This window comes from Erwinia sp. ErVv1 (genome assembly GCF_900068895.1).
Lineage (GTDB): Bacteria > Pseudomonadota > Gammaproteobacteria > Enterobacterales > Enterobacteriaceae > Erwinia.
Map to the genome: position 1 here is coordinate 1 of NZ_CDPK01000007.1, position 115343 is coordinate 115343.

Here is a 115343-nt window from a genome sequence, read left to right on the forward strand (position 1 = left end):
GGTTTGGGGTTTGGGGTTTGGGGTTTGGGGTTTGGGGTTTGGGGTTTGGGGTTTGGGGTTTGAGGTTAGGTTTGAGGTTTGAGGTCAAGGGGCGAGGGGTTAAGGGTTAAGGGATTAAGGATTAAGGGGTTAAGGGGTTAAGGGTGTAAGCGCGGAAGCCATAAAAGGGTGAAAGGAGAAAGGAGAAAGGAGAAAAGGGTAAGAATAAAGCATGAGGGGACGGTGGGCGTCTTAGAGGAATAAGCCAGCGGAGGCTGGCTATCAGGTAAGGGGCACAGGCAAGTTTAAGCAGGTTGCGGAAACCCGACTAACCCTGCTTATAACTCCTGCTCAAAGAGCATGAGGATCGCCTGGTAGAGCTGTTTGACGGTAAATGCGCGGGCGGGTGTGACAAATATGGTGTCATCGCCGGCGATCGTGCCGAGGATCCCCTCAGCCTTACCCAGCGAATCCAGCAGGCGTGCAATAAGCTGGGCTGCGCCAGGGCTGGTGTGAATGACCACCAGCGCATCGTTATAGTCGATGTCCAGCACCAGATTCTTCAGTGGGCTGGTCGTCGTGGGAACGCCCAGTTCGGCAGGAAGGCAGTAGACCATTTCCATTTTTGCATTACGTGTACGCACCGCACCGAACTTGGTCAGCATACGGGAAACTTTAGACTGGTTGATATTGTCGAAACCTTCTTCCTGAAGGGCGGCAACAATTTCGCTCTGTGAGCTGAATTTCTCTTCTTTAAGTAAGGCTTTGAACGCCTTGATAAGATCTTCTTGTTTTGATGGATTACGCATAAGTTTCCGCAAAAAATTCAGAGGTCAGGGGCATTCACGCCGCTATATAGCATTACTATGCATATAGATGAATATTTATGCAAGCTCGGACGTGGTGGCAGTGGCTGGCATTACCCCGGGATCGGGAGTCTGGCAAACTTTTTACCAGAAAACAATCGTTCGCCCATCGACGTGGCTTGGCTAATAAGTAAACGATTTGTTATCAGATTGATGTTGTTCTGATAAGCTTAATGGGTGTAATGTAACGCCGAATAAGGTCTTATATACTGCTGTTATCTCCAGACTGATGTCAGAAGCATTTGAGTCATATTATCCACTCAATCTGGTATGAGCGCCTGAGCCCAAATTAGACTAAAAAACGTCGCTATCCCCTCGCAGGTCGTCTATGTTCATTACCGGATGGAATAACAGCACTTTACGTTCACAATAATAAGGAGTTTAAGATGAAAGTTGCAGTTCTCGGCGCAGCTGGCGGTATCGGCCAGGCTCTCGCACTTCTGCTTAAAACCCAGCTTCCGGCAGGTTCAGAACTCTCTCTGTATGATATTGCTCCCGTTACCCCTGGTGTGGCAGTCGACCTCAGTCACATCCCTACTGCCGTCAGTATTAAAGGCTTCAGTGGTGAAGACGCCACGCCTGCGCTGCAGGGGGCCAACGTCGTGCTTATTTCCGCTGGCGTCGCCCGCAAGCCCGGAATGGATCGTTCAGATCTGTTTAACGTCAACGCCGGTATTGTGCGTAACCTGATTGAACAGGTTGCCAGCACCTGTCCGCAGGCATTAATCGGTATCATCACTAATCCGGTGAACACCACCGTTGCCATTGCGGCCAGCGTGCTAAAAAAAGCGGGCGTTTACGATAAAAATAAACTCTTTGGGGTCACCACCCTGGATATTATCCGCGCCAATACCTTTGTTGCCGAACTCAAAGGTAAAAATCCTGCCGACATTAATGTTCCGGTCGTGGGCGGCCATTCAGGCGTCACCATCTTACCTCTGCTGTCACAAATTCCTGGCGTGACGTTCTCTGAGCAGGAGGTTATTGACCTGACTAAGCGTATCCAGAATGCCGGTACGGAAGTGGTTGAGGCCAAAGCGGGTGGCGGGTCGGCGACGCTTTCCATGGGGCAGGCGGCCGCGCGTTTCGGTCTGTCGCTGGTCCGTGCGCTGAACGGTGAAAGCAACGTGGTTGAATGCGCCTATGTGGAAGGCGACGGCGAACACGCACGTTTCTTCTCTCAGCCGCTGCTGCTGGGCAAAACCGGCATTGCGGAGCGTAAGCCTATTGGCACGCTGAGCGCCTTTGAACAGCTGGCGCTTAGTGGCATGTTGGATACGCTGAAAAGCGATATCGCGCAGGGCGAGGCGTTCGTTAAGTCATAACCTGAGCGGGCCAGCTGAGGCTGGCCCCTGACCTGATTCAGCTCGTTTTCGTTAACTCCCCGGATATTCCATCACGGTAACCGGCAGGGTTATTTTTTTGCCGTCGCGCAGAATTTCGATGTTAATCACCGTTCCCGGACGAATTTCAGCGACCTGATCCATCGTCTCCAGCGGTGAAAGGGCTGGCTGTTGATTCACGCTGATAATGACGTCACCCCCCGTCATCCCCGCTTTCGCGGCCGGTCCGCCCGCTGCAACTTCGGTCACCCAGATCCCCTGAATATGAGCCAGGCCGTTATCGGCTCCGCGAGGCTGCGGTCTGTCCCGCACGGTAATGCCAATAAAGCCCCGGATTACCCTGCCATCGCGAATCAGTTTACCCATGATCTTTACGGCCAGAGCCGTGGGGATGGCAAAACCTATCCCTTCAGGGGTTTCACCATCGTTACTTTTATCAAAGGAGAGCGTGTTGATCCCCATCAGCTCACCCAGCGAGTTAATCAGTGCGCCCCCCGAATTGCCCCGGTTAATAGAGGCATCGGTTTGCAGGAAATTTTGATAGCGAGAAGGACTCAGGCCCACGCGGCCGGTTGCGCTGATGATCCCCTGCGTCACCGTCTGGCCAATGTTGTAGGGATTGCCTATCGCCATCACCAGATCGCCAACGTGAGCGGTGCGTTTAGGATTGATGGGGATGACGGGTAAGCCCGGCGCGGTGATTTTTAGCACGGCAAGGTCGGTAAGGCTGTCTGAACCTACCAGCTGGGCGTCATAGAAGTGTCCATCCTGCAGGGCGACGATAATTTGCTCAGCATCGTTAATCACATGCTTGTTGGTCATAATATAGCCACGCGGGTCCATGATAACACCCGAGCCGAGCGTTCGGACGCCCATATTTCCGCTGGTCGTATTTGCGCTGCGATTATAGACGTTGACCACCGCAGGGGCTGCGCGGCGGACGGCCATATTGTAGCTGACCGGGGCCTGATCGGCGCTGTCGTCCTTTTGTGAGATAAGGTTGCTGCCAATTCTCAACGCCGGTACAGCTGCCAGTAGAAGACCAGCCACCACCAGGCCGAGAAGCACCGAACGTAAGAGTTTAGTAAACATGGCTTTAACAGTTGAGTGATTGAACGTGCGGCAGAATAGCACGACTTGAGCGGACACGCAGGTGTCCGCATCATGATTTAACGCAGCAGCAGATAGATACTTTCACCGCCTCTGATGACGTTCAGTGCCAGCAGAGGCGGTTTGGCTTCAAGCTGCTTACGCAGTTCGGCAAGATTCTGTACCCTGGTGCGATTTACGCCCACGATAACGTCATCTTTTTGCAGGCCGGACTGTTCCGCCGGGCTGGCTTTCGTTACCGCGTTGACGCTTATCCCTTTGGTGCCATCTTTGGCGGCTCCGTCGATCAGCGTTGCACCCTCCAGGGCGGGCGTCATCTGCTCTGCATGCGTCACCGGCTGGCTGCTGGTTTCCAGCTTCACGGTGAAGGTGAGCGGCTTACCTTCGCGCACCAGGCCGACCTTAACGTCTTTGCCCGGCGGGGTCGTGCCAATTTTAACCCGCAGAGCGGCAAAGCTCTCTACCGGCTTATCATCCAGGCTTACGATGATATCGCCAGCCTTGATGCCCGCTTTAGCCGCGGCAGAATTCGGCAGCACCTCATTGACAAAGGCGCCGCGCTGAATATCAACGTTAAATGCCCGCGCCATATCTGCGGTCATCTCAGTGCCTTTAATTCCGAGCTGCCCTCGCTTCACTTCACCGAACTCGATCAGCTGCTGAGCCAGGCCCATCGCCATATTGCCCGGAATGGCAAAGCCAATACCGATGTTGCCGCCGGCAGAGGAGAGAATGGCGGTATTTAAACCAATCAGCTCGCCATTCAGGTTGACCAGCGCGCCACCGGAATTACCCCTGTTGATGGCGGCATCGGTCTGGATAAAGTTCTCCAGCCCTTCAAGGTTAAGGCCGCTGCGGCCCAGCGCGGAAACAATCCCCGAGGTGGCGGTCTGTCCCAGACCAAAAGGGTTCCCGATGGCTACCGCAAAATCACCTACTTTAAGCTGATCCGAGTCGGCCACTTTTATCTGGGTTAAGCCTTTTGCGCCCGCAATCTGGATAAGCGCGATATCGGTTTGCTCATCGCGGCCAATCAGCTTTGCATCAAATTCCCGACCGTCGCTGAGCTGAACGCTGATTTTATCTGCGCCGCTGACCACATGATTGTTAGTGAGTATGTAGCCTTTATCAGCATTTATCACCACGCCGGAGGCCAGCCCTTCAAACGGCTGGGCCGGGTTGTCATTGCCCTGTCCATTTTGCTCTCCCTGACCAAAGAAGCGTCTGAGCGGCTCAGGGATAGCCTGAGCCTGCGTCTGGGTTCCCTCCACATGCACGCTAACCACCGCGGGCAAGACTTTCTCAAGCATTGGCGCAAGGCTTGGCAGCGGCTGCCCTGCTATCTGTGCGGGTAGCGTCGCCGATGCCGGCGCGGCTACGGTCAGGCTCATAACACTCAATGCTAGTGCGCTTAACAGTAAGGATTTCTTCTTCATCGCTACGACGCTCTCGCTGGAAGTAAAGTGGGAAGATAGATGTTAACAGGGCGGTGAATGCGTCCGTCAGTATTGCCGACGGTTAAAACAGGGCGCTGGAGGGCGCCCATGCTGAAGCTTACTTGTTCTGTGCCGGGCGCTCGCCGCGCAGTAATCCGGTAGCACTGTCCGGGTAGTCACGCGGCATCTGCACCGGAGCCTGATCGTTATCGGCTTCGGATTCCGTCAGCTGATAAGCGAAAGGATTTTTTTCACCCGGCAGATTCGGCAGCAGATCGTTAGAGCCTTTTGCCATATGCTGATAAAGCTGACGGTAATCGCGTGCCATGTTATCCAGCAGCTCGGCACTTTGAGCAAAATGGCTGGTCAACTCTTCACGGTAGTCAGACAGTTCGGCCCTGGTCTTCTCCAGCTCGTACTGTGTGCTCCGCTGCTCACGCAGTTTTCTATTACCAAAACGCATTGCTACCGCGCCGATAATCAGTCCAACTACCAATCCGATAAGCGCGTATTCCCAGGTCATAATCACTCCCATATTGTCTTCGTTGTTCCGTAGAATCGTCTGGCTGTTACCAGCTCGTTACCTGCCACTATAACCGCTAATGTAATGGAAGTGGAATCCTGAGGCTGCATCGCTTAGTGTAGGACGGGTTTTTTTTCGCTGACCGATGGCCTGACGCAGTAAATTATTCCGGGATATGAACAAATTATGCAAACGATGTCTCCTCTGGCGTTGTACCAGCAGGCGCTGGAAAACGGCGAATATCAGCCTGATGACGTGCAGCGTAAAGCCGTCACCCGTCTGGACGCGATCTGTCATGCTATAGGCGCGAATTCCTCTTCCCCGGCCCCGGCTGGCGGGCTGTTCGGCAAGCTCAATAAGCTCATGGGTAAGGGGAAAACGCCCCCTCAGCCCCCGGTTAAAGGCCTGTATATGTGGGGGGGCGTTGGCCGCGGAAAAACCTGGCTGATGGATATGTTTTTTCAGGCAATTCCTGGTGAGCGCAAGCAGCGCCTTCACTTTCACCGTTTCATGCTGCGAGTCCATGAGGAGCTTACTGCCCTGCAGGGTACAAGCGATCCGCTGGAGATCGTGGCTGACCGCTTTAAGAGCGAAACGGATCTGCTCTGCTTCGACGAGTTTTTCGTGTCCGACATCACCGACGCGATGCTGCTGGGAACGCTCATGGAGGCGCTGTTTGCCCGGGGCATAACCCTGGTCGCCACCTCCAATATTCCACCGGATGATCTCTACCGTAACGGATTGCAGCGTAGCCGTTTTCTGCCCGCCATTGAGATGATTAAACAGCACTGTGAGGTGATGAACGTCGATGCCGGGATTGATTACCGCCTGCGCACGCTCACTTCGGCGCATCTCTGGATGGCGCCGCTCAACGAGGCCACCACGCAGGCAATGGACCGGATGTTCGTTGCGCTCGCTGGCAGCGACAGGACGGAATGCCCGGTGCTGGAGATCAACCACCGGGCCTTGCTGACTCAGGGCGTAGCGGGTGGCGTCGTGGCCATGGATTTCCAGACGCTGTGTGGGGAAGGGCGCAGCCAGCACGATTATATTGAGCTTTCACGCCGCTTTCACAGCGTACTGTTGTTCAACGTTCCGGTGATGATCTATAAAACCGAAGATCAGGCGCGGCGTTTTCTGGCGCTGGTGGATGAGTTTTACGAGCGGCATGTTAAGCTGGTCGTGTCGGCTGAGACATCGCTTTTTGAGATCTATCAGGGCAGTCGGCTGAAGTTTGAATATCAGCGCTGTATGTCGCGCCTGCAGGAGATGCAGAGCGAAGAGTATCTGCGCCTGACCCATCTTCCCTGAGGGCGAGATCACCGTACATTTGTTGTAAAAAAGGTTCGCACTTTTGAGGGGACTTCTCTATAATCTTGCGACCCCACGTTACAGCAAAGGTTTTTTTCCCAAAACTCTTTGTGTTCCAGTAACTCTATCCGAAGGGGTGGGCTTGCTGGTCGAGATGGTCGTGTGAGCCTCAACCGTTTATTCAAGCGTTTGGGATTTCACCAACGTGTAACTTAATTTGGGTAAGCTTTTAGATGAAAACTTTTACAGCTAAGCCAGAAACCGTCCAACGTGACTGGTATGTTGTCGACGCAACAGGCAAAACTTTAGGTCGTTTAGCGACTGAACTGGCTCGTCGTCTGCGCGGTAAGCATAAAGCGGAATATACTCCGCACGTCGATACCGGTGATTATATTATCGTACTGAACGCTGAGAAAGTTGCCGTAACCGGTAACAAGCGTAGCGATAAGATTTATTACCATCACACCGGCCACATCGGTGGTATCAAGCAAGCGACCTTCGAAGAGATGATTGCTCGCCGTCCTGAGCGTGTGATTGAAATCGCGGTTAAAGGTATGCTGCCTAAAGGCCCGCTGGGCCGTGCTATGCACCGTAAACTGAAAGTTTACGCGGGCAACGAGCACAACCATGCGGCACAGCAACCGCAAGTTCTTGACATTTAATCGGGATTACAGGCAATGGCTGAGAATCAAAACTACGGCACTGGTCGCCGCAAAAGCTCTTCCGCTCGCGTCTTTATCAAGCCGGGTAGCGGTAACATCGTAATTAACCAGCGTTCACTGGAACAGTACTTCGGTCGCGAAACTGCCCGCATGGTAGTTCGTCAACCGCTGGAACTGGTCGAAATGACAGGTAAATTCGATTTGTACATCACCGTTAAAGGTGGTGGTATCTCCGGTCAGGCTGGTGCGATCCGTCACGGTATCACCCGCGCTCTGATGGAGTATGACGAGTCACTTCGTGGCGAACTGCGTAAAGCAGGCTTCGTTACCCGTGATGCTCGTGAGGTTGAACGTAAGAAAGTCGGTCTGCGTAAAGCACGTCGTCGTCCTCAGTTCTCCAAACGTTAATTTTTTCTGCTTCGGCAGAATCAGTTATCGAAAAACCCGGTGCACGCACCGGGTTTTTTCTTTTCCCGCATCCGCAAAAAGTGTTAAAACGCGATAAGGCTAGCCCTTTTCCCGTCAAATCCTCATTCCTGCCACCACAAGCTGTCTAAAATCTGGTAAACTAGGTGTCACTTTGCGCCCATAGCAGGGCATTGATGCATGGAGTCCTCAGTGGATGCCGGTTCGGCTTCAGATGGTGCTAAGGGTCATTAATTAAGCAGGTTAGTCGCCATGTGGCGGCCTTGCGTAGTAATTTTCTGGATAAACTTGGAGGTTTACATGGCTGTCGCTGCCAACAAACGTTCGGTAATGACGCTGTTTTCTGGTCCGACTGACATTTTTAGCCATCAGGTACGTATTGTCCTGGCGGAAAAGGGTGTCAGCGTAGAGATCGAGCAGGTAGAAATGGATAGCCTGCCCCAGGATCTGATTGACCTCAATCCTTACCGCACCGTCCCAACGCTGGTCGATCGCGAACTGACGCTGTATGAGTCCCGTATCATCATGGAATACCTTGATGAGCGCTTCCCGCATCCTCCGCTGATGCCGGTATATCCGGTAGCGCGCGGTGAAAGCCGTCTGATGATGCACCGCGTGGAGCAGGACTGGTACAGCCTGATGCGCAAGGTGGAAAACGGCACGGCACAGGAAGCGGAAGCCGCGCGCAAGCAGCTGCGTGAAGAGCTGCTGGCGATTGCCCCACTGTTTGCCCGCACACCGTTCTTTATGAGCGAAGAGTTCAGCCTGGTCGACTGCTATCTGGCACCGCTGCTGTGGCGTTTACCGCAGATGGGTATCGAACTGATCGGTGCGGGTTCCAAGGAGCTTAAAGGCTACATGACACGCGTATTTGAGCGTGACTCCTTCCTGGCTTCCCTGACGGAACCAGAACGTGAAATGCGCCTGCATACGCGGGGATAAGTACGATGGAAATGACGCAACTAACCGCACGCCGTCCGTATCTGCTACGCGCGTTTTATGACTGGCTGCTCGATAACCAGCTGACACCGCACCTGGTGGTGGATATCAATCTGCCGGGCGTGATGGTGCCGCTGGAGTATGCGCGGGACGGTCAGATCGTGCTGAACATTGCGCCACGTGCCGTAGGCAACCTTGAGCTGGGCAATGACGAAGTGACGTTTAACGCCAGATTCGGCGGCGTCCCTCGTCAGGTTACGGTGCCAATGGCCGCCGTGCTGGCGGTTTACGCGCGTGAGAACGGGGCAGGCACCATGTTTGAGCCTGAACCGGTCTATGAGGAAGCGGGCGAATATAATCCGGCGTCTGCGGATGAAACCCCGGAGACGGTGATGTCCGTTATCGACGGCGATCGTCCGGATAACAGCCTGCAAAACGATGATGAGAATCCTGAGGACGATCCACCCCCGCGCGGTGGGCGTCCGGCACTTCGTGTCGTTAAGTAGCTGTCAGATTGACATGTTAAAAGGGCTCATCAAATGATGAGCCTTTTTTATGCCACAGCCTACACTTCAAGCCAGTCCATGATGCCCTCGGCGGCTTTACGGCCCTCAGCAATGGCGGTTACCACCAGATCGGAACCGCGCACGGCATCGCCACCGGCGAAGATTTTAGGGTTGCTGGTCTGGAATGCGTTATCACTGCCTTCGGGCGCAATGATACGGCCCTGTGAGTCCAGCTCCACGCTGTGCTGCTCCAGCCATGACATGGCGTGAGGGCGAAAGCCGAAGGCGATCACCACCGCGTCAGCAGGCAGGACGTGTTCGGAACCCGGCACGATCTCAGCACGGCGACGGCCGTGCGCGTCCGGCTGACCCATCGCCGTGCGGGCCATTTTGACGCCGCAGACGCGGCCATTACTGTTAATCTCAATGCCCAGCGGCTGGATGTTAAACTGGAACTCCACGCCCTCTTCACGCGCGTTTTTCACCTCGCGCCTGGAGCCCGGCATATTTTCTTCGTCACGTCGGTAGGCACACACCACGTGAGTGGCACCCTGGCGAATCGAGGTGCGCACGCAGTCCATTGCGGTGTCGCCGCCGCCCAGTACCACCACGCGCTTCGCATTCATGTTCACCCAGGGCGCTTCCTCCGTGTGGCTGAAGCCCATGGTATTTTTGGTGTTGGCGATCAGGAACGGCAGGGCATCATAGACGCCTTCCGCTTCCTCATTGTCCAGCCCGCCCTTCATCGACTGATAGGTGCCCACGCCCAGGAACACGGCGTCGTAATCCGCCAGCAGATCGCTCATCTGTACGTCCTGGCCGACTTCGGTATTCAGATTGAACTCAATGCCCATGCCGCTAAAAATTTCACGGCGACGGGTCATGACCTCTTTTTCCAGCTTAAAGGCCGGGATACCGAAGGTCAGCAGGCCACCAATTTCAGGATGACGATCGAAGACTACCGCCTTCACGCCATTGCGCGCCAGCACGTCGGCGCAGGCCAGCCCGGCGGGACCGGCACCAATAATGGCTACGCGCTTACCGGTAGGCTTAATGCCGTCCATATTGGGCTTCCAGCCCATCTCCAGCGCTTTGTCATTGATATAGCGCTCAATGTTGCCGATGGTGACCGCACCAAACTCATCGTTTAACGTGCAGGACCCTTCGCACAGGCGATCCTGCGGACAGACGCGGCCACACACCTCTGGCAGGCTGTTGGTCTGATGCGAAAGCTCGGCTGCCTCGATAATGCGCCCCTCATTGGCCAGCTTAAGCCAGTCAGGGATATAGTTATGCACCGGGCACTTCCACTCGCAGTAGGGGTTGCCGCAGGACAAGCAGCGATCGGCCTGCGCCTGCGCCTGGCTTTCAGAAAAGGGCTCATAAATCTCCACAAATTCAATTTTGCGGATTTTAAGCGGCTTCTTCGGCGGATCGACGCGCTGTAAGTCGATAAATTGATAGACGTTTTGACTCATAGTGACCTCTTACTGCGCCTGCACGCGCAGCTCCGCTGCGGAACGACTGCGGTGACCTAACAATGCCTTCACATCACTGGATTTCGGTTTAACCAGTGAGAACTTAGACGACCAGGCTGGCCAGTTAGCCAGAATTTCTTCGCCGCGGGACGAGCCGGTATGCTGAACATGCTCGGTGATCAGGCCACGCAGGTGCTCCTCGTGAATTGCCAGATCGTCTACGCTTAACACTTCAACCAGTTCCGGGTTAACGCGTTTGCGGAACTCGCCATCCTCATCCAGAACGTAAGCAAAGCCGCCGGTCATCCCCGCGCCGAAGTTCACCCCGGTGCGGCCTAACACGCAGACAATACCGCCGGTCATATATTCACAGCCGTTGTCACCGATACCTTCAACCACGGTAATTGCGCCCGAGTTACGTACGGCAAAACGCTCACCGGCGCGACCCGCCGCAAATAGCTTGCCGCCGGTTGCACCGTACAGGCAGGTATTACCGATGATGGTCGCTTCAAAGCTGCGGAAGGCTGAGCCCATCGGCGGACGCACGGCCAGCATTCCGCCTGCCATGCCTTTGCCCACGTAGTCATTAGCGTCCCCGGTCAGGGTCAGCTCGACGCCGCCGGCATTCCACACGCCAAAACTCTGGCCTGCCGTGCCGCTGAAGTGCGCACGAATCGGATCGGAAGCCAGCCCCTGATCGCCGTGAAGAAGCGCAATCGCACCTGACAGCGTCGCACCGACGGAACGATCGGTGTTACGAATATCGAACCAGAAGGTTTTGGACTGCTTCGCTTCCACAAACGGCATGGCGCAGTCGAGCAGCGCCTTGTTAAGCGCGCCGTTGTCGAACGGCGGATTGCTGCCAGTACAGAATACGTCTTTACCCGGCATCGGCTCAGCGGTGGCCAGCAGAGCGGAGAGATCCAGATTCTGCTGCCTGGCGGTAAAGCCTTCCAGCTCGNGGCGCAGCTTTTCGTCCTGAGTTGCCACGCCCGTAGCACAGTTGTTCAGATGGCAGATACGCAGATATTTACATCCCAGCGCCACCATCGGGCCAGTACCGAAACCGAAGCTCTCCGCGCCCAGAATGGCCGCTTTGATGATATCGCGCCCCGTCTTCAGACCACCATCGACCTGCAGGCGGATCTTGTGACGCAGACCGTTTGCCACCAGCGCCTGCTGGGTTTCCACCAGGCCCAGCTCCCAGGGACAGCCGGCATATTTCACTGAGCTGAGTGGGCTGGCACCGGTGCCGCCGTCGTAGCCCGCAATGGTAATCAGATCTGCATAGGCTTTGGCCACGCCGGTGGCAATGGTGCCGACGCCCGGTTCAGAGACCAGCTTGACCGAAATCATCGCTTTCGGATTGACCTGCTTCAGATCGAAAATCAGCTGGGCCAAATCCTCAATAGAGTAGATATCGTGGTGAGGCGGTGGTGAAATCAGCGTTACGCCGGGCACAGAATAGCGCAGCCTGGCGATGTATGGCGTGACCTTATCACCGGGTAGCTGTCCGCCTTCGCCTGGCTTCGCGCCCTGTGCCACTTTGATTTGAATCACGTCTGCATTAACCAGATAGGCTGGCGTCACGCCAAACCGTCCTGAGGCCACCTGTTTAATACGCGAGACTTTATTGGTGCCGTAGCGCGCCGGATCTTCACCACCCTCACCGGAGTTAGAGTAGCCACCCAGGCTGTTCATGGCCTCGGCCAGCGATTCGTGGGCTTCCGGGCTGAGTGCGCCGATAGACATTGCCGCGGTGTCAAAACGCTTGTACAGCTCGCTGGCGGGTTCCACCTCATCAACGCTGATAGCGGTGCTGTCGCCGGCGTTAATCGCCAGCAGGTCGCGCAGGGCGGCCACGGGACGCTCGTTTACCAGCTTCGCATAATGCTGATAATCGTCATATTCACCGCTCTGTACGGCTTTTTGCAGCGTGGCCACCACGTCAGGGTTGTAAGCGTGATACTCGCCACCGTGGACATATTTCAGTAGCCCACCCTGATCCAGCGGTTTGCGCTTAAGCCATGCACGTTTGGACAGATTAAGTAGGTCCTGCTGGAAGTCGGTAAAGGTCGCGCCGCTGATTCGGCTGACCACGCCCTGGAAGCAGAGATCGCAGATATCGCCGTGCAGGCCTACGGCCTCAAACAGCTTAGAACAGCGATAGGAGGCGATGGTTGAGATGCCCATTTTGGACATGATCTTATACAGCCCTTTGTTGATGCCGTTACGGTAGTTCAGCATCAGGGTGCGGTAGTCTTTATTAATGACGCCGGCGTCCGCCATCTTCGCCAGTGATTCATAGGCGAGATAAGGATAAATTGCGGTCGCGCCAAAGCCAAGCAGGACGGCAAAGTGGTGCGGGTCGCGCGCGCTGGCGGTTTCAACAATGATGTTGGCGTCGCAGCGCAGGTTTTTATCCACCAGCCGGGTCTGAATCGCCCCCACGATCATGGGCACCGGCACCGGCAGGCGTGTTTCACTGATGCCGCGATCGGAGAGGATCAGCAACACCGTGCCGTCTTTGACTAAGGCTTCCGCTCTGTCGCACAGCGCGAGGATGGTCTCCTTCAGCGACGACTCGGCCGGATCGAAGGTGCAGTCAAGCTTGTCGGCGCGATAGTGCTCCTCTTCCTGACTGATTAACTGGTTAAAGTCGGAGTAGAGCAGGATCGGTGATTTGAAGCTCAGGCGGTGTGCCTGGCCTTCTGCTTCACAAAACACGTTCATCTCACGACCGATACTGGTGGCCAGTGACATCACGTGCGCTTCACGCAGCGGATCGATAGGCGGATTGGTAACCTGGGCAAACTGCTGGCGGAAGTAATCGTAAATCACGCGAGGGCGGCTGGAGAGCACGGCAAAAGGCGTATCATCGCCCATGGAGCCGACGGCCTCCTGACCGTTTTCACCCAGTACGCGGACAATGGCATCCAGCTCTTCACCGCTGTAACCAAACTGCTTCTGAAAGGTTGCCAGCAGATCATCATCCAGCAGGCGCTTGCCAACCTGGTCGTCAGGCAGGTTTTCGAATGGCACCAGGCGACGAACGTTTTTCTCCATCCACTCTTTGTAAGGGTGACGGCTTTTCAGATCGTTATCGGTTTCGGCAGAGTGCAGAATACGCCCCGCACGGGTATCAATGACCATCAGTTCGCCCGGGCCAACGCGTCCTTTTTCAATCACCTCATCCGGCTGATAGTCCCAGATCCCCACTTCTGAAGCGCAGGTGATCAGTTTATCTTTGGTAATGACGTAGCGCGCCGGGCGCAGGCCGTTACGGTCAAGGTTACAGGCCGCATAGCGCCCGTCGGACATGACGATACCCGCCGGGCCATCCCAGGGTTCCATATGCATGGAGTTGAAATCGAAGAAGTCCCGCAGTTCAGGATCCATATCCGGGTTGTTCTGCCAGGCCGGTGGCACCAGCAGGCGCATGGCGCGGATCAGATCCATCCCTCCGCTCAGGAACAGCTCCAGCATGTTATCCATGGAGCTGGAATCCGAGCCGGTTTCGTTAACAAAGGGAGCGGCATCCTGCAGATCGGGGATCAGCGGGGTTTTGAATTTATAGGCGCGGGCCTTTGCCCACTGGCGGTTACCGGCAATGGTATTGATTTCACCGTTATGCGCCATATAGCGGAATGGCTGAGCCAGCGGCCAGCGCGGCACGGTATTGGTCGAGAAGCGCTGGTGAAACAGGCAGATGGCCGACTCCAGTCGCAGATCGGCAAGATCCAGATAGAAGCGAGGGAGATCCGTCGGCATGCACAGGCCTTTGTAAATATTGACCTGGTTAGAGAAGCTGCAAACGTAAAACTCTTTGTCGTCGATGCGCTTTTCAATACGGCGGCGCGCCATAAACAGGCGGCGCTCCATATCGCGCGGGCGCCAGCCGGCGGGCGCATTGATAAACAGCTGTTCAATACGCGGCTTAGAGGAGAGGGCAATTTCACCCAGCACTTCCTCATTCACGGGCACCTCACGCCAGCCAACAATCGACAGCGTTTCGCGCAGAACCTCCTCTTCGACAATGCGGCGGCTTTCACGAGCCAGCTCATCGTCGCGGTTCAGAAACAGCATGCCAACCGCATAGTTTTTCGCCAGACGCCAGCCACGTTCGGCGGCTACAACGCGAAAGAAACGATCGGGTTTCTGTAATAACAGGCCACAGCCGTCGCCGGTCTTGCCGTCAGCAAGGATCGCGCCACGGTGTTGCATACGGGCCAGTGCGTGGATGGCGGTACGCACTACCTTGTGGCTAGGTTCGCCTTCTATGTGGGCGATCAGGCCGAAACCACAGTTATCCTTTTCAAGGGATTTATCGTACAACATAATAGTGAACCTCCCCAGGCTCTGCGGGATTCCCTGCGCCGACGAGGGTCAGACGTAGAAAGGGCATGGCGACAGGTTTTACGAGCTACGCTCACCCTTTTTGTCGCCCCTCTATATCTTTCCGTTAGCATCGGTGTTGCAAGCGTTGAGAACTTGCTTCAGAGGGAGTCTCTATAACTGCATAAGTATGACGGGTTGAATACCCATCCAGAAAGCTTCCAGCGGATTTCCAACTTATCGGGAAAGCGAACTCAGGTCAACAAGGTGGCTTACAGGCGGCTTTACCACGCTTGTATGAAATAAGCTTTTGATAAATAGCTATTTTTTACATGTTTTTCTGCCACTCTTATCAGGGGCCATGCAGGGTGAAGTGTGAGCTGTATCACTGTAGTGCAGGGGGGAAATCTCTGCACCATGCTGGGGCCAGGGCTATTGCTAGCAGGAAATGCTGGTAAAGCAGGCTTAAACCTTGGAACGCACTGTTTTTAACGCTAACGCATATTTGAATAAAATAGGCGGTCTGGATAAGCAAAATTAATTGGTACGGGGTGAATATTTAGATAATTTTATTGCATTGTTATTCTTCTGGCGACCTCTCTCTTTTTGACCCCTTTCACGCCGTGGCGCTGTGGCATCACGTCTCAGGAAAAAAATGGCCAGGCTATTTTCGTCTCAATTATGCATTTCACTCATTCCGAACCCGGCCACAGGATCTTCGCTATCAGGATATCTTTCAGCGTAAATGCTTTATGTCAGTCGCCGTATCCGGTGTCGCCAGGTGAAGCGTGGCTGGCCTCCTGGGAGGGGCGCTGCCTGTTCGACAGCCTCCGGGCTGCACCAACAGAGTGCACAGACCTTCTGCTGCCCAACCCCAACGTGCTTTACACTTTTACGGTATGATTATCGCCTTCGATCTGGAAGGGATCCTTTATGAAACAAATTCGTTTATTGGCCCAGTACTACGTTGACCTGATGGTGAAACTGGGGCTGGTGCGCTTCTCGCTGCTGTTAGCGTCTGCGCTGGTGGTACTGGCGATGATCGTGCAGATGGCGGTCACGATGGTGCTACGCGGCCATGTGGAAAGCATAGATATTGTCCGCTCGGTCTTTTTTGGCCTGCTGATCACCCCCTGGGCGGTCTATTTTCTTTCTGTCGTGGTGGAACAGCTGGAAGAGTCGCGGCAGCGTCTTTCCCGTCTGGTGGACAAGCTGGAGGAGATGCGCCATCGCGATTTGGAACTCAATCAGCAGATGAAAGAGAACATCAGCCAGCTTAATCATGAAATAGCGGATCGCATTAAGGCCGAAGAGGCCCGCCTGCTGGTGGTTGATCGGCTGAAAGAGGAGATGGCCCGCCGCGAGCAGGCGCAAATTGAACTTGAGCAACAATCCTCCTTCCTGCGCTCATTCCTTGATGCCTCCCCTGACCTGGTGTTCTATCGCAACATCGATCAGCAATTTTCTGGCTGTAACCGCGCAATGGAGCTGCTAACCGGCATGAGTGAGAAGCTGCTTATCGGCCTTTCGCCGCGCGACGTATATGACGAGGATGCGGCGACTAAGGTATTGGAAACGGACGATAAAGTCTTCCGCCATAACGTTTCTCTGACCTACGAACAGTGGCTGCAATACCCCGATGGGCGTAAGGCCTGTTTTGAAATTCGCAAGGTCCCCTATTATGACCGCGTGGGTAAACGCAGCGGACTAATGGGCTTTGGACGCGATATAACGGAGCGTAAGCGCTACCAGGACGCGTTAGAGAACGCCAGCAGGGAAAAGACCACCTTTATCTCTACGATCAGCCACGAGCTTCGTACGCCGCTTAATGGCATTGTCGGCCTCAGCCGCATTCTTCTTGATACCGGGCTTAACCCTGAACAGCTTAACTACCTAAAAACGATCCACGTCTCGGCCATCACGCTGGGCAACATTTTCAATGACGTGATTGAGATGGACAAAATTGAGCGGCGTAAAGTGCAGCTGGACAACCAGCCGGTGGATTTCACCGGTTTCCTTGCCGATCTTGAAAATCTCTCTGGTCTGCTGGTACAGCCAAAGGGACTCCAGTTTTTACTGGAACCTGAGCTGCCGCTGCCGCAAAAAATCGTGACCGATGGTACCCGGCTGCGGCAGATTTTATGGAACCTGATTGGCAACGCGGTGAAATTCACTCAGCAGGGCAGTATTGTCGTGCGGGTTTCCTGCCCCGGTGAAACCTGCCTGCGATTCGAGGTGGAAGATTCGGGGATGGGGATCCCGCAGGATGAGCAGGATAAAATCTTCGCCATGTACTACCAGGTGAAGGATCAGCACGGCGGCAAACCGGCTACGGGGACCGGCATTGGTCTTGCGGTTTCACGGCGTCTGGCGCAAAGCATGGGCGGAGACATTACCGTTCGCAGCGCCCCCGGCGCGGGCTCCTGCTTTACCCTGACCGTCAACGCGCCGCGCATCACGGAGGAGGTTTCCGAACAGCAGGCGTCAGAGGATATGCCGCTCCCGGCCCTGCACGTGCTGCTGGTCGAGGATATCGAACTGAATGTGGTCGTGGCACGGTCGGTGCTGGAGAAACTCGGTAACAGCGTTGAGGTGGCAATGACCGGTGAAGCCGCGCTGGCGATGTTCGATCCCGATGAATTTGACCTGGTTCTGCTGGATATCCAGCTTCCTGATATGACCGGGCTGGATGTCGCACGTCATATCCAGCAGCGCTTTGCCGGTCAGCGCCTGCCGCCGCTGGTGGCTCTGACCGCCAATGTGCTTAAGGACAAAAAAGATTACCTGGATGCGGGTATGGATGATGTCTTAAGTAAACCGCTGGCCGTACCTGCCCTGACGGCCATCATTCAAAAATACTGGGATTCTCAGCAGCAGACGGCTGATGAAGACCGACAGGAGAGTGCCGTGGACGAGAAAAAGCTGGCTTTGCTGGATATCGATATGCTGCAGCAATACATTGAACTGGTAGGTCCACAGCTTATTGTTCAAAGCCTTGAGATGTTCGAGCAAATGATGCCGGGCTATCTGGCGGTGCTGGACTCAAACATGATGGCGCGGGATCAAAAAGGCATTGCAGAGGAAGGACATAAGATCAAAGGCGCTGCGGGATCGGTAGGCCTGGTTCATTTACAGCATATTGCCAAACAGATTCAAAGCCCGGAACTGCCAGCCTGGTGGGACAACGTGCAGGAGTGGGTGGACGAGCTGAAGCTTGAGTGGCGGCACGACGTTGAAGTATTACGGGAATGGGTGAGTAGTCTTGAAAAAAAATGACCCCGACCGAAGCCGGGGTGCGCGAATACTGCGCCAACACCAGGGAAAAGGGTAACCTGCGCAATTCTAAAAGTTAGAGTATTAAGCACAGGCGCGGTATTGGTTAAAACGCTACGTTACAACGGTTCGTTACTGGTATAACTAAATCTTGCATCATACTTAGTAACTACTGTAGCAAATCCTACATCACATGTTACCAGATTCATTAAAATCTGTGAAGTGGAGCGGCGTTTGCAGACAGGAAACATTAATTTGATGATACAGTCAAGCCTGGAATGAATTTTAACGCCTTATTGATGGAAATTTGAACGTTTGTGGCAGTTTTTGTGTGGAATTGATGTACAACCTGTACCCCAGACCCTGTACAAGCGCTAGCACCGTTGCTAAAAAAAAATCTATCGCCCGATAAATATTTAACTGGCTGTAAATCTTATTTTTTATGAGATGCAGGTCTCGGGCTCTTAGCAAAAGAGCATGAAACTTTTCAAAACTTAAGAGTAAGATTTTAGCGATTAAAAACGGGTTAGCTGTCGAATTATCTTAACAAAATTGGCTGGGCCCTGCCACCGGGATATAGGGGCAATTGTTAATGCTTATGCCTGATGCGGGTAAGGATTAGCACGAATTAGCAAAGCTTAATGATTAAAGTGTTAAGAAAAATTAATGTTTTATTTTTAAGCATTAGCCATGCTTATTTCGATTACGGGCAGCCCAGGATGCACAATTCTGGCGCATGGAACCGATTCCTTTTGGTTGGAAGTGATTGAAGCCGTTAGGGCATTTTCGGATAAAGTCCTACAAAGAGGCGAGTTAAGACTCAACAATTCCAGGGTAATGTAAAGTGGATTACGCCTTCGCGTTACGGCTTGAACTAAGGTTTTTTACTAAAATAGATAAGACAGAAATGGAGTTAATTTTATGAGCCAGCGAAAACGATCGATCGCCCAGCGCGTCAGGTTGTGGCTTACCCGTATTTTATTGACTGTTTTTGGCGCCTGGATAGCGGGAATTTTATTATTCTCTTTTTTACCCGTTCCCTTTTCCGCCGTGATGGCGGAGCGGCAGATAAGTGCCTGGCTAAGCGGCGACTTTGGCTATGTTGCCCATTCCGAATGGGTTTCCAGAAATGAAGTCTCCTCCTGGATGCCTCTGGCGGTCATCGCCTCCGAGGATCAGACCTTTCCCACCCACTGGGGCTTCGATGTACAGGCCATTCAGTCCGTACTGGACAGTGAAAGCGGTCATATGAGAGGGGCATCTACCCTGTCTCAGCAGACGGCTAAGAATCTCTTTCTGTGGGATGGGCGTAGCTGGTTGCGTAAGGGATTAGAGGCGATGCTCACCGTTGGTATTGAAACAGTCTGGTCAAAAAGAAGAATTATTACGGTCTATCTGAACGTCGCGGAGTTTGGCGAGGGCGTTTTTGGTGTGGAAGCGGCGTCCCAGCGTTACTTCCACAAGCCTGCGAGCCGGCTGACCATGTCAGAAGCGGCGCTCCTTGCCGCCGTGCTGCCTAACCCTATACGCTTTCGTGCTGACCGTCCTTCAGGCTATATCCTTCAGCGTCAGCAGTGGATCCTGCGGCAGATGCGTCAGTTAGGGGGAGAGGGGTTTATCCGGGAGCATAAGCTGTAACCGTATCCGATCTTAATGGGCGTGAGAGGACTTTCCGCCCATTAAGAGGACTCTGCCAAAAGGGTCAATCCTCGTCGAAACCTGCGTCAAAAAGTTCAATAACGGCCGCCAGCGCCTGCACCTCCTGCGGGCCGGTGGCTTCGATTTCAATTTGCCGTCCCTTGGCAGAATCCAACATCAGCAGGGCGATAACGCTGCTTGCTTCGGCTTCAGTGCCCGTTTCGTTACGCAGGAGCACTTCCGCATCAAAGCTCTGCACCAGCTCAAAGAGCTTCATTGCCGGGCGGGCATGCATGCCCAGCTTATTTTTAATTTCAACGGTTTGTCTGACGGTCATGATTTGCGTTTTTCCAGCGTGCGATGGCGTGACTGAACATTTTTGCCGCGCGAGCGGAAATAATCAGCCAGCTGCTCGGCAATGTAGACCGAGCGATGCTTACCGCCGGTACAGCCAATCGCCACGGTCAGGTAGCTGCGGTTGTTGGTTTCCAGCATTGGTAGCCACAGTTCCAGATAGCTACGGGTCTGGTAGATAAAATTGTGTACTTCGGTATGGCGGTCAAGAAACGCCGCAACCGGACGATCCAGCCCGGTCATAGGTCGCAGCTTGGGATCCCAGTGCGGGTTCGGCAGGAAGCGCACGTCAAAAACGTAGTCGGCATCAATGGGAATACCGTGTTTGAAGCCGAAGGATTCAAACACCATGGTCAGCTCGCGTTCGCGCTTGCCCAGCAGGCGCGTACGCAACATCTCTGCCAGCTCATGCACGGACATTTCGGACGTATCCACAATCAGGTCAGCGCGCGAGCGTAGCGGCTCCAGCAGGTCGCTCTCTTCGTCTATGGCGCTCTCAAGGGAGAGGTTCTTACTGGAGAGCGGATGCAGTCGTCGCGTATCGCTGTAGCGGCGAATTAAGGTATTGCGATCGGCATCCAGAAACAGCAGCTGCGGCGAAAAGCTCTCGGGCAGACTGGTTAGCGCCTTTTCGAACACTTCCGGCGATTCAGGCATATTGCGTACATCAATACTGACCGCCGCTGACATATTGCGGTCGGCAAGAGACTTCGCCAGCTCCGGTAGCAGGACCACGGGCAGATTATCCACGCAGTAAAAGCCCATATCTTCCAGCGCGCGCAGCGCGACGGACTTACCGGAACCGGATCGACCGCTGACAATCATCAGCACCATGACGTTTTCTCCTGATTTGCCGCTGACTGAAAGAGAGGTGTCGCGCCGGACATGCGGCTCCTTTCAGCCCTCACAACATTCATCCAATCAGCCGACGGACATCAGCTGCATGCAAGCTAGGTCTCCTCATGGCCCTCTGCCATGATCTCATAAAGCTCTTCGTCAGTCTGGGCCGCGCGAAGGCGGCGGCAAATCGTTTTATCCGCCAGCCGTCGGGCTACCAGAGAAAGGGTGTGCAGATGCGTTTTACACTGATCAGCCGGAACAAGCAGGGCAAAAAGCAGATCCACTGGCTGATTATCAATGGCATCAAAGGCGATGGGCTGATCGAGCCGGATAAAGACGCCTACCGCGCGCAGGGTGTCTTCCACCAGCTTGCCGTGCGGGATGGCGATACCGTTGCCAATCCCGGTACTTCCCATACGTTCACGCGTAAGGATAGCCTCAAAGATGGTCTGGTGTGGCAGGTTCAGCTGCTTAGCAGCCAGTTCGCTGATAATCTCCAGCGCCCGCTTTTTACTCTGACAGTGTACGCCGCTTCGGGTGCAGGAGAGGCTTAGTACAGTGCTCAGTTCCAGTGTTAAATCATTGTTCATAATGGGTTCACTTACTTGTTCACTTCCGCCTGGCAAAAGGTGTCATCTTTTGCATCACTGAGCACAGGTTAGCGATGTATCGAAAACGCCCGACCGACTACAGCATGCCTTAATGATCAAACAGCCCGTACGCCATAATCAGAGTACGGGCCGGTCAATCTTACGTCACGTTCTTACTCTACATAAGGGTGGCGAAAAAAGAATCAATGCCTGAGTGAGTTTAGTGTTGTTTTAACTTATCTTTATGTTTATTGAGTTGGCGAGTGAGCTTATCTACTAAGCCGTCAATCGCCGCGTACATATCTTTTTCTTCCGAGGTGGCATGCAACTCACCGCCGTTCACATGCAGGGTCGCATCGGCTATCTGCGTGACCTTTTCGACTTTAAGAACAATATAAACCTGATTAATTCGGTCGAAATAGTGCTCCAGCTTAGCAAATTTGGTGGTAACAAATTCGCGCAGGGGATCGGTGATTTCAACATTTAGCCCAGTGATATTGAGTTGCATGCTTTCTTCCTTATCTGTTCGTTCAGACCAGCTGCTTACGCTGATTCGAAGGCGGGATGGATAAAGACTCTCGGTACTTCGCGACGGTACGGCGGGCCACCATGATCCCCTGATCGGAGAGCAGGGTGGTTAGCTTACTGTCGCTAAGAGGTTTGACGGGATTCTCCGTCGAGATTAATTTTTTCACCAGCGCGCGGATTGCCGTTGAGGAGGCTTCGCCTCCGCCTTCGGTGTTCACATGGCTGGAGAAAAAATATTTGAGTTCAAAGATCCCTCGTGGGCTGTGCAGATACTTTTGGGTGGTCACGCGTGAAATGGTTGATTCATGCATATCGACGGCGGTCGCGATATCTGCCAGCACCATCGGACGCATAAACTCTTCGCCCTGTTCAAAAAAAGCCTGCTGCTGTTCAACAATACAGCGGGTGACCTTCAGCAGCGTATCATTACGGCTCTCAAGACTTTTGATCAGCCATTTCGCTTCCTGAAGATTACTGCGGATAAACTGGCTGTCGCTGTCGCTGCGATTAGCACTGCCCAGCGAAGCATAGTGCTGATTGATTTTAAGGCGCGGCACGCTGTCTGCATTGAGTTCCACCCTCCAGCGCTGACCGACTTTACGCACCAGCACATCGGGAATAACGTACTCGGGTTCGCCGGTATTGATCGACTGGCCCGGACGCGGATCGAGAGACTGAATCAGCTGCATCGCGCTTTTTAGCACCTCTTCCTTCAGCCGGGTGACGCGCATCAGGCTGCGGAAGTCGTGATTAGCCAGCAAATCAAGATGTTCACTGACGATCAGACGGGCTTCCTTCAGGAAGGGCGTATCCGGAAACTGGGAAAGCTGAACCAGCAGGCAGTCGCGAAGATCGCGCGCGCAGACGCCAACGGGATCGAAGCGCTGCACCCGTTTCAACACGGCTTCGACCTCTTCCATGGTGACATCGTCGTTGCCCATGCTTTCCTGAATATCATCCAGCGTTACCGTCAGATACCCGGTGGGATCAACCGCATCAATAATCGAAGTGGCAATGGCGCGATCGGTTTCGCTAAAGGGGGTCAGTTCAACCTGCCACATCAGGTAATCCTGAAGCGACTGGGTGGTTTCGCCCTGATAGACCGGCAGTTCATCATCATGATAATCGGACCCGGTGCCAGAGGGGGTGCCTGCGGTATAGATCTCATCCCAGGTGGCATCGAGCGGAAGCTCCTCTGGCATATCCTTCTGCTCGAGCGCTTCCCGTGTATCCAGCGCTTCTTTCTCCTGATACTCCCGAGCGTCAACTTCCTCATGAATGTCGGTTTGCTCAAGCAACGGATTACTTTCCAGCGCCAGCTGTATTTCCTGCTGTAGTTCAAGCGTAGAGAGCTGCAGCAGACGAATGGCCTGTTGCAGCTGTGGCGTCATGGCAAGCTGTTGGCTAAGCCTGAGTTGCAAACCTTGCTTCATATTCAGGATAGTAATTCCTCAAAAATTTTACCCGGTCTGAACACCTTATCAGAGTCTGAACTCTTCTCCCAAATAGACGCGTTTAACCTGTTCATCTGCCAGGATTTCTTCCGGGGAACCGTGAGCAATCAGATGGCCCTGACTGACGATGTAGGCGCGTTCACAAACGGCCAGCGTTTCGCGAACGTTGTGGTCAGTGATCAGCACGCCCAGACCGCTGTCGCGCAGATGTTCGATGATCTTCTTGATATCAATAACGGAAATCGGATCGACACCGGCAAAGGGCTCATCCAGCAGAATGAACTTTGGATTGGCTGCCAGCGCGCGGGCGATCTCAACGCGGCGGCGTTCACCACCGGACAGCGCCTGGCCGATGTTGTTGCGCAGGTGATCAATGTGGAATTCATTCATCAGCTCGTTGGCGCGATCTTCACGCTGTTCCGTGGTCAGATCGTCACGAATTTGCAGCACCGCCATCAGGTTGTCATACACGCTCAGACGGCGAAAGATGGAGGCTTCCTGAGGCAGATAGCCTATCCCGCGCCGCGCGCGTGCGTGCATAGGCAGGATACTGATATCCTCATCATCAATGACGATGCGGCCCGCATCGCGGGGCACAATGCCGACCACCATATAGAAGGTGGTGGTCTTACCCGCACCGTTCGGGCCCAGCAGGCCCACTATTTCGCCTGATTTAACCTGCAGGCTGACATCTTCCACCACGCGACGGCCTTTGTAGGCCTTCGCCAGGTTTTCCGCAATTAAAGTAGCCATTAATTACTCTTTTTCTGTCCGGTTGACGGAGTGCCTTTATCCTGAAGCTGTGATGGTACCAGTACGGTGGTCACGCGTTTACCGGTGCTGCCGTAGGCCTGCATTTTCTGTTCTTTAACCAGATAAGTGATGCGGTCGCCTTTGATATTACTATCAAGCTGCTCAAGATAGGCGTTGTCGGTCAGCTCAACGAAGTCTTTCGCCAGCTCGTAATGCATTTTCTGCGCGTGGCCCTTCACCGGTTTGCCGTTATCCTGCATCTGGTAGAAGGTTGCCGGATTGCCCCAGGCATCGACGATGGTTTTTTTACTGTCGCCGCCGGGACGGGTCACCACAACCTTGTCCGCGGTAATTTTAATGGTCCCCTGAGTGACCACCACATTCCCGGTAAAGGTGGTGACGTTACTTTGCATATCCAGCGACTGGTTTTCGGAAGAGACGTTAACCGGCTGATTGGAGTCACCCGTCAGGGCAAACGCCGGCAGGCTTGCGGCCAGCAGCAAGCTGAGCGTGATGAGCTTAAGGTTGTTTTTCATTTTGAATTTCATAGGAGGTTTTGACCTTTTCAATCAACTCGGCAGTTTTATTCCGTAAATTCCCACGCATCTTCATGCCCGAAGAGTTAAAGCTACTGCCATAAAGCGTTACCTGATCCTCTGACGTAACATCCTGCGTTACGAGGTTGACCACGGCATTATCGGTCTTGATGCGCTGGAGTTGAGCATCTTTCGTCAGGCTGTTAACCTCAACGTGACCATACAGGTACAGCATCCGGTCATTTGTCAGTTTGGCTTTATCCGCTCTGACGGACCAGGTCGGGATTTTGTTTTCGTCATAGGTCGTCATAAGCGGATTATCAAACCAGCTCACGCCATCCTGCGAAAAGTAAGTCACCTTATCGGAAACCAGCTTATAGCTCAGCGCCCCCATGGGGTTATACACCACCGTATTTGAGGTCTCACTGGTATAGGTCGGCTCCAGCCCGTTTGCCGCCGCCGGGGCATTGCCCTTATCGTTATCGGCCATATTCCAGCCGATCAGTACGATAGCCACCAGGGCCAGCAGTAGCGTAATCCAACGCCTTGTTTTACTCATACAGACTGTCCTTTGGCCTCATCAAATCTGTCCTGGGCGATTAAAATCAGATCGCAAATTTCTCGTACCGCTCCGCGCCCACCCGCAAGGCGAGTGACGTAATCTGCACGCGGAAGCAGTACCGGATGAGCATCTGCGACGGTTACGCTAAGGCCCACTTCTGCCATTACCGGCCAGTCGATCAGGTCATCGCCAATATAAGCCACTCGATCCGGCGTTAGCGACAGTTTATCCAGAAGTTCCCGGAAGGCCAGAAGCTTATCAGACTGACCCTGGTAAAGATGTGTAATTCCGAGCGTGGCGCAGCGATCTTCCAGAAGCTTTGCTTTGCGGCCGGTAATAATAGCCACTTCCACGTCCGAGGTCAGCAGGCAGCGAATACCGTAGCCATCGCGTACGTTAAACGCTTTCAGCTCCTCGCCATTATTGCCCTGATAAATGACGCCATCGGACATAACGCCGTCCACGTCGCAAATCAGCAATGCAATCGCCCGGGCGCGCGACATCACGTCTGCGCTTACCGCGCCGTAACAGGTTTCAACCCAGCCTGCGGATGTACTCATTATGTTCAGATTCCTTGTCAGACAACGCCGGCACGCAGCATGTCGTGCATATGGACCACCCCGAGCAAATGATCGCCATCGGCGACCATCACTACGGTAATATTACGGCTCTGCATCAGGTTAAGCGCCTCCACGGCCAGCGTATTGGGGCGAACCCGAATGCCGCCTGAGGTCATTACGCTGGCAATGCTGGCGTGTTGGATATCAATGCCCATATCAAAGACCCGCCGCAGGTCACCATCGGTAAAGATGCCCTCAATCTTCATCAGATCGTTACAGATGACCGTCATACCCATATTTTTGCGCGTTATCTCCAGCAGCGCATCGCGCAGGGAGGCGTCGCGGCTGACGTGAGGGATCTCATCGCCCGCGTGCATAATATCATTAACGGTTAACAGCAGCTTACGCCCCAGGGTGCCGCCAGGGTGGGAGAGCGCAAAATCTTCAGCGGTGAAGCCGCGCGCTTTTAGCAGGGCGACGGCCAGGGCGTCTCCCATCACCAGCGTCGCCGTGGTGCTGCTGGTCGGCGCCAGGCCCAGCGGACAGGCTTCCTTAGGTACTTTAACACAGAGATGGATATCGGCAGCACGGCCCATCGCGCTCTCTGGTCGGCTGGTGATACAGATAAGTGAAACGTGCAGACGTTTCAGGACCGGGATCAGTGCAAGAATCTCGGAGGATTCGCCCGAGTTGGAGATGGCAATGACGGCGTCACCTGCACTGACCATGCCGAGATCGCCATGGCTGGCTTCGGCCGGATGAACAAAAAAGGCCGGCGTTCCGGTACTGGCGAAAGTCGCGGCCATCTTTTTACCAATGTGCCCCGACTTACCCATGCCCATTATCACCACTTTACCCCGGCAGCTGTAGATCCGCTTGCAGGCTTCGGTAAAGTCTTCGTTAATGTACTGATCAAGCTGTTCCAGTCCCTGACGTTCAATGTTCAGAACATCCCTGCCTGCCTGTTGAAAATCAAAGCCCGGATCGAGCGTTCGAGGTGCCATAGTTTACAATCCTTTTACCAGAAGGTAGCGCCAGGCTGCCAGTAAAGCACGGCGACCCAGGCAACAAAGCCGCAGAGCAGCAGCGAACCTGCGACTCTTCCAATGCAGCGGCTGCGCTGTAGACACAAAAGTGTAAAAAGGGCGCTGACGCCCAGCATAACCCAATAATCCCGCGCAAAAGCCTGGGTATCAACTGCTCCAGGGTGGATCAGCGCGGGCACGCCCAGAACGATGGCAATATTGTAGATATTCGATCCGATCAGATTGCCTATCGCAATGTCATCTTCGCCTTTCAGCGCACCGGCAAGCACCGTCGCCAGCTCAGGGAGGCTGGTGCCGACAGAAATTATCGTCAGGCCGATAACCAGTTCGCTGATGCCGAAGTAGTTCGCGATTACGGTCGCATTATCAATCACCATGCTGGTCGACATAGGCAGGATAATTAACGCAACCGCCAGCCAGAGAAACGCCACCGTGTTGCCCGCGTCGTCGCGCGGCAGCTCGGCGATTTGCTCGCGCGTGAGGGAGTCACTGTTGTCGCGTTCGGCGCGGCGGGCAATTTTGATAATAAACAGCAGCCAGGCGGCGGCCAGCGCCAGCAGCAGCAGCCCGTCGCCCCGGCTCAGCGCGTTATCGCACAGCAGCACGCCGCATAAAAGCGTGACTAACAGCATCAGGGGAAGCTCGCGGCGCACCAGCCTTGAGTGAACGGTAAGCGGGTGAATCAGCGCCGCGCCGCCCAGAATCAGCAGGATATTCGTAATGTTTGAGCCCATCGCGGTGCCGACGGCAATATCCATCTGACCGTGCGTAGAGGCGGAGAAAGCTACAATCAGCTCGGGAAGGGAAGTGCCTATCCCTACCACGGTCATCCCGATAATCAGAGGGGGAACACCCAATGCACGACAGAGAATCGCGGCGCTAAAAACCAGACGATCTGCACCATATACCAGCAGGACTAAACCGATAAATAATAGTGCGGTAGCTACGAGCATGAAATGTCCTTTGATCGGGTATAATCGTCGGCTGCCTTGCGTGACAGAGGAAAATGAAGGCGTCGTCAGTCAATGCGGTGATTTTGACGGTCTGGAGGCAAAAAGTAAAACGTATGCCAGTTTTAGCCACGTCTTCGCCGTAAGTTTCTGTAAAAGTGTCCTGCCTGGTGGGTTATACGCTACCATCGGAGGTAAACATGTGCCTGGATAGAGAGGATAAGAGGTAACTATGAGCCAGACGGAGACGAATTTGGTGGATGTCCGGGGCGTGAGCTTCGCCCGCGGAGATAGGCCGGTGTTCGATAACATCTCGCTTACGGTGCCCAAAGGGAAAGTTACTGCCATTATGGGTCCCTCAGGCATTGGTAAAACAACGCTGCTGCGTTTAATTGGTGGGCAACTGCGGCCCGATAGCGGAGAGATCTGGTTCAACGGTGAGAATATACCCAGCCTCTCACGCTCACGCCTTTATGAGGCGCGCAAAAAAATGAGTATGTTGTTTCAGTCGGGCGCACTCTTCACCGATTTGACCGTGTTTGATAATGTAGCCTGGCCACTGCGTGAGCATACCCAGCTTCCCCCTCAGCTACTGCACAGTACGGTGATGATGAAGCTGGAAGCCGTAGGGCTTCGCGGCGCGGCATGGCTTAAGCCTTCCGAGCTGTCAGGCGGCATGGCCAGACGCGCGGCGCTGGCGCGGGCTATTGCGCTCGAGCCTGAGCTGATTATGTTTGATGAGCCGTTTGTTGGTCAGGACCCTATTACCATGGGCGTGCTGGTAAAGCTAATCGATGAGCTTAACCATTCGCTGGGGATGACCTGTATCGTCGTTTCGCACGACGTGCCGGAAGTCCTGAGTATCGCCGACTATGCTTATATCATTGCCGGTCAAAAAGTGATTGCACAGGGAACGGCCAGCGCGCTGCATGAAAATCAGGACGCCCGCGTACGCCAGTTTATTGATGGCATCGCAGATGGTCCGGTGCCGTTTCGCTTCCCGGCAGGGGATTACCTGCAAGATTTAACCGGCTCAGGGAGTTAATTCATTGATGTTACTACGTGCACTGGCGTCAACAGGACGAAAGGGGATCAATACCTGCGCTTCGTTTGGTCGCGCCGGACTGATGCTCTTCCATGCGCTGGTGGGGATCCCCCGCTTTCGCAAACATGCCCCGCTGTTAGTCAAACAGCTTTACAGCATTGGCGTACTTTCACTGCTTATCATTGTGGTGTCGGGACTGTTTATCGGCATGGTTCTGGGCCTTCAGGGTTTTCTGGTACTGAATACCTACGGCGCCGAAAGCAGCCTGGGCATGCTGGTGTCGCTTTCTCTGCTGCGTGAACTGGGGCCGGTGGTCACCGCGCTGCTGTTCGCGGGTCGGGCAGGCTCCGCGCTGACGGCTGAGATTGGCCTGATGAAAGCGACGGAGCAGCTATCCAGTATGGAAATGATGGCCGTCGATCCGCTACGCAGAATCATCTCTCCTCGTTTCTGGGCAGGCTTTATCAGCATGCCACTGCTGACCCTGATATTTGTGGCGGTCGGCATCATGGGCGGTGCCATCGTGGGCGTGAGCTGGAAGGGGATTGATAGCGGGTTTTTCTGGTCAGCGATGCATAACGCCGTTGATGTGCGCACTGACATTGTCAACTGCGTCATTAAAAGCGCCGTGTTTGCCTTTACGGTGACGTGGATTGCGCTGTTCAACGGTTACGACGCGATCCCGACCTCAGAAGGGATCAGTCGGGCAACGACGCGTACTGTGGTACATGCCTCACTGGCAGTACTCGGTTTGGATTTTGTGCTTACGGCACTGATGTTTGGGAACTGATTCGATGCAAACGAAAAAAAGCGAAATTTGGGTAGGGGCGTTCCTGCTGCTGGCGCTCTGCGCGGCACTGTTTCTGTGCCTGCGCGTGGCCGATCTGAAATCTCTCGGCAATGAGCCAACCTGGCGCCTCTATGCCACCTTCGACAATATCGGCGGCCTGAAAACCGGCTCACCGGTTAAAATCGGTGGCGTGGTCATTGGACGCGTGTCGGATATCTCACTCGACGACAAAACGCTGTCGCCCCGCGTGACCATGGACATTGAAGATAAATACAATCAGTTGCCGGATACCAGCTCGCTGGCCATCAGAACCTCTGGCCTGCTGGGGGAACAGTTCCTGGCACTGAACGTCGGCTTTGACGACCCGGATATGGGGACGACTATACTTAAGGATGGTAGTACCATTCAGGACACTAAGTCAGCCATGGTACTGGAAGATCTCATTGGCCAGTTCTTGTATAAGAGCGGCAACGGTAACGACAAGAAAGATGCATCACCGGCGGCACCGGATGCCACTGCGCAACCTGCGCCCGCCGCTACGACTAAACCTTAAGAGGATAAGTAATGTTTAAACGTTTCCTGATGGTAGCCATGCTGGTTATTGCCCCTGGCATCGCCAGCGCAGCGACTGCTGACCAGACCAATCCCTACGAGCAAATGAATGAGGCGGCGGCAAAAACCTTTACGCGTCTCAAAACCGAGCAGCCAAAAATCAAGCAGGATCCTAACTACCTGCGTCAAATCGTGCGTGAAGAGCTTCTGCCTTACGTCCAGATCAAATATGCAGGTGCATTAGTCCTGGGCCGTTATTACAAAGAAGCCACGCCAGCCCAGCGTGAAGCCTACTTCAAGGCTTTTGGTGATTATCTGGCGCAGGCGTATGGTCAGGCGCTGGCCCTTTATCACGGACAGACCTACCAGATTGCACCACCCCAGTCTTATGCCGACGCCAATATCATCGCTATTCGCGTGACGATCATTGATCCCAACGGACGCCCGCCGGTTCGCCTTGATTTCCAGTGGCGTAAAAACAGCCGCACCGGTGACTGGAAGGCGTACGACATGATTGCCGAAGGCGTGAGCATGATAACCACCAAGCAGAACGAGTGGAGCGATACGCTGCGTCAGAAAGGGATTGATGGCCTGACAACACTGCTTAATTCCGCGGCAAAACAGCCTATCACTCTGGATAAGCAGCAGTAATGCGTGAATCATTAAGCTGGCAAGTTACCGCACGGCAGCTGCATCTGTCCGGGGAGCTGGAGCGTGAAACGCTGCTGGCGCTCTGGGCAGAGCGGGAGTCGGTAATGAAGCAGGTTGATATCATTGATGTTTCAGCACTGGACCGCGTGGATTCTGCCGGGCTGGCGCTGCTGGTTCACCTGCGGCAGATTGCTTTGGGGCAGGGCAATACACTGCACTTTACCGGGATCACCGATAAGCTCCATTCGCTAATCACCCTCTACAATTTGCAGCAGATCATTGTTTCACCTGTCTGAAAAGCCCCTTCAGCCAGACCCTGCAAAGCCCCTTAGCCTTAAGGGGCTTTTTTGCTTGTTTAAGATAGCGCCGCTTTCCACTAAGATAGTGCCCTGTTTCTCAAACATCGAATATAAGAAGTCTTATGGAAAATAGCGAAATCCAGGCCGTGCTGATGAGCGCGCTGCCGCTTCAGGAAGTCCACGTCACCGGCGAGGGGAGCCACTTTCAGGTTATTGCCGTCGGTGATCTGTTCGGCGAGCTCAGCCGGGTAAAAAAACAGCAGACGGTGTATGCGCCGCTAATGGAGTTTATTGCCGACAGCCGTATTCATGCGGTATCCATAAAAACCTATACCCCGGAAGAGTGGGCGCGTGACCGTAAGCTAAACGGTTTTTAAGCTGACTCGCTGTTGTCATCGCGCAGGGTCGCGATGCGGCGGGTAGTACTGAATGTCTGACAAAGAGAGCAGGTGTAATGGATAAATTTCGTGTACAGGGTCCCACCCGTTTAAGCGGGGAAGTCACAATCTCCGGCGCTAAAAATGCGGCGCTGCCGATCCTGTTCGCCGCTCTGCTGGCTGAAGAGCCGGTGGAGATTCAGAATGTCCCGAAGCTAAAGGACATTGATACTACCATGCAGCTTCTCAGCCAGCTTGGGGTGAAGGTCGAACGTAACGGATCGGTCCATCTGGATGCCAGTGAAGTCAATATTTACTGTGCACCCTATGATCTGGTGAAAACCATGCGGGCGTCCATCTGGGCGCTTGGCCCGCTGGTGGCCCGCTTTGGCCAGGGACAGGTTTCCCTGCCCGGCGGCTGTGCCATTGGTGCCCGTCCGGTCGATCTGCACATTACGGGTCTGGAGCAGCTGGGCGCTGAAATCAAACTGGAAGAGGGCTACGTTAAAGCCTCGGTAGAGGGCCGATTGAAAGGCGCGCACATCGTAATGGACAAGGTCAGCGTAGGCGCGACCGTCACCATTATGAGCGCAGCAACCCTGGCCACGGGCACGACGATTATCGAGAATGCGGCCCGCGAGCCGGAAATCGTTGATACGGCCAACTTCCTCAATACGCTGGGCGCAAAAATTAGCGGTGCGGGTAGCGATCGTATCACCATCGAGGGCGTTGAGCGCCTTGGCGGCGGCGTTTATCGCGTTCTGCCTGACCGTATTGAAACCGGGACCTTCCTGGTCGCTGGGGCGATCTCCGGCGGTAAGGTAATGTGTCGCAATGCCCAGCCTGATACGCTGGACGCCGTCATGTCTAAGCTACGTGAGGCAGGGGCCGATATTGAGGTAGGGCCAGACTGGATTAGCCTGGATATGCACGGTCAGCGGCCAAAAGCCGTGACCTTCCGCACCGCGCCGCATCCGGGCTTTCCAACCGATATGCAGGCTCAGTTCAGCTTACTCAACCTGGTTGCTGAAGGCACAGGGGTGATCACTGAAACGATTTTTGAAAACCGTTTCATGCATATCCCTGAGCTTATTCGTATGGGCGCACACGCTGAAATCGAAAGCAACACGTTGATCTGCCACGGCGTGGAAACCCTGTCCGGCGCGCAGGTCATGGCAACCGATCTCCGGGCTTCTGCGAGTCTGGTGCTGGCGGGCTGTATCGCGAACGGAACGACAATTGTCGATCGTATTTATCATATCGATCGCGGGTATGAGCATATTGAAGACAAGCTTTCATCTCTTGGCGCTAACATCGAGCGCATTAGCGGCAGTAGTGAATAATCGCTCAACGCGACAACGTTAACAGGGGGCCATCATCGGCCCCCTCTGTTTAATTTCTAAGACGTTTTTTACGATCGATGAGACTTTGGCTGACGGGATCATAATACCGGCTTGGCCAGATTTCACCGGGATGTATTTCCAGCGCATCCGCTATCAGCCATTCTCCCTTAGGCCAGGGCCGAAACAGTGCATTCGCAAGCGTTGATGAGCTCAATCCTGCCTCACGCGAGAGTCTTGCCAGTGTAGTCCCCCTTTTCCGCAAGCCTGCAATGATGTCTGCATTGTGCCAGTCTTTCTTATCTTTAAGCATTGCTATCCTCCATGTACGCGAAGTTCTCCAGTATTATTTGTGCTCAAAGTCACCGCTCTGCTCCTGATTGCCTGATGCTGATAAGTAGAAACAGGCAGGAGCAAAAGATGAAAAAGCAGGGATACTTTACAGCAATTTTTAGTTTGTTATTTCCAGTTTATTCCAGAATTTTAAGTACTGTGAATTATGACGCAAATTCATGCAAGCAAAGGTGATGATTTACACGCAACGAAACCCTGGAGAGGCGCGGGGGGAAAAGCTGAGGGGAGTTATTTAAGACAAGGTCGTAAGAAAAACGCGGCGTACCGCGCTTAGTAGACTAAAACTCGCGCTGAACTGACATATGGGCCAGGGCTTCAAGCGCGCTACGCCACGGAGACTCAGGCAATGCTTCAAGAGACGCTATGGCCTTATCGGCTTCCTGTTCAGCCGCCTGCCGGGTCCACTCGAGCGAACCACACTGGCGCATGGTTTCCAATACGGGTTCCAGTAAATGCCGACCGTTACCCTGCTCAATAGCCTCACGAATCATCGCGGCCTGCTCAGGTGTGCCATTACGCATGGCGTGCAGCAGAGGCAGTGTAGGTTTCCCTTCGCTAAGGTCATCTCCCACGTTTTTGCCCAGCGTCTGCCCGTCAGCACTGTAATCAAGCAGATCGTCTATCAGCTGAAAAGCGGTTCCGATAAACCGTCCATAATCCTGTAGCGCCTTTTCCTGAGCAGGGGTCGCATCGGCCAGAATTGCAGAGGATTGGGATGCCGCTTCAAAAAGACGGGCGGTTTTGCTGTAAATCACCCGCATATAGCTCTCTTCCGTGATATCGGGGTCATTACAGTTCATCAACTGTAACACTTCACCCTCGGCAATCACGTTTACGGCTTCTGACATGAGCGCCAAAACCCGCAGAGAGCCGAGGCTGGTCATCATCTGGAAGGCGCGGGTGTAGATAAAGTCCCCTACCAGCACGCTGGCCGCATTACCAAAGGCGGCATTAGCCGTCGCTTTGCCCCGGCGCATATCCGACTCATCGACCACATCATCATGTAACAGCGTGGCCGTATGAATGAATTCAATCAGGGCAGCGACCGTAACATGCTGTTTACCCGTATAATTCAGGGCGCGGGCGGACAGAACGGCGATCATCGGCCTGATGCGCTTACCGCCACCGCTAATGATGTAATAACCCAGCTGATTAATGAGGGAGACCTCAGAGTTCAACTGCTCAAGTATGATTGCATTGACGTCCGCCATGTCCTGCGCGGTGAGTTCGTTTATCTGTTCTAAGTTCATCAGTCTGTTCGGCTATTGCTCAGTATGCTGCTATGATAGGCGTCTTTACCGGTGTCTGCGGCATGTAATGTATAACAGATTGTACTTGAAAATGACCGGGGTGAAACGTTTGCATTCGCTTTGCGTTTTTTTTCTGCAATACCCTGCAACAGGCACTTGTCTTCGCTGCCGAAGTTGCGTAGAATTCGCGCCCTATTGTGAATATTTATAGCGCAGCCTGAAACTAAGACGGCGAGCGCATGAGCGGAGTTTTATATGTACGCGGTTTTCCAAAGTGGTGGTAAACAACACCGAGTAAGCGAAGGTCAGACCGTTCGCCTGGAAAAGCTGGACATCGCAACCGGCGAAACAATTGAGTTCGACCAGGTTCTGATGATCGCTAATGGCGAAGACGTGACTATCGGTGCGCCGTTAGTTTCAGGTGGCGTGATCAAAGCAGAAATCGTTGCTCACGGTCGTGGCGAGAAAATTAAGATTGTTAAATTTCGCCGTCGTAAGCACTACCGTAAGCAGCAGGGTCACCGTCAGTGGTTTACTGATGTGAAGATCACTGGCATCAGCGCCTAAGAGGAGATCTGACAAATGGCACACAAAAAGGCTGGCGGCTCCACTCGAAATGGCCGCGATTCCAACGCAAAACGTCTGGGCGTTAAGCGCTTCGGCGGCGAAGCGGTTCTGGCAGGTAGCATCATCGTTCGTCAGCGTGGCACCAAGTTCCATGCGGGCGTTAACGTAGGCTGCGGCCGTGACCACACTCTGTTTGCAACTGCAGACGGCAAGGTCAAATTCGAAGTTAAAGGCCCGAACAACCGTAAGTACATCAGCATCGTTGCTGAGTAAGGTTCTTCGAGTCTGAAACGGGTATCTGATACCTGTTTCAGCAGCGAATTTAAAAGCCCCGCTATGATTGCGGGGCTTTTTACATTCTGTATTTTAATTCACGGCTCAGTGCGTTGTGCGCGTGGATCCACAGCACGTTATTTTGCTGTACACTTTATATTCAGCTGCACGATGTCTTATGGCGGATCCCTGAACAGGTAACCACGCAAAGACACTTTTTGCGGCGGAGTCACCCTGTTCTGTCACGCGACATCGCTGTTGGCCGCGACGGATCACCCCCGGCACCTTTATTCCCCGGTCCGGGCGAATGATTTACGGAGAAGTAAAATGAAGTTTGTTGATGAAGCGACGATTCTCGTTGCTGCGGGCGATGGTGGCAACGGCTGCGTCAGCTTCCGTCGTGAAAAGTATATCCCTAAAGGCGGCCCGGACGGCGGTGACGGCGGTGACGGCGGCGACGTCTATATGCAGGCCGATGAAAACCTCAATACCCTGATCGACTATCGCTTTGAGAAATCTTTCCGCGCCGAACGTGGTCAGAATGGCCAGAGCCGTGACTGTACCGGTAAACGCGGCAAGGACATCATCATCAAAGTCCCGGTTGGGACGCGTATTATCGATCAGGGCACCGGCGAAACGCTGGGTGATATGACTCACCATGGTCAGGTTCAGATGGTCGCTAAAGGCGGCTGGCATGGCCTGGGCAACGCCCGTTTCAAATCCTCCGTTAACCGTTCTCCCCGCCAGAAGACGATGGGTACCCCAGGTGAAAACCGCGATATCCAGCTGGAGCTAATGCTGCTGGCTGACGTCGGTATGCTGGGCCTGCCTAACGCCGGTAAATCTACCTTTATCCGTGCCGTTTCAGCCGCAAAACCGAAAGTGGCGGATTATCCGTTCACTACCCTGGTGCCAAGCCTGGGCGTGGTGCGTATGGACCATGAAAAGAGCTTTGTACTGGCCGACATCCCTGGCCTGATCGAAGGTGCCTCCGACGGCGCCGGGCTGGGTATCCGCTTCCTCAAGCATCTTGAACGCTGCCGCGTGCTGCTGCACACCATCGATCTGGCACCGATTGATGAATCCGATCCGGTAGAAAACGCGCGCATTATTCTGGGTGAGCTGGAAAAGTACAGTGACAAGCTGTTTAACAAGCCGCGCTGGCTTGTTTTCAACAAAGTTGACCTGCTGGATGAGGCAGAGGCAGAAGCTCGCGCTAAAGCGATTGCAGACGCGCTGGGCTGGACTGACAAATACTATCTGATCTCCGCCGCTAACCGCACTGGGGTAAAAGAGCTCTGCTGGGATGTGATGTCATTTATTATTGCTAACCCGAAAGAAGCGGAGCTTGAGGCTAAACAGCCTGAGAAAGTCGAGTTTATGTGGGATGACTATCACCGTCAGCAGCTTGAAGAAGCGGAAGCTGAAGAAGACGATGATGATGACTGGGATGATGAGGACGACGAAGGGGTCGAAATCATTTACCAGCACTAACCGACTTAAGGGACACAGACCGTGTCCCTTTGTTATTTGGACAGCTAATTGAGCGTGTGCGGTAGCCAGCAAATGGCATCCAGGCCGCTGCGGTCATTACGATTGGTCAGGCGCAGTTCACCATGATGAATCTGAGTGATGCGCTGGACAATATTCAGCCCAAGCCCACTGCCGCCGTATCGCTGGTCCATCCGCCGAAATGCCTGGGTCAAATCCTGCGCTGACCCAGTCTCAATTCCCGGGCCCTCGTCACGTACGGTAACGCGTGTACCGCTATTTTCGGGCTGTAGGATCACTGATATAAGGCTGCCCGGCGGGCTGTAGCGGGAGGCATTCTCCAGCAGGTTACGCAGCATCAGCCGTAACAGCACGGCGTCTCCCTGGACTTCCAGACGGGTATCCCCGGCGCGCGCCAGCCTCTGCTGGCGCTGAGCCAGCATTTCTGTCATCTCCTGCTCTAAGGGGTCAAAAATGGCTCCCCAGCTCACCACCTGGTAATGGCCGCTTGCCAGCGCCTGTCCGGCGCGCGACAGCATCAGCAACTGCTCAATAACGTGCATCAGCTGATCGATGCGTTCAACCAGCATGGGCCCCTGCCTGACACCCTGCTGCTCCAGCAGTTCCAGATGCAGTCGCAGACCAGCGAGCGGCGTACGCAGCTCATGTGCGGCATCAGCGGTAAACAGGCGCTCCTGCTGGAGCGTATGGTCGAGCCTGCCCAGCAGCTGGTTCAGGGCAGTGGTGACGGCAACGATTTCATCCATGTCGGAAAACAGCGGCAGCGGCGTGAGATTGTCAGCCGACCGCTCGCTGAGGCTGGTCTGTAGCGCGCGCAGGGGGCGTATTATCCAGCTTATTGCCCAGAATGAGAGCAGCAGGGTGAAGCCCACCATGACCACCGAGGGCAGCAGCAGCGATGCAATCGCTTCACGAATTTCCCGCTCGACGTGCTCATTACGAGAGTGAGCGGACAACGTCTCATTAACCAGAAAGCCTATCTGCTCACGGCTTTCGTGCCACAGCCAGGCCGCGCTCATAAGCTGGCAGCTCAGCAGAATAAGGGCCAGCATGATCAGCAAACGCCGACGCATACTGTTCACGCGCGTTCTTCCAGCCGGTAGCCTACGCCGCGCACCGTTTTAATCCGATCCTTGCCCAGCTTGCGTCGCAGGTTATGGATATGCACCTCAAGCGTATTTGAGCCGGTATCATCCTGCCAGCTGTAGAGATCCTGCTGGAGGGTTTCCCGGTGCACCGTCTGACCAATGCGCATCAGCATCCTGGTCAACAGTGCGAACTCTTTCGGGGTAATTTCTACCGGCTGGGCCTCAATAAATACCTGCTGCGAAGAGAGGTTGAGTGAGATATCGCCGTGCTGCAAAAGATTGTCGCTGCGGCCCTGATAGCGTCGAATCAGCGCCCGAACGCGCGCCTTAAGCTCAACCAGAGCAAAAGGCTTAACCAGATAATCATCAGCTCCGGCGTCCAGACCGCCCACGCGATCTTCAAGCGCATCCCGCGCGGTGAGGATCAGCACGGGCAGGTCAATATGCTCTTTACGCCACTTACGCAACAGGTCACCACCATCGCGGTCCGGCAGGCCCAGATCCAGAACGATCAGGCTGTACTGACCGCTCTGTAGTAGTGAGCAGGCCTGCGAACCGGTGACGGCTGAATCGACGGCATAACCCTCTGAGGTTAGTGCCTGGACCAGTCCCGCCAGCAGTAACGCATCATCTTCAACAATCAGTAGCTTCATGGGCGTCAGTTATTCTGATAAACATCCTTATAGAGCCGGCTTTCAAAGCGAACCAGCGGAATGCGACGCTGGCGCTGATCCTCCGGCGGAACGGCATAGCCCGAAAGATACTGGACGAATGCCACGCGTTGCCCGCTGGCGGTGGTCATAAATCCTGCAAGGTTATAAACGCCCTGTAGCGACCCGGTTTTGGCTGAAACCTTGCCGTCAACGCCAGCTTCATGAAGACCACCGCGATAGCGCAAGGTTCCGTCGTAGCCTGCGAGCGGCAGCATAGAAATGAAATTCAGCTGTTGATCGTTTTGTGCAATGTACTGCAATACCTGCATCATCGTCGCAGGAGAAATCAGGTCGTGACGTGACAAACCCGAGCCATCGACCTGTATGCTGTTGCCCAGATCGACATTGGCCTTCTGCCGCAGGATCTGACGTACCGCATCCGAACCCGCCCGCCAGGTGCCAGGTACGCCGAAGCGCTCATGCCCGATGGTACGAAACACCGTATCAGCAATCATGTTGTCGGACTTCTTAAGCATAATCCTTAACAGGTCGTGCAGCGGCGCGGACTGCTTTTCAACCAGAACGGTAGCGGGAGGCGTGGCCTGGGTCTGACGAAGCAAATGGCCGGAATAGTCGATTCCCGCCTGCTGTAGCTCAGCTTTGAGCAACGCCCCGGCATAGCTGGCACCGTCCTGAATGGCGAATGCGAGGGGAAGAGGTTCCGCCCGCTGCGTCATACAGCCGGTGAGCGTGAAACGGTTTAGCTCGCCCGGCACGACGTCCAGCTCGCAGTACTGCGCCTCCGATGAGCCTTTGGCGAGCGTACGGACCTGGCTGAACATGTTCACCGGATAATAAGACGCGACGCGAATAAAGGCGTTATCGCCCGCCCGGGGGGCGCTGTAAAGCGAGACCGAAAAGCAGTTGCGATCGACAATAGCCGCCGCCGGAGGCGCACTGAAGCACTGGGTCAAATCGTTCCACGGCCAGCCAGGGGCTTTATCATGGCTGGCAAAGACGGAGGTATCAATTACCAGGTTGCCCTGAATATGCTGGACGCCCTGTTTTTTAAGCGCCGTAACCATGTTCCGCAGATCCTGACGCGTCAGGGTTGGATCGCCGCCGAATCGCGCGACCAGATCGCCGCGCAGCGTGCCGCCGCTAAGGGTGCCTTTACTCTCCAGCTGGGTATGAAAACGGAAATCCGGTCCCAGCTGCAACAGCGCAGCCAGCGCGGTTATCACCTTCATCGTACTGGCAGGCAGGGCCATCTGCTTGCTGTGGTAGTCAATTGAGGGCGAGGGTGCGCCGATTTTCTGTACAATCAGCGCCAGGTTCGCGCCGTCGGGTAAATACTGGGTATAGCTTTCGACCGGGGCTGCGTGGGCATTCAGCATAAATGCGCAGGCCAGGCCGGTTACAATTCGTGAAAATCGCATAATCTCGCGTTTACTGGCAGGTGATGCGCATCATACTACGGTGCATCAAGGTGGAAAGTAAACGATGACCCATAAGGAACTCTGGGGTAAAATACGTATCAAAATGCAAAACCTGCCGGGCCCAGAGCATACTCCGGGCCAGGTTTCTTTCGTTTGTAATTCAGTGGCCAGCGCCGCAGAACGCTTTTTCTGCATCAACCTGTCAGGATGACGAAATTTTGCACAGGACAGAGTTTACGAGGTATTGAGATGAATCAGATTCCGATGACGTTAAGGGGCGCAGAAAAACTGCGTGAAGAGCTTGAAGAGCTGAAAACCATTAAACGCCCCAGAATTATTGCCTCAATTGCTGACGCCCGCGAGCATGGCGATTTGAAAGAGAACGCGGAATACCATGCTGCGCGTGAAGAGCAGGGCTTTTGTGAAGGCCGAATCCAGGAAATTGAAGCAAAGCTGTCTAATGCACAGGTCATTGATGTCACCAAAATGAACGCCAATGGCCGGGTTATCTTCGGTTCTACCGTGAGCGTGCTCAATCTGGACAATGATGAAGAGTCAACGTATCGCATTGTTGGCGACGATGAAGCGAACTTTAAGGAGAATCTGATTTCTGTCAATTCGCCTATGGCTCGTGGTCTGATTGGCAAAGAAGTGGATGACGTTGCTATTATTAAAACGCCTGGCGGCGACGTCGAGTATGAAATCCTGAAGATAAGCTATCTGTGATTTCTGCTACGCTGGATAATCCCGGCGGAATGTAAAAACAGGTAAAAGGCCGCATCGCGGCCTTTTATCAACATGACGAGCGTGGCACTTTCTGCACCTCCGCGATAAGGCTTAACGAATGGCCTCAGCGTGGAATAGCGATTTTACGCTCTTTCGTTGGACGGTACAGCACCAGCGTCTTGCCGATAACCTGTACGTTAGCTGCACGGGTTTCACGCACGATCGCTTCAACCACAAGGGCTTTCGTCTCACGGTCTTCCGTGGCGATTTTCACCTTGATGAGCTCGTGGTGCTCCAGTGCCTGTTCGATTTCGGCCAGCACTCCTTCGGTCAGACCATTGTTGCCTAACATGACGACGGGCTTCAGTGGATGGGCCAGTCCTTTCAGGTGCTGTTTTTGTTTGGTACTCAGATTCATCGTATTTTTTACTTACATTGGGATTGAAAACGGGTCATTCTACCGCCATCTCGGGTGTATCACCAAATCGGCGTGCTGATTTGCGCGGTTTATTTATCGCATACGTTGAATCATAGTTGGAAATTGTATGACTGGTAAAAAGCGTTCGGCCAGTTCCAGCCGCTGGCTACAGGAACACTTTAGCGATAAATATGTGCTTCAGGCGCAGAAAAAAGGGTTGCGTTCGCGCGCCTGGTTTAAACTTGATGAAATACAGCAGGGTGACAAGCTGTTCAAACCGGGTATGACCGTGGTTGATTTAGGCGCGGCGCCTGGGGGATGGTCCCAATATGTGGTAACGCAGATTGGGTCAAAAGGCAGCGTCATCGCCTGTGATATCCTACCGATGGATCCTATCGTTGGCGTCGATTTCCTTCAGGGCGATTTTCGTGATGAACTGGTGCTGAAAGCCCTGTTGGAACGCGTTGGCGACAAAAAGGTTCAGGTTGTGATGTCGGATATGGCACCCAACATGACCGGTACGCCAGAAGTCGATATTCCCCGGTCGATGTATTTAGTTGAGCTTGCACTGGAAATGTGTCGAGATGTACTGGCACCCAACGGCAGTTTTTTAGTGAAAGTGTTTCAGGGAGATGGCTTTGAAGATTACCTCCGGGAAATTCGCTCCCTGTTTACGAAAGTGAAAATTCGTAAGCCGGACGCTTCGCGCTCTCGTTCGCGTGAAGTGTACATTGTAGCGACAGGGCGCAAACTATAGCCAAAATAGCTGGATGCGCAGCAGGGTGAGAGGGGAGCGACTCCAGGCTTACATCAGTAAGTTGTTGAAGTTAGCGACACCGCTCATCACCGCAGTGATTCCAGATATGATGAATATATAGTACCCTACGCTGTCTGTTAACACAGTTGTAATAAGAGGTTAATCCCTTGAGTGACATGGCGAAAAACCTGATTCTTTGGTTAGTCATCGCAGTCGTGCTGATGTCTGTCTTCCAGAGCTTTGGGCCCAGCGAGTCGAATAGCCGCAGGGTTGATTACTCAACCTTCCTGTCCGAAGTTAATCAGGATCAGGTTCGCGAGGCTCGTATTAACGGGCGTGAAATCAACGTTACCAAAAAAGACAGTAACCGATACACGACCTACATTCCCGTCAACGATCCTAAGTTACTCGATAACCTGTTGACTAAAAATGTAAAAGTGGTTGGCGAACCTCCAGAAGAACCGAGCCTGCTGGCGTCGATCTTTATCTCCTGGTTCCCAATGCTGTTACTTATTGGTGTCTGGATCTTCTTCATGCGTCAGATGCAGGGCGGCGGCGGAAAGGGCGCGATGTCCTTTGGCAAGAGCAAAGCTCGCATGCTGACGGAAGATCAGATCAAAACCACCTTTGCCGATGTCGCGGGTTGTGACGAAGCGAAAGAAGAAGTGAGCGAGCTGGTTGAATACCTGCGCGAGCCCAGCCGCTTCCAGAAACTCGGCGGTAAAATTCCGAAAGGCGTGCTGATGGTTGGCCCGCCGGGTACCGGTAAAACCCTGCTGGCGAAGGCCATTGCGGGTGAAGCGAAAGTGCCGTTTTTTACCATTTCCGGTTCTGACTTTGTTGAAATGTTCGTCGGCGTGGGTGCGTCCCGCGTCCGTGACATGTTCGAACAGGCTAAGAAAGCGGCCCCCTGCATCATTTTTATCGATGAGATCGATGCGGTAGGGCGTCAGCGTGGTGCAGGCTTGGGCGGCGGTCACGATGAGCGTGAGCAAACGCTTAACCAGATGCTGGTAGAGATGGACGGGTTTGAAGGTAATGAAGGTATTATCGTCATTGCGGCAACTAACCGTCCGGACGTGCTTGACCCTGCGCTGCTGCGTCCAGGGCGCTTTGACCGTCAGGTTGTGGTCGGATTGCCGGACGTGCGTGGACGCGAGCAAATTCTGAAAGTGCATATGCGCCGTGTCCCACTGTCGCCAGATATTGATGCCTCAGTGATTGCACGCGGTACGCCAGGCTTCTCCGGTGCGGATCTGGCAAACCTTGTTAACGAGGCTGCGCTGTTCGCGGCTCGTGGTAACAAGCGTGTTGTTTCGATGGTTGAGTTCGAAAAAGCGAAAGACAAAATCATGATGGGTGCGGAACGTCGCTCTATGGTGATGACGGAATCGCAAAAAGAGTCAACGGCATACCACGAAGCAGGCCATGCGATTATTGGTCGCCTGGTGCCTGAGCATGACCCGGTTCACAAAGTGACGATTATTCCTCGCGGTCGTGCACTCGGCGTGACGTTCTTCCTGCCTGAGGGAGACGCTATCAGCGCCAGCCGTCAGAAGCTGGAAAGCCAGATTTCGACCCTGTACGGCGGCCGTCTGGCTGAAGAGATCATCTACGGCGTTGAGCATGTCTCTACCGGTGCCTCTAATGACATCAAGGTAGCGACCTCAATTGCACGTAACATGGTTACGCAATGGGGCTTCTCAGAGAAGCTTGGCCCACTGCTGTACGCTGAGGAAGAAGGTGAAGTCTTCCTGGGACGTTCAGTCGCTAAAGCGAAGCATATGTCTGATGAAACCGCGCGTATCATCGATCAGGAAGTGAAGCTGCTGGTTGAGGGAAATTACCAGCGTGCTCGCCGTATACTGAACGAAAACATGGACATTCTTCACTCAATGAAAGACGCGTTGATGAAGTATGAAACCATTGATGCTCCGCAGATTGACGACCTGATGGCCCGACGTGAAGTGCGTCCGCCAGCAGGTTGGGAAGATCCGGGCACCAACAATTCTGACAGTAACGGTACGCCTAAGGCGCCACGTCCGGTTGATGAACCGCGTACGCCGAATCCAGGCAACACCATGTAAGCAGAGTTGGGCGACAAAGAAATTCCGCCCAGTCTCGAAAAAAAGCGAAACCCCGGCATCGACCGGGGTTTTTTTATATCCTCGCAGTCACTAAGCTGTTGGCCATACCGATATCACACCCCGTTTGGAGAATTCCCCGCTATGAAGCTTTACGCCCAGGATTCCGTGCTTGACCTGTCACATCCCCACGTTATGGGTATTTTGAATGTGACGCCGGATTCATTCTCAGACGGTGGCAAGCATAATGAGCTTATCCAGGCGCTGACCCATGCCAATGCGATGATTAATGCCGGCGCGACAATAATTGATATCGGCGGCGAGTCGACGCGCCCGGGGGCCGATGAGGTCAGCGTTGATGAGGAGCTGGCGCGCGTCATTCCGGTGGTTGAGGCGATTTCGCAGCGCTTTGAAGTCTGGATCTCGGTCGATACCTCAAAGCCTGAGGTGATCCGTGAATCAGCGCGCGCCGGCGCCCATATCATTAACGATATCCGTTCGCTCAGGGAGCCGGGCGCGCTGGAAGCCGCCTCTGAGACAGGGTTACCGGTATGCCTGATGCATATGCAGGGTGAGCCGGGTACCATGCAGCAGGCACCAAAATATAGCGATCTGCTTCAGGACGTTGACGCATTCTTTGGCCAGCAGATTGCACGCTGTGAAGCGGCAGGGATTAAAAAAGAGCAGCTGCTGCTCGACCCGGGATTCGGTTTCGGTAAGAATCTCTCCCATAATTATCAGCTTCTGGCGCACCTGGCTGATTTCCACCACTTCGGGCTTCCGCTGTTGGTCGGTATGTCGCGGAAAAGCATGATAGGGCAGTTGTTAAACGTCGGGCCATCTCAGCGCCTGACCGGCAGCCTGGCCTGTGCGGTTATAGCCGCCATGCAGGGGGCGCAGATCCTGCGCGTCCATGATGTTAAAGAAACCGTTGAAGCGATGCGCGTCGTCGAAGCAACACTGTCAGCGAAGGAAGACTAAGTTATGAGCAAGCGTAAGTATTTTGGTACCGACGGCATCCGTGGCAAAGTGGGTGAGCCGCCTATTACTCCGGACTTCGTGCTGAAACTGGGCTGGGCGGCCGGGAAGGTGCTGGCACGAAACGGTTCCAAAAAAATCATTATCGGTAAAGACACGCGTATCTCCGGCTACATGCTGGAATCAGCACTTGAAGCCGGCCTGGCGGCGGCCGGGCTGTCTGCGGCCTTTACCGGTCCAATGCCGACGCCTGCCATCGCCTACCTGACCCGAACCTTCCGCGCAGAAGCGGGCATCGTGATTTCCGCGTCGCATAATCCATTCGATGATAATGGTATTAAGTTCTTTTCCATCGAAGGGACGAAGCTTCCCGACGATGTTGAAGAGGCGATTGAAGCGGAAATGGAAAAACCGATCACCTGCGTTGAATCTGCTGAGCTGGGCCGCGCAAGCCGCATCGTTGATGCCGCCGGGCGTTATATTGAGTTCTGCAAGGGTACCTTTCCCAGCGAGCTGAATCTGAACGGTTTAAAAATCGTGGTGGACTGCGCCAACGGCGCTACCTATCACATAGCCCCTAACGTGCTGCGTGAGCTGGGCGCGACGGTGATTTCAATCGGCGTTCAGCCGGATGGCATGAATATCAACGAGGAGTGCGGTGCGACGGACGTGCGCAAGCTGCAGGAACGCGTCCTGGCTGAAAAGGCGGATATTGGCCTGGCCTATGACGGAGACGGCGATCGCATCATGATGGTGGACCATCTTGGCCTTAAGGTCGATGGCGATCAGATACTCTATATCATCGCTCGCGAAGGACTCCGTCAGGGTCAGCTGCGCGGCGGGGTAGTAGGTACCCTGATGAGTAATATGGGGCTGGAGCTGGCCCTGAAACAGCTGGGCATCCCCTTCGCGCGGGCAAAAGTTGGCGATCGCTACGTGCTGGAGAAGCTACAGGAAAAGGGCTGGCGTCTGGGGGCCGAGAACTCCGGCCACGTTATCCTGCTCGACAAAACCACCACCGGAGATGGCATTGTGGCGGGCCTGCAGGTGCTCACGGCGATGGTGCGTAACCATATGAGCCTGCATGATTTGTGTAGCGGCATGAAGCTGCTACCGCAGATCCTGGTCAACGTCCGTTTCAGTGGCAGCAACGATCCGCTGGCCGACGAACGGGTCACCGCGGCAACCGCCGCCGCAGAAGCCGAGCTGAACGGACGCGGTCGCGTGTTGCTGCGTAAGTCCGGGACCGAACCGCTTATCCGCGTGATGGTGGAAGGTGAGGATGAAGCACAGGTCACCGCCCTCGCACACCGCATCGCAGATGCGGTGAAAGCCGTTTAAAGGCGAAGGACACGGCGCTTAAATAACCGGAATGGGCTGACAGGCAGATATTTTTTTCTGCCTTTATTTCAGCCTGATCCGTTTACTTATTGCGCACTGAACGGCCTTTTGTCGTTTTTTTCTGCAAACGATCGCACGAGAGTAAATTGCCCTTGCGTAGGGTGCGCGCTTTGGTTAGTATTCACACCCGCTTCTGATGGGTAGTGGCAACGCTATCTCTCTAACTGGTTTGAAGCTTTTGATGTGCGGTAACCGCGCAAGGAACAGGTTGAATATGTACGAAGCTCTTTTGGTAGTTTTCCTTATTGTGGCGATCGGCCTTGTAGGTTTGATTATGCTTCAGCAAGGTAAAGGCGCTGATATGGGCGCGTCGTTTGGTGCAGGATCTTCCGCAACGCTCTTTGGTTCTAACGGCTCAGGCAACTTTATGACCCGTATGACCGCAGTGCTGGCGGCATTGTTCTTCATCATCAGCTTGATTCTGGGTAACCTCAACAGCAACAAAACTCAGAAAGGAAGCGAGTGGGAAAATCTGACTCAGCCTGCACAGTCGCAGCAGAGCCAGCCAGCTAAGCCGGCAGCGCCGGGTAGCGACATCCCACAGTAAGCAGTAAAAGCAGTAACCATTTCGACGCGACAGAAATAAAAAAGTCGCCTCTTTAGTGCCGTGGTGGTGGAATTGGTAGACACGCTACCTTGAGGTGGTAGTGCCCGCATGGGCTTACGGGTTCAAGTCCCGTCCTCGGTACCAAATCTCAGTATTGCTTGCATTTCGTGCAAGTTTGGCGTAGTATTTGCCACGTTTTCGGACGCGGGGTGGAGCAGCCTGGTAGCTCGTCGGGCTCATAACCCGAAGGTCGTCGGTTCAAATCCGGCCCCCGCAACCACTTTCTCTTAGAGTTCTTTTTCAAATATACTGTTTGCACTGATTACTGGCGCATCAATAGCAGTTTTTTGAAAAAAATTCTTTTGGATTGTGCCGAACCGCCAGTGATGGCGTACAGGGTCCAGTCGCAAAAAGCCCCGAATTTTCGGGGTTTTTTGTTATCAGGAAACAGCATACTGGGCTATTAAGCCCTTTTTTTATGTCTTGGGGGTGGGCTTGTCCACATTAGAGCAAAAATTAACAGCGCTGATTTCAGCACCGGTAGAAGCGCTAGGCTACGAACTGGTTGGTATTGAGTTTGTACGCGGTCGCACATCCACGCTGCGCATCTATATTGATAGTGAAGATGGCATCACCGTTGACGATTGTGCCGATGTAAGCCACCAGGTAAGCGCCGTGTTTGACGTTGAAGATCCTATTACCGTCGCTTATACCCTTGAAGTCTCTTCACCAGGCCTGGAGCGTCCTCTCTTCACCGCTAAGCATTATACGCAATTCATCGGTGACGAAGTGAGCCTGGTACTGCGTATGGCCGTACAGAACCGCCGCAAGTGGCAGGGAATCATTAAAGCTGTAGAAGGTGAAATGGTGACTGTTGCCGTTGAGGGTAACGATGAAGTGTTCGCGCTGAGCAATATTCAGAAAGCGAACCTGGTTCCCCACTTTTAAAAGTCCGGATTGAGGCATACCAGGATGAATAAAGAAATCTTAGCTGTTGTTGAGGCCGTATCTAACGAGAAATCCCTTCCTCGCGAGAAGATTTTCGAAGCGCTGGAGAGCGCACTGGCAACGGCAACAAAGAAAAAATACGAGCAGGAAATTGACGTTCGCGTCAGCATCGATCGCAAAAGCGGTGATTTTGACACCTTCCGCCGTTGGGTTATTGTCAATGAAGTGACCCAGCCGACGCGTGAAATTACGCTCGATGCCGCGCGTTTTGAAGACGAGTCCCTGGACGTTGGCGGATTCGTTGAAGATCAGATTGAATCTGTCACCTTTGACCGTATCACTACCCAAACCGCTAAGCAGGTTATCGTGCAAAAAGTGCGCGAAGCCGAACGCGCGATGGTCGTGGATCAGTTCCGCGAGCAGGAAGGTGAAATCATCACCGGCGTGGTAAAAAAGGTTAATCGCGACAATATCTCTCTGGACCTGGGCAATAATGCGGAAGCGGTCATTATCCGTGAGGATATGCTGCCGCGCGAAAACTTCCGCCCGGGCGACCGTATTCGTGGTGTTCTGTACGCAGTTCGCCCTGAAGCCCGTGGTGCTCAGCTTTTCGTCAGCCGTTCAAAACCTGAAATGCTGATCGAACTCTTCCGTATCGAAGTGCCGGAAATCGGCGAGGAAGTGATTGAAATTAAAGCCGCCGCGCGCGATCCGGGCTCTCGTGCCAAGATTGCCGTGAAAACCAACGACAAGCGTATCGATCCTATCGGTGCCTGCGTCGGTATGCGTGGCGCGCGTGTTCAGGCAGTGTCCAGCGAGCTGGCCGGTGAGCGTATTGATATCGTGCTGTGGGATGATAATCCTGCGCAGTTCGTGATCAACGCCATGGCGCCTGCGGATGTTGCCTCTATCGTGGTGGATGAAGATAATCACACCATGGACATCGCCGTTGAAGCCGGAAATCTGGCCCAGGCGATAGGCCGTAATGGCCAAAACGTGCGTCTGGCTTCACAGCTGAGTGGCTGGGAGCTGAACGTGATGACGGTCGACGATCTTCAGGCTAAGCATCAGGCTGAAGCCCACGCTGCTATCGACGTCTTTACCAAATATCTTGATATTGATGAAGATTTCGCCACCATGCTGGTTGAAGAGGGCTTCTCCTCACTTGAAGAGCTCGCGTATGTTCCCATCAATGAACTGTTGGAAATCGACGGGATGGATGAAGATACGGTAGAAGCGCTGCGCGATCGGGCAAAAAATGCGTTAACTACCCTGGCGCTGGCGAAAGAAGAGAGCCTGGGTGAAAACCAGCCGGCAGAAGATTTGCTGAATCTGGAAGGTCTGGATCGTGAACTGGCATTTAAGCTGGCGGCGATTGGCGTATGCACGCTGGAAGATCTTGCCGAGCAGGGTGTTGACGATCTGTCAGATATTGAGGGCCTGAGTGATGAACGGGCCGGTGAGCTGATTATGGCTGCACGTAATATCTGCTGGTTCGGCGACGACGCGTAATAAACTGTAAGCAGGAAGGAACAGCATGACAGATGTAACCGTAAAATCGCTGGCCGCAGAGATTCAGACCCCGGTAGAACGCCTGGTACAGCAATTTGCTGATGCAGGGATCCGCAAGTCTGAGACCGATTCTGTGACCCAGCAGGAAAAAGAGACGCTCCTTAGCCATCTGAACCGCGACCATAACGGCGGTTCTGGTAAACTTACTCTGCAGCGCAAAACGCGCAGCACCCTGAACGTGCCGGGCACCGGCGGTAAAAGCAAAGCGGTGCAGATTGAAGTCCGCAAAAAGCGCACCTATGTAAAAGGCGATCCTGCAGAAGCTGCACAGGCTGAAGCAGAAGAGCAGGCACAGCGTGAAGCGGAAGAACTGGCTCGTCGCGAGGCTGAAGAGAAAGCCGCGCACGAAGCTCAAGAGAAAGCGAAGCGTGAAGCCGAGGAGCAGGCTAAACGTGAGGCAGCTGATAAAGCCAAACGTGAAGCAGCGGAAAAAGAAAAAGTGAGCAATCAACATACCGACGAAACAACCCGGGCGGCCCAGTCTGATAAAGCCCGCCGCGAAGCTGAAGCCGCAGAGCTGAAGCGTAAAGCTGAAGAAGAAGCGCGTCGCAAAATCGAAGAAGACGCGAAGCGCGTAGCGGAAGAGGCCCGTAAAATGGCGGAAGAAAAAGGCTCAGAATGGGCTGAAGCGGAAAAAGAAGTCGAAGACACTTCTGACTATCATGTCACCACCTCCACCCATGCGCGTGCCGCTGAAGACGAAAACGATGCCAAGGTAGAAGGCGATCGTCGTACGCGTCCAGCGAAAGCGCCTCGCCAGAAGAAGGGCAACAAGCATTCTGAAGCGAAAACCGACCGTGAAGAAGCGCGCGCGCAGTTCCGCGGTGGTAAAGGCGGCAAGCGCAAGCCAAGCACGCTGCAGCAGGGCTTTAACAAGCCTGCACAGGCTGTTAACCGCGACGTGATCATCGGTGAGACTATCACCGTGGCCGAGCTGGCTAACAAAATGGCAGTGAAAGGTTCTCAGGTCATCAAAGCGATGATGAAGCTGGGCGCCATGGCGACGATTAACCAGGTTATCGATCAGGAAACTGCCCAGCTGGTCGCGGAAGAAATGGGTCACAAAGTGACGCTGCGCCGCGAGAATGAGCTGGAAGAAGCGGTAATGAGCGATCGTGATACTCAGGCTGAACGCGAGTCTCGTGCGCCAGTCGTGACCATCATGGGCCACGTTGACCACGGTAAAACGTCTCTGCTGGACTATATCCGTTCAACCAAAGTCGCCTCTGGCGAAGCGGGCGGCATTACTCAGCACATCGGTGCTTACCACGTTGAAACTGACAGCGGTATGATCACCTTCCTGGATACCCCGGGACACGCCGCGTTTACCGCAATGCGTGCTCGTGGTGCTCAGGCGACGGATATCGTTATCCTGGTGGTGGCAGCGGATGATGGCGTCATGCCACAGACGGTTGAAGCTATCCAGCATGCGAAAGCGGCGAACGTACCGGTTGTTGTTGCAGTGAACAAGTGCGACAAACCTGAAGCTGATCCGGATCGTGTTAAAAACGAACTCACTCAGTACGGGATTATCCCGGAAGTGTGGGGCGGTGAAAACATGTTCGTCAACGTCTCTGCGAAAGCGGGTACCGGCATCGACGATCTGCTGAACATCATCCTGCTGCAGGCTGAAGTGCTGGAACTGACCGCTGTCCGTCAGGGTATGGCAAGCGGCGTGGTTGTTGAATCCTTCCTGGATAAAGGCCGTGGTCCGGTTGCTACCGTACTGGTGCGTGAAGGGACATTGAACAAAGGCGATATCGTCCTTTGTGGCTTTGAATACGGCCGCGTGCGTGCGATGCGTGATGAGTTAGGGCGTGAAGTCCTGACCGCGGGTCCTTCTATCCCGGTAGAAATTCTGGGTCTGTCGGGCGTTCCGGCAGCAGGTGATGAAGCGACCGTCGTACGCGACGAGAAAAAAGCGCGTGAAGTGGCACTGTATCGTCAGGGCAAATTCCGTGAAGTTAAGCTGGCGCGTCAGCAGAAATCTAAGCTGGAAAACATGTTTGCTAACATGACCGAAGGCGAAGTATCTGAACTGAACATCGTGCTGAAAGCCGACGTACAGGGTTCTGTCGAAGCTATCTCCGACTCCCTGATGAAACTTTCTACTGATGAAGTGAAAGTTAAAATCGTGGGTTCTGGTGTGGGCGGTATCACTGAGACCGACGCCACACTGGCAGCAGCGTCTAACGCTATCCTGGTTGGCTTTAACGTCCGTGCCGATGCCTCTGCGCGCCGCGTCATTGATACTGAAAGCCTGGATCTGCGTTACTACTCCGTCATCTATAACCTGATTGACGAAGTGAAAGCAGCGATGAGCGGTATGCTTGCACCTGAGTACAAACAGCAGATCATCGGTCTGGCTGCGGTACGTGACGTGTTCAAATCACCGAAATTTGGTGCTATCGCCGGTTGTATGGTGACCGAAGGTAACATTAAGCGTCATAACCCTATCCGCGTACTGCGCGACAACGTGGTTATCTATGAAGGCGAGCTGGAATCCCTGCGCCGCTTCAAAGATGACGTCAACGAAGTCCGTAACGGCATGGAATGTGGTATCGGCGTGAAGAACTACAACGATGTGCGCGTTGGCGATATGATCGAAGTGTTCGAAATTATCGAGATCCAGCGTACTATCGATTAATGGTCTCTTGAAAAAGTGACGTATCCGGGAGGCCCACTGGGCCTCCCGTAGGCTGTGTCCCACCAGTAGCTCGCGTCCTGCGTTGTCAGGTTTGAACATAGTCTGCTATGCCCTTCACCTTCCACCTTGATCGCGAACTGTTGGTATTCCGACGGTCTTAGCACCCAGGGTCGGACACCGCCTTAATCTGGAGAGTTCTAATATGGCGAAAGAATTTGGTCGCCCACAGCGCGTATCTCAGGAATTGCAGAAAGAGATCGCGATGATTTTACAGCGTGAGATCAAAGATCCACGTCTTGGCATGATGGTAACCGTGTCAGGAGTCGAGGTTTCTCGCGACCTGGCCTATGCCAAAGTGTTTGTCACCTTTCTGAACGACAAAGACGAAGACGCTATCAAAGGCGGCCTGCGGGCGCTTGGTGATGCTTCCGGCTATATCCGTTCGCTGCTGGGTAAAGCCATGCGCCTGCGTATCGTGCCTGAGCTAACCTGGTTCTACGACAATTCACTGGTTGAAGGCATGCGCATGTCTAACCTTGTCACTAACGTAGTGAGAAACGATGCCGAGCGTCGTGGCCCTGCGGAAGAAGACAAGGAGGAGTGATGAGCCGTCCTCGTCGTCGCGGTCGCGACGTCCATGGTGTGCTGCTGCTGGATAAACCTACCGGTCTGTCCAGTAATGATGCGCTGCAAAAAGTGAAGCGCCTCTTCACGGCGAACCGCGCGGGTCATACCGGTGCGCTGGATCCTCTGGCCACCGGTATGTTGCCAATTTGCCTGGGCGAAGCCACGAAATTTTCCCAGTACCTGCTTGACTCGGATAAGCGCTATCGTGTGATTGCAAAACTGGGGCAGCGTACCGATACCTCAGACGCAGAGGGTGCCGTCATCAGTGAGCGTCCGGTGACCTTTACCGAGCAGCTGCTGCTTGAGGCGCTCGACGGCTTCCGCGGGGAAACCCAGCAGGTCCCGTCGATGTATTCCGCGCTGAAGTATCAGGGGCGGAAGCTGTATGAGTACGCCCGCGAAGGTATTGAAGTGCCGCGTGAAGCGCGCAGTATTACCGTCTATGATCTGCAGCTTATCCGCTGGGAAGGCGATGAGCTGGAGCTGGAAATCCACTGTTCTAAGGGAACCTACATTCGTACGATTACGGATGACCTGGGTGAACTGCTCGGCTGTGGTGCCCATGTGGCATATTTACGTCGGCTACAGGTTGCGACCTATCCGGTCACCAGCATGGTGACTCTGGAGCAGCTGTCGGCGCTTAGCGAGGAAGCTTACGCCAGTGGCAAAACGCCTGCTGACCTGCTGGACCCGCTGCTGATGCCGATGGACAGCCCGGCCGCTGCGTACCCGGAAGTTAATCTTCTGAGTTCGGTTGCCGCTTACTTCAGGCAGGGGCAACCCGTGCAGGCGGGTCATGTTCCTGCTACGGGGCTGGTCCGCGTCACCGAAGGTGACACGCGCAAATTTATTGGCATGGCGGAAATCGCCGGAGATGGCCGCGTTGCGCCCCGACGGCTGGTCGTGGAATATTCCGACGCGCCATTTGCGAAAGTATCAGGCGCAGAGTAGAATAGCGCGGCTTTACATTGGGTCGCTGAATTAGAGATCGGCACCTGTACATTTATCTTAAATTTGGAGTTGTATCATGTCTCTAAGTGTTGAAACTAAAGCACAGATCGTTGCCGACTACGGTCGCGATGCTAACGACAGTGGTTCTACCGAAGTTCAGGTTGCTCTGCTGACCGCTCAGATTAACCATCTGCAGGGTCACTTCTCTGAGCACAAAAAAGATCACCACAGCCGTCGCGGTCTGCTGCGTATGGTTTCCCAGCGTCGTAAGCTGCTGGATTACCTGAAGCGTAAAGATGTTGCACGTTATACCAGCCTGATCGAGCGTCTGGGTCTGCGTCGCTAAATCTTAGAATCTGCCTTGCCCGGTACGTTTCAGCGCAATCTGATACGATAAATGGCTTAAAGGCAGATTTGTGCGAGTTTTGCTAAAAAGGGGCCTTCATGGCCCCTTTTTTCCGCTAAGCGGCAGCATTTTTCGCCAAACTATTGTATTGTTGACACGTGCGATCTTCAGTTGCAGCGTTTCGCGCGGCTAATGAGAGGCTTTGTCCCCGGGGCGGGATTAAGGGTTGTCATTAGTCGCGAGGATGCAAATGAAGATTAAAATTTTTCGGCAGGGTCAGTGCCCTGTCAGAACGTTAAGGATTTAATTTTGCTGAACCCGATCGTAAGAAAATTCCAATATGGTCAGCATACCGTCACCCTGGAGACCGGTATGATGGCTCGCCAGGCCACGGCAGCTGTGATGGTAAGTATGGATGACACCGCGGTATTCGTTACCGTTGTTGGCCAGAAAAAAGCCAAGCCGGGTCAGGGCTTTTTCCCGCTGACCGTAAACTATCAGGAGCGTACCTACGCTGCTGGCCGCATTCCCGGTAGCTTCTTCCGTCGTGAAGGCCGCCCGAGCGAAGGTGAAACCCTGACCTCACGCCTGATTGACCGCCCGGTGCGCCCACTGTTCCCGGAAGGTTTCGTTAACGAAGTTCAGGTCATCGCGACCGTGGTTTCCGTGAACCCACAGGTTAACCCTGACATCGTGGCGATGATCGGTGCCTCTGCAGCGCTGAGCCTGTCCGGTCTGCCCTTTAATGGTCCTATCGGTGCCGCGCGCGTAGGTTACATCAACGATCAGTATGTGCTGAACCCAACCACCGACGAGCTGAAAGAGAGCAAACTGGACCTGGTTGTTGCCGGTACTCAGGGTGCCGTGCTGATGGTTGAGTCTGAAGCCGAAGTGCTGAGCGAAGATCAGATGCTGGGTGCGGTGGTCTACGGTCACGAGCAGCAGCAAATTGTTATCGACCAGATCAACTCCCTGGTTGCCGAAGCCGGTAAACCTCGCTGGGACTGGCAGCCAGAGGCCGTAAACGAATCTCTGACCAGCCGTATTGCCGCGCTGGCTGAATCTCGCCTGAGCGATGCTTATCGCATCACCGAGAAGCAGGAGCGTTACGATCGCGTTGGCGTTATCAAGAGCGAAGTGACCGCTGCGCTGCTGGCTGAAGACGAAAGCCTGAACGAAGGTGAAATCAGCGATATTCTGCACGGTCTGGAAAAAGACGTCGTACGTAGCCGCATTCTTCGTGGCGAGCCGCGCATTGACGGCCGTGAAAAAGATATGATCCGTGGTCTGGACGTGCGCACTGGCGTACTGCCGCGCACTCACGGTTCTGCGCTCTTCACCCGTGGTGAGACGCAGGCGCTGGTTACCGCTACCCTGGGTACCGCACGTGACGCACAGAACCTCGATGAGCTGATGGGCGAGCGTACCGACAACTTCCTGTTCCACTACAACTTCCCTCCGTACTCCGTCGGTGAGACCGGTATGGTAGGTTCACCTAAGCGTCGCGAGATCGGCCACGGCCGTCTTGCCAAGCGCGGCGTACTGGCCGTGATGCCGAAGGGTGATGCGTTCCCTTACACCGTACGTGTGGTGTCTGAAATCACTGAATCAAACGGCTCATCGTCAATGGCGTCCGTGTGTGGTGCTTCTCTGGCGCTGATGGATGCCGGCGTGCCAATTAAGGCTGCAGTTGCAGGTATCGCCATGGGCCTGGTGAAAGAGGGTGAAAACTTCGTCGTTCTCTCCGATATCCTGGGCGACGAAGATCACCTGGGCGACATGGACTTCAAAGTAGCCGGTAGCCGTGAAGGTATCACCGCGCTGCAGATGGACATTAAAATTGAAGGCATCACCCGCGAAATCATGCAGGTGGCGCTGAACCAGGCTAAAGGTGCACGACTGCACATCCTGGGCGTGATGGAGCAGGCGATCAGCACCCCGCGCGGCGACATCTCTCAGTTTGCTCCGCGCATTCACACCATCAAGATCAGCCCGGACAAAATTAAAGATGTCATCGGTAAAGGCGGCTCGGTTATTCGTGCGCTGACCGAAGAAACCGGCACCACCATTGAGATCGAAGATGACGGTACGGTGAAAATCGCTGCGACCGACGGTGATAAAGCGAAATTCGCTATCCGCCGTATCGAGGAGATCACTGCAGAAATCGAAGTGGGTCGTATCTACAACGGTAAAGTGACCCGCATCGTTGACTTTGGTGCCTTCGTCGCCATCGGTGGTGGTAAAGAAGGTCTGGTGCACATTTCTCAAATCGCTGACAAGCGCGTAGAGAAAGTGACTGACTATCTGCAGATGGGTCAGGAAGTGCCGGTGAAAGTGCTGGAAGTTGATCGCCAGGGCCGCGTACGCCTGAGCATCAAAGAAGCGACCGAGCAGTCTGAACCAGAAGCGGTAACCCCTGCTGTTGCCCCGGCACCAGAAGCAGAATAAAGTCATACTATTAAGCTCTCCGTGCGCGTCACGGAGAGCTGTTTCATCGCGAGGGCAGGACGCGTCACCTTGTGCATGGCAAGCGGATGAACGGACTACCATCCTATTGTTTGTATTCGGGAGTGGGAAATGAAGCCTTTTTTGCGCTGGTGTTTCGTTGCGACAGCTTTAACGCTGGCAGGATGCAGCAACTCTGATTGGCGTAAGAACGAGGTCCTGGCCGTACCTTTGCAGCCTACGCTGCAGCAGGAAGTCATTCTGGCGCGCATGGAACAGATACTTGCCAGTCGTGCCCTTACCGATGATGAACGCGCACAGCTGTTATATGAGCGCGGAGTGTTGTATGATAGTTTAGGTTTGAGAGCACTGGCGCGAAATGATTTTTCACAAGCGCTATCTGTCAGACCGGATATGCCTGAAGTATTCAATTACTTAGGCATATATTTAACGCAGGCAGGCAACTATGATGCTGCCTATGAAGCGTTTGATTCTGTACTTGAGCTTGATCCAACTTACAATTACGCACATTTAAACCGCGGTATCGCCCTGTACTACGGCGGAAGGTTTAAATTGTCGCAAGATGATCTGCTGGCGTTTTATCAAGACGATCCTAACGATCCTTTCCGTAGCCTGTGGCTCTATCTCGACGAAAAAGAGATGAATGCCGACAAGGCCAAAGTAGCGCTACAACAGCGTTACGACAAAGCGGTCAGAGATCAATGGGGATGGAATATTGTCGAGTTCTACCTGGGCAACATCAGCGAAAGTACGCTGATGGAACGTCTCAAGGCGGATGCAACGGATAACACCTCGCTCGCTGAACATCTCAGTGAAACCAACTTCTATTTAGGTAAACATTACCTAAGTCTGGGGGAGAAGGACAACGCAGAAGCGTTGTTCAAGCTGACGGTCGCTAACAACGTTCATAACTTTGTTGAGCACCGATATGCATTGTTGGAGCTGGCCCTACTCGGCCAGACACAAGACGATTTATCAGAATCTGACCAGCAATAGCTGACGAACTAATATTGCCCTTTTTTTCGAAAAGTCATCATCTTAGCGGATGAGGGCCTTTTTGTTCGTCGAAACCACTAATTTGAGCCGGTTCACACTTTTTGATGAAAATGACTAAATGTTTTCACGACGAGTTATGTAGACTGGCCGCCGCAATCTAAGAGGCACGTGTACTACATGACTGATATTGAAACCACTTTTGCTGACCTTGGCCTGAACGCCGAACTCCTTGAATCACTGAACGGTATGGGCTACGTAAAGCCTTCTCCAATCCAGGCTGAGTGTATTCCTCACCTGCTGGCTGGCCGTGATGTGCTGGGTATGGCGCAGACCGGGAGCGGTAAAACCGCAGCGTTCTCGCTGCCACTGCTTCACAATATTGATAGCAACCTGAAAGCACCGCAGATCCTGGTGCTGGCACCAACGCGTGAGTTGGCGGTTCAGGTTGCAGAAGCCGTAACTGATTTCTCCAAGCATATGCGCGGTCTTAACGTGGTGGCCCTTTACGGCGGCCAGCGTTACGACGTACAGCTGCGCGCCCTGCGCCAGGGACCACAGGTTGTTGTGGGTACGCCTGGACGCCTGCTTGACCACCTGAAACGCGGCACGTTAGATCTGTCTAACCTGCGCGGTCTGGTGCTGGACGAAGCTGATGAAATGCTGCGTATGGGCTTCATCGAAGACGTTGAAACCATCATGTCACAGATGCCTGCGAATCATCAGACCGCACTGTTCTCGGCTACCATGCCGGAAGCGATTCGTCGTATTACTAAACGCTTTATGAAAGATCCTCAGGAAGTGCGCATTCAGTCAAGCCTGACTACGCGTCCTGATATCAGCCAGAGCTATTGGACGGCCTACGGTCGTAAAACTGATGCACTGGTGCGCTTCCTGGAAGCTGAAGACTTTGATGCAGCCATCATCTTTGTTCGTACTAAAAACGCGACCCTGGAAGTGGCTGAAGCGCTGGAGCGCAGCGGCTATAACAGCGCAGCACTGAACGGCGATATGAACCAGGCTCTGCGCGAGCAGACGCTGGAGCGTCTGAAGGATGGTCGTCTGGACATTCTGATCGCGACTGACGTTGCAGCCCGTGGTCTGGACGTTGAGCGTATCAGCCTGGTGGTAAACTTTGATATCCCAATGGATGCAGAGTCTTACGTTCACCGTATCGGCCGTACCGGTCGTGCAGGTCGTGCGGGCCGTGCGCTGCTGTTCGTTGAGAACCGTGAGCGTCGTCTGCTGCGTAACATCGAACGCACCATGAAGCTGACTATTCCAGAAGTTGAGCTGCCGAACGCAGACCTGCTGGGCGAGCGTCGTCTGGCTAAATTTGCCGCTAAAGTTCAGCTGCAGCTGGAAAGCAGCGATCTGGACCTGTACCGTGCTCTGCTGGCTAAAATGCAGCCTGAAGAAGACCTGGATATGGAAACGCTGGCTGCCGCTCTGCTGAAAATGGCTCAGGGTGAACGTCCGCTGATCGTACCTGCCGATCCGGCACCGCGTCCGCGTCGTGAGTTCAAAGAGCGTGACGACCGCCGTGGCGATCGTCCTGAGCGTGGCCCACGTGAAAACCGTGAAGGTGGCGATCGTCCACGTCGTGAACGTCGTGACGTTGGCGATATGGAAGTTTACCGCATTGAAGTGGGTCGCGATGACGGCGTAGAAGTTCGCCACATCGTGGGTGCGATTGCCAATGAAGGTGACATCAGCAGCCGTTACATCGGTAACATCAAGCTGTTTGGTACTCACTCAACCATCGAGCTGCCAAAGGGTATGCCTGGTGACATTCTGACGCATTTCACCCGCACGCGTATTCTGAACAAGCCGATGAATATGCAGCTGATTGGTGATGCACAGCCTCGCAGCAACGAACGTAGCGGTGGCGGTGAGCGTCGCGGTTCTGGCGCTCCAGCACGCGGCGGTTTCGGTGCCCGTGACGGCGCCCCTCGTGGCGATCGTCCTGAAGGCGCACGTCGCTTCAGCGACCGTAACGGCGGCGGCGAGCGTCGTGGCGGCGGTGCAAGCCGTGGTCCACGCCGTGAAGAGGGTGGCGCTGCGCCAACCCGTCGTCGCGACGCATAATCGCATCAGGGCATAACAACCCATAATGCTAAAAACCGGTCACATTGTGTGGCCGGTTTTTTTTTGCGTTGATGCAGTCATTCTCGCTGAGGGCAGCAGCGCGATGACTTATTTTAGTCGTCGTCTTTAACTCTCGTTATATCCTCTTCTCTATCGTTATCCTCACTTCATCCTCTGCGTCTGAATCACAATCAACCCACCCTGCCGCATGTGTTAATGCGTTGCGGAAAAATTATCTTTGCTCTCAATCTGTTTTTTATCCTGTCCCGTGACCTGCCGGATGACAGGTAGGCACGACTCTAATGATGAAGGTTATTCATTGCTGCCTGCCAGTAATTTTAAGGTGTAAAAATAAACGCAGGTTGCACAACGGGTATCTGTAAGAACTGGCCTGAAGAACAATAAATAAGCCATTTTCACTGGTAGCCAAAGCATAAGCAAAGCTACTGTTTATGGGAGGTGTTTATTATTCTACATTCATACAGGAGCAGCAAATGGAGTTATCAGCACGTCAGAATAATACGCGTATAATGGACGTTATTGGTGGGTTTAATACCATCTACTCATTTATAGATAATATAGGAAGCATTTTTTCTTCCATCACTAACCCTGGTGGAAACTTAGACGGTGCTATGTCTAATGCCGCGCTGTGGGAGAATATACAGTCATCGTTAGGAGGTATGGGCGATGATATTAACACGCTATTGGCACAGGGCACTCTGACGCAGGCTCAAATCAGGCTTCTTATTGAGATGTCTTCAAGACAAAGTAATCTGATTAGCGTAGCCAATAAAAACATTCTCGCCATAAAAAGTAATCTTGATTTTTATCTCCCTGCGATTCTGAATGCAATTCACTATGTTTCTTCTCAGAACAGGCAAATTATTGGCATGCTCGGTGATGTCAGAAATCGTCTGGTACTAATAAGTGAACAGCTGGACAATATTGCCCGGCAAATCAGTCTCAACTCCAGTCTTGCTGAGATGACATCTTCTTATCAGGCCGTCAGGTTTGTTTCAGAAAGGTACGATCAATTTTCTGACAAGTTAGTTGAGTTGAAAACCCGGTCAACGGATAACAGTGAAATTCTGGAAAGCGACTCTTTTGTTGAATTATATGAATTTGCGAAAAGCGTCACCGAACCAGCCTTGAATAATATTATTTATCATTTAAATACCATCCATAATTCATTAGTCGGGAAGAATGTTTTATCAACAAGCAATCTCCAGCTCGTTATATCCGAGTTTATATCGAAGGAGATCGTTTTTAATAGCGTGAGCAATGTATCACGGGCGATCGATTTTTTGCTTAACTCCCAGCTTATACAAGTGAAAGCGCTGGGTGCATTCTGTTCGTGCCGGGCAATAATGAATTATCCCTATTATGACTATGCCAGTGAAATGAAATCTGCACTCAACGAGCAGCAGCAACTCTTTTCTCAGATTATGTCTAAAATTACGCCTGAAAGGAACTCTCTGATGGCAACCCACAACTGTCCGGATTCAGTCCCCATCATGGGAGAATTCCCTGCACTTGATAAGCGGCCCACCGTCAGGCACAGGGCGAAAAAAGGTTACGCGCTTTTGGGTTTTGAATTTGTCTATAATAAAAGCAAGGATACATTTAAGTTGGTTGTTACTGATGGGAAATTAGGCGTCGGGTTTAAAGTTAGCCAGGGCACTGAGGAAAAATATGAATATGATGTTGGGCGTTCACCTTATTCTCTTGATGACTGGCAAAATTATAGAATTTGTAAGATAGGTGAAGAAGTCATCACTGGCTTTGACTACACGTCGTCTTATCATTCAACAAAGGACGGTAAAGAAATCCATACCTATAGTTTTTCGGCGATTTATGTTTCACAATATGATGCGCTTACCGGGGCACTGAAAGCTGAATACCTCCCCGCGAATAAGTATAAATCTTTTTCTCGTGACAGCGTTGAGTATAATATTGGAAAATCTTTTGAAGAAAGGAATGCGCAAGATTTTAATGGCGATGGAAAGATTGTTAATTCAACTTCCCGCGGCCTTCCACTCTGTTTTATAGGGGAGAGGTATCCTGCTCCGCTTTATTGTCTGATGTTCAATTTGGCAGTCTTATCTAAAGGTTCTGACGAATGCATATATCTAATATGCGCCGGAAGTTATCTGGGAAGACAATTTAAAACGGATGATTTTAATCAGATAAGCCGGTCAGGCCGCAGTGCAGATGACGGTCAAATATCTTTGGAACCGCCGCGAGGACGTCAGTATGGCGATAACTCGCGCTCTATAGATTAAAACCAGGGTTCGTGACTGCTCATCCAGTCAGCATCGTCGGGATTTACATTAAACGCTGAAAAAATGGTTTAAGATCGTTAAAAACCCAGAGTAGCGGGTTTTTAACGATGGGAATATCTCCCTGGTCATTTACGACGTCGTGCGGGAGAATTACTGCTGTCAGATCGACCGCCAGGCTTCCATCGCCAGCGCAAAGGAGTGCAGTCGCGCCTGTTGGTCAAAAATCTGCCCATTAATCATAATTTCATCCGCCTCCGTCTCACGCAGCAGCGATACCAGACCCTGGCGCACTTTATCCCTGTCACCCACTACCGACATACTCAGCGCCTGCTGAACGCCGTACTGTTCTGATGGTGACCACAGATTATCCATATTCTCCACCGGTGCGGGCAGTGGGCCCGGCCGACCACGGCGCAGATTGATAAACTGCTGCTGCATGGAGGTAAACAGGAATCGGGCGTCTCGCTCACTGTCGGCGGCTACGACGTTAACGCAAATCATCGCATGGGGCTTTTGCAGCCGTGCCGACGGCGTGAAGTCTTCCCGGTAGAGGTGAAGTGCCTGGAAAAGCAGGTCTGGCGCAAAGTGTGAAGCAAAGGCAAACGGCAGTCCCAGCTTAGCGGCAAGCTGAGCGCTGTAGAGGCTGGAGCCGAGAAGCCAGACCGGGATCTTAAGCCCCAGACCCGGCACCGGCAGTACTGCCGGACGCTCATCCCCGGCGGCATCAAACCAGCTAATCATCTCCTGCACGTCAGCGGGAAAATTATCAACGTGACCGCCCATATGCCGACGCAGTGCCATCATGGTGCGCTGATCGGAGCCCGGCGCGCGGCCCAGCCCTAAATCAATACGCCCCGGATAGAGAGATTCCAGCGTGCCGAACTGCTCAGCAATGACCAGAGGTGCATGATTAGGCAGCATCACGCCGCCGGAGCCAAGCCGCAGCGTCTGCGTGTTCGCCGCAAGAAAGCCAATCAGCACCGAGGTGGCGGCACTGGCGATACCGGACATATTGTGGTGTTCGGCCAGCCAGTAGCGGTTGTAACCCAGCTTTTCGGCCTGCTGTGCCAGTGAAAGAGAGGTTTTGAACGCATCAGAGGCGGTTGCACCCTGCGGAATAGGCGCGAGATCGAGGATCGACAGGGGGACGTTTTTTATATCGGACATAGTCGCTCACTTTTTTTTGAAGGGCCGAAAATAACCCTCATCCTTCAAATTGCAGGTATGCTGGCTGTTATTATGCCGAACAGCCACGCTTTTCAGTAAGGGTCGGTACTTTGGCTACCGCCCCATGCAATTCGATAACCGAAGGTTAGCGTACTGGTGCAAGCAGATAGCCTGGACGATTTTTTGATAAAAGGATTGGCAGTTTGCAGCACTTTACCTTTTACCAGACAGTCCCGGCGCACAATCTGCCCTGATAAGGCGTGGCCCGGGCTATGCGTGAGTATGACTTATCATTCGCCCGGGTAAAACCGCATTTATTGTTAGCGGGGATGAGCAGGCGACAGCTCGCCCGGTTTTAGCTGACAAGCTCCAGTCCGGCCACCTGCCGCCAGTAGCCATTACACTGCCTGTGGGATTGCAGCGATAAGGGATGCTTACCCGTTTCGTTGGCGCGAAATGCATCCACCATCGTCAGCGTCTCTGTACCCTGGGGAGATAAGCGGACAATATCCACCCGCCCCTGCATCGAAATCAGCTCATTGCCCAGGTTATAGCAATAACCACTCATCGTCTGAATACCATTAAGCACAAATACCAGCTGATCTTCCTGGGAATAAAGTTTTCGCCCAAGCGGGTGCTCACTACAGCAGGTCTGACAGTCGTCTTTGCCGCGGTTCTCCGCCCTGGCGGTAAAGCAGCGGGCAGAATAAGCCAGCGGTAGATGGCCATAACCCAACACTTCCACCTCAAACCGGTTGCGTATGCCCAGCGTCTCGCACTGCGTCAGCAAGTTGACCAGCCAGTCGCGGGACAGCTCAACCGGCATACACCAGCGCACCATACCCATTTTTAACAGCAGACGCAGCGTAACGGCGTTGTAGCAGTTCAGCGCATGGCCGGCGACGAAGGGCAGACCCGCTTCCGCGACCATATTGACCGTTCCCATATCGTTAGCTTCGATAAGGAATTCGCCGTTATCCACATAGCGTTTCAGCTCAACCAGTTCTGAAGGGGACTGAACCAGCGCCAGGCTGGTCAGTACCACCTGCTTGCCCGCCGCCGCCAGCGCTTTCGCCATCGCCATCCAGTCTGCCATTTTGGTTGCCCGACGTTTGCTGCATACCGCTTCACCCAGATAGACGATCTCCGCACTGCTGCTGGCAGCGGCCTGGTAAAAATCCTGTAGCGTCTCAGTTGGCCAGTACCAGAGTACCGGGCCTAATGCGTATTTCATGGGGTATCCTACTGCCATTGACGATGGTAGGCGCCCAGCGTGGTCTGTGTTCCTTCGCTGAGTGCGCTGAGCGTGTTCATCCAGTTCTGCTGAGCGATAAAACCGGCAGGATCGGCCCTGCAACGATCGATAGCCTGACGCCAGACGCGCGTAACCTGTTCCACGTAGGCCGGGCTACGCTGACGGCCCTCAATTTTTACCGAGGCGATATTAGCGGCCAGCAGTTCCGGGAGTAGCGCAAGAGTATTCAGGCTGGTTGGCTCTTCCAGCGCGTGATAGCGTGCCCCGTCTAAACGGTAGCGGCCCTTACACAGCGTTGGGTAACCTGCATTCTCCGTGGCGTCATAGCGATCGATAAGCACCTCATTCAGCCGCGACTCCAGCCCGCCGGGCGTCTGCTGCCAGCGAACATAGCGGGCGGGGGAGCAGGCGCCGACGGTATTGGGGGATTCGCCAGTAAGCCAGGATGAGAGGAAACAGCGTCCTTCTGCCATGATGCACAGACTGCCAAAGGCGAAGACCTCCAGCGGCACGGGGGTGACGCGCGCCAGCTGGCGCACCTGATGCATAGAGAGCACGCGGGGCAGGACGACCCGGGCGACATCGAAATTGCGCTGATAGAATTTGATTGCCTCGACGTTGGTTGCCGAGGCCTGTACCGAAACGTGTCGCTCAATATGCGGATAGCGTTCAGCGGCATACTCCAGCATGGCGATGTCTGCCAGGATCAGCGCATCTACGCCGACGCTCGCGGCCATATCCACCGCATACTGCCAGCGCTCGTAGCCGCTGGGATGCGCAAAGGTGTTGATCGCGACATGTAGCTTACGTCGGTGCTGATGAACGTACCCGGTCGCTTCCTTCAGCCGTTTTTCGGTGAAATTCAGGCCCGCGAAGTGACGGGCGTTGGTGTCATCCTTCAGGCCAACATAAACGGCGTCTGCTCCGTTTTCGACCGCAGCCTTTAGCGCGGGCAAATTACCCGCAGGACAAAGCAGTTCCATATTACTCTTCCGTACAAACTATAGAATCCGTGAGTGTAAACAGGGAAACGATCAGAACTTTTGATTTAAGGCAGCTAATGGCGTAATGATGAACAATGGATTTAATGCCAAAATTCTGTAGAGTTCGCACACTTTACTGATCCATTCGTCAGATTCGTTTTGCCAGTGTGGCAAAATAGTCAAAATTCATACGTAAGGAGTAATAATGGTGTTGAACCCATTATGTGCAAAACTTGTCCGCAAGGGTCCACAATTTTTGCGAATTCCGCTGCAGCTGGCACCTTTTGCACTCAAAAAACAGTGTCTGCAACAGCTGTTAAGCTGGCAGTTTCACTATGCTCTGGCGGAAGGGGATTTAGACTTTCTTGAGGGGCGCGGGTTAGGCGTGGAGATCCGCGATCTGGGCCTGCGCTGGGTCACCACCCTTGAGCAGGGGAAATTGCAGGTTGCCGAACGGGAAGAGGCCGACGTCTGGTTCCGCGGTGAGGCTAACGACCTGCTGCTGGTGGCCGCCCGCAGGCAGGACCCCGATACGCTGTTCTTTCAACGTCGTCTGGTGATTGAAGGCGACACTGACCTGGGGCTGGAAGTGAAGAATCTGATGGATGCGATGGAACCTGAACATATGCCCGCGCCGCTGCGTTACGGACTGATGCAGCTGGCTAACCTGATTGAGGCGGGACTCTCTGAGGACGCGACTTCCCCTGCGGATCGCGCAGGTGTGCCATGTTAATTCGTACTGAAATCGGCATAGACGCCGCCAGGATCGACGCGCTGCTACGACGCTGTTTTGCGACGGTCAGAGAGGCGGAACTGGTGCAACAGCTGCGTGAGGATGGATTGCTGACGCTGGGCGTGGTGGCGACCGACGACGAAGGCCAGGTGCTGGGCTACGCTGCATTCAGCCCGGTAACCCTTAATGGCGAAGATCACCAGTGGGTCGCCCTCGCGCCGCTGGCGGTAGAGGAGAGCAGCCGCGGTGACGGGCTGGGTAAACAGCTTATTTATGAGGGGCTGGATACGCTCAATGAATTTGGCTACGCCGCCGTGGTCGTGATGGGTGAACCGGATTTTTATGGTCGCCTGGGATTTGAACCCGCGGCCCGACATCAACTCCATTGCCGCCTGTCCGGCGCGGAAGCGCTCCAGGTCTACAAACTGGCCGACGAGGCGCTCGTTCAGGCAGAGGGCCTTATTGAGTACGCGGCTCCCTTCGCTGAGGCCTGAGACGCTGCCGCCAGGGGCGAGGGCGCGCGGCGGCGTTCTGCTCTGTGAGCTCAGGTTCAGCCGCTCCTGAGCTCCTCCAGCCAGGCGGTGAGAGAGTCAGGCTGGTGCGTCACCAGCCTGATTTTATCGCTTCTCCTGAGCTGCTTAACCTGATACTCCAGTTTTGACGCACGGGAACGATCGCCCGCTTCGCAGTGAAACAGCAGTTCCAGCGGACCTTTACCGCGCAATGCCTTTGCGCCTTTACCCGACTGATGCTGCAAAAAACGCCGCGCGACGTCGTTGGTGATCCCGGTGTAGAGCGCCCCGCTGCGGGTACGTAAAATATAGAGTCGCCATGGCGCGGCTTCGCTGCTGTTCATCAATTCCTTTCTGTCCTGTTTATCCCCGTTTCAAAGGGGCGATAAAGGGGATTCTAGCAGCTTCCTGCCACAGGAAAAGTGTCTCCCGGCGTTGTGGCTGGCTATGCAGGGGGCGGGTGTGGCAAAGTGGGCTTTTTCAGGGAGGCTACTATGTCTGATACCGCAATGCCCGCCGCCATCAGCCGTTTTCTAAAAAAACAGCATGTATTGTCCTTATGTTCAGGGCCGCCCGTCTGGTGCGCTAACTGTTTTTACGTCTTCGACCCCGATAGCTGTGTATTCTGGCTAATGACCGAAAAGCACACGCGGCACGGGGCGCAAATGCTGAGTGACCCCCAGGTGGCCGGAACGATTAACGGGCAGCCTAAATCGGTATTGCTGATCAAAGGCGTACAGTACGCCGGGCGTATCACGCTGCTGGAGGGCGATAAGGCAAAGGCCGCGCACAGCGCCTATGTGAAGCGTTTCCCGGTTGCGATCAAAGCATCGGCTCCGCTGTGGGAAATCAGGCTTGATGAGGTCAAAATGACCGATAACGCGCTGGGGTTTGGCAAAAAACTCAGCTGGATGCGGGAGCAGGCAGGATAAAAAACCGGGCGAACCCGGTTTTAATGCCGATCGGTAATGTCGGTTTTAGTGATGCGGAAGTTTCAGTGCCGATCGGGGAATTACAGTGCGGTTCAGGAAATTTCAAGAATACGCAGAGATTCCTGGTTAAACGCGGGTAAATCGTCCGGCGTACGGCTGGTCACCAGCCTGTCGTTGTCGACGATGACCTCTTTATCGTGGAAGTCTGCACCGGCATTTTTCAAATCAATGGCAATGGCTTTCACCGAGGTCATTTTACGGCCGCGTACCGCGTTGGCACTGATTAACAACTGTGGCCCGTGGCAGATAGCGAATACCGGTTTGCCCAGCGCGACAAAATCTTTAGTGAAGTTAACAAAGCGATCGTCGCCGCGCAGGCTGTCAGGGGAGTGTCCACCCGGCAACAGCAGTGCATCAAATTCAGCGGCGTGAACCTCATCAATACTCTTATCGATTTTTACCTTCGCCTGACCCTGTTTCCCGGTAACGGTTTTCCCGGCCTGCTTTTCAATGGTGACAACCTGGTGTCCCGCTTTGGTATAGGCTTCAGCAGGAGACGTGAATTCTGAATCTTCGAACTCATCTGTAATTAATACCGCGATCTTCTTGCTCATCGTTTCCTCCGGTGTTTTAACGCTGACAATGCCCTTAAGTGTGGTTGGTCATTCTGAAAAATCAAGTCGGAGGGGTGAGTTTGTGCTGTATGTGGCTGATTTCATCCTGATAATCTGCGGGCCGTGTCAGGTAGTGAATCACCTGATTGCTGCTCCCTCGCCACAGCAGCGCCGGGTCCTTCAGGGCCTCGACAAATTTGCCGTCAACCAGCACGTCAATCAGCCGGACCACCTCCTGCTGGGCGTCGCTCAGGTCGGCGAGACGGTAGCCGGTCCACAGCCAGATATCTTTCCCGCTACACTCGCGACGTATGCGTTTCACCAGCCTAAGTATGTCGGCAACGTTGGCGGGATGCAGCGGATCGCCGCCGGAAAGCGACAGACCCTGACGCGGAATGCGGCTATCGTTAAGATCGGCGATCAGGCGTTCTTCATGCAAAAGCGTGAAGGGAACGCCGGAGTTCACCCGCCAGGTGCATTTGTTGTAGCACCCGGCGCAGCGGTGTTCGCAGCCTGCTACAAACAGCGTACAGCGCGTTCCCGGCCCGTTAACGATATCTACCGGAAAATACTGATGAATATTCATTCCAGCTGGCCGGTGTCCATATGCTTAACGCGACGCCTGACCTCTTCCTGCTTGCCCGCGTTAAACGGACGCGCATCCGGGCTGCCGAGATAGCCACAGACCCGCCGGGTAACCGAAACGCGGGAGGCATCGTGATTACCGCATTTCGGGCAGGTAAAGCCTTTGCTGGTACAGGAAAACTCGCCGGTGAAGCCACACTCATAGCATTCGTCGATAGGCGTATTGGTGCCGTAATAGGGAATGCGGCTGTAGCTGTAATCCCATACGTCCTCCAGCGCCTTCAGGTTGTGCTGAATATTGGGATATTCGCCGTAGCAAATAAAACCGCCATTCGCTAACGGCGGGTAGGCCGCTTCAAAATCAATTTTATCGTAGGGGTTAACCTTCTTCTCCACATCCAGGTGAAAACTGTTGGTGTAGTAGCCCTTATCGGTTACCCCGGCAATGATGCCGAACTCGGCGGCATCCAGGCGGCAGAAGCGATCGCACAGATTTTCGCTTGGCGTACTGTACAGGCTGAAGCCATAGTCGGTTTCGGCTTTCCATGCATCCACGGCGTTACGCATATGGCTGACGATCGCCACGGCTTTTTCCCGCAGCAGCGGATCGTCAAAGAGGTGGGTCTCACCGCCGCTTAGCGCGTTGATGGCCTCGTGAATGCCAATGTAACCGAGGGAAATAGAGGCTCTGCCATGTTTGAAGATGTCGGCGACGTTATCATCTGCCTGTAGCCGCACGCCGCAGGCGCCTTCCATATACAAAATGGGAGCAACGCGCGCTTTAACGTTTTCCAGCCGGGCAATGCGGGTAAGCAGCGCTTTTTTCGCTAACAGCAGCCGTTTATCCAGCAGCCTCCAGAATGCCGCCTCATCCCCTTTTGCTTCCAGCGCAATACGCGGCAGATTCAGGCTGATCACGCCGATATTGTTGCGGCCCTCATGGACCTGGCGGCCATCCTCTTCCCATACTCCTAAAAAGCTCCGACAGCCCATCGGCGTTTTGAACGATCCGGTGACCTCCACCACCCGATCGTAATTGAGAATGTCCGGGTACATACGTTTGCTCGCGCACTCCAGCGCCAGCCGTTTGATGTCGTAGTTCGGATCCTGCGGCGAGCGGTTCACTCCCTCTCTGATGGCAAACACCAGCTTGGGAAAGACTGCCGTTTTGTGATTTTTCCCGAGCCCGGCGAGCCGGTTGCGCAGGATGCACTGCTGGACCAGCCTGGCCGCCCTGCAGGTTCCCAGGCCAAACCCAAAGGTGACAAAAGGCGTCTGGCCATTGGCCGTGTGCAGGGTGTTCACCTCGTACTCCAGCGACTGAAAAGCGTCGAAGCACTCCTTTTCGGTGCGGTTATGAGCGTAGCCTTCGACATCGGCAATCTGCCATTCACGCGCCGTGGCGCGGTGTTTCTCCAGGCTGACTTCGACAAAGGGCGCCAGCACCTCGTCAATGCGGTTAATGGTGGTGCCGCCATATATGTGGCTGGCGACCTGGGCGATAATTTGCGCGGTGACGGCGGTCGCGGTCGAAATGGATTTGGGCGGTTCTATCTCGGCATTGCCCATCTTAAAGCCCTGCGTCAGCATGCCTTTCAGATCGATTAACATGCAGTTAAACATCGGGAAAAAGGGCGAATAATCGAGATCGTGATAGTGGATCTCACCGCGCTCATGGGCCAGCACGACGTCGCGCGGCAAGATGTGATCGGTGGCGTAGTGTTTGGCGACAATCCCCGCCAGCAGATCGCGCTGGGTAGGGATGACTTTACTGTCTTTATTGGCATTCTCGTTCAGCAGAGCGGGATTGGTCTGTTCGATCAGGCCGCGGATGGCGTTATTCAGCTTGCCGCGCAGCTCGCGAGCGATATCGCGGTCGTGGCGATACTCAATATAGGTGCGGGCCAGTTCCGGGTAAGGCCCGGTCATAAGCTGATTTTCCACCGTCTTCTGGATATCGTGAATATCCACGCTGTGCTGTCGCTGCAGCTGCTGGCTTATTTGGCTGGCGACCGTAATGCAGTAACGCTTATCATCAATATCTGCCGCCTGAGCCGCGCAGAGAATGGCATCGCGAATACGTGATTCATCAAACGCCACCTTACAGCCATCCCGTTTTATTACCCTGGATAACATGTCGTGCTCCCAACCCTGATGTCTATATATAGAATGAGAGTGGCATAGTAAGCCCAACATGTAGGGTTTTGCTTAATTTAACTGCGTTTTTATTGACCTGAAACAAAGATAATTGATCGCTGTATTTTCGCTAACCTACTGCGCCCGGCGGGAGGGGATTTCCCGCCGTCGCTGTGACGTTGCCGGAGCCTTTACCTTTGTCCCGGGGATTTTTTCGCGGGCAAATCGCGTAACACGGTTGCATTACAGGGGGCGGAATCCATATTATTGCCTGTTATGCTGAGCAGCTATGCCCCTGCTCGGGTCATTCCGGGATACTGTCTGATGCCGTCTGTAACATATAACGAAAACCAGGTTAGCCGATGGATCGGTGCGCGCACCGTTGCCAGAGCGAAAGGCCTGGTGGAAAAAGCGCAGAATATCCAGTGGCAAAGCGATCTGTTGACTGGCGAGGTGCCCGGACGCACGGTCGAACCCTTCCAGGTGATGGTGCATTTCAGCCTGCCGCAGGGAAAGCTGCATGCCAGCGGGGAATGTAACTGCCCGGTCAAAAATAACTGTCGTCACGTGGCGGCGGTGATGCTGGCGAACCTGCGTCAGCGGCGGGCAGCGGCGGGGGATCTTCCCTCCGATCTCCTCTCTGCTGAACCGATACCCGTGCTCCGGCTGGAATCACGCTCAAAATTCATCAGTGGATTTGGCCGCTACGGTCATCGGCAAAAACGTCTGGATTTCGCCGCGGTCTCCTTTGATTATGCCGGGGTTCAGGTCGCAGCGGGCAGCACCGACCGGCGCTTTGCGGATGCCAGAGGCAAACTCTTTACCGTACAGCGTCGGGCTGAAACCGAGCAGGCGTGGCTGCAACAGATGAGTGAAGCAGGGCTGGAGGCTATCCCCGGGGCGCATATCTATACGCCAACCGGCGCACCGCTGCCGCCGACCCTCTTTGCGCCAGCATCCCCGGCCGGATGGCGCACGTTTATCGATGCGACGCTACCAGCACTGCGCCGACGAGGCTGGAAGGTGACGGTTGATGACGACTTCACCTGGAATTTCACCACCATCAAGGCGATTGATGGTCGAGCAGAGCAGGGTAGCGATGGCTGGTTCACGCTGCACCTTGAGGTTCAGGCGGGACGCAGAAAGCAGAACTTACAGCCGCTGCTCGCCTCACTCTTCCAACAGGATCGCCGCTGGTTTAGCGGCAACCTCGCCTTAATTCCCGATGATGAAACTATTGAACTGCGCGGCGACCGGAATGTGCGCTGGCAGCTCACGGCGGGCCAGCTTAAACCGGTGGTGAGTAACCTGATCGACTTTTTCAGCCAGGGGGCAGATACCCCGCTGCGGCTGCCGCCCTATGAAGCGGGCAGGTTAGCCGCGCTGAGTGACACGGGGCGCTGGCAGTTTCATGGCGAAAGCGGCGTCCAGCAGCTTGCTGAGCGTCTGCGCAGCGGGGTATCTGCCCCCTGGCTGAAAAAGTCGATCAGGTTACTCACCACCGGTTTAAGCNAGACGCTGGCGCACCTGCTGCTGGAGAAAGAGGCCGGGCGGCTGGACAGGCCCGCGCTTATCGTGGTGCCTACGACGCTGGTGTATAACTGGACCCAGGAGGCCAGCCGTTTCACCCCCGACCTGAGGGTGCTGGCGCTGACCGGCCCGCAGCGTAAAGAGTTCTATGACCGTATCGAACAGTATGATGTGGTGCTGACCACCTATTCGCTACTGTGGCGCGACCAGCCTCAGCTGCTGGGTTTTAGCTATCATCTGCTGATCCTTGATGAGGCGCAGTACGTGAAGAACAGCGCCTCGCGCGCCGCCTCGGTAATTCGATCGCTTAAATCCCGTCATCGTCTCTGCCTGACCGGGACGCCGCTGGAAAACCACCTTGGCGAGCTGTGGTCGCAGTTTGATTTTCTGCTGCCCGGCTTTCTGGGCAGCGAAAAGCAGTTTACCCAGGAGTGGCGCATTCCCGTTGAGCGCAATGGCGACAGGGTACGACGGGAACTGCTGGCCCGGCGCATCCGGCCTTTTATGCTGCGGCGGCGTAAGCAGGAGGTGGCGAAGGAGCTGCCGCCGAAAAACACCATCGTGCGCTCGGTGGAGCTGGTGGGCGCACAGCGCGACCTGTACGAATCGGTGCGCAGCGCGATGCAGGACCGCGTCAGGCTGGCGGTAGAGCAGCAGGGGGCGGGGAGGAGTCATCTGCTGGTGCTGGATGCGCTGCTTAAACTGCGGCAAATCTGCTGCGATCCGCGCCTGATCGACAAGGCGGGTGAGGCGGGCGTTAAACAGTCGGCCAAGCTGGCGCTGCTGCGGGAGATGCTCAGTGAGCTGCTGGCGGAAGATCGCCGGATCCTGATCTTCTCTCAGTTCACCACCATGCTTACGCTTATCGCCGACGAGCTGCAAAAGGCGCGCATCCCCTATGTGATGCTGACGGGCAGCACCCGCGATCGCACCGAGCCGGTACGGCGTTTCCAGCAGGGCGAGGTGCCGGTCTTTTTGATCAGTCTGAAAGCGGGCGGCGTCGGGCTGAACCTGACGGCGGCGGATACGGTGATCCACTACGATCCCTGGTGGAATCCGGCGGCAGAAAATCAGGCCACGGATCGCGCCTACCGGCTGGGCCAGGATAAGACGGTCTTTGTTTATAAGCTGATCGTGGCGGGCAGCATCGAGGAAAAAATCGTCGCGCTTCAGCAGCAAAAGGCCGAGCTGGCCGGTGGGATTCTGGAAGATGGGCTTAACGAGCCGGGCCTGTGGACCAGCGACGATTTGGCCGCGCTGTTCGATCCCCTCTAAAAGGGGAGAAGGGCTTGCCAGCCGGTGAGTGCTTATATCCCTGGATTAACGCCTGTCGGGTTTTACGCTCATGCGCGGGGCGGTCTCCCGCTCTCAGGCTGACGGCGTCAGCGGGGCGCTGTCAGCCTGAGAGCTTACTCCGTAGTGGACGGAGCGCGTTCAGCCGGTCAACTCAATTCGTACCGGATGCGGCGCTTTGCTGGCGAAGTGATGCGCTGCTTCCGCGCTTCTGATACCACCATACCGCTTCCCAGGGCCGCAGCATCACCTCGCCGGGCGTGACGTGCGTATCCGGATAGTTACTGATCAGCACGTCCCACTGGCCGCTGTAGGCCGGGGGATGCCAGACCTGGGTATCGCCGCTGAAGTTGGCGGCCACCACCAGCGTCTCCCTGCCGTATCGACGGCAGTAGCACCACAGGTGCGGATGCTCAGGCAGTAAATCCAGGTAGTCACCCCATGTCAGAATGGCGTACTCCTTACGCAGCCTGATCAGCTTCTGATAAGCGTAGAAAACCGAGTTTTCGTCGGCGAGCGCGGCTTCCGCATTGATGGTCTCCCTGTTGTCGCACATGCCGATCCACGGCGTACCGCTGGTAAAACCGCCGTTCTCCCCTGCGTTCCAGGGAATGGGGGTGCGCCCGTTATCACGGGATTTACTGGCGAGGATCGCCAGCAAATTATCGCTGTCGCGGCCCTGCGAGCGCAGCTCGGCATACATATTGTGGCTTTCAATATCGCGATAATCGAGGATGCGGGTAAAGTGGGGATTGGTCATACCCAGCTCTTCCCCCTGGAAAATATAGGGGGTGCCCTGCATTCCGTGTAACACCAGAGCCAGCATCCACGCCGACTGAACGCGGTATTGCCCCTCATCGCCCCAGCGGGACACGACCCGGGGCTGATCGTGGTTACACCAAAAAAGCGCATTCCAGGCTTTGTTATGCATCCCCTTTTGCCAGTGGGTGAAAATGGCCTTTTGCGCCACCAGGTCCAGCGGCGTCAGCGTCCATTTCTGGCCGTTATAAAAGTCGACTTCCACATGGTCGAAGCTGAAAACCATCGACAGCTCCTCGCCATCCAGCGAACCGTAGCGCTGACAGTGCTCCAGGGTGGCGGAAGACATCTCCCCGACGGTCATCAACTCGCGCGGGCGAAAAACGTCGCGGCTCATCTCCTGCATATATTCATGGATGCGCGGCCCGTCGGTGTAGAGCCGCAGGCCATCGCCGTTCGGATCGTCAGGGAAGTCCTGATGCTTTGAGACCAGGTTCACCACGTCCAGCCGCAGCCCGTCAATCCCCCGGTCGGCCCAGAAGTTAACAATCTGCTTCAGCTCGGCGCGCAGATTATCGTTTTCCCAGTTAAGTTCCGCCTGTTCCGGCGCCCACAGGTGCATATAGTACTGTCCGCTTTCCGGGTGCCAGCGCCACGCGCTGCCGCCAAACTTCGACTGCCAGTTATTGGGCGGCTCGGTGGGGGTACCATCCCGCCAGATATAGTAGGAACGGTAGGGGCTGTCCGGGTCCAGCGCGTCATGGAACCAGTGATGCTGTGTCGAACTGTGGTTGAACACCATATCAAGGATCAGCCGCATGCCGCGCCGGTGAGTCTCTTCCACCAGGTTATCGAAGTCGGTCATGGTGCCAAAAATCGGATCGATGGCGGTGTAATTCGCCACATCGTAGCCGTTGTCGACCTGCGGTGAGATATAAAAGGGCGTCAGCCAGATAGCGTCAACGCCCAGCGTCTTGAGGTAGTCCAGCCGCTGGATGATCCCTGCGATATCGCCCGTACCGCTGCCCGTCGTGTCCTGAAAGCTCTTGGGATAAATTTGATAGATAACGCCGTTCTGCCACCATGGTGGATTTTTATTCATCGCTCAATCCCATATTCAGGGTGAAAAGGTCCACCCGTATGTATAAAGACATTCTCACTTTTTGTTCTTCAATAAGGTTAGCCATTAACTGCCATGGTGAGACCGTCCGGAGGCCGTGAAAAGCAAATAATTTTCCACAGGCGGCCGCGAAGCCCGTTAAATCCGCGCCAGTCGGCGCTCGCACGGCCGATGCAATGAAAAAAAGTGAGAATTATCTGGCGATAAGCGCGTCACAAAATGCGATACGCGGTGCTGAACGGGTCGATGTGTAACTTGATGTGTCATAGGAAGTATGCTTTATGAGGACAGGAATGAAAGATCGTTATAGAAGGGAGTTCAACTATGTTCAGCCTGCTGCGCCTGATACTGTTTGCCAGCTGTCTTTTGACCACGCTAACCGCTTTTGCCTCTGCCCACCGTAATCTGCCGCTGATGCCCTGGCCTCAGCAGGTCATTCAGCCTGAAGCTGGCGGTAGCCTGGCACTGAATAATCGGCTGATCATTCGCGTGGAGGGGGACGATCTGGGCGATGCAGTCCCGCGCTGGCGACAGCGTATCGGTTTGCAGACCGGTTGGGAAATGCTGCCTCAAACGGGCCAGGGGCAGAAGGCGGACATTCTGATCTCCATCGCCAAACGGGTTAATGCTATCCCTCAGCCCGACAGTGATGAAAGCTATAGCCTGACCGTCAGCGGGGATGGCGTAAAGCTCGCCGCCGTTACCCGCTTTGGCGCGATGCGCGGTATGGAAACCCTGCTTCAGCTGGTGGGCAATACACCGCAGAGCGGTACGCTCCCCTGGGTGACAATCCATGATAAACCGCGCTTCCCCTGGCGCGGCATCCTGCTCGATCCGGCCCGGCACTTCCTCCCGCTGGAGACCCTGCGCCGTCAGATCGATGGCATTGCTGCGGCGCGTATGAACGTCTTTCACTGGCATCTGACCGACGATCAGGGCTGGCGGTTTGCCTCTGAACATTTCCCCCAGCTGCAACAGAAGGGCAGCGACGGGCTGTTTTATAGCCGTGAGCAGATGAAGGCGCTGGTACAGTACGCTGCCGAACGTGGGGTGCGGGTGGTGCCGGAAATCGATCTCCCAGGCCACGCGACTGCGCTGGCCGCCGCCATGCCGGAGTTAATCAGCGCGCCCGGCCCTTATCAGATCGAACGCGGCTGGGGCGTCTTCAAACCCTTGCTCGATCCCAGCAGTGAGAAAGTCTATGCATTTATCGACACGCTGGTGGGCGAGGTAGCGGCGATCTTCCCGGATCCCTGGCTGCACATTGGCGGGGACGAGGTGGATGCCACCCAGTGGAAGGCCTCTGCCCACATTCAGCAGTTTATGCGGGTTCAGGGACTAAAGGATGAGCATGCGCTACAGGCTTACTTCAATCAGCGTGTGGAAAAGATCCTTGAAAAGCACCACCGGCAGATGGTCGGCTGGGATGAAATCGCCCATCCCGACCTGCCGCGCACCATCCTGATCCAATCCTGGCAGGGGCAGGATGCGCTGGGTGAGGTGGGCCGCAATAACAGGCGCGGTATCCTTTCTGCCGGCTTCTATCTCGACCAGCCCCAGCCTGCGTCTTATCACTATCGCAATGAAGTCTATCCCAGCGGTTTGAACGGTGAAGACCGACTACGCCCTGGCGATGTCGCTCATAGCTGGGCATTCACCATGCCAAGGCTGAAAGGGAGCGCGGTCAGGGGCAGCTTCACGCTGATCGAGCATGACAGCCGCTGGCGTGGCTTTATTGATTTCGCCGGAAGGTCACGTCGGCTGGTGCATAACCTTGAGTGGTTGGCCCCGGATCGGCTCACCTTCAGCGTGGACAGCTGGATGGGTGAATTCATGCCGGTGGTTACCCTGAAGGAGAACCAACTCAGCGGTTATATACGGGTGGGGAACACCCGCTATCCGGCTGAGGGGGAGCGGATGGAAAAGATGCCGACCGGTATCCAGCCGAGCCTGCCCAGCGGGCAGCAGATGCAGGATAATTTGCTGGGCGGGGAGGCCGCACTCTGGTCGGAGCTGGTCAATCCGCAGGTTATCGACATTCGCCTCTGGCCCCGTGCATTCGTGGTAGCGGAACGTCTGTGGTCGGCGAAAGAGGTGACCGAGGAGGAGAATATGTATCAGCGCCTGGCGGCGGTGGATGCATGGTCAACGGTATCGGTCGGGCTGCAACAGCACGCGCAGGTGCAGACGCAGATGATTCGTCTGGCCAACGGCAGTGATACGCTTCCGCTACAGATTCTCGCCGAAGCGCTGGAGCCTGCACAGTATTACACGCGGCAGCATCTGAAGTTTCAGGCGGGTCATTACGATCTTAGCGAGCCGCTTAATCGCCTGGCCGACATACTGCCTGCGGAGAGCGACGCTATTCGCAGGCTAAACCTTCAGGTTGAGGCGCTGATTAATCATCGCGGCGATCGTCAGGCCATGCAGGCGGTTCGTCGCCAGCTAACGCTTTGGCAGCAAAATATCCCGGTCGTGACTGAGCTGCTGGCAAAAAATACGCAGCTACGACCGCTGTTGTCGGTCGCGAAGCAGGTTGAAGCAATAAGCCGCATCGGGCTGTCGCTGCTGGATGCGCGGGAATATCACCGCAGTTTTAGCGCAAACGAGCTGGCAAAAATGGCGCTGCTGCTGGACAGTGCAGCGGTAACGCAGGATGAGGTGGTGATTGCGCTGGTTCGGCCGGTTGAGAAACTGCTGAGGGCGGAAAAATAGCGGGTGGGAAACAGGGGAAAAGCGCCCCGCCCGTTAAAAGGCGAGGCGATAGCATTAGCGACGAACGGCGATCGCTTCGATTTCGATTTTCACATCTTTTGGCAACCGTGCGACTTCCACGCAGGAGCGGGCCGGGAAGCGGGCATTGTGCGCGGTGAAAAAGGCTTCATAGGCGGCGTTAACGGTGGCGAAGTCATTCAGATCCTTGACGAATACCGTCGTTTTAACGATGTCGCCGACGGTCAGTCCGGCGGCTTCTACGATAGCGCGCACGTTCTCCAGCGACTGATGCGCCTGTGCGGCGACGTCATCGGCCACGGTGCCGGTTTCGGGATCGACTGGGATCTGGCCGGAGGTGATGATCATGCTGCCAAGATCGACGCCCTGCACATAGGGGCCGATCGCGGCGGGTGCGTTTTCAGTACTGATTTCGCGAGACATACGTTCTCCCTGATAAATGAGGACGTGATTTCGTCCGGTGTCGGCTCATTATAGGCGGCTGACGATTGATTACCAGTTCGCCAGCACCACGTGGTGAGCGAAGGCTTTTTCACAGTATTTACAGGTTAACTGCACGTCACCGTGACGTTTTTTTACGGCAAAGCTGGAGTTCACCGGCTCGCTGCGGCTGATGCAGTTGCTGTTCGGACAGGTGAGTACCCGTTCAATCGTATCCGGCAGCATTGGCGCGATTTTCCCCACCACCTCATATTCATCAATGCGGTTAACCGTGGCGTGGGGCGCATAGACCGCCAGCTGGTTGATCTGATCGTCGGTCAGAAAGGTATTCTCGATTTTGATCAGATCCTTACGTCCCAGCTCACCGGAGGGCAGGTTAAGGCCGATGGTAATGCGCTGATCGGTCTCCGTCAGGCGGAACAGTGAAAGCAGCTTAAAGCCAATTTGCGCCGGAATGTGGTCGATTACCGTGCCGCGTTTGATCGCTTCGACCTGCAATTTATTATCGTGCGTCATCATCAATACCCCTTACAGAGCCAGTTCGCGATTCAGTACCAGCGCCAGCAGAGCCTGGCGCGCATAAATGCCGTTTCCGGCCTGCTGGAAATACCAGGCGTACGGCGTTTTATCGACATCTGTGCTGATTTCATCAATACGCGGCAGAGGGTGCAGCACCTTCATATTGTCGCGAGCGCCAGCCAGGTCGGCGGCGCGCAGGACAAACTGCGCCTTAACGTTGGCATATTCCGACGGATCGAGGCGCTCTTTCTGCACGCGGGTCATATAGAGAATATCCACCTGCGACACCACTTCTTCAATGCTGTCGTGACGGCTCCAGGTAATACCCTTTTCGTCCAGCATATCGGTGATATAGGCGGGCATCGCCAGCGCATCCGGGGCGATAAACCAGAAGCGGTTACCCTCAAACTTAGCCAGCGCCTGCGCCAGAGAGTGCACCGTGCGGCCATATTTGAGGTCACCCACCATGGCGACGTCAAGATTGCTGAGACGGCCCTGCGTTTCCAGAATGGTAAACAGATCCAGCAGCGTCTGAGTGGGATGCTGATTAGCCCCGTCACCGGCGTTCAGAACGGGAATGCCGCCGGAAAACTCGGTCGCCAGGCGCGCGGCGCCCTCCTGAGGATGGCGCATGACAATGGCATCAACATAGGTGCTAATCACTGAGATGGTGTCGGCCAGCGTCTCACCCTTTTTGCCGAGCGAGGTATTGCCCCCGTCGGCGAAGCCCACGACCGAGGCGCCCAAACGGTGGATGGCAGTTTCAAATGAGAGCCGCGTGCGGGTCGAGGCTTCAAAAAAGCAGCTGGCGACCACGCTGTGCTTCAGCAGCTCCGGCTGTGGATTCGCCTTCAGGCTGGCGGCGGTATGCAGCACCAGCTCAAGCTCTTCACGGTTGAGATCGTTGATAGAAATAATATGTCTGTGATACAGCGGATTGGCCATCTTCACACCCCTTATACCTGCCGGTTAGCTGAAAAACGGGCAAAAAAAAGCCCCTCACGGAGGGGCTTTTTTTTATGAATAGTGATGCCGGAGTGGGAAAAACGGTGCTGCCCGCCCGTGGTCAGGCGCGTCAGTTCAGTTGTATTAACGGTACGCAGTTTCATACATCCTCCAGGCAAACGGGGGGCATTATACGCAGATGCTGGCGGTGTTCAAGATATCATCAGCGCTTTCTTTCGCCTTCCGCACTCACTTTGTACGGTAAGCGTGATGCGAACCCACCTTATTTTACCCAGCCTCCTCCTGAGGCACTGTTGGCAATAGCGACTCAGGGGAACCGGACAGGCAGCGCACCCGCCTCATCGGAGGAGGGCGCGTCCCGCCATGCCTGCTGCTCCTCACCGGAGCAGGGCTGTAGCAGTGCCGTAATATGCTGGTGGAGACGCCGAATAGCGTGCGCGGTGCGCGGTGCTATCCAGATACAGTTATTCGTGGCGACCACGCCGAGTATCCCATCCAGCTTCCAGTGTTCAATTACGCGTGCAACGGCGCGTGCGTAGCCAGCCGCGACGTGAACGACGATAAATTTTTCATTGTAATCCACGCTGACCACCATGGCAGAAAGCGGGCTGACCGCGTCGGGCTTACTCTGCAGGGCCGAGGCCAGCGCATAAATTTTCTCCCCCCGGGCATTGGCGACTTTAACCACGTCCAGCAGGGTTAATAATTTTGACACGGTTGACTGACTGATCTCCGGGTAGCCCCGCAGCTGAAGTGCCGTTCTTATCTCCTGCTGGCTGTGGAAGCTATGCGCATCAATGAGCTGACGGCAGAGCGTCAGCTGGCTGTTTTCCCGATCGAGCGTTGCCGTAGATTTTTTTGACATAGCCTTAGTTCCCATTACTCCGTTGCGACCCAGGGTGGGTATCCATGAGGGGCAGAATTATCGCGACTATCCGAGCAGTGCGCCCAGACTTAGCGCAGCAATAAGCAAAATCATCAGCAGCAGCAACAGCGGAGCTATCCATTTCACCCAGCGAACATAGGGAACGCGAGCAATCGCCAGACCGCCCATGACCACCGCCGAGGTGGGCGTAATCAGGTTGACCAGGCCGGATGCAGACTGATAAGCCGTCACCACCAGATCGCGGCTGATATGCGAAAAATCAGCCAGCGGGGCGAGGATAGGCATGGTTAAGACCGCCAGGCCAGATGAGGAGGGCACCAGGAAGGAGAGCACGCCCTCAAGCAGAAACATCACGCTGATAAAGGCGGCCGAGGAAAGTCCGGTCACGGTGACTTCGGCGGCATGCAGGATGGAGTGGGTAATCATACCGTTGTCCATCACCACCACAATGCCGCGGGCGATACCAATAATCAGGGCCACGCCCAGCAGGTCGCGCGCGCCGTCGATAAAGGTGCTGGAGAGCTCTTTCTCACTCATACGGGCCACCAGGCCGATAACGATTGCTGCCACCAGAAAGACGCCGGAAATCTCCGCCATCCACCAGCCCCGAACCGCCACGCCATAGATCATCACCGCAAAGGCCACGGCAAAGAGCACGAGGATCACCTTGCGCACGGGCGTAAAAGCCCGACTGCTGTCATCGGCGTGATCGTTCAGGAAAAACGCGCGATGTTCGCTAAGCAGATCCGCGACGATCGACTTTGAGGGATCGCGACGAACCCTGACCGCATAGCGCATGACCCAGAGTACGCAGATAAGCCAGCCGACCAGCAGGATCACCAGGCGAAAGCCAATACCGGCGGTAAAAGAGATCCCTGCGGCATTAGAAGCGATCACCGTTGCAAAGGGGTTGATCGTCGAACCCAGGGTGCCGATCCCCGCGCCCAGCATCACCGTGGCGGCAGCGACGACCGAATCGAAGCGGGCGGCCAGCATGACCGGCACCAGCAGCGAGTAGAAGGGGAGCGACTCCTCGGTCATGCCATAAATGGTGCCCCCTGCGGCAAACAGCGCCATCAGGATCGGGATCATCCACTCCTCTCTGCCCTTCAGCCGCTGCATCACCCGCTCTATACCGGCATCGATGGCACCCGTCTTGTTCACCACGCCCAGAAAGCCGCCGATCACCAGGATAAACAGCGCGACATCAATGGCACCCGCCTGATAGGTTTTGTGATCGTACAGGCCATCTCCCGGTGCCAGTACAATGTCCACCAGCCCTTGAGGATGCGGCGTGGTCGGCTGCCAGGTGCCGGCAATGGGTACGCTCTTATTCAGCGTGGTGTTCATCTCCATCTGGTACTGACCTGCCGGAATGACCCATGTCAGGCCCGCTACCAGCGCGATGAGTATCAGTAAAATGGTATAGGCCGACGGAAAGGTAAACTTACGCATAACGTCTTATCCTTAATCGCTATTTAAGCCGCCGCTCCGACTGGAAGCGGAGCGGCGGAGGGGGAGGCTAAACGCCGAGGGTGGCGACCATCACCGCTTTAATCGAGTGCATACGGTTTTCTGCCTGGTCGAAGACAATCGAGTGGTGAGATTCAAATACGTCGTCGGTCACCTCCAGCCCCTTCATGCCGAAGGCTTCCTCAATTTCCCGCCCGGTTCGGGTCATTTCATTGTGGAAAGCGGGCAGGCAGTGCATAAATTTCACCTGCGGATTATGCGTGGCCGCCAGCACATCGGCATTCACCTGATAGGGCGTCATCAGCGCGACGCGCTCTGCCCACGCCTCTTTTGGCTCTCCCATGGAGACCCAGACGTCGGTATAGAGGAAGTCCACGCCCTCCACGCCTTCGCTAACCTTCTCGGTGAGGGTGATTCGCCCGCCGCTTTCCCGTGCCAGCGCCTGGCAGGTGGCGACCAGCTCCGCGTCAGGCCAGAACGATTTCGGCGCCACCAGGCGGATATCCATCCCCATTTTGGCCGCGCCCACCATCAGTGAATTCCCCATGTTGTTACGCGCATCGCCAAGGTAGGCAAAAGCGATCTGGTGCAGCGATTTACCGGGAGCGTGTTCCAGCATGGTCATCAGATCGGCCAGGATCTGCGTGGGGTGGAACTGATCGGTCAGCCCGTTCCAGACCGGCACGCCGGCAAACTCAGCCAGCTCCTCCACAATCTCCTGCCCAAATCCACGATACTCAATGCCGTCATACATCCGGCCCAGTACGCGGGCGGTATCTTTCATCGACTCTTTGTGTCCAATCTGGCTGCCGCTGGGGCCAAGATAGGTCACCTGCGCACCCTGATCGAAGGCGGCAACCTCAAACGCACAGCGGGTGCGGGTGGAGGTTTTTTCAAAAATTAGCGCAATGTTTTTTCCCTTCAGGTGTTTCTCTTCATGACCCGCATATTTGGCATTTTTTAGTGAAAAGGAGAGATCGAGCAGGCCCTGGATTTCAGAGCGGGTAAAGTCCAGTAGCTTGAGGAAATGGCGGTTATGCAGTGAAGATGACATGAAAATTTCCTTAAATTGAGAAAGTTAATCTTTGAATCAGAGATTGAGTGACTTAGAGACTCGGAGATTGAGTGACTCAGAGATTCAGAGACTCAGAGACTCAGCTGCTCAGTAGCTCAGTAGCTCAGTAACTCCGTAGCTCAGCGACTAAGCGCGGATAAGCGTGCCTTTACGGCCTTCCAGGATCTCTGCGGCATCCGCAAGCGAACCTATCCCGGCCATCCCCTGCTGCTGTTCAACAAATTCACAGCATGCGGCAACTTTAGGGCCCATCGATCCGGCATCGAAAGCGATCCCTTTCAGGTCGGCGGGGGTTATCTGGTGCAGCGCCCGGCTGTCGGGCTGGCCCCAGTTCAGATAGACCGCATCGGCATCGGTCAGGATCAGCAGCGCATCTGCCGAGAGGTGTGAAGCCAGCAGGGCGGCAGAGAGGTCTTTGTCGATAACGGCCTCGGCTCCGCACAGTTGCCCCCCGGGGTGACGCACCACCGGGATGCCGCCGCCGCCGTTGCAAATCACCAGATGCCCCTTTTTCGCCAGCGCCTGAATCGCTTCCAGCTCGACGATGCGTACCGGCAGTGGCGAAGGCACCACCCGGCGTACAAAGTCACCGTCGGCTTTCATCGTCCAGTTCTGGGCCTGGGCCAGGGCGCTGGCCTGTTCGGGGCGGTAAACCGGACCGATGTACTTGGTGGGATTATGGAAGGCGGGATCCTGGCTATCGATCTCCACCTGGGTCAGTAGCATGCTGATCGGCTGCTGTGGCAGGGCATTTTGCAGTGCCTGCTGAAGCATGTAGCCAATCATTCCCTGCGTCTCGGCCACCAGCACATCCAGCGGCCAGGGCGCGTTGGCATCGTAGGCGCTGTTCTGCAGTGCCAGAAGCCCAACCTGCGGTCCGTTGCCGTGTACCAGCACCACCCGCCACGTCTGCGTCAGTGCGGCAATGGCGCTGGCCGCCTGTTCAATATTTTTACGCTGAGTATCTGCTTCAAGCCGCTCGCCGCGTTTCAACAGGGCGTTCCCGCCCAGCGCCACCACTAATAGAGGTTTGGTCATTAGCTTTTCCTGTGTTCAGAGGCCATCACGTTCCAGCGGGCAGCTCATGCAGCGCGCGCCGCCACGCCCTCTGCCCAGTTCGTTACCGGGAATGGGTAATACCCTGATGCCAGCTTTGTCATATTTCTCATTGGTATAAGTGTTACGCTCATAGCCAATAACCACGCCGGGGCGCACTGTGAGCACGTTGTTGGCATCATTCCACTGTTCACGCTCGGCTTCGAAGCGGTCGCCGCCCGTAGTGATCAAACGGACCTGATCAATACCCAGGGCCTGTTCAATGGCATGCATAACGGTTTTCTCCTCCCTGCGCGCCAGTCCGCCGTGACCATCGCTGGTCAGGGTCCAGCTGCGGGTTTGCCGGGTGATAACGTCCGGATAAATGGAGAAGGTATTCAGGTCGAGCTGGGTCATCACGGTATCAAGATGCATACAGGCGCGATGTTTGGGCAGCTCAATTGCAATAACCTTGCTGGCCTGATGGTGGTGGAACAGCGAGCGGGCGAGGAACTCAATGCCGCAGGGGGTAGTGCGCTCGGACATGCCGATCATGACCGTGCCGTTTCCCAGCACCAGCACGTCGCCGCCCTCCAGCGTGGTCTCTTCGTAATTGACGCCTTCCTCATCGAAATAGTGAATGAAGTCTCCGCCAGCAAAGGTCGGGTGCCAGCGATAGATGGCGCGCAGATTGCTGGTTTCCCGCCTTCTGGCCGCTTTGGCCATGGGGTTAATCGACACACCGTTATAGATCCAGCACGAGGTATCGCGAGTGAACAGATGGTTGGGCAGGGGCGCCATAATAAAGTCATCCGGCGCGTGAATATCTGAGGTCATGCTGCTAAAGCCCGATGGCATCTCTCCATAGGTCAGACCGCCAGAGAGGTTACGTGCAAGCTGTCCGTGGGGCGCATCCGCCAGCCAGCCGCGAATATCCGCCGCCAGAGAAGGGCCAAGGTGATAATCGGAAATCTGCGTGTTCAGCAGCCAGGCTTTGGCCTCTGGCACCGCAAGCGTTTCGGTCAGCAGCTGGGTGAAAAGCAGGACCTCTACGCCCTGATCGCGTAACGTTTGGGCGAAAAAATCGTGCTCTTCACCGGCTTTTTCCACCGACAGCACGTCGTCAAACAGAAGCTCCTGACAGTTAGAAGGGGTAAGGCGTTTCAGGCTTAAATGAGGGCGGTGAAGCATCACGGATCGAAGCTGTCCTATTTCCGATCCAACATAGTGTTTTTTCATATTCAGTTCCGTTTGTTCAGGGAATAGCAGTACCAAATGAATAAATCCTTTCATTTGGCATCAGCTTATTACCAGTAAGGTTGCCAGGTGATAGTAACCATCGTTGCCTGACCAAATTTGATATCTGTCACAAAAAAATAAGCGGAATGAACTATGCGGATTTAATTTGATGAGGGTCATGTGACGTGCATTCTGTAATGCTAAAGAAATGAATAATTAAAGGATTATTACGATTAAGTTTCTCTGTTGCGGGATTCTAATAGAGTGAAGCCTACCCTTGCATGAATGCAGCTATATGAATATTAAGGTTTTTATTTTTATTTTGAATGGTTATGGCTAAACCTGATAAAAATATCTGTAAAAGTCATTTTCATTTGAAATATTTATTCCTTCTGACGCAAATGGCCGTATGGCCTGTTTGTGATGAAAGGGTAAGAATTATTTTTAATGTGGAAAACTCAAAAGGTTGGAGTGGTTAATTTATTGCCAGGAAAATAATATATGCCAGTGAGGTGCATAATTATTTCTGGTTGTCTCAGGGAACGCGCTTCAGTTAGAAATAAATATATTCCAGCGTGGAAGCGGTCAGAGAGAAAAGCCAGCGGATCAATTTTCAATGACCCGCTGGTGACAGGTATTAATGCGTATCAGACAGCGTTGCAACCATTACTGCTTTGATGGTGTGAAGACGGTTCTCTGCCTGATCGAACACTACGCTGTGGGGGGATTCAAACACCTCGTCCGTGACTTCCATGCCGCCATGCAGATCGTACTGCTGAGCCATCTGCTGGCCAAGAGTGGTCTGGTCGTCGTGGAAAGCGGGCAGGCAGTGCAGGAACTTCACCTGCGGATTGCCGGTCAGCGCCAGCATGGCGCTATTAACCTGATAGGGGCGCAGCAGCGTAATCCGCTCCTTCCAGACCTCCTTTGGTTCGCCCATGGAGACCCAGACGTCGGTATAGATAAAATCAGCGCCCCGCACGCCTTCGGCAATATTTTCGGTAAGGGTAATTTTACCGCCGGTTTTAGCTGCCGCCGCCCGACACTCGGCCACCAGCGCCTCATCCGGCCAGCAGCCTTTTGGCGCCACCAGGCGCAGATCCAGACCGACCAGCGCGGCGGCCTCCATCATCGTATTGCCCATATTGTTATGCGCATCGCCGACGTAGACAAACACCATTTCGCTGAGGGATTTTTCCGGCAGATGCTCCTGCATGGTCAGCAGATCGGCCAGCAGCTGGGTAGGGTGGAACTCATCGGTCAGGCCGTTCCATACCGGCACGCCCGCGTGTTCGGCCAGCGATTCAACCAGCGCCTGCCCATAGCCACGGTATTGAATGCCGTGGTACATCCTGCCCAGCACGCGGGCGGTATCCTTGATCGACTCCTTATGGCCGATCTGGCTGCCGCTGGCCCCGAGCCAGGTCACCCTGGCACCCTGATCGTAGGCGGCAACTTCGAAAGAGCATCGCGTACGGGTCGAGTCTTTTTCGAAGATGAGCGCAATGTTCTTCCCTTGCAGGTGCTGAACTTCCTCACCGTTTTTCTTATCGGACTTCAGGGTGGCGGCCAGCGCCAGCAGGGCGTTTATTTCAGCAGGCGTAAAATCGAGCAGCCTGAGAAAATGACGCTGGTATAAATGACTCATAAAGCACTCCGTGTGGTCTTTATTGAATTAAAATTCAATTTAACCGTATGAATATTCATTTTCAACCTCGGCGCGCAGAAACTTTTGTATAAAGGTAGTGGCGCGAAGGGCAGTGTGGGAAAATACTGATAAGAGAAGCCACATACTGAGGAACAGATCATGGCGAACGAAGCTTTATTGGAAGAGCAGCGCGAAGAGACGCGACTGATAATTGAAGAACTGCTGGATGACGGCAGCGATCCGGATGCGCTCTACACCATTGAGCACCACCTCTCCTGCGACAGCTTTGACGCGCTGGAAAAGGCGGCGGTTGAAGCCTTTAAAATCGGCTATGAAGTGACGGAGCCGGAAGAGCTGGAGCTGGAAGACGGCACCAAAGTGATGTGCTGCGATATTCTGAGCGAGGCGGCGCTGAACGCTGAACTGATCGATGCCCAGGTTGAGCAACTGGTCGATCTGGCTGGCAAGTTCAACGTCGACTACGACGGATGGGGAACCTATTTCGAAGATCCCGATGCCGAAGACGAAGAGGACGATGGCGAAGAGATTGACGACGAAGACAATGGCATTCGTCACTGATCCCCTGCTTGCCCCCATTCACGCCTTTCTGCAATGCCGCACGCCCCAGGCCTGGATTGACCAGGCCTGTCGGCCAGAGAATCTGCCGCTGCTGCTGACCGACCACCTGGTGTGTGAGCTGAAAGCGGCACAGACCGCCATGTGGCTGATCCGTAAATACGTGGCGGATAAAGAGAGCGGCGATGCGCTGCTGGCGTGGCTAAAACCCTGGGAGCAGTTCGTTCACAGCGAAAATGCGGATCTGGCCTTCCTGGAACAGCATCGGGCGCTGTCGAAAGCGGTTATCAGCCGCGTCGAAGCGCCCTGGGGCGATGCGCTGGTGGACAAAATGGTGCTGTTGATCAAGGAGGAGCTGCACCATTTCTATCAGGTGCTGGAAATTATGCAGGCACGCAGCATTCCCTATATCAAAATCACTGCCAGCCGCTATGCCAAAGGGCTGCTGCGTGAGGTCACCACCCATGAACCCCAGACGCTGGTCGATAAGCTGATTTGCGGGGCCTATATTGAAGCGCGCTCCTGCGAACGATTCGCCAGCCTGGCGCCCCATCTGGACGGGGAGCTGGCGGCATTTTATGTTTCGCTCCTGCGATCCGAGGCGCGGCACTATCAGGACTACCTGGCGCTGGCCGCTGAAATTTCCACCACCGACATCAGCGCGCGGGTCAGACAAATTGGCGTAACCGAAGCAAAGCTGATCCAGTCACCGGACGGCGAGCTGCGCTTTCACAGCGGCGTACCGGCATTTGCAACGGCCTGAGCCTCTGCGGCGTGGCGATCGACCGCGCCGCTCAGAGGCTTTTCAGCATCCGTACTTCGCAGTCAACGTGCCCGGTGCAGCCCAGCGGGCCGTCGATATGCGTAAAGCCCAGGTGTTCATACAGCCGTACCGCGCGGCTCAGCGAGGCCGTCGTCTCCAGATAGCAGCGGGTAAAACCCCGTTCGCGGGCAAAGTCCATCGCCTGCATCGCCAGCTCGCGCGCCTGCCCCATGCCGCGTACGGCGGGCATAAAGTACATCTTCTGTAGCTCACAGATGCCCGGCTCGCTGCACAGCAGAGGCGCCACGCCGCCGCCGCCCACAATCCTGCCCTCAAGTTCAATCACCCAGTAGGCGCTGTCAGACTGGCTGTACAGCTCATACAGATGGTCGAGATTAGGGTCGGCCACGGTGAAGCCTTTGTCGGCGGTCAGACCAAACTCAGCGGAGACCTCGCGGATCACGCGGGCGATATGCGGATTATCTTCTGCCTGAATGGGGCGAACCAGCAGGCCGGTGGGTAGCGTCGTCATAACTCAGTGCCGTTAGTTTTCTGGTTTGATGGCAGTGTAATAACATCGCAGCGGCTGTGATGCAATCCCGGCCAATAAAAAGGCCCGGAGAGCGCTGCTCTGCCGGGCCTTGAGGGCAACATCAGTGATTACAGGGCGTTGATGATCGCCTGCTGCTCAATCAGTTTGACCTTCGCCTGCTCAAACTCAGTCATGCGCTCACGCTCTTTCGCCACGACGGCAGCAGGGGCGCGGGAGACAAAACCTTCGTTTGAGAGCTTGCTTTCGATCTTACCGATTTCCACTTCCAGCTTAGTCACTTCCTTCGCCAGACGCTCCAGCTCGGCAGCCTTATCCACCAGATCCGCCATCGGGATCAGCAGCTCGGCGCCGTCGATAATCTTGGTGACGGAAACCGGGCCTTTATCGTCGGCAGACAGCAGGCTGATGCTGGCCAGTCGCGCCAGCGATTTCAGGAAGCTGTGGTTGTCGTTAACCCGACGCACCACCTCGGCGCTGCTGGCGCGCAGCAGCACGTCCAGCGGACGGGAAGGGGCGATGTTCATCTCGGCGCGAATATTACGCACCGCGACGATAGCCTGCTTCAGCCACTCGGTGTCGCTGAGGGCGACATCGTCAACCTTGCTGGCCTCAAAGGCCGGCATCGGTTGCAGCATGATGGTGTCATCGCTGATGTTCTTCAGCACCTTCACGCGCTGCCAGATGGTTTCGGTAATAAACGGAATAATCGGATGCGCCAGACGCAGCAGGGCTTCCAGCACGGTAACCAGCGTATTGCGGGTGCCGCGCAGCTCTGCTTCATTTCCACCGGTCATTACCGGCTTAGCCAGCTCCAGATACCAGTCGCAGAACTGGTTCCAGGTGAACTCATACAGGATATTGGCCGCGATATCGAAGCGGTAGCTATCCAGCGCTTCGCGGTAAGCTTTCACCGTCTGGTTGAATTCGGCAAGGATCCAGCGGTCGGCCAGGGAGAGCGTCATCTCGCCGCCATTGAAGCCGCAATCCATGCCTTCGGTATTCATCAGCACAAAGCGGCTGGCGTTCCACAGCTTGTTACAGAAGTTGCGGTAGCCCTCCAGGCGCTTCATATCCCAGTTGATATCGCGTCCGGTAGAGGCCAGCGCCGCCAGGGTGAAGCGCAGCGCATCGGTGCCATGCGGCTCAATGCCGTTCGGGAACTGCTTCTCGGTGCGCTTGCGGATTTTCTCTGCCAGCTGCGGCTGCATCATGTTGCCGGTGCGTTTAGCCACCAGATCCGGCAGCGATATCCCGTCCACCATATCCAGCGGATCGATGACGTTGCCTTTCGACTTCGACATCTTCTGCCCTTCGTCATCGCGGATCAGACCGGTCATATAGACGGTGTTAAACGGCACCTGCGGCTTGCCATCCTCATCCTTGATAAAGTGCATGGTCAGCATGATCATGCGGGCAATCCAGAAGAAGATGATGTCGAAGCCGCTCACCAGCACGCTGGTAGGGTGGAAGGTACGCAGCGCTTCGGTATTCTCAGGCCAGCCCAGCGTTGAGAAGGTCCACAGGCCGGAGGAGAACCAGGTGTCCAGCACGTCTTCGTCCTGGCTCAGCACCAGATCGTCAGCCAGGTTATTATCGGCGCGCGCCTCAGCTTCGGTGCGGCCAACGTAAACATTGCCCTCGGTATCGTACCAGGCCGGAATGCGGTGGCCCCACCACAGCTGGCGGGAAATACACCAGTCCTGAATATCGCGCATCCAGGAGAAGTACATGTTCTCGTACTGCTTAGGCACGAACTTGATATCACCCTGCTCAACGGCTTCCACCGCCACTTTTGCCAGGGGCGCGGTACGCACGTACCACTGATCGGTCAGCATCGGCTCAATTACCACGCCGCCGCGATCGCCATAAGGCACGGTCAGGTCGTGCGGCTTGATCTCGTCCAGCAGGCCCCGCGCATCAATGGCGGCCACCACGGCCTTACGCGCGGCAAAGCGCTCAAGCTTCTGGAATTCCGCCGGGATGGTGGGATCGCACTGGGTGGACTCTTCCCCGTTGGTGTCATAAACCTGCGCAGATTCACGGATATCACCGTCAAAGGTCAGGATATTGATCATCGGCAGCTTGTGACGGCGGCCCACTTCGTAGTCGTTGAAGTCGTGCGCCGGGGTGATTTTCACGCAGCCGGTGCCTTTCTCCATATCCGCATGTTCGTCACCGACGATGGGAATACGGCGGTTAACCAGCGGCAGCTCAACAAATTTGCCGATCAGATCCTTGTAGCGCGGATCCTCGGGGTTAACCGCGACGCCGGTATCGCCCAGCACGGTTTCGGGGCGGGTCGTCGCCACCACCAGATAATCTTTGCCATCGGCGGTTTTAACGCCGTCGGCCAGCGGATAGCGGATATGCCACATCGAGCCTTTTGACTCGCGGTTCTCCACTTCCAGGTCGGAAATCGCCGTGCGCAGCTTAGGATCCCAGTTCACCAGGCGCTTGCCGCGATAGATCAGGTTCTCTTTGTACAGGCGCACAAAGACTTCCTTCACCGCGTTGGACAGACCTTCATCCATGGTGAAGCGCTCGCGCTCCCAGTCCACGGAGTTGCCCAGACGGCGCATCTGACGGGTAATGGTGCCGCCGGATTCCGCCTTCCACTGCCAGATTTTGTCGATAAAGGCGTCGCGTCCGTAATCCTTACGCGTTTTACCCTCTTCAGCCGCGATTTTACGCTCCACCACCATCTGGGTCGCGATACCGGCATGGTCGGTCCCGGCCTGCCACAGGGTATTTTTACCCTGCATACGCTGGTAGCGGATCAGGGTATCCATAATGGTTTGCTGGAATGCGTGACCCATATGCAAGCTGCCGGTGACGTTTGGCGGCGGGATCATGATGCAGAAGCTTTCCTGGCTGGTATCGCCATTCGGTTTAAAGTAGCCCTGCTTTTCCCAGTGCTCGTAAAGCGGCTGTTCGATCTCTTGCGGGTTATATGTCTTTTCCATGTCTGCTATATCGTTGGCGGCCCGGGCGGCGTGGCCGTATTCAAGTGGAATCCAACGCTGCGATACGTTTTATAACGATCGCGCGCCAGCTGTTTCAAATTTTCTTCATAAGGCACGAAGTCTATCACTTCATGGAAAGCAGTAGCAAAATCTGCAAACTGCGGCAGCAGGCTGATCAGCAGATCGCGCGGCGCATTACCGCGACGCTGCGGCCAGGCCAGCTCGACCGGGGCGCCGTATTTTGGCCCTTCTCCCGCCAGATTATGCGGGACAAAGGCGCTGGCCGGACGCTTCCACAGCGCCTCGTCCAGCCTGACAGCCTGGGCTTCGTCTTCACAGGCCACCAGTACGCGCTTCCCCTCACGCCAGTGAAGTCCCGCCAGGTCGCAGACCAGCGCCTCAAGGGCGCTGAGTCCGTCAACCGGCGTATCGGTTTCCAGCAGGTAGAAGGTGGCGTTTTTCATTACCGTTAATCGTCGCCGTTAAGGCCGGCGCGGTTCAGCAGGAACTGCGACAGCAGGGCAACCGGACGGCCCGTGGCGCCTTTCGCTTTCCCGGAGCGCCATGCGGTTCCGGCGATATCCAGGTGCGCCCAGTTATATTTGCGGGTAAAGCGCGCCAGGAAGCAGGCAGCGGTGATAGCCCCGCCGGGACGACCGCCGATATTGGCCATATCGGCAAAGTTGGAGTCCAGCTGATCCTGATACTCATCCGACATCGGCAGACGCCACGCGCGGTCGCCGGCCTGTTCGGACGCGCCAATCAGCTCGTGCGCCAGCGGATTATGGTTAGAGAGCAGCCCGCTGATATGGTGGCCCAGCGCAATCACGCAGGCACCGGTCAGGGTCGCGACGTCAATCACCACGTCGGGATCAAAACGCTCAACGTAGGTCAGGGCATCGCACAGCACCAGACGGCCTTCCGCATCGGTATTCAGCACTTCGACGGTCTGGCCGGACATGGTGGTCAGCACGTCGCCCGGACGATAGGCGCGGCCGCCCGGCATGTTCTCACAGCCGGCCAGCACGCCCACCACGTTCAGCGGCAGGTTAAGCTCGGCCACCATGCGCATCACGCCATAGACCGACGCGGCGCCGCACATGTCGTACTTCATCTCGTCCATGGCTTCCGCAGGCTTGATCGACAGGCCGCCGGAGTCAAAGGTCACGCCTTTACCGACCAGCACAATAGGCTTGCTGTCCGCATCCGGGCTGCCCTTGTATTCAATTACCGACATTAGCGATTCATTCTGCGAACCCTGACCGACGGCGAGGTAGGCATTCATGCCCAGCTCTTTCATCTGCTGCTCGCCGATCACCCGCGTGGTGATATTGCTCCAGGCATCGGCCAGCTGGCGCGCCTGGGATGCCAGATAGGCAGCATTACAAATGTTTGGTGGCATATTGCCGAGGTCTTTCGCGGCTTTGACGCCCGCCGCCACGGCCAGACCGTGCTGAATCGCCCGCTCGCCGCAGGTCAGTTCGCGACGGGTTGGGACGTTAAACACCATTTTGCGCAGCGGACGGCGCGGCTCGACCTTATTGCTTTTCAGCTGATCGAAGCTGTACAGCGTCTCTTTGGAGGTTTCAACCGCCTGACGCACTTTCCAGTAGGTGTTGCGGCCCTTAACGTGCAGCTCGGTCAGAAAGCAGACGGCTTCCATCGATCCGGTGTCGTTAAGCGTATTGATGGTCTTCTGAATCACCTGCTTGTACTGCCGCTCATCAAGCTCACGCTCTTTGCCACAGCCAATCAGCAAAATACGTTCAGACAGGATATTCGGCACGTGATGAAGCAGCAACGTCTGCCCGACCTTCCCTTCCAGCTCACCGCGGCGCAGCAGGGCGCTGATGTAGCCATCGCTGATTTTATCCAGCTGTTCAGCAATCGGTGACAGCCTGCGCGGCTCAAACACGCCGACCACAATACAGGCACTGCGCTGTTTTTCCGGGCTACCGCTTTTTACACTGAACTCCATGCACTCTCCTGAATCTTAAAGACAACGGCGCCTGCTGCGGCTAGAATGGTGCGCTTTCGTCACGCGTAACGCCGTGGCACCGCGCCGTTAGGCTAACGGGCAACTTTTAGTTTTGGTGATCACCCGTCACTGGGTAGAATGGTTTTAGCACCACCAGAACACGATTATTGTCATACTATTTTAGCTATGACCATGGCCATCAATGAGAATAAATGGCGTATAAGCGATGAAACTAGCGATTTTCCTGCAAAAAGACAAGTTTTCACAGGCGTACTCAGCGTGATCATCATTAGATATCTGGTCCGGGAAACGCTCAAGAGCCAGCTGGCTATCCTTTTTATCCTGCTGCTAATCTTCTTTTGTCAGAAGTTAGTCAGGATTTTAGGCGCAGCGGCGGACGGCGAAGTACCCACAAATTTAGTCCTGACTTTACTGGGTCTTGGTATTTCGGAAATGGCTCAGCTAATTCTGCCGCTAAGCCTGTTTTTAGCCATTTTAATGACCTTCGGGCGGCTCTATACCGAAAGTGAAATCACCGTTATGCACGCCTGCGGATTGAGCAAGGCGGTGCTGGTGAAAGCTGCAATGGTGCTAATGCTGATCACCGCCGCCGTAGCCGCTGCCAACGTCGCCTGGCTTGGGCCGTGGTCGGCGCGCGATCAGAACGAAGTGACCAAAAACGCCAAGGCTAACCCCGGCGCGGCGGCGCTGGCAGCGGGGCAGTTCCAGCAGTCGGGCGACGGGCAGGCGGTACTCTTTATCGAAAACGTGAAGGGTAACACCTTCGGCAACGTCTTCCTCGCGCAGCTGCGGCCAAAAGACAATGCGCGTCCCTCTGTGGTGGTGGCGGACAAAGGCCATATGTCGCAGCGCCATGACGGATCGCAGGTGGTGACCCTGGATAACGGTACGCGCTTCGAGGGCACGGCGATGCTGCGTGACTTCCGCATTACCGATTTCAAAAACTATCAGGCGATTATCGGGCATCAGGAAGTGCTGCTTGACCCGAACGACGCCGAGCAGATGTCGTTCAGCGCCCTGCGGCACTCCACCAAGCCGGACTTTATCAGCGAGCTCCACTGGCGACTGACGCTGGTCTTCTCCGTGCTGGTAATGGCGCTGATGGTGGTGCCGCTTAGCGTGGTTAACCCACGTCAGGGCCGGGTGCTCTCCATGCTGCCCGCGATGCTGCTCTACCTGATTTTCTTCCTGCTGCAAAGCTCCCTGCGCTCCAGCGGCGCGAAAGGGCGGCTGGATCCGGCGCTGTGGATGTGGGTAGTCAATTTGGGGTATCTGGCGCTGGCGGTGCTGCTTAACCTGTGGGATACGGTGCCGATGCGACGTATTCGCGCGCGCTTCAGCAAGGGAGGCTCCGTCTGATGTTTGGCGTACTCGACAGATATATCGGTAAAACGATTTTCAACACCATCATGGCGACGCTGTTTATGCTGGTGTCGCTCTCCGGCATCATCAAGTTTGTCGATCAGCTGCGTAAAACCGGCCAGGGTGACTACACCGCGGTCGGTGCCGGGCTTTACACCCTGCTCAGCGTGCCGAAGGACATTGAGATCTTCTTCCCCATGGCGGCACTGCTTGGCGCGCTGCTCGGGCTGGGTACGCTGGCCCAGCGCAGCGAGCTGGTGGTGATGCAGGCGTCCGGCTTTACCCGCATGCAGATTGCCGCGTCGGTGATGAAAACCGCCATTCCGCTGGTGCTGCTGACCATGGCGGTCGGCGAATTTGTTGCGCCGCAGGGCGAGCAGATGGCGCGTAACTACCGTGCGCAGCAGATGATTGGCGGTTCGCTGCTCTCCACGCAGAACGGCCTGTGGGCGAAGGACGGGCGTAGCTTTATCTTTATCGAGCGGCTGAAGGACAACAGCGAACTGGGGGGCATCAGTATCTATAACTTTGATAAAGATCGCCGCCTGCAATCGGTGCGCTATGCGGCCTCGGCGAAATATAATGCCAGTGAAAAGCTGTGGGACCTGTCGGAAGTGGAGCAGTCCGATCTGACCGACCCGAAACAGGTGACCGGCAGCCAGACGCTGAGCGGCCAGTGGAAAACCTCCCTGACGCCGGACAAGCTGGGCGTGGTGGCGCTGGACCCGGATGCGCTGTCGATTAGCGGGCTGTATAACTATTCGAAGTACCTTAAGCAGAGCGGCCAGGTTGCCGGACGCTACCAGCTGAATATGTGGAGCAAAATCTTCCAGCCGCTGTCGGTGGCGGTGATGATGCTGATGGCGCTGTCGTTTATTTTCGGCCCGCTGCGCAGCGTATCCATGGGGATGCGGGTGGTAACCGGCATCAGCTTCGGCTTCCTGTTCTACGTGCTGGACCAGATATTTGGCCCGCTGAGCCTGGTCTACAATATCCCACCGGTTTTGGGAGCGCTGCTGCCGAGCGCCGTTTTCTTCGCCATTAGCATGATGATGCTGCTTAAGCGCCGATAGGTGTTGCACAGGGCGGACAGGTAGCAAAAATGCAGACGGCGCTCTGGTTATACCGGGGTGGCAGATGAGAGAAAAGGGGCGGAAATCTAAGATTTTCGCCCCTTTTTTTAACTGTGAATTCCTGAGCTGGCCACGGTAATCAATACCCCGAACGCAGCGTTTCAATCGCCACCGGCACCATCGACAGCAGCCACAGGATCAGGCCAATAACGCCGCCCACTACCGTGCCGTTAATGCGGATACGCTGAAGGTCCTTACCGATATTCAGCTCAACCTGATGCGACATATCCTTCGCGTCCCAGCTTTTCACCGTATCGCTGATATGGCGGCTGAGGAACGCCGAGAACTCTGGTGCGACGCCCATGGCGGCCTCCTCCAGATGCTGATTGAGCGAGGCGCGCAGATGCGTATCCTGCACCAGCGTTTCGCCCAGCCACTGCCCGGCCGCGCTCACCTTTGCATGCAGCACCGAATCTGACTTATCCAGATCGGCCTTCAGCCAGCCGCGCAGATCGCCCCACAGCTGGCTGATATAGGTATTCAGCGCTTCGTCCTGCTTGAGGTAGTCCTTAATCTCTTCCGCCTTAAGCTGCATTTCCGGGTCGCTTTTCAGGCGGCTAATCAGCCGCTCCACGGCGCGATTGAAGCCCTGACGGATCTCATGGGCGCCATCCTGCTCGATGTCGTTAAGGATAGACCTCACCGCGTTGGCGGCCATCTCGGCACTCTTTTCGCCCACCCATTCGGTGGGCAGCATCTTCTCCTTAAGCGGATGTTCGCGCTTAAGCCAGCGCATCACCTGTGCGGCGATAAAGTCATGGGTGGCGGGCTTATTCACCAGTTGCAACAGCTGGCTGATGGCATCGTCCAGCAGCGCCTGATGGCGGTTATTTTTGGTCAGACTCTCCAGCACCATCGCCGCCGACTGCGACAGATCGACCTTATCGATCGCCTTGTGAATGGCACGACGCATAAACGCCTGGATGCGCTGGTCGTCCGCGAGGTCGAGGAAGCCTCGGACCATCTTCAGCAGATACCCGCCCAGCCGTTCAGCGTTCTCCGGGGTACGCAGCCAGCTGGCCATCATCTGCGCCGGATCGTGACGGCGAATCAGCGTCAGCAGGGCATCGGTATTAAGAAACTTATCCTGCACGAACAGCGCCAGATTATCGGCGATACGCTCCTTATTGCGCGGGATAATGGCGGTATGGCGACCCACCAGCGGGATCGGCACCCGGCGAAACAGCGCGCTTACCGCAAACCAGTCTGCCAGCGCGCCCACCATCGACGCCTCTGCGACAGACTTCAGCGCCCCCACCCAGCGGCTGGCCGGGAACCACAGGGGATAAAGCACGGTAGCAATAAAAAGCACTGCCGCGCCGCACAGCAGCATCAGGGGCAGACGTTTGGCCTTAAGTAACTCAGCTTCTTTATCCTTCACGTCGGAGGCTCCTTGTTGGTATCACGGGCGTAAGCAACCCACAGGTTAACAGCCTGGCGAGGGATTGTCCTTTTCGGTCACATGCAGAGTGTGAGAAGCAGTAGGGCGCAGACGCGAGAGGGGCGCGGGAGGATTTTCTATAGAGATAACAAGAGCCACATGCTGTGGCTCCTGATAAGGGCAATGGAGGGACAGCTCCGAAGAGACTAGGAGATAAACTGCTTGCCCTGCTTCAGCACCAGATCGCAGGCTTTGGTTTTCACCTTCTTGCCCAGCGCGGTATTCCCCAGGCTACTCAGGTTAACCTGCTGATTGTTGCCGGTATTCAGCAGACCCATCAGGCCCTGCTTATAATCGGTGGTTTCCTGCTGCTTAGTGGTGTCCGTCAGGCCAAGCTTGCTCATCAGCTGGTCTTTCACCGAGCTGACGTTGTTATCCACCACGTTATTCTTCACGCAGTACTGCAACACGCCAGCGGCATTGGTCATGCTATTGGAGCTCAGCGACTGATTACCGCCGTTCAGCAGACCCGTCAGCGCGCCCATGGAGGTGCCGGTCTGCGAGGTGGAGCCAGACGTGCCGGATTCAGAATTCTGGCTGAGCGAACTGGCCGCGCTGCTCAGCTGGTCCTGCCAGCTTGCCGCCGAGGCTGCACCCGCCAGCAGGGTGGAAGAGAGTGCCATTGCCAGTACCATCTTAGACGTTGCTTTCATGCTATACCCTTGTATTTGTTATCCGGTGCCGCTGCCAGATGCGCTTTCGCTAACCGCCGGCACGGCAACCCATTTTCATTCCATTGGGACAGCACAATAGCCGCCAGGTTCCCGCGCGCACATATCACCCGCCACGAGGGGTAAGTGTTTAAGAGTAATCTCAGTAAGGTTAAGAAGGCAGGGGCAAAGACCCAGGACTAAAGCGCTCTATTTTTCACCACTCAACGAACGTCCTAAAGGATTTAGGTTGCGCAGGGTAGCCGTAACGGTATAATCCACCTCGTTTTCCGCATACCCTTCAGTGCCGAAGTGGCGAAATCGGTAGACGCAGTTGATTCAAAATCAACCGCCGCAAGGCGTGCCGGTTCGATTCCGGCCTTCGGCACCAATGGTATGTAAATAGACCTCAACTGAGGTCTTTTTTTATGCCTAAAATCCAGTCCCCGCAAGGCTTTCCTCGCTTTTTCACTCAACCTAAGTCAACCTGATTCAATCTACATCAACTTACTGATGTGGGTACAACTGCGGGTATATCCCGGTTCGATAATGTTTGTACCCACACAGAACCCTTGAAAGGATACTCATCATGGCTCTGAGTGATGTGAAGGTTCGTTCGGCTAAGCCTGAAGCAAAAGCCTATAAACTAACTGACGGTGAAGGCATGGTTTTGCTGGTTCACCCTAACGGTTCCAAATATTGGCGTCTTCGTTATCGCTTCGGCGGTAAAGAGAAGATGCTAGCGCTGGGGAAATATCCCGAAGTCTCGCTGGCGGATGCCAGGGCACGCAGGGATGAGGCCCGTAAGCTATTAGCTAATGACGTCGATCCCAGTGAGAACAAGAAAGCCGTTAAGGTAGAGCAGGAGCAAGAGGCAATAACGTTTGAAGTGGTCGCCAGAGACTGGCATGCCAGCAATCAGAAGTGGTCTGCATCGCATAGCGCTCGTGTATTGAAAAGCCTCGAAGATAATCTCTTTGCTGCCATCGGTAAGCGGAACATTGCTGAATTGAAGACACGGGATTTGCTTGTACCCATCAAAGCGGTGGAGTCATCCGGGCGTCTTGAAGTCGCCGCCCGTTTGCAGCAGCGGACTACCGCTATTATGCGCTTTGCCGTTCAGAGCGGCTTAATTGACTACAATCCCGCGCAAGAGATTGCCGGTGCGGTTGCTACGGTGAAAAGACAGCATCGTGCTGCTCTGGAACTCAATCGCATACCTGAATTACTTCACCGTATCGATCACTACTCTGGCAGACCGTTAACCCGACTGGCTGTCGAACTCACGTTGTTGGTTTTCATTCGTTCAAGTGAACTGCGTTTTGCTCGCTGGTCTGAAGTAGATTTTGAAACGGCCATGTGGACGATTCCAAGTGAACGTGAACCGTTGGAAGGTGTTAAGCATTCTCAGCGTGGTTCAAAGATGCGGACGCCCCATCTTGTTCCCTTATCGAGTCAGGCCTTAGCTATTCTGGAAAAGATCAAAAGCATGAGCGGGAATCGTAAGCTGATTTTTGTTGGTGATCACGATCCGCGTAAACCCCTAAGTGAGAATACGGTGAACAAGGCTTTGCGAGTGATGGGCTATGATACGAAAACAGAAGTCTGTGGGCATGGTTTCAGGACGATGGCGTGTAGTTCACTTATTGAATCAGGATTGTGGTCGAGGGATGCAGTGGAGCGGCAGATGAGTCACCAGGAGCGTAGTTCTGTACGGGCAGCTTACATCCATAAGGCGGAGCATCTGGGCGAGAGGAGGCTAATGTTGCAGTGGTGGGCTGATTATCTGGATATTAATCGAGAAAAAGCAATTAGTCCGTTTGACTTTGCTAAGTTGAAGACCGAGTAAATTTAGCCAACGAGAACGATTTGGTATCCACCAAACGGAAAGCCATTTTTGGCATGTATAAATATGCGCTCTATCTGGAGGGAAGACGGGATAGGGGGCACGTGTATGCGATAATCTTGAATGATATTACACACATTATTTAACAAGAGTGCATAAAAGCACGCAGTCTTTAAAAATGTCTGTGCATGTTTTTTATTGTTCGATTGTTTTTTTCTTTCTTTAAAATCAATTGGTTGAGTGGCGAGAGTATGGTTTTTTTGCACTTAAACCAAGGCAAAGCCTCTCTGTAGACCCGCTACTGCATTATTTTTTGGTTTACATTCTGATCTTTTTGCTCAATCATAGCTTCACCACTCCACTTTTATCTCTGTACATAAACTACAGAGTTAAGTGGTGAGGTGCGACAGACTGCAATCTGTCGCGTTGACTCAAACCCAAACGTCTAAATTAGGAGATTAAATCTATGCCAGCTTATCAAATTTCTTACGATCTGCGAAAGCAGAAAGATTATGCCCCGCTCATTGAGCGCATCAAGTCTTATGGGACCTGGTGTCATCCTCTGGAATCAACCTGGATTATTGTCACCGAGCAAACGGCAACTCAAGTTCGCGATTATCTCAAAGCCGTTATGGATAACGATGATGGTTTACTCGTTACTGGTTTGCGGGGAGATGGTGCGTGGTATGGGCTTTCCGACGAGATATCTCAATGGCTTAAAACCAACTTATAATCGCCACGTTTAAGAATAGATGCGCCATGGATGGTGCAATGAATCAGGGGCCCGTATGCCAACACCTTTAAAACAGTTAGGCCAAATTGCAGGCATCCGTTCAGGCCACACTCTAAGGGGAGCAATCACGCCTGACCCTGAAGGGGATGTGCGTCTTTTACAGATTAAAGACCTTGATCAGGACTGGCAGTTCAATCATAACGCTCTACCTACTGTCTTATGGGAACAACGCATCGCTCCCCCATTTCTTGAACAGGGGGAGATTATTGTTGCGGCCAGGGGGAATCGTAATCTGGCAGTTGTCTATCGTGGCGAGGTTCCTGTGGTTGCTACCAGCCAGTTCCTGATTGTTAGCCTCAGAAGACAAGAGCGTGAGATTGTCCCCGAATACCTCTGCTGGTTGTTAAACCATCCGATGATTCAGCAATGGTTTCATCGGAGTGGCACCAACATTCAGTTAATAACGAAATCAGCGCTGCTGGATGTCGCTATCCCGGTTCCGCCTCTTGAAACCCAATTACAGCTTATCGATCTCCAGCGTGTATGGCAGAAAGAAGATGAACTTATCAATAAGTTACAGAAAAATCGCCATCAGCTTGAGCTTGGTATTTTACAAAAATTACTTAAGGATTAACTTGTTATGAGCAATATGATCGATCAGGACCGCATCAATCGCGTGCTATGGGGCGTATGTGACACTTTCCGTGGCACCATCAGCCCTGATACTTACAAAGATTTCATTCTTACTATGCTGTTTCTGAAGTACATCTCGGATGTCTGGCAGGATCACTATGATGGTTACAAAGCCCAGTATGGCGATGAACCAGAGCTGATTGAAGAGATGATGAAGAACGAACGCTTTGTTCTACCGAAAGATGCTAGCTTTTATGCTCTCTATAAGCGTCGAAGTGAGGCGGGTAACGGTGAACGTATCGATGTAGCTCTACACGCAATTGAAGAAGCAAACGGCACTAAGCTGAAAGATGGCAGCAAAAGCGTATTCCAGGAAATATCTTTTAATACCAATAAGCTTGGTGACGAAAAACAAAAGAATCTGATTTTAAAACAGCTGCTTGAAGATTTTACTCATCCAGATCTGAACTTGAAACCAAGCCGTGTTGGTGGTCTGGATGTCATTGGTAATGCTTACGAATATTTGATTGGCAAGTTTGCGGCCAATAGCGGCCAGAAAGCCGGCGAGTACTATACTCCCCCTGAAGTGTCCGATCTGCTCGCAGCGTTACTTGATCCGAAGCCTGGCGAGTCTATCTGTGACCCAACCTGCGGTTCTGCTTCGCTATTGATGAAATGCGGTAAGTGGGTAGCTGAGCAACACCATAGCAAGAATTATGAGCTTTACGGGCAGGAAGCGATCGGTTCAACTTGGTCACTGGCTAAAATGAACATGTTTCTGCACGGTGAGGATAACCATAAAATCGAGTGGGGTGACACCATCCGCAACCCCAAATTGCTCGATAAGAATGCCAATTTGATGTTGTTTGATGTGGTCACCGCCAACCCACCCTTCTCACTGGAAAAGTGGGGAATTGATGATGTCTCTGACGATCATTTCGGTCGGTTCCGCCGTGGTTTGCCGCCTAAAGCGAAAGGTGATTATGCCTTTATTTCCCATATGGTCGAAACATTAAAACCTAAAACGGGGCGTATGGGCGTTGTGGTACCACACGGCGTGCTGTTCCGTGGGGCCAGCGAAGGGAAAATCCGCCAGAAGTTTATAGACGAAAATCTTCTTGATGCGGTAATTGGTCTGCCGGAAAAGCTTTTTTTTGGTACGGGCATACCTGCAGCAATCCTGATATTTAAAAAGAGTAAAGTGGACGATAATGTATTGTTTATCGATGCCAGCCGTGATTTTAAGTCAGGTAAAAATCAAAACCAGCTGAGTGCTGAAAATATCACCACAATAGTTAAAACCTACCGTGAAGGGGACAACGTCAAAAGATATGCTTATCTAGCCAGCCTAAAAGAGATTCGCGAAAATAATTATAATCTCAGTATTCCACGCTATGTCGACACTTTTGAGGAAGAAGAGGAAATTGACCTGATGGCGGTGCGTGCCGAGCGAAAAGAATTACAATCTCAATTGGCTGAGTTGGAAGTGCAGATGAAGAAGTATTTGGAGGAATTAGGTTATGATGCCTAATGGATGGAAAAAAACTTTATTAGGGAACGTGATGGAGTTCAAGAATGGTTTGAACTTCACTAAAAATGATACCGGCGAAGATATTAAAATTGTCGGCGTGGCAAATTTTAAAGATCTAAGCGAACTACATTCTACGGAACACTTGGAGGTTGTGAGGGTAGCTGACAAAATTCGTGATGAAGAATTACTAACCAATGGCGACCTGTTATTTGTAAGGTCGAATGGAAATAAAGAGCTAATTGGCAGATGCCTTTATTTTCCATCAGTTTCCGAAAGGTTATCTTTTTCTGGGTTTACGATAAGAGGAAGAGCTAAGCAGGAATTCGTGATACCGCAATACATTGCTGCGGTAGCTCGCTCTTGGTTTATGAAGCAGCAAATATCCAAGAATGGAGGTGGCACAAACATATCTAATCTTAGCCAACAGATACTTAACGATATTGTACTTCCTCTACCAAAATTAGATGAGCAAAAGAAAATAACTGAAGTCTTATCCATCTGGGATAAGGCGATAGGCATGACTGAAAAACTTCTTATCAATAGTCAGCAACAGAAAAAAGCTCTGATGCAGCAACTGCTTACTGGAAAAAGGCGCCTTCTGGATAAAAATGGAGTTAGGTTCAGTAGTGAGTGGAAGACTTGCCGACTAGGTGATATCGGGGAAATAAAAAGTGCAGGTGTTGATAAAAAAAGTGTTGAAGGTGAAATGCCAGTTCGCTTGTTAAATTTCACAGACGTATTCAAGAAGACATTCATATTCTCGAATGAGATCAATCATTGGGTTACTGCGCCATACTCTAAAGTTGATGGGTGTAGTGTACTGAAAGGTGATGTATTTTTTACACCATCGTCAGAAACTAGAGATGAAGTTGGTATGTCTGCGGTGGTTGCATCGCATATTGAAAGCTGTTGCTATAGCTATCATATAGTCCGATTCAGAATTAAAGAAGATTGGGATTTAAACTTTAAAGCATTTGCCTTTTCCACGTCCTCTTTCCGGAAACAGGTTTCATTGCTGGCAGACGGGAGCGGACAGAGATATGTGGTATCTCAAGATGGGTTCAGAAGTGTCATAATTTCATACCCGCCAATAGAGGAACAGCACGAGATAGGTAAAGTCCTTAGGTTGGCTGAAGAAAAAACTATTATTTTAGAGAAAAAGCTTAGCCACTTAAAACAAGAAAAGAAAGCCCTGATGCAGCAACTGCTCACCGGTAAACGCCGGGTGAATATGGAGGTTGCATGACTGATAAAAACTTACCTCAACCACCAGCAGGTGAATTCCTGCTATTTCAAAGCGAGGATGGTCGTGCACGCGTTGAATGTCGCTTTCAGTCAGATACGCTTTGGCTTACTCAGGCATCCATGGCTGAGCTATACGATAAAGATGTTCGTACTATCAACGAACATTTGATCAATATCTTCTCGGAAGGTGAACTTGGTCAAAATTCAACTATCCGGAAATTCCGGATAGTTCGCCAGGAAGGAAAACGTCAGGTTTCCAGAGAGATAGAGCACTACAGTCTCGAAGCCATATTGGCCGTAGGCTATCGTGTTCGCTCAGTTCGGGGGACTCAGTTCCGCCAGTGGGCCACGCAAACCCTACAGGAATATCTGATTAAAGGGTTTGTGATGGATGACGAGCGGCTGAAGAATCCGCCCGTTGGCTCTTCTGTAGTGCCCGACTACTTTGACGAGATGCTGGAACGTATCCGAGATATTCGTGCCAGCGAGCGGCGCGTCTATCTGCGTGTGCGGGAGATTTTCGCGCTGGCTGCTGATTATCAGCCGACTCTGAAAGAGACCACCCTCTTCTTTCAAACCATCCAGAACAAACTGCACTTTGCCTGCACTGGGCTTACTGCTGCTGAGCTAATCCATCAGCGCGCAGATGCCAGCCAGCCTCATATGGGGCTCACCAGCTATAAAGGCAGTGACGTGCGAAAAGGCGATGTCACGGTTGCTAAGAATTACCTGATCCAAAAAGAGGTCAGTGAACTGAACCGTGTAGTGAATATGTGGCTGGACTATGCCGAAGATCAGGCGCTGCGCCGCCAGCAGGTTTTCTTGCAGGACTGGCAGGAGAAGTTGGATCAGTTCCTGCAGTTCAACGATCGCAATGTGCTTCAGGGTGCGGGCACTGTCAGTAAGAAAATGGCAGATGAAAAAGCTCAGGGTGAATATGCACGATTTGCAGAGCAGCGGCGTTTGTTAAAAGAGGCCGAAGGCGAGAAGGATATTACCGAGCTACTGCACTGGAAAGCCGACAAAGATAAGGGAACATCATGAGCATGCAAAGTGTGCCAAAATTCCAGGAAGAGTACAGTGCCAAGCTTCCGGCGCTGGCTCTCTTGAGCAATTTAGGCTGGACATATATTTCACCTCAGCAAGCCTTGTCTGCACGAGCAGGCAAGGCAGATCAGGTGGTCTTAAACCAGATTTTGCGTGAACAGTTAGCCAAGAGAACGTTTATCTTTGCCGGTAAAGAGCATGTCATTTCTGACAAAGCGATTGATAGCCTAGTGGCGGAGGTTAACAGCCCGGCATTAAATCAGGGTTTGATTACCGCCAATGAGCACCTGTACAACCACCTGTTGTACGGCATTTCAGTGACGGAATTTATCGATGGCAAACGGGCGAACCCAACAATCTCGTTGATCGACTGGAACAACCCGCATAACAATAGCTTTGTTTTCACCGAAGAGTTCAGTGTGACACGCGCTAACGGTATTGAGGCTCGCAGGCCCGATATTGTCTGCTTTGTGAATGGTATTCCGTTGGTAGTCATCGAGGCTAAGCGCCCGGATGGCAATGCTAAAAAAGGGCCGACTATTGACGAAGGGATCTCTCAAAGTCTGCGAAACCAGCGTCATGATGAAATTCCGCGACTGTTTGCCTACAGCCAGATTTTATTGTCGATAAACGGCCATGATGGACGTTACGGGACTTGCGGAACACCGACCAAATTTTGGGCTACATGGCGGGAAGAAGATATCTCCGATCTGGAGATGCTTGCCATCAAAAACCGTAAGCTCACAGCACAGCAGATTGATTCAATCTTCAGCCACCGTCAGGTTGCATACCTGGAATGGTATCAAAATCTGACTACAGCGGGAGATTTGGCTATAACGGGCCAGGACCAGCTGCTTATCAGTCTGCTATTACCCGAGCGTCTGCTGGATATGGCTCGCTTCTTCACGCTGTTTGATAAGAGAGCCGGTAAGGTCATTGCCCGATATCAGCAAGTATTCAGTATCAAACGGCTGCTACAGCGTATTGAAACGAAGAACCCTGATGGCAGCCGCAACGGTGGGGTTATCTGGCATACCACCGGTTCGGGTAAGTCACTGACGATGGTTTTCCTGAGCAAGGCGCTGATTCTGAGTGAAACTCTCAAGCAGTGCCGCATCGTCGTGGTGACCGATCGCGTTGATTTGGAAAACCAGCTCAGTCGCACCTTTATCTCAACCGGGGAGCTGGCAGGTAAAAGGGATAAAGCCGATGCCATTGCCACCTCTGGCAGGCGTTTAGCCGAACAGATTGGTAATGGTACTGAGCGCATTCTCTTCTCGTTGATTCAGAAATTTAATACGGCCACTCGCCTGCCCGAATGCGTGAATACCAGCCCCGATATCATTGTGCTGATTGATGAAGGCCACCGTAGCCATGGCGGTGAGAGTCATCAACGCATGAAGCTGGCTCTACCCAACGCGGCCTTTGTTGCTTTCACCGGTACGCCGTTGCTGAAAGATGATAAGACCACTAATAAATTCGGTCCCATCGTTCATGCTTACACCATGCAGCGTGCGGTAGAGGACAAGACTGTCACTCCGCTTCTCTACGAAGAACGGCCACCCGAGCTGAATGTTAATGAACGAGCTATAGATAGCTGGTTTGACCGTATCACCGAGGGGTTAACGGATAAACAAAAAGCCGACTTGAAGCGTAAGTTTGCTAATAAAGGGCAGGTTTATAATGCCGATGACCGCATCCACCTTATTGCGCTGGATATAGCCAACCATTTTGTCAAAAACATCGATGACGGCTTGAAGGGGCAGCTCGCCTGTGACAGTAAAGCCGCAGCGATAAAATACAAAAAGTATCTTGATGAAGCCGGACTGTTTGAGTCTGCAGTGGTCATTAGTTCTCCTGACACGCGTGAAGGGAATTCCGAGGTGGATGAATCTGGTATCCCTGATGTGACCAAATGGTGGCAAGATAATGTCGGCTCTCAGGATGAGCAGATTTACACGCGCAATGTCATTGAGCGTTTTGATAAAGATGATTCGCTGAAGCTTCTTATTGTGGTTGATAAGTTACTTACCGGATTTGATGAACCCAAAAATGCCGTGCTTTACATCGATAAGCCTCTTAAAGGGCATAACCTTATTCAGGCAATAGCCCGTGTTAACCGCCTCCACCCTAAGAAAAAATTTGGTCTGCTAATCGATTATCGGGGCATCCTCAAAGAGCTGGATACCACCATTGAGGATTACCAGAAGCTGGCATCCCGCACGCAGGGCGGGTTTGACATCGACGATCTGGTGGGGCTGTACGGCCAGATGAGTACGGAGTACAAGCGCCTTCCCCAGCTGTATAAAAATCTGTGGGCGATTTTCGCAGGTGTAAAAAACAAAAACGATATTGAGCAACTCCGTCAGGTGCTGGTGCCGCGCACGGAAGAAAAGCATGGCGAGATGGTTGATGTGCATCTTAAAGTCCGTGAAGACTTTTATGAGGCACTCACGCAATTTGCCAGCTGCCTGAAAGTGGCGTTGCAGTCGGCTACCTTCTTTGAGGATAAGAGTTTCAGCGAAGAAGACCGCCAGCACTATAAAGAGACGCTCAGGCAATTTACCAGCCTGCGTCAGTTGGTGAAGCAGGATGCCGGTGAGACGGTAGATTATGATCAGTACACGGAACAAGTTAAAAAGCTGCTGGATAAACACGTTGTTGGTGTAGAAGTCCGCGAGCCTGATGGAGTGTATGAAGTCAGCAAAATGGGACAACGGCCCGAAGAGTGGAGTGAGGATAAAACCCGCAACGAAACGGATATTATCAAAACCCGTGTAACCCGCATGATTGAGCAGGATTTACGTGATGATCCTTATGCCCAGGAAGCCTTCTCGAAGTTACTGCGTCTGGCTATTGAAGAGGCCGAAAAACTGTTTGATCACCCTCTCAAGCAGTACATGCTATTTCGTGAATTTGAGGAGCAGGTACAGGAACGGCGGCTGAACGACATACCCGACGTGTTTGCCGGTCATCACCATGCACAGGCTTACTTTGGCGTGTACAAAAAAGTACTGCCGGAGGTTTTTGCCGTTACCGATTCTCAAGTTATCGATAAGTGGGTGAAGCTTGCTTTTGAAGTAGACCAGGCTGTTGATATCTCAGTGGCTGAGAACTCGATCAATCCGCAAAATATCGAGGCTGATATTCGCAAGAAGCTTCTACCGATGATGTTTAAAGAGTGTAAGGCAATAGGTGGCGGAATGGATCAGGCGAAAAAGATTGTGGAAATGATCGTCCAGATTACCCGTGTAGGGCTGAGCGGAGTCTAAATTGTGGGCGAAAGAACAATGAGCTTCATTTACGGTGATGAACGTATTACCTTCGAGTGTAAACCCCGACCATTGGTGAATGGACGCATCCTGATAAAAGTTCACCCCGACTGCCGGGTTGTAGTATCCGCGCCGCAGGATACCGATGACCAACAGGTTCTGAATGCCGCTGAAAAGCGTGGGCGCTGGATCTATCAGCAGCTACGGGACTTCCGTAAGCAGCTGGAATATATAACTCCACGACAGTATATCAGCGGTGAGAGCCACTATTACCTGGGCAAACAGTACATGCTTAAGGTGATAGTGGCTCCCTCTAACACTCAGGGTGTAAAAATGTTACGTGGCAAGCTGGAAGTCACCTTACGCTATAAGAGCGCTGAAAAGGTTCTGCAGTTGCTGACTGACTGGTATAAGGCTCGAGCCCGCGAAGTCTTCGCCAAAAGGCTGAGCGCTATGCTGGAGCAAGCGTTATGGGTAAGTGACTCACCGCCATTGCGCATTCTTACCATGCAGACTCAGTGGGGAAGTTGTTCCCCCAATGGAAGGGTGACCCTGAATCCCAATCTGGTAAAGGCCCCGCGTGAGTGTATCGATTACGTTATCTTGCATGAACTCTGCCATCTGGCCGAGCATAACCATAGCGAACGCTTCTACCGGCTCATGGGGCAGGTAATGCCTGACTGGGAGAAGACCAAGAAGCGTTTGGATGGGATGGCTGGGATGATAATGACAAGCTAAACATAATGGCGTGCGATGCTTCAGTCCTGCAGCATCCATCGCATGAGGGAGGAGGATATGGAAAAAATCATATGTGCTCTGTGTAATACCGCAGTCGAAGTAACGATGCTGTCCAGTCATTTGCTAACCAATCATGGCTGGAAGATGGCACCTCATCTTGCTAAGCCGGTAGCTGAGGCATCGCTTATTGCCCGTCAAACCTGCAAATGTCCAGTATGTAACGTCTCTCTCAAAGATGCGAAAAAATTAGAAAAGCATATAAATAAAGCCCATTCAGAAAGACCAAGCTCTTCTCCCATCAGTAGTAATCCTCCAAAGAAAAACAGTGTAACGACGATTTGCTATCAATGGGCGATAACTCAACCGCTCGATAAAAAATACTCCGCTGTAGTAGAGAAATTCGTTGCTGAAAAAACGTTATCTGAAATTGAAAAAGAAATAATGACTATCGTGAATGGCTATGATGCGGCGGATACTTCCAGACAGAGTTTGATGTCAGGGCGGCTCATTCTGCTTGCCCATGCCAAGAAAAGACTTGCTGCAAAAAGCAAATCCAGCAAAAACAAGAAAGTAACGGCAAAGGGTAAAAAAACCAAAAGTGCCAAGTCACGAGACATTATGGACCAATACATTGGCGGGCGTAGAATTGTTGTATCCGGCGGTTTACCTTCCCTGGGAAAAAGGTGATGAGGTTAATTTACTGATAAATATAAGTATTAATTTTAAATTCAACTACTAAATAGCTGCGCGGAATAGTGCTCCACTTTGGACCAGCCCTTGTAGGACAATGGATTGCGCTGTTCTTACTTCTGAGCCGCGCTACATCAGAGCCTGCCATGTTTTGCCCTAACGCGACTGTTGCATACCCACAAATAGCAAGTGTAGTGGTATTAGGAACAGCTATTTAGTCCGTGATGGGCGCAGTTCATTAGCACATCTTGGGCTATGGTCTGCTGGTCATGCTCAAACCAATGTTCCTCAACTAACGTTCTCCCTGGTAATACTCCATACAATACCAGTCAGCCTTCACAGATGGCAGACGTAATGGTCGTAAGGGGGCGCTTTGGCGGTGACCGCAGAGGTCAACCGCCCACGTGAAGCATGGGCAATAAAAGATTTGGCATACATGATGTTGCTCCTTACCGCCAGACAGCACGCAGGCGAAAGCCGTCCTTGTATGGTCAGGCTGGCGGGGTGTGTATGACGGAATGGTTCAGTTCAGATGGATGGGCGGTGATTTAGCAGTAAATGGCTGAGTGGGGGATTATGAGCGAGACTGCGCAATACGCTGCTGCATCCAGGTTTCCACTTCGCTTTTGAGCCAGCGGGAGCTGCGTCCGAGCTTGATGGGTTTGGGGAAGACACCGTCGCTAATCAGTTTATAGAACCACTTATCCGTCATTTTGGTATAGGTGGTGATGAATACCATATCGACAAGCTCGTCGTTGAGCTGGAAGGGTAAATTATTCTGAGTTGTCATAATGACGGTCTCCATATGAAACGTTGAGAGGTATGGAGATGTGCCGTGCAGGTATGATTGACCGTTGGCACTTCTCCTTCTCAACATCCACATGTGAGTAATAAAACACTGTCTTGCTGCTTACCTCTGAGAACAACCCAGATTACGCCTGCCGTCTGAGTGATCTTTGCTAAATTCTTTTGCCAGATACATTGCTCTTTCGGTTAATGCTTCGCAATCAGTCTCAAAGTGAGGTTTATTACGATTTAAAGAATAATAACCGCTGACAGGAATATGGATAAGTCCATGATGTTTTTTTTCATGGCTATCACGTTTAATCGCTCGAATCCAGGCGTTAATCACGATTTTGAAAATGCTGTAAAAATTAAACCGCGGTTCTGTTTGTCTTTTACCTGGCCAGGGGTAGGCATCCTTGTTGAGTAGCAAAAGGACGTGATAGTGGTGTTTTGATTCATCCTGATTGAGTTCCCGCACCCAAACGAACCTTACCTTACAAGAAAGCGTTGTCTTACCTGCTTTTCTCTTTCGCTTAATGTCCTCCTCAATCTGGGATTTCACTGAGGAAATAAAATTGGAAATAACATCGGGAGCATCGTAATAGCGTGTAGGGCAGTCCTGCCTGTCTTCTTCGTCGGGGAAGCGAAGATCAAATCTGACAGCCATCACACGGGGATATTGATTCAGAGCTTTATCGATGGTCTCGTTGATACGTTTGACGTAGTAATAGCTATGTGAGCTTTTATCTGATTTCTTCTTGTTCATTACGTTGAGTCCTTAGCTGATTGAGTTCAGTTCATCGGATCTCTGGTAATTCTTTACTGAGTGTCATGCCACTCATGTACTTTCACTATTTCGATACATATCAATGATCATTAGTACTAATGTCTCTATTCATATCCTTATATCCTCAGATAACCTTATGCCCATTATTAACAATACGGAGACAAGGAGGAGAAGATAAAGGTAGTTTGCAATAGTAGAAGGATTCGCCAAAATCTGGCCTCGACGAGCCTGTAAACCTGCTGAAATCACTCCCGAGTTATCGTTGAATTTTTCGAGGGATTTAGCTCATATTCCTCTTGCTTTTATACGTTGTCTGAATGCTGTCTGGAGTGGATAAAAAAGTGTTAGGGCCTGCAGTAATTTTTAACTAAAGAACGTATAGCCTCTTTCTGTATTGCGAAGTCTAAGTTGGTTTGCCAGAACAACGCTCGGAGGATTGCTAACGTAGTAATCGGAAAGTAAGGTTGTGGGCAGGGCTAGATGGCTAAGCCTTCACTACAATACAAGGCCCAGTAAAAAAATAACTAAAATAGCGAAAGCTTGGACTGGCTGTTGTAAAGGGGGCTGAGGAGTCGAATATCTTAGTTGGGTGTGTTAGGATATCAATTTTAATATCAACATGTTATAAAAAGTGCTGTACTATTTTGGGTTCAAAAAGTGCTGCATCTTGAGAGGTGATAATGCCAAGTAACAACCGGATAACCGTCAATCTCCCATCCAAGTCGCTTTACAGTGCTCTAAAAAAACTAGCTCAAAAGACGGAGCTCACACTTTCAGGACTTGTGCAGAAAATCGTTATCGCAAGCCTCAGATCCGATGTGACGGATACTTTGTTTATGGAAGAATTACGTGCAGATACAACCCCAGAAAAAGCAGGAGAACAGGTGGGGAATCTAACACGTATCCTTCACCGTACCGTAATGATACAGAGAGAAAAGCACACACCCGACAAGCTTTTAACGCTAAACTCCAGGTCATTGGTATTACGTGATTACCAATATGAAAGTACTGTCGTGGGATTTGAGAGATATGCTCAGGCTGCAACCTTGAGAAATAACATTAGTAATGAATTTAAAAAAATAGTCAGAGAGTCATTAAGGGATCATACCATCAAGATGGCTCCCCTAATCATAGGTCAGTTGGGTGGTGTGCCTGATATTCTTCATTTATTCGTTAAAAAAGCAGTGGTTCAGTATTATCATGATGACTATGGCCTCATACACTTTAAAATCAGACCTGAGCTGCATGTATTACCAATTTTTATCAATGACGCTATGAACAGCAAGCTTGATCTTTTTCAGATAAAATTTAAACAGTTCAGGGATGTGGCAGTAAATGGTTGGGATAAGAGAAAGTATGAACGGCTGATTTTAATAGATAACGCATCTACTTCTCGCTCGGGGGGATATTTCGTTGGTGTTTCCTTGTACACACTGGATTACACGGCGGATGAGTATAAGGATTTTTATTGCATCCCCATTGACGATGATTCTGCACGGAAATCAGTAAACTGCATGGTGCACATTCATCACAGAGATGTGAAATTCAAAAGGATCTTAAAGCCTTTAGCTCCATAGATATTCAGACCGATATTATTTCTGTGATAACCAGATTAAATTTTTATCACAGGTGATATTGATGAACAACGAACGCTCGGCAGATAAGCCGCTGGCGAGGATACTCTCCCGTCTGCCAGCAGATACAAGACGTGAGATTCAGCATAATCTCAGTCGTGTCCTCTTTTATGAACCCCGCATTGGACTAATGGGCAAAACTGGCGCAGGTAAATCAAGCCTGTGCAATACCCTTTTTAGCTCTCCTCTTGCCAGCATCGATGCAGTGAAAGGATGTACCCGTCTTGCTCAGCAGTATAAAATCTCTGATGGTATACATGCACTTAACGTTATTGATTTTCCAGGGATTGGTGAAACACCAACGTTTGATAAGGTTTATGCCAACCTGTACAAACTTTGGCTAAAAAAGCTGGATCTGATTGTTTGGGTGCTGAAAGCTGATGACCGTGCCTGGAATGATGATATTCGTTGTTACAGACAGCTGATTTCACAGGGTGCAGATCGTGCCCAATTTTTGTTCGTCCTTAACCAAGCCGATAAAATCGAGCCTTGCCGGGAATGGGATGCTGTAAGCCATCAACCTTCTATGCTGCAGCAACAAAACTTGCTTAAGAAGGTTACTCAGGTAAATACCGTATTTTCTCCCGTTCATCCTGTATTGGCGGTTTCTGCTTCTGAAGGTTTCAATATATCTCGATGGGTAGAAATCCTAATCACCGTTTTACCCGACCAGGCCAGCAGTGCGGTTACCCGGCAGCTTGAGCCTGCGTATCGGACGGAGAAAGTGACTGCCACGGCACGGGAGGGCTTTAGTCGTGTTATAGGTGACATCTTTGACGAAAGCGTAGAGGCCCTGCTGGAGTCACACACCTTAAGAACGTGGTTAAAACAGGTCCGCTCTCGGCTGCTCTCCTTGGCCAAATTGCTTTGGCATCGCTTCTTTTAACTCTCACCTAAAACCAGCTATCCGTTCGATCTGTTTCGCCGATCGAACGTAAATTTATTATAGTTTTAAGCTATCAATTGAATATTAATGATCGGAAATATCAATAGCTATAAACGATCAGTTTCGGTTTATTGATCTTCACTAACGATTATCCCTCATCTTTACATCCCGATACGATCCCCTCGCTGGGGAGGTCGTTTAATCCCAATATTTTCTAATTAATTGTTAATAAAGGAATAATTTTTATGTTGAAACCTTATCCGCTTCTCAAGCTGGACGTCTATGCATGGTGCTTGTCCATTGGCCTTCCGGTCATCTGGATACCCTTTGCCATTTTCTTCCCTAAAGAGATTTCCCTTGGCTTGTATATGGTGCTCTCCCTTATTTGGGTGCTGCTCGACCGACTGAGCCTGATGAAGCAG

The 115343-nt window shown here is 53.7% G+C and carries 105 protein-coding genes and 3 tRNA genes (1 of these 108 running past the window's edge); 59 read left to right on the plus strand and 49 right to left on the minus strand.

The features are described from left to right. Nucleotides 1-317: 317 nt before the first annotated feature. Nucleotides 318-788 (minus strand): transcriptional regulator ArgR, encoded by a 471-nt coding sequence (argR, locus tag A1830_RS11610; protein WP_067705916.1) that lies wholly within the window; start codon nucleotides 786-788, stop codon nucleotides 318-320. A 443-nt stretch (nucleotides 789-1231) separates the two neighbouring features. Between argR and mdh the strand changes: the two genes are divergently transcribed. After that, nucleotides 1232-2170 carry a malate dehydrogenase gene (gene mdh / locus A1830_RS11615; RefSeq protein ID WP_067705918.1) on the plus strand — a complete coding sequence of 313 codons (939 nt, stop codon included), beginning with the start codon at nucleotides 1232-1234 and terminating at the stop codon, nucleotides 2168-2170. 51 nt (nucleotides 2171-2221) lie between these two features. Here the strand turns inward: mdh and degS are convergent, their stop codons facing one another. The 3 genes from degS to zapG form a co-directional block, all read right to left on the minus strand. Next, the gene (gene degS / locus A1830_RS11620) at nucleotides 2222-3280 is read right to left on the minus strand and encodes an outer membrane-stress sensor serine endopeptidase DegS (protein WP_067705920.1); all 1059 of its coding nucleotides are present in this window, start codon (nucleotides 3278-3280) and stop codon (nucleotides 2222-2224) included. Between the two features lie 77 nt (nucleotides 3281-3357). Continuing rightward, complete coding sequence (degQ, locus tag A1830_RS11625; RefSeq protein WP_067705922.1) at nucleotides 3358-4734, minus strand: serine endoprotease DegQ; 1377 nt, start codon at nucleotides 4732-4734, stop codon at nucleotides 3358-3360. A gap of 118 nt (nucleotides 4735-4852) precedes the next feature. Continuing rightward, entirely contained in the window at nucleotides 4853-5257 is a 405-nt protein-coding gene (gene zapG, locus A1830_RS11630) for a Z-ring associated protein ZapG (RefSeq protein ID WP_067705924.1), read from the minus strand. Nucleotides 5258-5443: 186 nt separating this feature from the next. Here zapG and zapE point away from each other — a divergent pair, with 186 nt between their 5' ends. From zapE to sspB, 5 genes are all read left to right on the plus strand, one after another. Continuing rightward, nucleotides 5444-6568, plus strand: a complete 1125-nt coding sequence (gene zapE / locus A1830_RS11635) for a cell division protein ZapE (RefSeq protein ID WP_067705927.1) — start codon at nucleotides 5444-5446, stop codon at nucleotides 6566-6568. A gap of 233 nt (nucleotides 6569-6801) precedes the next feature. Beyond that, nucleotides 6802-7230: a 50S ribosomal protein L13 gene (rplM, locus tag A1830_RS11640; RefSeq protein ID WP_067705929.1), complete on the plus strand. Its 429-nt coding sequence runs from the start codon at nucleotides 6802-6804 to the stop codon at nucleotides 7228-7230. 15 nt (nucleotides 7231-7245) lie between these two features. After that, nucleotides 7246-7638: a 30S ribosomal protein S9 gene (gene rpsI, locus A1830_RS11645; protein ID WP_067705931.1), complete on the plus strand. Its 393-nt coding sequence runs from the start codon at nucleotides 7246-7248 to the stop codon at nucleotides 7636-7638. A gap of 318 nt (nucleotides 7639-7956) precedes the next feature. Further along, a complete protein-coding gene (sspA, locus tag A1830_RS11650; protein ID WP_067705933.1) occupies nucleotides 7957-8598 on the plus strand; it encodes a stringent starvation protein SspA in 642 nt (213 codons plus the stop codon). A gap of 5 nt (nucleotides 8599-8603) precedes the next feature. Beyond that, nucleotides 8604-9101 (plus strand): ClpXP protease specificity-enhancing factor, encoded by a 498-nt coding sequence (gene sspB / locus A1830_RS11655; RefSeq protein WP_067705935.1) that lies wholly within the window; start codon nucleotides 8604-8606, stop codon nucleotides 9099-9101. 59 nt (nucleotides 9102-9160) lie between these two features. Here sspB and A1830_RS11660 read toward each other — a convergent pair whose 3' ends face one another. Further along, entirely contained in the window at nucleotides 9161-10579 is a 1419-nt protein-coding gene (locus tag A1830_RS11660; RefSeq protein ID WP_067705937.1) for a glutamate synthase small subunit, read from the minus strand. Nucleotides 10580-10588: 9 nt separating this feature from the next. Beyond that, on the minus strand, nucleotides 10589-14917 hold the full coding sequence (gene gltB / locus A1830_RS11665; protein WP_067705939.1) for a glutamate synthase large subunit: 4329 nt from the start codon (nucleotides 14915-14917) through the stop codon (nucleotides 10589-10591). A gap of 930 nt (nucleotides 14918-15847) precedes the next feature. On the opposite strand from gltB, the gene arcB reads away from it, so the two are divergent. After that, nucleotides 15848-18190, plus strand: a complete 2343-nt coding sequence (gene arcB / locus A1830_RS11670) for an aerobic respiration two-component sensor histidine kinase ArcB (RefSeq protein ID WP_067705940.1) — start codon at nucleotides 15848-15850, stop codon at nucleotides 18188-18190. 918 nt (nucleotides 18191-19108) lie between these two features. After that, the gene (gene mtgA / locus A1830_RS11675) at nucleotides 19109-19825 is read left to right on the plus strand and encodes a monofunctional biosynthetic peptidoglycan transglycosylase (protein ID WP_067705942.1); all 717 of its coding nucleotides are present in this window, start codon (nucleotides 19109-19111) and stop codon (nucleotides 19823-19825) included. A 64-nt stretch (nucleotides 19826-19889) separates the two neighbouring features. Here mtgA and npr read toward each other — a convergent pair whose 3' ends face one another. From npr to A1830_RS11730, 11 genes are all read right to left on the minus strand, one after another. Next, on the minus strand, nucleotides 19890-20162 hold the full coding sequence (npr, locus tag A1830_RS11680) for a PTS phosphocarrier protein NPr (RefSeq protein ID WP_067705944.1): 273 nt from the start codon (nucleotides 20160-20162) through the stop codon (nucleotides 19890-19892). Continuing rightward, nucleotides 20159-21013 (minus strand): RNase adapter RapZ, encoded by an 855-nt coding sequence (gene rapZ / locus A1830_RS11685; protein WP_067705946.1) that lies wholly within the window; start codon nucleotides 21011-21013, stop codon nucleotides 20159-20161. The genes npr and rapZ overlap by 4 nt, the downstream gene beginning before the upstream one ends. Before the next feature lie 116 nt (nucleotides 21014-21129). After that, the gene (gene ptsN / locus A1830_RS11690) at nucleotides 21130-21609 is read right to left on the minus strand and encodes a PTS IIA-like nitrogen regulatory protein PtsN (RefSeq protein WP_067705949.1); all 480 of its coding nucleotides are present in this window, start codon (nucleotides 21607-21609) and stop codon (nucleotides 21130-21132) included. Between the two features lie 220 nt (nucleotides 21610-21829). After that, nucleotides 21830-22117, minus strand: coding sequence for a ribosome hibernation promoting factor (hpf, locus tag A1830_RS11695; protein ID WP_067705950.1), 288 nt, complete (start codon nucleotides 22115-22117; stop codon nucleotides 21830-21832). A gap of 22 nt (nucleotides 22118-22139) precedes the next feature. Beyond that, the gene (gene rpoN / locus A1830_RS11700; protein WP_067705951.1) at nucleotides 22140-23570 is read right to left on the minus strand and encodes an RNA polymerase factor sigma-54; all 1431 of its coding nucleotides are present in this window, start codon (nucleotides 23568-23570) and stop codon (nucleotides 22140-22142) included. A gap of 48 nt (nucleotides 23571-23618) precedes the next feature. Next, complete coding sequence (lptB, locus tag A1830_RS11705) at nucleotides 23619-24344, minus strand: LPS export ABC transporter ATP-binding protein (RefSeq protein WP_067705953.1); 726 nt, start codon at nucleotides 24342-24344, stop codon at nucleotides 23619-23621. After that, the gene (gene lptA / locus A1830_RS11710; RefSeq protein WP_067705954.1) at nucleotides 24344-24892 is read right to left on the minus strand and encodes a lipopolysaccharide ABC transporter substrate-binding protein LptA; all 549 of its coding nucleotides are present in this window, start codon (nucleotides 24890-24892) and stop codon (nucleotides 24344-24346) included. The genes lptB and lptA overlap by 1 nt, the downstream gene beginning before the upstream one ends. Next, nucleotides 24864-25439: an LPS export ABC transporter periplasmic protein LptC gene (lptC, locus tag A1830_RS11715; protein WP_067705958.1), complete on the minus strand. Its 576-nt coding sequence runs from the start codon at nucleotides 25437-25439 to the stop codon at nucleotides 24864-24866. Before lptC ends, lptA begins: the two co-directional genes overlap by 29 nt. Continuing rightward, a complete protein-coding gene (gene kdsC / locus A1830_RS11720) occupies nucleotides 25436-26002 on the minus strand; it encodes a 3-deoxy-manno-octulosonate-8-phosphatase KdsC (protein WP_067705960.1) in 567 nt (188 codons plus the stop codon). Before kdsC ends, lptC begins: the two co-directional genes overlap by 4 nt. A gap of 17 nt (nucleotides 26003-26019) precedes the next feature. Next, nucleotides 26020-27006 (minus strand): arabinose-5-phosphate isomerase KdsD, encoded by a 987-nt coding sequence (gene kdsD / locus A1830_RS11725; protein ID WP_067705961.1) that lies wholly within the window; start codon nucleotides 27004-27006, stop codon nucleotides 26020-26022. Between the two features lie 14 nt (nucleotides 27007-27020). Continuing rightward, a complete protein-coding gene (locus A1830_RS11730; RefSeq protein ID WP_067705962.1) occupies nucleotides 27021-28001 on the minus strand; it encodes a calcium/sodium antiporter in 981 nt (326 codons plus the stop codon). Nucleotides 28002-28230: 229 nt separating this feature from the next. On the opposite strand from A1830_RS11730, the gene mlaF reads away from it, so the two are divergent. From mlaF to murA, 7 genes are all read left to right on the plus strand, one after another. Then, the gene (mlaF, locus tag A1830_RS11735) at nucleotides 28231-29043 is read left to right on the plus strand and encodes a phospholipid ABC transporter ATP-binding protein MlaF (protein WP_067705969.1); all 813 of its coding nucleotides are present in this window, start codon (nucleotides 28231-28233) and stop codon (nucleotides 29041-29043) included. 7 nt (nucleotides 29044-29050) lie between these two features. Further along, nucleotides 29051-29833 (plus strand): lipid asymmetry maintenance ABC transporter permease subunit MlaE, encoded by a 783-nt coding sequence (mlaE, locus tag A1830_RS11740; protein WP_067705970.1) that lies wholly within the window; start codon nucleotides 29051-29053, stop codon nucleotides 29831-29833. A 4-nt stretch (nucleotides 29834-29837) separates the two neighbouring features. Then, on the plus strand, nucleotides 29838-30386 hold the full coding sequence (mlaD, locus tag A1830_RS11745; protein WP_067705971.1) for an outer membrane lipid asymmetry maintenance protein MlaD: 549 nt from the start codon (nucleotides 29838-29840) through the stop codon (nucleotides 30384-30386). 11 nt (nucleotides 30387-30397) lie between these two features. Then, complete coding sequence (mlaC, locus tag A1830_RS11750; protein WP_067705976.1) at nucleotides 30398-31036, plus strand: phospholipid-binding protein MlaC; 639 nt, start codon at nucleotides 30398-30400, stop codon at nucleotides 31034-31036. Next, nucleotides 31036-31332: a lipid asymmetry maintenance protein MlaB gene (mlaB, locus tag A1830_RS11755; protein WP_067705977.1), complete on the plus strand. Its 297-nt coding sequence runs from the start codon at nucleotides 31036-31038 to the stop codon at nucleotides 31330-31332. Before mlaC ends, mlaB begins: the two co-directional genes overlap by 1 nt. 125 nt (nucleotides 31333-31457) lie before the next feature. Continuing rightward, nucleotides 31458-31712 (plus strand): BolA family iron metabolism protein IbaG, encoded by a 255-nt coding sequence (gene ibaG / locus A1830_RS11760; RefSeq protein WP_067705981.1) that lies wholly within the window; start codon nucleotides 31458-31460, stop codon nucleotides 31710-31712. Nucleotides 31713-31789: 77 nt separating this feature from the next. Beyond that, on the plus strand, nucleotides 31790-33055 hold the full coding sequence (gene murA / locus A1830_RS11765) for a UDP-N-acetylglucosamine 1-carboxyvinyltransferase (protein WP_067705983.1): 1266 nt from the start codon (nucleotides 31790-31792) through the stop codon (nucleotides 33053-33055). A gap of 49 nt (nucleotides 33056-33104) precedes the next feature. Here murA and A1830_RS11770 read toward each other — a convergent pair whose 3' ends face one another. Together A1830_RS11770 and ispB are read right to left on the minus strand one after the other, a co-directional pair. Then, complete coding sequence (locus A1830_RS11770) at nucleotides 33105-33365, minus strand: helix-turn-helix domain-containing protein (protein ID WP_067705985.1); 261 nt, start codon at nucleotides 33363-33365, stop codon at nucleotides 33105-33107. A gap of 319 nt (nucleotides 33366-33684) precedes the next feature. Further along, the gene (gene ispB, locus A1830_RS11775) at nucleotides 33685-34656 is read right to left on the minus strand and encodes an octaprenyl diphosphate synthase (RefSeq protein WP_067705988.1); all 972 of its coding nucleotides are present in this window, start codon (nucleotides 34654-34656) and stop codon (nucleotides 33685-33687) included. Nucleotides 34657-34911: 255 nt separating this feature from the next. Here ispB and rplU point away from each other — a divergent pair, with 255 nt between their 5' ends. The 3 genes from rplU (at nucleotide 34912) to cgtA (ending at nucleotide 36990) form a co-directional block, all read left to right on the plus strand. Next, on the plus strand, nucleotides 34912-35223 hold the full coding sequence (rplU, locus tag A1830_RS11780; protein ID WP_034890465.1) for a 50S ribosomal protein L21: 312 nt from the start codon (nucleotides 34912-34914) through the stop codon (nucleotides 35221-35223). A 15-nt stretch (nucleotides 35224-35238) separates the two neighbouring features. Next, on the plus strand, nucleotides 35239-35496 hold the full coding sequence (gene rpmA / locus A1830_RS11785) for a 50S ribosomal protein L27 (RefSeq protein ID WP_067705989.1): 258 nt from the start codon (nucleotides 35239-35241) through the stop codon (nucleotides 35494-35496). Between the two features lie 327 nt (nucleotides 35497-35823). Next, nucleotides 35824-36990 carry an Obg family GTPase CgtA gene (cgtA, locus tag A1830_RS11790; protein ID WP_067705990.1) on the plus strand — a complete coding sequence of 389 codons (1167 nt, stop codon included), beginning with the start codon at nucleotides 35824-35826 and terminating at the stop codon, nucleotides 36988-36990. Nucleotides 36991-37034: 44 nt separating this feature from the next. On the opposite strand, the gene pmrB is transcribed toward cgtA, so the two are convergent. Genes pmrB through dacB form a run of 3 tightly spaced genes read right to left on the minus strand, consistent with a single transcriptional unit; the run spans nucleotide 37035 to nucleotide 40188 of the window. Beyond that, nucleotides 37035-38090 carry a two-component system sensor histidine kinase PmrB gene (gene pmrB, locus A1830_RS11795; RefSeq protein WP_067705991.1) on the minus strand — a complete coding sequence of 352 codons (1056 nt, stop codon included), beginning with the start codon at nucleotides 38088-38090 and terminating at the stop codon, nucleotides 37035-37037. Beyond that, nucleotides 38087-38749: a two-component system response regulator PmrA gene (gene pmrA / locus A1830_RS11800; RefSeq protein ID WP_067705992.1), complete on the minus strand. Its 663-nt coding sequence runs from the start codon at nucleotides 38747-38749 to the stop codon at nucleotides 38087-38089. Before pmrA ends, pmrB begins: the two co-directional genes overlap by 4 nt. 5 nt (nucleotides 38750-38754) lie before the next feature. Then, on the minus strand, nucleotides 38755-40188 hold the full coding sequence (gene dacB / locus A1830_RS11805; RefSeq protein ID WP_067705994.1) for a serine-type D-Ala-D-Ala carboxypeptidase: 1434 nt from the start codon (nucleotides 40186-40188) through the stop codon (nucleotides 38755-38757). A 249-nt stretch (nucleotides 40189-40437) separates the two neighbouring features. On the opposite strand from dacB, the gene greA reads away from it, so the two are divergent. Then, nucleotides 40438-40914, plus strand: a complete 477-nt coding sequence (gene greA, locus A1830_RS11810) for a transcription elongation factor GreA (RefSeq protein ID WP_067705996.1) — start codon at nucleotides 40438-40440, stop codon at nucleotides 40912-40914. 124 nt (nucleotides 40915-41038) lie between these two features. On the opposite strand, the gene yhbY is transcribed toward greA, so the two are convergent. After that, nucleotides 41039-41332, minus strand: coding sequence for a ribosome assembly RNA-binding protein YhbY (gene yhbY / locus A1830_RS11815; RefSeq protein ID WP_067706003.1), 294 nt, complete (start codon nucleotides 41330-41332; stop codon nucleotides 41039-41041). A gap of 127 nt (nucleotides 41333-41459) precedes the next feature. On the opposite strand from yhbY, the gene rlmE reads away from it, so the two are divergent. The 18 genes from rlmE to A1830_RS11900 all read left to right on the plus strand — a co-directional run bounded on the left by rlmE (nucleotide 41460) and on the right by A1830_RS11900 (nucleotide 62019). Next, the gene (gene rlmE / locus A1830_RS11820; protein WP_067706007.1) at nucleotides 41460-42089 is read left to right on the plus strand and encodes a 23S rRNA (uridine(2552)-2'-O)-methyltransferase RlmE; all 630 of its coding nucleotides are present in this window, start codon (nucleotides 41460-41462) and stop codon (nucleotides 42087-42089) included. A gap of 176 nt (nucleotides 42090-42265) precedes the next feature. Further along, entirely contained in the window at nucleotides 42266-44176 is a 1911-nt protein-coding gene (gene ftsH, locus A1830_RS11825) for an ATP-dependent zinc metalloprotease FtsH (protein ID WP_067706010.1), read from the plus strand. Between the two features lie 141 nt (nucleotides 44177-44317). After that, a complete protein-coding gene (gene folP / locus A1830_RS11830) occupies nucleotides 44318-45154 on the plus strand; it encodes a dihydropteroate synthase (protein WP_067706011.1) in 837 nt (278 codons plus the stop codon). A gap of 3 nt (nucleotides 45155-45157) precedes the next feature. Then, nucleotides 45158-46492, plus strand: coding sequence for a phosphoglucosamine mutase (gene glmM / locus A1830_RS11835; RefSeq protein WP_067706013.1), 1335 nt, complete (start codon nucleotides 45158-45160; stop codon nucleotides 46490-46492). 274 nt (nucleotides 46493-46766) lie between these two features. Continuing rightward, nucleotides 46767-47099: a preprotein translocase subunit SecG gene (gene secG, locus A1830_RS11840; protein WP_067706015.1), complete on the plus strand. Its 333-nt coding sequence runs from the start codon at nucleotides 46767-46769 to the stop codon at nucleotides 47097-47099. Nucleotides 47100-47156: 57 nt separating this feature from the next. After that, nucleotides 47157-47243, plus strand: a tRNA-Leu gene (locus tag A1830_RS11845). Between the two features lie 59 nt (nucleotides 47244-47302). After that, nucleotides 47303-47379 (plus strand) — tRNA-Met (locus A1830_RS11850). Between the two features lie 215 nt (nucleotides 47380-47594). Then, complete coding sequence (gene rimP / locus A1830_RS11855) at nucleotides 47595-48047, plus strand: ribosome maturation factor RimP (protein WP_067706295.1); 453 nt, start codon at nucleotides 47595-47597, stop codon at nucleotides 48045-48047. Nucleotides 48048-48071: 24 nt separating this feature from the next. Next, on the plus strand, nucleotides 48072-49559 hold the full coding sequence (nusA, locus tag A1830_RS11860; protein ID WP_067706016.1) for a transcription termination factor NusA: 1488 nt from the start codon (nucleotides 48072-48074) through the stop codon (nucleotides 49557-49559). Nucleotides 49560-49584: 25 nt separating this feature from the next. Next, nucleotides 49585-52266, plus strand: coding sequence for a translation initiation factor IF-2 (gene infB / locus A1830_RS11865; protein ID WP_067706018.1), 2682 nt, complete (start codon nucleotides 49585-49587; stop codon nucleotides 52264-52266). Nucleotides 52267-52468: 202 nt separating this feature from the next. After that, nucleotides 52469-52870 (plus strand): 30S ribosome-binding factor RbfA, encoded by a 402-nt coding sequence (gene rbfA, locus A1830_RS11870; RefSeq protein WP_067706023.1) that lies wholly within the window; start codon nucleotides 52469-52471, stop codon nucleotides 52868-52870. After that, nucleotides 52870-53844, plus strand: coding sequence for a tRNA pseudouridine(55) synthase TruB (gene truB, locus A1830_RS11875; RefSeq protein ID WP_067706025.1), 975 nt, complete (start codon nucleotides 52870-52872; stop codon nucleotides 53842-53844). The genes rbfA and truB overlap by 1 nt, the downstream gene beginning before the upstream one ends. Nucleotides 53845-53920: 76 nt before the next feature. Further along, entirely contained in the window at nucleotides 53921-54190 is a 270-nt protein-coding gene (rpsO, locus tag A1830_RS11880) for a 30S ribosomal protein S15 (RefSeq protein ID WP_024966694.1), read from the plus strand. Nucleotides 54191-54499: 309 nt separating this feature from the next. Further along, nucleotides 54500-56638 carry a polyribonucleotide nucleotidyltransferase gene (gene pnp, locus A1830_RS11885; protein ID WP_067706026.1) on the plus strand — a complete coding sequence of 713 codons (2139 nt, stop codon included), beginning with the start codon at nucleotides 54500-54502 and terminating at the stop codon, nucleotides 56636-56638. Nucleotides 56639-56767: 129 nt separating this feature from the next. Continuing rightward, complete coding sequence (gene nlpI, locus A1830_RS11890) at nucleotides 56768-57652, plus strand: lipoprotein NlpI (protein WP_067706027.1); 885 nt, start codon at nucleotides 56768-56770, stop codon at nucleotides 57650-57652. A gap of 104 nt (nucleotides 57653-57756) precedes the next feature. Further along, nucleotides 57757-57813: a protein YrbN gene (gene yrbN, locus A1830_RS23985; RefSeq protein ID WP_152540238.1), complete on the plus strand. Its 57-nt coding sequence runs from the start codon at nucleotides 57757-57759 to the stop codon at nucleotides 57811-57813. Between the two features lie 16 nt (nucleotides 57814-57829). Then, nucleotides 57830-59737, plus strand: a complete 1908-nt coding sequence (locus A1830_RS11895; protein WP_067706028.1) for a DEAD/DEAH family ATP-dependent RNA helicase — start codon at nucleotides 57830-57832, stop codon at nucleotides 59735-59737. Between the two features lie 494 nt (nucleotides 59738-60231). Beyond that, the gene (locus A1830_RS11900) at nucleotides 60232-62019 is read left to right on the plus strand and encodes a vegetative insecticidal protein Vip3A family protein (protein WP_067706030.1); all 1788 of its coding nucleotides are present in this window, start codon (nucleotides 60232-60234) and stop codon (nucleotides 62017-62019) included. A 159-nt stretch (nucleotides 62020-62178) separates the two neighbouring features. Here the strand turns inward: A1830_RS11900 and A1830_RS11905 are convergent, their stop codons facing one another. The 3 genes from A1830_RS11905 to A1830_RS11915 all read right to left on the minus strand — a co-directional run bounded on the left by A1830_RS11905 (nucleotide 62179) and on the right by A1830_RS11915 (nucleotide 65424). Continuing rightward, nucleotides 62179-63186, minus strand: a complete 1008-nt coding sequence (locus A1830_RS11905; RefSeq protein ID WP_067706032.1) for a luciferase-like monooxygenase — start codon at nucleotides 63184-63186, stop codon at nucleotides 62179-62181. Nucleotides 63187-63541: 355 nt separating this feature from the next. Next, the gene (locus tag A1830_RS11910) at nucleotides 63542-64420 is read right to left on the minus strand and encodes a U32 family peptidase (protein ID WP_156484991.1); all 879 of its coding nucleotides are present in this window, start codon (nucleotides 64418-64420) and stop codon (nucleotides 63542-63544) included. Nucleotides 64421-64428: 8 nt separating this feature from the next. After that, nucleotides 64429-65424, minus strand: a complete 996-nt coding sequence (locus tag A1830_RS11915) for a ubiquinone anaerobic biosynthesis protein UbiU (protein WP_067706036.1) — start codon at nucleotides 65422-65424, stop codon at nucleotides 64429-64431. A 205-nt stretch (nucleotides 65425-65629) separates the two neighbouring features. On the opposite strand from A1830_RS11915, the gene A1830_RS11920 reads away from it, so the two are divergent. Together A1830_RS11920 and A1830_RS11925 are read left to right on the plus strand one after the other, a co-directional pair. Continuing rightward, on the plus strand, nucleotides 65630-66157 hold the full coding sequence (locus tag A1830_RS11920; protein ID WP_156484992.1) for a ubiquinone anaerobic biosynthesis accessory factor UbiT: 528 nt from the start codon (nucleotides 65630-65632) through the stop codon (nucleotides 66155-66157). Continuing rightward, nucleotides 66151-66651, plus strand: a complete 501-nt coding sequence (locus A1830_RS11925; protein ID WP_067706038.1) for a GNAT family N-acetyltransferase — start codon at nucleotides 66151-66153, stop codon at nucleotides 66649-66651. Before A1830_RS11920 ends, A1830_RS11925 begins: the two co-directional genes overlap by 7 nt. Nucleotides 66652-66707: 56 nt before the next feature. Here the strand turns inward: A1830_RS11925 and A1830_RS11930 are convergent, their stop codons facing one another. After that, nucleotides 66708-67013, minus strand: coding sequence for a GIY-YIG nuclease family protein (locus tag A1830_RS11930; RefSeq protein WP_067706040.1), 306 nt, complete (start codon nucleotides 67011-67013; stop codon nucleotides 66708-66710). Between the two features lie 150 nt (nucleotides 67014-67163). On the opposite strand from A1830_RS11930, the gene A1830_RS11935 reads away from it, so the two are divergent. Further along, nucleotides 67164-67601 (plus strand): YhbP family protein, encoded by a 438-nt coding sequence (locus A1830_RS11935; protein ID WP_067706042.1) that lies wholly within the window; start codon nucleotides 67164-67166, stop codon nucleotides 67599-67601. Nucleotides 67602-67693: 92 nt separating this feature from the next. On the opposite strand, the gene A1830_RS11940 is transcribed toward A1830_RS11935, so the two are convergent. The 3 genes from A1830_RS11940 to nrdD form a co-directional block, all read right to left on the minus strand. Next, nucleotides 67694-68215 (minus strand): type 1 glutamine amidotransferase domain-containing protein, encoded by a 522-nt coding sequence (locus A1830_RS11940; RefSeq protein ID WP_067706044.1) that lies wholly within the window; start codon nucleotides 68213-68215, stop codon nucleotides 67694-67696. 61 nt (nucleotides 68216-68276) lie between these two features. Beyond that, nucleotides 68277-68801 carry an anaerobic ribonucleoside-triphosphate reductase-activating protein gene (gene nrdG / locus A1830_RS11945; RefSeq protein WP_067706046.1) on the minus strand — a complete coding sequence of 175 codons (525 nt, stop codon included), beginning with the start codon at nucleotides 68799-68801 and terminating at the stop codon, nucleotides 68277-68279. Next, a complete protein-coding gene (gene nrdD / locus A1830_RS11950) occupies nucleotides 68798-70936 on the minus strand; it encodes an anaerobic ribonucleoside-triphosphate reductase (RefSeq protein ID WP_067706048.1) in 2139 nt (712 codons plus the stop codon). The genes nrdG and nrdD overlap by 4 nt, the downstream gene beginning before the upstream one ends. 324 nt (nucleotides 70937-71260) lie before the next feature. Between nrdD and A1830_RS11955 the strand changes: the two genes are divergently transcribed. After that, nucleotides 71261-73741, plus strand: a complete 2481-nt coding sequence (locus tag A1830_RS11955; RefSeq protein ID WP_067706300.1) for a DEAD/DEAH box helicase — start codon at nucleotides 71261-71263, stop codon at nucleotides 73739-73741. 172 nt (nucleotides 73742-73913) lie between these two features. Here A1830_RS11955 and treC read toward each other — a convergent pair whose 3' ends face one another. Further along, complete coding sequence (gene treC, locus A1830_RS11960; RefSeq protein WP_067706050.1) at nucleotides 73914-75620, minus strand: alpha,alpha-phosphotrehalase; 1707 nt, start codon at nucleotides 75618-75620, stop codon at nucleotides 73914-73916. Nucleotides 75621-75962: 342 nt separating this feature from the next. Between treC and A1830_RS11965 the strand changes: the two genes are divergently transcribed. Continuing rightward, nucleotides 75963-78353 carry a beta-N-acetylhexosaminidase gene (locus A1830_RS11965; RefSeq protein WP_067706052.1) on the plus strand — a complete coding sequence of 797 codons (2391 nt, stop codon included), beginning with the start codon at nucleotides 75963-75965 and terminating at the stop codon, nucleotides 78351-78353. 54 nt (nucleotides 78354-78407) lie between these two features. On the opposite strand, the gene ridA is transcribed toward A1830_RS11965, so the two are convergent. From ridA to argF (A1830_RS12010), 10 genes are all read right to left on the minus strand, one after another. Next, entirely contained in the window at nucleotides 78408-78794 is a 387-nt protein-coding gene (gene ridA / locus A1830_RS11970) for a 2-iminobutanoate/2-iminopropanoate deaminase (protein WP_067706054.1), read from the minus strand. A 69-nt stretch (nucleotides 78795-78863) separates the two neighbouring features. Beyond that, on the minus strand, nucleotides 78864-79328 hold the full coding sequence (gene pyrI / locus A1830_RS11975) for an aspartate carbamoyltransferase regulatory subunit (protein WP_067706303.1): 465 nt from the start codon (nucleotides 79326-79328) through the stop codon (nucleotides 78864-78866). Nucleotides 79329-79340: 12 nt separating this feature from the next. Next, on the minus strand, nucleotides 79341-80276 hold the full coding sequence (gene pyrB / locus A1830_RS11980; protein WP_067706056.1) for an aspartate carbamoyltransferase: 936 nt from the start codon (nucleotides 80274-80276) through the stop codon (nucleotides 79341-79343). Nucleotides 80277-80287: 11 nt separating this feature from the next. After that, a complete protein-coding gene (locus A1830_RS22655) occupies nucleotides 80288-80440 on the minus strand; it encodes a hypothetical protein (protein WP_156484993.1) in 153 nt (50 codons plus the stop codon). Between the two features lie 164 nt (nucleotides 80441-80604). Then, the gene (locus A1830_RS11985; RefSeq protein WP_067706058.1) at nucleotides 80605-81162 is read right to left on the minus strand and encodes an arginine repressor; all 558 of its coding nucleotides are present in this window, start codon (nucleotides 81160-81162) and stop codon (nucleotides 80605-80607) included. A gap of 66 nt (nucleotides 81163-81228) precedes the next feature. Then, nucleotides 81229-82638, minus strand: coding sequence for a YfcC family protein (locus A1830_RS11990; protein ID WP_067706061.1), 1410 nt, complete (start codon nucleotides 82636-82638; stop codon nucleotides 81229-81231). A gap of 67 nt (nucleotides 82639-82705) precedes the next feature. Further along, nucleotides 82706-83710 carry an ornithine carbamoyltransferase gene (gene argF, locus A1830_RS11995; protein WP_067706063.1) on the minus strand — a complete coding sequence of 335 codons (1005 nt, stop codon included), beginning with the start codon at nucleotides 83708-83710 and terminating at the stop codon, nucleotides 82706-82708. 147 nt (nucleotides 83711-83857) lie between these two features. Next, a complete protein-coding gene (arcC, locus tag A1830_RS12000) occupies nucleotides 83858-84769 on the minus strand; it encodes a carbamate kinase (protein WP_067706065.1) in 912 nt (303 codons plus the stop codon). A gap of 15 nt (nucleotides 84770-84784) precedes the next feature. Beyond that, on the minus strand, nucleotides 84785-86005 hold the full coding sequence (gene arcA, locus A1830_RS12005) for an arginine deiminase (protein ID WP_067706306.1): 1221 nt from the start codon (nucleotides 86003-86005) through the stop codon (nucleotides 84785-84787). 637 nt (nucleotides 86006-86642) lie between these two features. Then, nucleotides 86643-87653, minus strand: a complete 1011-nt coding sequence (gene argF / locus A1830_RS12010) for an ornithine carbamoyltransferase (protein WP_067706068.1) — start codon at nucleotides 87651-87653, stop codon at nucleotides 86643-86645. 159 nt (nucleotides 87654-87812) lie between these two features. On the opposite strand from argF (A1830_RS12010), the gene rraB reads away from it, so the two are divergent. Both rraB and miaE read left to right on the plus strand, forming a co-directional pair. Next, a complete protein-coding gene (gene rraB, locus A1830_RS12015) occupies nucleotides 87813-88232 on the plus strand; it encodes a ribonuclease E inhibitor RraB (protein ID WP_067706070.1) in 420 nt (139 codons plus the stop codon). Next, the gene (gene miaE, locus A1830_RS12020; RefSeq protein ID WP_067706072.1) at nucleotides 88216-88992 is read left to right on the plus strand and encodes a tRNA isopentenyl-2-thiomethyl-A-37 hydroxylase MiaE; all 777 of its coding nucleotides are present in this window, start codon (nucleotides 88216-88218) and stop codon (nucleotides 88990-88992) included. Before rraB ends, miaE begins: the two co-directional genes overlap by 17 nt. A gap of 31 nt (nucleotides 88993-89023) precedes the next feature. Here miaE and A1830_RS12025 read toward each other — a convergent pair whose 3' ends face one another. The 4 genes from A1830_RS12025 to pepA form a co-directional block, all read right to left on the minus strand. Further along, a complete protein-coding gene (locus tag A1830_RS12025; RefSeq protein ID WP_067706074.1) occupies nucleotides 89024-89524 on the minus strand; it encodes a GNAT family N-acetyltransferase in 501 nt (166 codons plus the stop codon). Nucleotides 89525-89652: 128 nt separating this feature from the next. After that, entirely contained in the window at nucleotides 89653-92508 is a 2856-nt protein-coding gene (locus A1830_RS12030) for a valine--tRNA ligase (protein ID WP_067706076.1), read from the minus strand. A 5-nt stretch (nucleotides 92509-92513) separates the two neighbouring features. Beyond that, a complete protein-coding gene (locus A1830_RS12035) occupies nucleotides 92514-92972 on the minus strand; it encodes a DNA polymerase III subunit chi (RefSeq protein ID WP_067706078.1) in 459 nt (152 codons plus the stop codon). Nucleotides 92973-92977: 5 nt separating this feature from the next. After that, nucleotides 92978-94486 carry a leucyl aminopeptidase gene (gene pepA / locus A1830_RS12040; protein ID WP_067706080.1) on the minus strand — a complete coding sequence of 503 codons (1509 nt, stop codon included), beginning with the start codon at nucleotides 94484-94486 and terminating at the stop codon, nucleotides 92978-92980. 279 nt (nucleotides 94487-94765) lie between these two features. On the opposite strand from pepA, the gene lptF reads away from it, so the two are divergent. Both lptF and lptG read left to right on the plus strand, forming a co-directional pair. Then, the gene (gene lptF, locus A1830_RS12045; protein WP_067706308.1) at nucleotides 94766-95866 is read left to right on the plus strand and encodes an LPS export ABC transporter permease LptF; all 1101 of its coding nucleotides are present in this window, start codon (nucleotides 94766-94768) and stop codon (nucleotides 95864-95866) included. Further along, nucleotides 95866-96942, plus strand: a complete 1077-nt coding sequence (gene lptG, locus A1830_RS12050; RefSeq protein WP_067706082.1) for an LPS export ABC transporter permease LptG — start codon at nucleotides 95866-95868, stop codon at nucleotides 96940-96942. Before lptF ends, lptG begins: the two co-directional genes overlap by 1 nt. A 139-nt stretch (nucleotides 96943-97081) precedes the next feature. On the opposite strand, the gene A1830_RS12055 is transcribed toward lptG, so the two are convergent. Further along, on the minus strand, nucleotides 97082-98335 hold the full coding sequence (locus A1830_RS12055) for a DUF445 domain-containing protein (RefSeq protein ID WP_067706311.1): 1254 nt from the start codon (nucleotides 98333-98335) through the stop codon (nucleotides 97082-97084). A 254-nt stretch (nucleotides 98336-98589) separates the two neighbouring features. Further along, nucleotides 98590-99096 (minus strand): YjjA family protein, encoded by a 507-nt coding sequence (locus tag A1830_RS12060; protein WP_067706084.1) that lies wholly within the window; start codon nucleotides 99094-99096, stop codon nucleotides 98590-98592. Nucleotides 99097-99399: 303 nt separating this feature from the next. Here A1830_RS12060 and A1830_RS12065 point away from each other — a divergent pair. From A1830_RS12065 to A1830_RS12110, 10 genes are all read left to right on the plus strand, one after another. Next, nucleotides 99400-99484 (plus strand) — tRNA-Leu (locus A1830_RS12065). A 198-nt stretch (nucleotides 99485-99682) separates the two neighbouring features. Further along, a complete protein-coding gene (locus tag A1830_RS12070) occupies nucleotides 99683-100942 on the plus strand; it encodes a tyrosine-type recombinase/integrase (RefSeq protein ID WP_067706086.1) in 1260 nt (419 codons plus the stop codon). A gap of 463 nt (nucleotides 100943-101405) precedes the next feature. Then, nucleotides 101406-101672, plus strand: coding sequence for a hypothetical protein (locus A1830_RS12075; RefSeq protein ID WP_067706087.1), 267 nt, complete (start codon nucleotides 101406-101408; stop codon nucleotides 101670-101672). A 55-nt stretch (nucleotides 101673-101727) separates the two neighbouring features. After that, the gene (locus A1830_RS12080) at nucleotides 101728-102306 is read left to right on the plus strand and encodes a restriction endonuclease subunit S (protein WP_067706088.1); all 579 of its coding nucleotides are present in this window, start codon (nucleotides 101728-101730) and stop codon (nucleotides 102304-102306) included. A 6-nt stretch (nucleotides 102307-102312) separates the two neighbouring features. Next, complete coding sequence (locus A1830_RS12085) at nucleotides 102313-103836, plus strand: type I restriction-modification system subunit M (protein WP_067706090.1); 1524 nt, start codon at nucleotides 102313-102315, stop codon at nucleotides 103834-103836. Then, on the plus strand, nucleotides 103826-105082 hold the full coding sequence (locus A1830_RS12090) for a restriction endonuclease subunit S (protein ID WP_067706092.1): 1257 nt from the start codon (nucleotides 103826-103828) through the stop codon (nucleotides 105080-105082). The genes A1830_RS12085 and A1830_RS12090 overlap by 11 nt, the downstream gene beginning before the upstream one ends. Next, nucleotides 105079-106125 carry a virulence RhuM family protein gene (locus A1830_RS12095; RefSeq protein ID WP_067706094.1) on the plus strand — a complete coding sequence of 349 codons (1047 nt, stop codon included), beginning with the start codon at nucleotides 105079-105081 and terminating at the stop codon, nucleotides 106123-106125. Before A1830_RS12090 ends, A1830_RS12095 begins: the two co-directional genes overlap by 4 nt. Beyond that, the gene (locus tag A1830_RS12100; protein WP_067706096.1) at nucleotides 106122-109400 is read left to right on the plus strand and encodes a type I restriction endonuclease subunit R; all 3279 of its coding nucleotides are present in this window, start codon (nucleotides 106122-106124) and stop codon (nucleotides 109398-109400) included. The genes A1830_RS12095 and A1830_RS12100 overlap by 4 nt, the downstream gene beginning before the upstream one ends. Before the next feature lie 18 nt (nucleotides 109401-109418). Then, nucleotides 109419-110138 (plus strand): M48 family metallopeptidase, encoded by a 720-nt coding sequence (locus A1830_RS12105; RefSeq protein ID WP_067706098.1) that lies wholly within the window; start codon nucleotides 109419-109421, stop codon nucleotides 110136-110138. Nucleotides 110139-110195: 57 nt separating this feature from the next. Then, nucleotides 110196-110825, plus strand: coding sequence for a hypothetical protein (locus tag A1830_RS12110; protein ID WP_156484994.1), 630 nt, complete (start codon nucleotides 110196-110198; stop codon nucleotides 110823-110825). A gap of 577 nt (nucleotides 110826-111402) precedes the next feature. Here the strand turns inward: A1830_RS12110 and A1830_RS12115 are convergent. Beyond that, nucleotides 111403-111618 (minus strand): helix-turn-helix transcriptional regulator, encoded by a 216-nt coding sequence (locus A1830_RS12115; RefSeq protein WP_067706101.1) that lies wholly within the window; start codon nucleotides 111616-111618, stop codon nucleotides 111403-111405. Between the two features lie 120 nt (nucleotides 111619-111738). Continuing rightward, nucleotides 111739-112380, minus strand: a complete 642-nt coding sequence (locus A1830_RS12120) for an inovirus Gp2 family protein (protein ID WP_067706103.1) — start codon at nucleotides 112378-112380, stop codon at nucleotides 111739-111741. A 701-nt stretch (nucleotides 112381-113081) separates the two neighbouring features. Here A1830_RS12120 and A1830_RS12125 point away from each other — a divergent pair. The 3 genes from A1830_RS12125 to A1830_RS12135 all read left to right on the plus strand — a co-directional run. Further along, the gene (locus tag A1830_RS12125) at nucleotides 113082-113978 is read left to right on the plus strand and encodes a hypothetical protein (RefSeq protein WP_067706105.1); all 897 of its coding nucleotides are present in this window, start codon (nucleotides 113082-113084) and stop codon (nucleotides 113976-113978) included. 61 nt (nucleotides 113979-114039) lie between these two features. Next, the gene (locus A1830_RS12130; protein WP_304439242.1) at nucleotides 114040-114921 is read left to right on the plus strand and encodes a GTPase family protein; all 882 of its coding nucleotides are present in this window, start codon (nucleotides 114040-114042) and stop codon (nucleotides 114919-114921) included. A gap of 245 nt (nucleotides 114922-115166) precedes the next feature. Beyond that, a protein-coding gene (locus A1830_RS12135) for a hypothetical protein (protein WP_067706107.1) crosses the window boundary here: on the plus strand, nucleotides 115167-115343 show its beginning. Its footprint extends 378 nt past the window's final position; 177 of the gene's 555 nt are visible here — the first part of the coding sequence; it begins with the start codon at nucleotides 115167-115169; its stop codon lies beyond the right edge, outside the window.

What these genes read in the sequence shown, in the direction of transcription:
- argR (WP_067705916.1), bottom strand. Translation starts at nt 788, where the DNA reads ATGCGTAATCCATCAAAACAAGAAGATCTTATCAAGGCGTTCAAAGCC.
- mdh (WP_067705918.1), top strand. Translation starts at nt 1,232, where the DNA reads ATGAAAGTTGCAGTTCTCGGCGCAGCTGGCGGTATCGGCCAGGCTCTC.
- degS (WP_067705920.1), bottom strand. Translation starts at nt 3,280, where the DNA reads ATGTTTACTAAACTCTTACGTTCGGTGCTTCTCGGCCTGGTGGTGGCT.
- degQ (WP_067705922.1), bottom strand. Translation starts at nt 4,734, where the DNA reads ATGAAGAAGAAATCCTTACTGTTAAGCGCACTAGCATTGAGTGTTATG.
- zapG (WP_067705924.1), bottom strand. Translation starts at nt 5,257, where the DNA reads ATGACCTGGGAATACGCGCTTATCGGATTGGTAGTTGGACTGATTATC.
- zapE (WP_067705927.1), top strand. Translation starts at nt 5,444, where the DNA reads ATGCAAACGATGTCTCCTCTGGCGTTGTACCAGCAGGCGCTGGAAAAC.
- rplM (WP_067705929.1), top strand. Translation starts at nt 6,802, where the DNA reads ATGAAAACTTTTACAGCTAAGCCAGAAACCGTCCAACGTGACTGGTAT.
- rpsI (WP_067705931.1), top strand. Translation starts at nt 7,246, where the DNA reads ATGGCTGAGAATCAAAACTACGGCACTGGTCGCCGCAAAAGCTCTTCC.
- sspA (WP_067705933.1), top strand. Translation starts at nt 7,957, where the DNA reads ATGGCTGTCGCTGCCAACAAACGTTCGGTAATGACGCTGTTTTCTGGT.
- sspB (WP_067705935.1), top strand. Translation starts at nt 8,604, where the DNA reads ATGGAAATGACGCAACTAACCGCACGCCGTCCGTATCTGCTACGCGCG.
- A1830_RS11660 (WP_067705937.1), bottom strand. Translation starts at nt 10,579, where the DNA reads ATGAGTCAAAACGTCTATCAATTTATCGACTTACAGCGCGTCGATCCG.
- arcB (WP_067705940.1), top strand. Translation starts at nt 15,848, where the DNA reads ATGAAACAAATTCGTTTATTGGCCCAGTACTACGTTGACCTGATGGTG.
- mtgA (WP_067705942.1), top strand. Translation starts at nt 19,109, where the DNA reads ATGAGCCAGCGAAAACGATCGATCGCCCAGCGCGTCAGGTTGTGGCTT.
- npr (WP_067705944.1), bottom strand. Translation starts at nt 20,162, where the DNA reads ATGACCGTCAGACAAACCGTTGAAATTAAAAATAAGCTGGGCATGCAT.
- rapZ (WP_067705946.1), bottom strand. Translation starts at nt 21,013, where the DNA reads ATGGTGCTGATGATTGTCAGCGGTCGATCCGGTTCCGGTAAGTCCGTC.
- ptsN (WP_067705949.1), bottom strand. Translation starts at nt 21,609, where the DNA reads ATGAACAATGATTTAACACTGGAACTGAGCACTGTACTAAGCCTCTCC.
- hpf (WP_067705950.1), bottom strand. Translation starts at nt 22,117, where the DNA reads ATGCAACTCAATATCACTGGGCTAAATGTTGAAATCACCGATCCCCTG.
- rpoN (WP_067705951.1), bottom strand. Translation starts at nt 23,570, where the DNA reads ATGAAGCAAGGTTTGCAACTCAGGCTTAGCCAACAGCTTGCCATGACG.
- lptB (WP_067705953.1), bottom strand. Translation starts at nt 24,344, where the DNA reads ATGGCTACTTTAATTGCGGAAAACCTGGCGAAGGCCTACAAAGGCCGT.
- lptA (WP_067705954.1), bottom strand. Translation starts at nt 24,892, where the DNA reads ATGAAATTCAAAATGAAAAACAACCTTAAGCTCATCACGCTCAGCTTG.
- lptC (WP_067705958.1), bottom strand. Translation starts at nt 25,439, where the DNA reads ATGAGTAAAACAAGGCGTTGGATTACGCTACTGCTGGCCCTGGTGGCT.
- kdsC (WP_067705960.1), bottom strand. Translation starts at nt 26,002, where the DNA reads ATGAGTACATCCGCAGGCTGGGTTGAAACCTGTTACGGCGCGGTAAGC.
- kdsD (WP_067705961.1), bottom strand. Translation starts at nt 27,006, where the DNA reads ATGGCACCTCGAACGCTCGATCCGGGCTTTGATTTTCAACAGGCAGGC.
- A1830_RS11730 (WP_067705962.1), bottom strand. Translation starts at nt 28,001, where the DNA reads ATGCTCGTAGCTACCGCACTATTATTTATCGGTTTAGTCCTGCTGGTA.
- mlaF (WP_067705969.1), top strand. Translation starts at nt 28,231, where the DNA reads ATGAGCCAGACGGAGACGAATTTGGTGGATGTCCGGGGCGTGAGCTTC.
- mlaE (WP_067705970.1), top strand. Translation starts at nt 29,051, where the DNA reads ATGTTACTACGTGCACTGGCGTCAACAGGACGAAAGGGGATCAATACC.
- mlaD (WP_067705971.1), top strand. Translation starts at nt 29,838, where the DNA reads ATGCAAACGAAAAAAAGCGAAATTTGGGTAGGGGCGTTCCTGCTGCTG.
- mlaC (WP_067705976.1), top strand. Translation starts at nt 30,398, where the DNA reads ATGTTTAAACGTTTCCTGATGGTAGCCATGCTGGTTATTGCCCCTGGC.
- mlaB (WP_067705977.1), top strand. Translation starts at nt 31,036, where the DNA reads ATGCGTGAATCATTAAGCTGGCAAGTTACCGCACGGCAGCTGCATCTG.
- ibaG (WP_067705981.1), top strand. Translation starts at nt 31,458, where the DNA reads ATGGAAAATAGCGAAATCCAGGCCGTGCTGATGAGCGCGCTGCCGCTT.
- murA (WP_067705983.1), top strand. Translation starts at nt 31,790, where the DNA reads ATGGATAAATTTCGTGTACAGGGTCCCACCCGTTTAAGCGGGGAAGTC.
- A1830_RS11770 (WP_067705985.1), bottom strand. Translation starts at nt 33,365, where the DNA reads ATGCTTAAAGATAAGAAAGACTGGCACAATGCAGACATCATTGCAGGC.
- ispB (WP_067705988.1), bottom strand. Translation starts at nt 34,656, where the DNA reads ATGAACTTAGAACAGATAAACGAACTCACCGCGCAGGACATGGCGGAC.
- rplU (WP_034890465.1), top strand. Translation starts at nt 34,912, where the DNA reads ATGTACGCGGTTTTCCAAAGTGGTGGTAAACAACACCGAGTAAGCGAA.
- rpmA (WP_067705989.1), top strand. Translation starts at nt 35,239, where the DNA reads ATGGCACACAAAAAGGCTGGCGGCTCCACTCGAAATGGCCGCGATTCC.
- cgtA (WP_067705990.1), top strand. Translation starts at nt 35,824, where the DNA reads ATGAAGTTTGTTGATGAAGCGACGATTCTCGTTGCTGCGGGCGATGGT.
- pmrA (WP_067705992.1), bottom strand. Translation starts at nt 38,749, where the DNA reads ATGAAGCTACTGATTGTTGAAGATGATGCGTTACTGCTGGCGGGACTG.
- dacB (WP_067705994.1), bottom strand. Translation starts at nt 40,188, where the DNA reads ATGCGATTTTCACGAATTGTAACCGGCCTGGCCTGCGCATTTATGCTG.
- greA (WP_067705996.1), top strand. Translation starts at nt 40,438, where the DNA reads ATGAATCAGATTCCGATGACGTTAAGGGGCGCAGAAAAACTGCGTGAA.
- yhbY (WP_067706003.1), bottom strand. Translation starts at nt 41,332, where the DNA reads ATGAATCTGAGTACCAAACAAAAACAGCACCTGAAAGGACTGGCCCAT.
- rlmE (WP_067706007.1), top strand. Translation starts at nt 41,460, where the DNA reads ATGACTGGTAAAAAGCGTTCGGCCAGTTCCAGCCGCTGGCTACAGGAA.
- ftsH (WP_067706010.1), top strand. Translation starts at nt 42,266, where the DNA reads ATGGCGAAAAACCTGATTCTTTGGTTAGTCATCGCAGTCGTGCTGATG.
- folP (WP_067706011.1), top strand. Translation starts at nt 44,318, where the DNA reads ATGAAGCTTTACGCCCAGGATTCCGTGCTTGACCTGTCACATCCCCAC.
- glmM (WP_067706013.1), top strand. Translation starts at nt 45,158, where the DNA reads ATGAGCAAGCGTAAGTATTTTGGTACCGACGGCATCCGTGGCAAAGTG.
- secG (WP_067706015.1), top strand. Translation starts at nt 46,767, where the DNA reads ATGTACGAAGCTCTTTTGGTAGTTTTCCTTATTGTGGCGATCGGCCTT.
- nusA (WP_067706016.1), top strand. Translation starts at nt 48,072, where the DNA reads ATGAATAAAGAAATCTTAGCTGTTGTTGAGGCCGTATCTAACGAGAAA.
- infB (WP_067706018.1), top strand. Translation starts at nt 49,585, where the DNA reads ATGACAGATGTAACCGTAAAATCGCTGGCCGCAGAGATTCAGACCCCG.
- rbfA (WP_067706023.1), top strand. Translation starts at nt 52,469, where the DNA reads ATGGCGAAAGAATTTGGTCGCCCACAGCGCGTATCTCAGGAATTGCAG.
- truB (WP_067706025.1), top strand. Translation starts at nt 52,870, where the DNA reads ATGAGCCGTCCTCGTCGTCGCGGTCGCGACGTCCATGGTGTGCTGCTG.
- rpsO (WP_024966694.1), top strand. Translation starts at nt 53,921, where the DNA reads ATGTCTCTAAGTGTTGAAACTAAAGCACAGATCGTTGCCGACTACGGT.
- nlpI (WP_067706027.1), top strand. Translation starts at nt 56,768, where the DNA reads ATGAAGCCTTTTTTGCGCTGGTGTTTCGTTGCGACAGCTTTAACGCTG.
- A1830_RS11895 (WP_067706028.1), top strand. Translation starts at nt 57,830, where the DNA reads ATGACTGATATTGAAACCACTTTTGCTGACCTTGGCCTGAACGCCGAA.
- A1830_RS11900 (WP_067706030.1), top strand. Translation starts at nt 60,232, where the DNA reads ATGGAGTTATCAGCACGTCAGAATAATACGCGTATAATGGACGTTATT.
- A1830_RS11905 (WP_067706032.1), bottom strand. Translation starts at nt 63,186, where the DNA reads ATGTCCGATATAAAAAACGTCCCCCTGTCGATCCTCGATCTCGCGCCT.
- A1830_RS11910 (WP_156484991.1), bottom strand. Translation starts at nt 64,420, where the DNA reads ATGAAATACGCATTAGGCCCGGTACTCTGGTACTGGCCAACTGAGACG.
- A1830_RS11915 (WP_067706036.1), bottom strand. Translation starts at nt 65,424, where the DNA reads ATGGAACTGCTTTGTCCTGCGGGTAATTTGCCCGCGCTAAAGGCTGCG.
- A1830_RS11920 (WP_156484992.1), top strand. Translation starts at nt 65,630, where the DNA reads ATGGTGTTGAACCCATTATGTGCAAAACTTGTCCGCAAGGGTCCACAA.
- A1830_RS11925 (WP_067706038.1), top strand. Translation starts at nt 66,151, where the DNA reads ATGTTAATTCGTACTGAAATCGGCATAGACGCCGCCAGGATCGACGCG.
- A1830_RS11930 (WP_067706040.1), bottom strand. Translation starts at nt 67,013, where the DNA reads ATGAACAGCAGCGAAGCCGCGCCATGGCGACTCTATATTTTACGTACC.
- A1830_RS11935 (WP_067706042.1), top strand. Translation starts at nt 67,164, where the DNA reads ATGTCTGATACCGCAATGCCCGCCGCCATCAGCCGTTTTCTAAAAAAA.
- A1830_RS11940 (WP_067706044.1), bottom strand. Translation starts at nt 68,215, where the DNA reads ATGAGCAAGAAGATCGCGGTATTAATTACAGATGAGTTCGAAGATTCA.
- nrdG (WP_067706046.1), bottom strand. Translation starts at nt 68,801, where the DNA reads ATGAATATTCATCAGTATTTTCCGGTAGATATCGTTAACGGGCCGGGA.
- nrdD (WP_067706048.1), bottom strand. Translation starts at nt 70,936, where the DNA reads ATGTTATCCAGGGTAATAAAACGGGATGGCTGTAAGGTGGCGTTTGAT.
- treC (WP_067706050.1), bottom strand. Translation starts at nt 75,620, where the DNA reads ATGAATAAAAATCCACCATGGTGGCAGAACGGCGTTATCTATCAAATT.
- A1830_RS11965 (WP_067706052.1), top strand. Translation starts at nt 75,963, where the DNA reads ATGTTCAGCCTGCTGCGCCTGATACTGTTTGCCAGCTGTCTTTTGACC.
- ridA (WP_067706054.1), bottom strand. Translation starts at nt 78,794, where the DNA reads ATGTCTCGCGAAATCAGTACTGAAAACGCACCCGCCGCGATCGGCCCC.
- pyrI (WP_067706303.1), bottom strand. Translation starts at nt 79,328, where the DNA reads ATGACGCACGATAATAAATTGCAGGTCGAAGCGATCAAACGCGGCACG.
- pyrB (WP_067706056.1), bottom strand. Translation starts at nt 80,276, where the DNA reads ATGGCCAATCCGCTGTATCACAGACATATTATTTCTATCAACGATCTC.
- A1830_RS22655 (WP_156484993.1), bottom strand. Translation starts at nt 80,440, where the DNA reads ATGAAACTGCGTACCGTTAATACAACTGAACTGACGCGCCTGACCACG.
- A1830_RS11985 (WP_067706058.1), bottom strand. Translation starts at nt 81,162, where the DNA reads ATGTCAAAAAAATCTACGGCAACGCTCGATCGGGAAAACAGCCAGCTG.
- A1830_RS11990 (WP_067706061.1), bottom strand. Translation starts at nt 82,638, where the DNA reads ATGCGTAAGTTTACCTTTCCGTCGGCCTATACCATTTTACTGATACTC.
- argF (WP_067706063.1), bottom strand. Translation starts at nt 83,710, where the DNA reads ATGTCATCTTCACTGCATAACCGCCATTTCCTCAAGCTACTGGACTTT.
- arcC (WP_067706065.1), bottom strand. Translation starts at nt 84,769, where the DNA reads ATGACCAAACCTCTATTAGTGGTGGCGCTGGGCGGGAACGCCCTGTTG.
- arcA (WP_067706306.1), bottom strand. Translation starts at nt 86,005, where the DNA reads ATGAAAAAACACTATGTTGGATCGGAAATAGGACAGCTTCGATCCGTG.
- argF (WP_067706068.1), bottom strand. Translation starts at nt 87,653, where the DNA reads ATGAGTCATTTATACCAGCGTCATTTTCTCAGGCTGCTCGATTTTACG.
- rraB (WP_067706070.1), top strand. Translation starts at nt 87,813, where the DNA reads ATGGCGAACGAAGCTTTATTGGAAGAGCAGCGCGAAGAGACGCGACTG.
- miaE (WP_067706072.1), top strand. Translation starts at nt 88,216, where the DNA reads ATGGCATTCGTCACTGATCCCCTGCTTGCCCCCATTCACGCCTTTCTG.
- A1830_RS12025 (WP_067706074.1), bottom strand. Translation starts at nt 89,524, where the DNA reads ATGACGACGCTACCCACCGGCCTGCTGGTTCGCCCCATTCAGGCAGAA.
- A1830_RS12030 (WP_067706076.1), bottom strand. Translation starts at nt 92,508, where the DNA reads ATGGAAAAGACATATAACCCGCAAGAGATCGAACAGCCGCTTTACGAG.
- A1830_RS12035 (WP_067706078.1), bottom strand. Translation starts at nt 92,972, where the DNA reads ATGAAAAACGCCACCTTCTACCTGCTGGAAACCGATACGCCGGTTGAC.
- pepA (WP_067706080.1), bottom strand. Translation starts at nt 94,486, where the DNA reads ATGGAGTTCAGTGTAAAAAGCGGTAGCCCGGAAAAACAGCGCAGTGCC.
- lptG (WP_067706082.1), top strand. Translation starts at nt 95,866, where the DNA reads ATGTTTGGCGTACTCGACAGATATATCGGTAAAACGATTTTCAACACC.
- A1830_RS12055 (WP_067706311.1), bottom strand. Translation starts at nt 98,335, where the DNA reads ATGCTGCTGTGCGGCGCGGCAGTGCTTTTTATTGCTACCGTGCTTTAT.
- A1830_RS12060 (WP_067706084.1), bottom strand. Translation starts at nt 99,096, where the DNA reads ATGAAAGCAACGTCTAAGATGGTACTGGCAATGGCACTCTCTTCCACC.
- A1830_RS12070 (WP_067706086.1), top strand. Translation starts at nt 99,683, where the DNA reads ATGGCTCTGAGTGATGTGAAGGTTCGTTCGGCTAAGCCTGAAGCAAAA.
- A1830_RS12075 (WP_067706087.1), top strand. Translation starts at nt 101,406, where the DNA reads ATGCCAGCTTATCAAATTTCTTACGATCTGCGAAAGCAGAAAGATTAT.
- A1830_RS12080 (WP_067706088.1), top strand. Translation starts at nt 101,728, where the DNA reads ATGCCAACACCTTTAAAACAGTTAGGCCAAATTGCAGGCATCCGTTCA.
- A1830_RS12085 (WP_067706090.1), top strand. Translation starts at nt 102,313, where the DNA reads ATGAGCAATATGATCGATCAGGACCGCATCAATCGCGTGCTATGGGGC.
- A1830_RS12090 (WP_067706092.1), top strand. Translation starts at nt 103,826, where the DNA reads ATGATGCCTAATGGATGGAAAAAAACTTTATTAGGGAACGTGATGGAG.
- A1830_RS12095 (WP_067706094.1), top strand. Translation starts at nt 105,079, where the DNA reads ATGACTGATAAAAACTTACCTCAACCACCAGCAGGTGAATTCCTGCTA.
- A1830_RS12100 (WP_067706096.1), top strand. Translation starts at nt 106,122, where the DNA reads ATGAGCATGCAAAGTGTGCCAAAATTCCAGGAAGAGTACAGTGCCAAG.
- A1830_RS12105 (WP_067706098.1), top strand. Translation starts at nt 109,419, where the DNA reads ATGAGCTTCATTTACGGTGATGAACGTATTACCTTCGAGTGTAAACCC.
- A1830_RS12110 (WP_156484994.1), top strand. Translation starts at nt 110,196, where the DNA reads ATGGAAAAAATCATATGTGCTCTGTGTAATACCGCAGTCGAAGTAACG.
- A1830_RS12115 (WP_067706101.1), bottom strand. Translation starts at nt 111,618, where the DNA reads ATGACAACTCAGAATAATTTACCCTTCCAGCTCAACGACGAGCTTGTC.
- A1830_RS12120 (WP_067706103.1), bottom strand. Translation starts at nt 112,380, where the DNA reads ATGAACAAGAAGAAATCAGATAAAAGCTCACATAGCTATTACTACGTC.
- A1830_RS12125 (WP_067706105.1), top strand. Translation starts at nt 113,082, where the DNA reads ATGCCAAGTAACAACCGGATAACCGTCAATCTCCCATCCAAGTCGCTT.
- A1830_RS12130 (WP_304439242.1), top strand. Translation starts at nt 114,040, where the DNA reads ATGAACAACGAACGCTCGGCAGATAAGCCGCTGGCGAGGATACTCTCC.